General features: G+C 67.0%; 103 protein-coding genes and 1 tRNA gene (1 of these 104 only partly in view). 55 read left to right on the forward strand and 49 right to left on the reverse strand.

Going from position 1 to position 113,316, the window contains the following annotated elements:
• A protein-coding gene (purD, locus tag FHT19_RS14555) for a phosphoribosylamine--glycine ligase (RefSeq protein WP_169475688.1) crosses the window boundary here: on the forward strand, positions 1-581 show its 3' portion. The gene continues 697 nt to the left of window position 1, outside the view; 581 of the gene's 1,278 nt are visible here — the last part of the coding sequence; its start codon lies off the left edge, out of view; it ends in the stop codon at positions 579-581.
• Between the two features lie 2 nt (positions 582-583).
• Here purD and FHT19_RS14560 read toward each other — a convergent pair whose 3' ends face one another.
• From FHT19_RS14560 to FHT19_RS14575, 4 genes are all read right to left on the reverse strand, one after another.
• Positions 584-2,434, reverse strand: coding sequence for a hypothetical protein (locus FHT19_RS14560; RefSeq protein WP_169475689.1), 1,851 nt, complete (start codon positions 2,432-2,434; stop codon positions 584-586).
• Complete coding sequence (locus FHT19_RS14565) at positions 2,431-2,832, reverse strand: GtrA family protein (protein WP_348981793.1); 402 nt, start codon at positions 2,830-2,832, stop codon at positions 2,431-2,433. Before FHT19_RS14565 ends, FHT19_RS14560 begins: the two co-directional genes overlap by 4 nt.
• An 87-nt stretch (positions 2,833-2,919) precedes the next feature.
• Positions 2,920-4,518: an NAD(P)/FAD-dependent oxidoreductase gene (locus tag FHT19_RS14570; protein ID WP_169475691.1), complete on the reverse strand. Its 1,599-nt coding sequence runs from the start codon at positions 4,516-4,518 to the stop codon at positions 2,920-2,922.
• Between the two features lie 132 nt (positions 4,519-4,650).
• Positions 4,651-5,319: a PilZ domain-containing protein gene (locus tag FHT19_RS14575; RefSeq protein ID WP_248290481.1), complete on the reverse strand. Its 669-nt coding sequence runs from the start codon at positions 5,317-5,319 to the stop codon at positions 4,651-4,653.
• Positions 5,320-5,635: 316 nt separating this feature from the next.
• On the opposite strand from FHT19_RS14575, the gene rpoZ reads away from it, so the two are divergent.
• The 6 genes from rpoZ to FHT19_RS14605 all read left to right on the forward strand — a co-directional run bounded on the left by rpoZ (position 5,636) and on the right by FHT19_RS14605 (position 10,784).
• Positions 5,636-5,980: a DNA-directed RNA polymerase subunit omega gene (rpoZ, locus tag FHT19_RS14580; protein ID WP_168555746.1), complete on the forward strand. Its 345-nt coding sequence runs from the start codon at positions 5,636-5,638 to the stop codon at positions 5,978-5,980.
• A gap of 115 nt (positions 5,981-6,095) precedes the next feature.
• Complete coding sequence (locus FHT19_RS14585) at positions 6,096-8,717, forward strand: helicase-related protein (RefSeq protein ID WP_169475692.1); 2,622 nt, start codon at positions 6,096-6,098, stop codon at positions 8,715-8,717.
• A 29-nt stretch (positions 8,718-8,746) separates the two neighbouring features.
• Positions 8,747-9,037, forward strand: coding sequence for an RNA-binding S4 domain-containing protein (locus FHT19_RS14590; RefSeq protein ID WP_168555744.1), 291 nt, complete (start codon positions 8,747-8,749; stop codon positions 9,035-9,037).
• Between the two features lie 15 nt (positions 9,038-9,052).
• On the forward strand, positions 9,053-9,391 hold the full coding sequence (fdxA, locus tag FHT19_RS14595; protein ID WP_168555743.1) for a ferredoxin FdxA: 339 nt from the start codon (positions 9,053-9,055) through the stop codon (positions 9,389-9,391).
• Between the two features lie 470 nt (positions 9,392-9,861).
• Positions 9,862-10,386 (forward strand): CarD family transcriptional regulator, encoded by a 525-nt coding sequence (locus FHT19_RS14600; protein WP_022675317.1) that lies wholly within the window; start codon positions 9,862-9,864, stop codon positions 10,384-10,386.
• 197 nt (positions 10,387-10,583) lie between these two features.
• Complete coding sequence (locus FHT19_RS14605) at positions 10,584-10,784, forward strand: hypothetical protein (protein ID WP_169475693.1); 201 nt, start codon at positions 10,584-10,586, stop codon at positions 10,782-10,784.
• Between the two features lie 15 nt (positions 10,785-10,799).
• Here the strand turns inward: FHT19_RS14605 and FHT19_RS14610 are convergent, their stop codons facing one another.
• Complete coding sequence (locus tag FHT19_RS14610) at positions 10,800-11,723, reverse strand: L-threonylcarbamoyladenylate synthase (RefSeq protein WP_248290495.1); 924 nt, start codon at positions 11,721-11,723, stop codon at positions 10,800-10,802.
• A 106-nt stretch (positions 11,724-11,829) separates the two neighbouring features.
• Here FHT19_RS14610 and FHT19_RS14615 point away from each other — a divergent pair, with 106 nt between their 5' ends.
• Complete coding sequence (locus tag FHT19_RS14615) at positions 11,830-12,654, forward strand: DUF815 domain-containing protein (RefSeq protein ID WP_169475695.1); 825 nt, start codon at positions 11,830-11,832, stop codon at positions 12,652-12,654.
• 7 nt (positions 12,655-12,661) lie between these two features.
• On the opposite strand, the gene FHT19_RS14620 is transcribed toward FHT19_RS14615, so the two are convergent.
• The 9 genes from FHT19_RS14620 to FHT19_RS14660 all read right to left on the reverse strand — a co-directional run bounded on the left by FHT19_RS14620 (position 12,662) and on the right by FHT19_RS14660 (position 18,857).
• Positions 12,662-13,327, reverse strand: coding sequence for a cell wall hydrolase (locus FHT19_RS14620; protein WP_169475696.1), 666 nt, complete (start codon positions 13,325-13,327; stop codon positions 12,662-12,664).
• Positions 13,328-13,520: 193 nt separating this feature from the next.
• Positions 13,521-13,880: a DUF1491 family protein gene (locus FHT19_RS14625; protein ID WP_169475697.1), complete on the reverse strand. Its 360-nt coding sequence runs from the start codon at positions 13,878-13,880 to the stop codon at positions 13,521-13,523.
• 11 nt (positions 13,881-13,891) lie between these two features.
• Positions 13,892-14,353 carry a PTS sugar transporter subunit IIA gene (locus FHT19_RS14630; protein ID WP_168555737.1) on the reverse strand — a complete coding sequence of 154 codons (462 nt, stop codon included), beginning with the start codon at positions 14,351-14,353 and terminating at the stop codon, positions 13,892-13,894.
• Between the two features lie 166 nt (positions 14,354-14,519).
• Complete coding sequence (raiA, locus tag FHT19_RS14635) at positions 14,520-15,101, reverse strand: ribosome-associated translation inhibitor RaiA (RefSeq protein WP_169475698.1); 582 nt, start codon at positions 15,099-15,101, stop codon at positions 14,520-14,522.
• Positions 15,102-15,183: 82 nt separating this feature from the next.
• A complete protein-coding gene (gene dnaQ, locus FHT19_RS14640; protein ID WP_168555735.1) occupies positions 15,184-15,900 on the reverse strand; it encodes a DNA polymerase III subunit epsilon in 717 nt (238 codons plus the stop codon).
• 47 nt (positions 15,901-15,947) lie between these two features.
• Positions 15,948-16,565, reverse strand: coding sequence for a dephospho-CoA kinase (gene coaE / locus FHT19_RS14645; protein ID WP_169475699.1), 618 nt, complete (start codon positions 16,563-16,565; stop codon positions 15,948-15,950).
• Positions 16,562-17,437 carry a shikimate dehydrogenase gene (locus FHT19_RS14650; protein WP_169475700.1) on the reverse strand — a complete coding sequence of 292 codons (876 nt, stop codon included), beginning with the start codon at positions 17,435-17,437 and terminating at the stop codon, positions 16,562-16,564. The genes coaE and FHT19_RS14650 overlap by 4 nt, the downstream gene beginning before the upstream one ends.
• A complete protein-coding gene (locus tag FHT19_RS14655) occupies positions 17,434-18,018 on the reverse strand; it encodes a nucleoside triphosphate pyrophosphatase (protein WP_169475701.1) in 585 nt (194 codons plus the stop codon). Before FHT19_RS14655 ends, FHT19_RS14650 begins: the two co-directional genes overlap by 4 nt.
• Positions 18,015-18,857, reverse strand: a complete 843-nt coding sequence (locus FHT19_RS14660) for a pyruvate, water dikinase regulatory protein (RefSeq protein WP_168555731.1) — start codon at positions 18,855-18,857, stop codon at positions 18,015-18,017. Before FHT19_RS14660 ends, FHT19_RS14655 begins: the two co-directional genes overlap by 4 nt.
• A 365-nt stretch (positions 18,858-19,222) precedes the next feature.
• Here FHT19_RS14660 and hemE point away from each other — a divergent pair, with 365 nt between their 5' ends.
• The 3 genes from hemE (at position 19,223) to FHT19_RS14675 (ending at position 23,023) form a co-directional block, all read left to right on the forward strand.
• Entirely contained in the window at positions 19,223-20,251 is a 1,029-nt protein-coding gene (gene hemE, locus FHT19_RS14665; protein ID WP_169475702.1) for a uroporphyrinogen decarboxylase, read from the forward strand.
• Positions 20,248-20,742: a TlpA disulfide reductase family protein gene (locus tag FHT19_RS14670; RefSeq protein ID WP_211184930.1), complete on the forward strand. Its 495-nt coding sequence runs from the start codon at positions 20,248-20,250 to the stop codon at positions 20,740-20,742. The genes hemE and FHT19_RS14670 overlap by 4 nt, the downstream gene beginning before the upstream one ends.
• 148 nt (positions 20,743-20,890) lie before the next feature.
• Positions 20,891-23,023 (forward strand): S9 family peptidase, encoded by a 2,133-nt coding sequence (locus FHT19_RS14675; RefSeq protein WP_169475704.1) that lies wholly within the window; start codon positions 20,891-20,893, stop codon positions 23,021-23,023.
• 57 nt (positions 23,024-23,080) lie between these two features.
• Here FHT19_RS14675 and FHT19_RS14680 read toward each other — a convergent pair whose 3' ends face one another.
• Together FHT19_RS14680 and FHT19_RS14685 are read right to left on the reverse strand one after the other, a co-directional pair.
• A complete protein-coding gene (locus FHT19_RS14680) occupies positions 23,081-24,046 on the reverse strand; it encodes a hypothetical protein (RefSeq protein WP_169475705.1) in 966 nt (321 codons plus the stop codon).
• Between the two features lie 71 nt (positions 24,047-24,117).
• Positions 24,118-24,540, reverse strand: coding sequence for a hypothetical protein (locus tag FHT19_RS14685; protein WP_169475706.1), 423 nt, complete (start codon positions 24,538-24,540; stop codon positions 24,118-24,120).
• A 162-nt stretch (positions 24,541-24,702) separates the two neighbouring features.
• On the opposite strand from FHT19_RS14685, the gene FHT19_RS14690 reads away from it, so the two are divergent.
• The 3 genes from FHT19_RS14690 (at position 24,703) to FHT19_RS14700 (ending at position 27,132) form a co-directional block, all read left to right on the forward strand.
• On the forward strand, positions 24,703-25,146 hold the full coding sequence (locus tag FHT19_RS14690; protein WP_169475707.1) for a CopD family protein: 444 nt from the start codon (positions 24,703-24,705) through the stop codon (positions 25,144-25,146).
• A gap of 248 nt (positions 25,147-25,394) precedes the next feature.
• A complete protein-coding gene (gene rho / locus FHT19_RS14695) occupies positions 25,395-26,651 on the forward strand; it encodes a transcription termination factor Rho (protein WP_168555725.1) in 1,257 nt (418 codons plus the stop codon).
• A 22-nt stretch (positions 26,652-26,673) separates the two neighbouring features.
• Complete coding sequence (locus FHT19_RS14700; RefSeq protein ID WP_169475708.1) at positions 26,674-27,132, forward strand: hypothetical protein; 459 nt, start codon at positions 26,674-26,676, stop codon at positions 27,130-27,132.
• A gap of 141 nt (positions 27,133-27,273) precedes the next feature.
• Here FHT19_RS14700 and FHT19_RS14705 read toward each other — a convergent pair whose 3' ends face one another.
• The gene (locus tag FHT19_RS14705) at positions 27,274-27,660 is read right to left on the reverse strand and encodes a nuclear transport factor 2 family protein (RefSeq protein WP_169475709.1); all 387 of its coding nucleotides are present in this window, start codon (positions 27,658-27,660) and stop codon (positions 27,274-27,276) included.
• A gap of 207 nt (positions 27,661-27,867) precedes the next feature.
• On the opposite strand from FHT19_RS14705, the gene FHT19_RS14710 reads away from it, so the two are divergent.
• The 7 genes from FHT19_RS14710 (at position 27,868) to FHT19_RS14740 (ending at position 35,107) form a co-directional block, all read left to right on the forward strand.
• A complete protein-coding gene (locus FHT19_RS14710; protein ID WP_179505878.1) occupies positions 27,868-28,137 on the forward strand; it encodes a DUF6489 family protein in 270 nt (89 codons plus the stop codon).
• A gap of 33 nt (positions 28,138-28,170) precedes the next feature.
• Positions 28,171-29,475 (forward strand): tRNA uridine-5-carboxymethylaminomethyl(34) synthesis GTPase MnmE, encoded by a 1,305-nt coding sequence (gene mnmE / locus FHT19_RS14715; protein WP_169475710.1) that lies wholly within the window; start codon positions 28,171-28,173, stop codon positions 29,473-29,475.
• Positions 29,476-29,645: 170 nt separating this feature from the next.
• Entirely contained in the window at positions 29,646-31,499 is a 1,854-nt protein-coding gene (mnmG, locus tag FHT19_RS14720; RefSeq protein ID WP_169475711.1) for a tRNA uridine-5-carboxymethylaminomethyl(34) synthesis enzyme MnmG, read from the forward strand.
• On the forward strand, positions 31,496-32,191 hold the full coding sequence (gene rsmG / locus FHT19_RS14725; RefSeq protein WP_248290482.1) for a 16S rRNA (guanine(527)-N(7))-methyltransferase RsmG: 696 nt from the start codon (positions 31,496-31,498) through the stop codon (positions 32,189-32,191). Before mnmG ends, rsmG begins: the two co-directional genes overlap by 4 nt.
• Complete coding sequence (locus FHT19_RS14730) at positions 32,188-32,964, forward strand: AAA family ATPase (RefSeq protein WP_168555720.1); 777 nt, start codon at positions 32,188-32,190, stop codon at positions 32,962-32,964. Before rsmG ends, FHT19_RS14730 begins: the two co-directional genes overlap by 4 nt.
• The gene (locus tag FHT19_RS14735) at positions 32,961-33,923 is read left to right on the forward strand and encodes a ParB/RepB/Spo0J family partition protein (RefSeq protein WP_169475713.1); all 963 of its coding nucleotides are present in this window, start codon (positions 32,961-32,963) and stop codon (positions 33,921-33,923) included. Before FHT19_RS14730 ends, FHT19_RS14735 begins: the two co-directional genes overlap by 4 nt.
• Positions 33,924-34,051: 128 nt before the next feature.
• Entirely contained in the window at positions 34,052-35,107 is a 1,056-nt protein-coding gene (locus tag FHT19_RS14740) for a nucleoside hydrolase (protein ID WP_211184931.1), read from the forward strand.
• 4 nt (positions 35,108-35,111) lie between these two features.
• Here FHT19_RS14740 and FHT19_RS14745 read toward each other — a convergent pair whose 3' ends face one another.
• Entirely contained in the window at positions 35,112-35,591 is a 480-nt protein-coding gene (locus FHT19_RS14745) for a GAF domain-containing protein (RefSeq protein ID WP_168555717.1), read from the reverse strand.
• Between the two features lie 72 nt (positions 35,592-35,663).
• Here FHT19_RS14745 and FHT19_RS14750 point away from each other — a divergent pair, with 72 nt between their 5' ends.
• The gene (locus FHT19_RS14750) at positions 35,664-37,124 is read left to right on the forward strand and encodes a PQQ-dependent sugar dehydrogenase (RefSeq protein WP_169475714.1); all 1,461 of its coding nucleotides are present in this window, start codon (positions 35,664-35,666) and stop codon (positions 37,122-37,124) included.
• A 90-nt stretch (positions 37,125-37,214) separates the two neighbouring features.
• On the opposite strand, the gene purH is transcribed toward FHT19_RS14750, so the two are convergent.
• The 3 genes from purH to rpe are packed head-to-tail and all read right to left on the reverse strand — an operon-like array spanning position 37,215 to position 41,465.
• A complete protein-coding gene (purH, locus tag FHT19_RS14755; protein WP_169475715.1) occupies positions 37,215-38,804 on the reverse strand; it encodes a bifunctional phosphoribosylaminoimidazolecarboxamide formyltransferase/IMP cyclohydrolase in 1,590 nt (529 codons plus the stop codon).
• A gap of 11 nt (positions 38,805-38,815) precedes the next feature.
• Positions 38,816-40,798, reverse strand: coding sequence for a heparinase II/III family protein (locus tag FHT19_RS14760; RefSeq protein WP_248290483.1), 1,983 nt, complete (start codon positions 40,796-40,798; stop codon positions 38,816-38,818).
• A gap of 4 nt (positions 40,799-40,802) precedes the next feature.
• Positions 40,803-41,465 (reverse strand): ribulose-phosphate 3-epimerase, encoded by a 663-nt coding sequence (gene rpe / locus FHT19_RS14765; RefSeq protein ID WP_169475717.1) that lies wholly within the window; start codon positions 41,463-41,465, stop codon positions 40,803-40,805.
• Positions 41,466-41,793: 328 nt separating this feature from the next.
• Between rpe and FHT19_RS14770 the strand changes: the two genes are divergently transcribed.
• The 3 genes from FHT19_RS14770 to FHT19_RS14780 all read left to right on the forward strand — a co-directional run bounded on the left by FHT19_RS14770 (position 41,794) and on the right by FHT19_RS14780 (position 44,063).
• Positions 41,794-42,297, forward strand: coding sequence for a DUF2141 domain-containing protein (locus FHT19_RS14770; RefSeq protein WP_248290484.1), 504 nt, complete (start codon positions 41,794-41,796; stop codon positions 42,295-42,297).
• 53 nt (positions 42,298-42,350) lie between these two features.
• Positions 42,351-43,301, forward strand: a complete 951-nt coding sequence (locus tag FHT19_RS14775; protein WP_169475718.1) for a 2-hydroxyacid dehydrogenase — start codon at positions 42,351-42,353, stop codon at positions 43,299-43,301.
• A 135-nt stretch (positions 43,302-43,436) separates the two neighbouring features.
• Positions 43,437-44,063 (forward strand): methyltransferase domain-containing protein, encoded by a 627-nt coding sequence (locus tag FHT19_RS14780; protein ID WP_168555711.1) that lies wholly within the window; start codon positions 43,437-43,439, stop codon positions 44,061-44,063.
• Between the two features lie 198 nt (positions 44,064-44,261).
• Here FHT19_RS14780 and FHT19_RS14785 read toward each other — a convergent pair whose 3' ends face one another.
• A complete protein-coding gene (locus FHT19_RS14785) occupies positions 44,262-45,089 on the reverse strand; it encodes a hypothetical protein (RefSeq protein WP_168555710.1) in 828 nt (275 codons plus the stop codon).
• Between the two features lie 120 nt (positions 45,090-45,209).
• On the opposite strand from FHT19_RS14785, the gene lipB reads away from it, so the two are divergent.
• On the forward strand, positions 45,210-45,899 hold the full coding sequence (gene lipB / locus FHT19_RS14790; RefSeq protein ID WP_169475719.1) for a lipoyl(octanoyl) transferase LipB: 690 nt from the start codon (positions 45,210-45,212) through the stop codon (positions 45,897-45,899).
• Positions 45,896-46,195, forward strand: coding sequence for a hypothetical protein (locus FHT19_RS14795; protein WP_169475720.1), 300 nt, complete (start codon positions 45,896-45,898; stop codon positions 46,193-46,195). The genes lipB and FHT19_RS14795 overlap by 4 nt, the downstream gene beginning before the upstream one ends.
• Positions 46,196-46,330: 135 nt before the next feature.
• Here FHT19_RS14795 and FHT19_RS14800 read toward each other — a convergent pair whose 3' ends face one another.
• The 6 genes from FHT19_RS14800 to FHT19_RS14825 form a co-directional block, all read right to left on the reverse strand.
• Entirely contained in the window at positions 46,331-47,452 is a 1,122-nt protein-coding gene (locus tag FHT19_RS14800) for an alkene reductase (protein ID WP_169475721.1), read from the reverse strand.
• A 180-nt stretch (positions 47,453-47,632) separates the two neighbouring features.
• Positions 47,633-48,619 (reverse strand): quinolinate synthase NadA, encoded by a 987-nt coding sequence (nadA, locus tag FHT19_RS14805; protein WP_169475722.1) that lies wholly within the window; start codon positions 48,617-48,619, stop codon positions 47,633-47,635.
• Between the two features lie 231 nt (positions 48,620-48,850).
• Complete coding sequence (locus tag FHT19_RS14810) at positions 48,851-49,513, reverse strand: DUF4230 domain-containing protein (protein ID WP_168555705.1); 663 nt, start codon at positions 49,511-49,513, stop codon at positions 48,851-48,853.
• A complete protein-coding gene (locus FHT19_RS14815) occupies positions 49,495-50,415 on the reverse strand; it encodes an MBL fold metallo-hydrolase (protein WP_211184932.1) in 921 nt (306 codons plus the stop codon). The genes FHT19_RS14810 and FHT19_RS14815 overlap by 19 nt, the downstream gene beginning before the upstream one ends.
• 39 nt (positions 50,416-50,454) lie before the next feature.
• A complete protein-coding gene (locus tag FHT19_RS14820; RefSeq protein WP_211184933.1) occupies positions 50,455-50,958 on the reverse strand; it encodes a DUF1465 family protein in 504 nt (167 codons plus the stop codon).
• Positions 50,959-51,143: 185 nt separating this feature from the next.
• Positions 51,144-51,341, reverse strand: a complete 198-nt coding sequence (locus tag FHT19_RS14825; RefSeq protein WP_168556075.1) for a DUF465 domain-containing protein — start codon at positions 51,339-51,341, stop codon at positions 51,144-51,146.
• Positions 51,342-51,693: 352 nt separating this feature from the next.
• Between FHT19_RS14825 and FHT19_RS14830 the strand changes: the two genes are divergently transcribed.
• The 7 genes from FHT19_RS14830 (at position 51,694) to FHT19_RS14860 (ending at position 60,998) form a co-directional block, all read left to right on the forward strand.
• On the forward strand, positions 51,694-51,852 hold the full coding sequence (locus FHT19_RS14830; protein ID WP_168555703.1) for a DUF465 domain-containing protein: 159 nt from the start codon (positions 51,694-51,696) through the stop codon (positions 51,850-51,852).
• A gap of 223 nt (positions 51,853-52,075) precedes the next feature.
• Positions 52,076-54,349: a phosphoenolpyruvate--protein phosphotransferase gene (gene ptsP / locus FHT19_RS14835; protein WP_179505865.1), complete on the forward strand. Its 2,274-nt coding sequence runs from the start codon at positions 52,076-52,078 to the stop codon at positions 54,347-54,349.
• A gap of 139 nt (positions 54,350-54,488) precedes the next feature.
• Positions 54,489-55,502, forward strand: a complete 1,014-nt coding sequence (locus FHT19_RS14840) for a helix-turn-helix domain-containing protein (RefSeq protein ID WP_169475725.1) — start codon at positions 54,489-54,491, stop codon at positions 55,500-55,502.
• A 198-nt stretch (positions 55,503-55,700) separates the two neighbouring features.
• Positions 55,701-56,756 (forward strand): tetratricopeptide repeat protein, encoded by a 1,056-nt coding sequence (locus FHT19_RS14845; protein WP_169475726.1) that lies wholly within the window; start codon positions 55,701-55,703, stop codon positions 56,754-56,756.
• A 19-nt stretch (positions 56,757-56,775) separates the two neighbouring features.
• A complete protein-coding gene (gene tilS, locus FHT19_RS14850; RefSeq protein ID WP_248290496.1) occupies positions 56,776-57,729 on the forward strand; it encodes a tRNA lysidine(34) synthetase TilS in 954 nt (317 codons plus the stop codon).
• A gap of 112 nt (positions 57,730-57,841) precedes the next feature.
• Positions 57,842-59,794 carry an ATP-dependent zinc metalloprotease FtsH gene (ftsH, locus tag FHT19_RS14855; RefSeq protein ID WP_168555699.1) on the forward strand — a complete coding sequence of 651 codons (1,953 nt, stop codon included), beginning with the start codon at positions 57,842-57,844 and terminating at the stop codon, positions 59,792-59,794.
• A 196-nt stretch (positions 59,795-59,990) separates the two neighbouring features.
• Positions 59,991-60,998 (forward strand): ligase-associated DNA damage response exonuclease, encoded by a 1,008-nt coding sequence (locus tag FHT19_RS14860; RefSeq protein WP_169475727.1) that lies wholly within the window; start codon positions 59,991-59,993, stop codon positions 60,996-60,998.
• 30 nt (positions 60,999-61,028) lie between these two features.
• Here FHT19_RS14860 and FHT19_RS14865 read toward each other — a convergent pair whose 3' ends face one another.
• A complete protein-coding gene (locus FHT19_RS14865; RefSeq protein WP_169475728.1) occupies positions 61,029-61,373 on the reverse strand; it encodes a hypothetical protein in 345 nt (114 codons plus the stop codon).
• A 94-nt stretch (positions 61,374-61,467) separates the two neighbouring features.
• Between FHT19_RS14865 and FHT19_RS14870 the strand changes: the two genes are divergently transcribed.
• Positions 61,468-63,075 carry a cisplatin damage response ATP-dependent DNA ligase gene (locus tag FHT19_RS14870; RefSeq protein WP_169475729.1) on the forward strand — a complete coding sequence of 536 codons (1,608 nt, stop codon included), beginning with the start codon at positions 61,468-61,470 and terminating at the stop codon, positions 63,073-63,075.
• Positions 63,076-63,146: 71 nt separating this feature from the next.
• Complete coding sequence (locus FHT19_RS14875; RefSeq protein WP_168555695.1) at positions 63,147-63,560, forward strand: group II truncated hemoglobin; 414 nt, start codon at positions 63,147-63,149, stop codon at positions 63,558-63,560.
• 7 nt (positions 63,561-63,567) lie between these two features.
• Here FHT19_RS14875 and FHT19_RS14880 read toward each other — a convergent pair whose 3' ends face one another.
• Both FHT19_RS14880 and FHT19_RS14885 read right to left on the reverse strand, forming a co-directional pair.
• Positions 63,568-64,914 (reverse strand): TldD/PmbA family protein, encoded by a 1,347-nt coding sequence (locus FHT19_RS14880; RefSeq protein ID WP_169475730.1) that lies wholly within the window; start codon positions 64,912-64,914, stop codon positions 63,568-63,570.
• An 85-nt stretch (positions 64,915-64,999) separates the two neighbouring features.
• Entirely contained in the window at positions 65,000-65,395 is a 396-nt protein-coding gene (locus tag FHT19_RS14885) for a hypothetical protein (RefSeq protein WP_168555693.1), read from the reverse strand.
• A 246-nt stretch (positions 65,396-65,641) separates the two neighbouring features.
• Between FHT19_RS14885 and lptB the strand changes: the two genes are divergently transcribed.
• The 4 genes from lptB (at position 65,642) to ctrA (ending at position 70,249) form a co-directional block, all read left to right on the forward strand.
• The gene (gene lptB, locus FHT19_RS14890; protein WP_168555692.1) at positions 65,642-66,430 is read left to right on the forward strand and encodes an LPS export ABC transporter ATP-binding protein; all 789 of its coding nucleotides are present in this window, start codon (positions 65,642-65,644) and stop codon (positions 66,428-66,430) included.
• A 52-nt stretch (positions 66,431-66,482) separates the two neighbouring features.
• Positions 66,483-68,000: an RNA polymerase factor sigma-54 gene (rpoN, locus tag FHT19_RS14895; protein WP_169475731.1), complete on the forward strand. Its 1,518-nt coding sequence runs from the start codon at positions 66,483-66,485 to the stop codon at positions 67,998-68,000.
• A gap of 71 nt (positions 68,001-68,071) precedes the next feature.
• Positions 68,072-69,229: a tetratricopeptide repeat protein gene (locus FHT19_RS14900; RefSeq protein ID WP_169475732.1), complete on the forward strand. Its 1,158-nt coding sequence runs from the start codon at positions 68,072-68,074 to the stop codon at positions 69,227-69,229.
• A 318-nt stretch (positions 69,230-69,547) separates the two neighbouring features.
• On the forward strand, positions 69,548-70,249 hold the full coding sequence (gene ctrA / locus FHT19_RS14905) for a response regulator transcription factor CtrA (protein WP_110764144.1): 702 nt from the start codon (positions 69,548-69,550) through the stop codon (positions 70,247-70,249).
• 102 nt (positions 70,250-70,351) lie between these two features.
• On the opposite strand, the gene FHT19_RS14910 is transcribed toward ctrA, so the two are convergent.
• Together FHT19_RS14910 and FHT19_RS14915 are read right to left on the reverse strand one after the other, a co-directional pair.
• Positions 70,352-70,786 carry a DUF4826 family protein gene (locus tag FHT19_RS14910; protein WP_169475733.1) on the reverse strand — a complete coding sequence of 145 codons (435 nt, stop codon included), beginning with the start codon at positions 70,784-70,786 and terminating at the stop codon, positions 70,352-70,354.
• Positions 70,787-70,973: 187 nt separating this feature from the next.
• On the reverse strand, positions 70,974-72,272 hold the full coding sequence (locus FHT19_RS14915) for an FAD-binding oxidoreductase (protein ID WP_169475734.1): 1,299 nt from the start codon (positions 72,270-72,272) through the stop codon (positions 70,974-70,976).
• 100 nt (positions 72,273-72,372) lie between these two features.
• Here FHT19_RS14915 and FHT19_RS14920 point away from each other — a divergent pair, with 100 nt between their 5' ends.
• Together FHT19_RS14920 and FHT19_RS14925 are read left to right on the forward strand one after the other, a co-directional pair.
• Positions 72,373-73,086 carry a tRNA (guanine(46)-N(7))-methyltransferase TrmB gene (locus FHT19_RS14920; RefSeq protein WP_169475735.1) on the forward strand — a complete coding sequence of 238 codons (714 nt, stop codon included), beginning with the start codon at positions 72,373-72,375 and terminating at the stop codon, positions 73,084-73,086.
• A gap of 162 nt (positions 73,087-73,248) precedes the next feature.
• Positions 73,249-73,779, forward strand: coding sequence for a hypothetical protein (locus FHT19_RS14925; RefSeq protein WP_168555648.1), 531 nt, complete (start codon positions 73,249-73,251; stop codon positions 73,777-73,779).
• On the opposite strand, the gene FHT19_RS14930 is transcribed toward FHT19_RS14925, so the two are convergent.
• The 4 genes from FHT19_RS14930 to FHT19_RS14945 form a co-directional block, all read right to left on the reverse strand.
• Positions 73,776-74,657 carry an EamA family transporter gene (locus FHT19_RS14930; protein ID WP_169475736.1) on the reverse strand — a complete coding sequence of 294 codons (882 nt, stop codon included), beginning with the start codon at positions 74,655-74,657 and terminating at the stop codon, positions 73,776-73,778. The two genes, FHT19_RS14925 and FHT19_RS14930, sit on opposite strands and share 4 nt — an antisense overlap.
• Positions 74,658-74,678: 21 nt before the next feature.
• The gene (locus FHT19_RS14935) at positions 74,679-76,478 is read right to left on the reverse strand and encodes an AMP-dependent synthetase/ligase (protein ID WP_169475818.1); all 1,800 of its coding nucleotides are present in this window, start codon (positions 76,476-76,478) and stop codon (positions 74,679-74,681) included.
• Positions 76,479-76,655: 177 nt separating this feature from the next.
• Positions 76,656-78,437, reverse strand: coding sequence for a gamma-glutamyltransferase (ggt, locus tag FHT19_RS14940; RefSeq protein WP_248290485.1), 1,782 nt, complete (start codon positions 78,435-78,437; stop codon positions 76,656-76,658).
• 11 nt (positions 78,438-78,448) lie between these two features.
• Entirely contained in the window at positions 78,449-79,483 is a 1,035-nt protein-coding gene (locus tag FHT19_RS14945; RefSeq protein ID WP_168555646.1) for a quinone-dependent dihydroorotate dehydrogenase, read from the reverse strand.
• Positions 79,484-79,924: 441 nt separating this feature from the next.
• Between FHT19_RS14945 and FHT19_RS14950 the strand changes: the two genes are divergently transcribed.
• Positions 79,925-80,863 carry a helix-turn-helix domain-containing protein gene (locus FHT19_RS14950; protein ID WP_169475737.1) on the forward strand — a complete coding sequence of 313 codons (939 nt, stop codon included), beginning with the start codon at positions 79,925-79,927 and terminating at the stop codon, positions 80,861-80,863.
• Between the two features lie 9 nt (positions 80,864-80,872).
• Here FHT19_RS14950 and lldD read toward each other — a convergent pair whose 3' ends face one another.
• From lldD to FHT19_RS14965, 3 genes are all read right to left on the reverse strand, one after another.
• A complete protein-coding gene (gene lldD, locus FHT19_RS14955) occupies positions 80,873-82,003 on the reverse strand; it encodes an FMN-dependent L-lactate dehydrogenase LldD (protein ID WP_169475738.1) in 1,131 nt (376 codons plus the stop codon).
• Positions 82,004-82,158: 155 nt separating this feature from the next.
• Positions 82,159-90,486 (reverse strand): hypothetical protein, encoded by an 8,328-nt coding sequence (locus FHT19_RS14960; protein ID WP_169475512.1) that lies wholly within the window; start codon positions 90,484-90,486, stop codon positions 82,159-82,161.
• Positions 90,487-90,867: 381 nt separating this feature from the next.
• Positions 90,868-90,944, reverse strand: a tRNA-Arg gene (locus tag FHT19_RS14965).
• 123 nt (positions 90,945-91,067) lie between these two features.
• Here FHT19_RS14965 and FHT19_RS24435 point away from each other — a divergent pair.
• Both FHT19_RS24435 and FHT19_RS14975 read left to right on the forward strand, forming a co-directional pair.
• Positions 91,068-91,538, forward strand: coding sequence for a hypothetical protein (locus FHT19_RS24435; protein ID WP_246866051.1), 471 nt, complete (start codon positions 91,068-91,070; stop codon positions 91,536-91,538).
• Positions 91,539-91,583: 45 nt separating this feature from the next.
• On the forward strand, positions 91,584-92,108 hold the full coding sequence (locus tag FHT19_RS14975; protein WP_169475739.1) for an MmcB family DNA repair protein: 525 nt from the start codon (positions 91,584-91,586) through the stop codon (positions 92,106-92,108).
• Here the strand turns inward: FHT19_RS14975 and FHT19_RS14980 are convergent.
• From FHT19_RS14980 to FHT19_RS15000, 5 genes are all read right to left on the reverse strand, one after another.
• On the reverse strand, positions 92,102-92,539 hold the full coding sequence (locus FHT19_RS14980; protein WP_169475740.1) for a hypothetical protein: 438 nt from the start codon (positions 92,537-92,539) through the stop codon (positions 92,102-92,104). The genes FHT19_RS14975 and FHT19_RS14980 overlap by 7 nt on opposite strands.
• A gap of 82 nt (positions 92,540-92,621) precedes the next feature.
• A complete protein-coding gene (locus FHT19_RS14985) occupies positions 92,622-93,737 on the reverse strand; it encodes a response regulator (RefSeq protein ID WP_169475741.1) in 1,116 nt (371 codons plus the stop codon).
• Complete coding sequence (locus FHT19_RS14990; RefSeq protein WP_169475742.1) at positions 93,734-94,180, reverse strand: response regulator; 447 nt, start codon at positions 94,178-94,180, stop codon at positions 93,734-93,736. Before FHT19_RS14990 ends, FHT19_RS14985 begins: the two co-directional genes overlap by 4 nt.
• The gene (locus tag FHT19_RS14995) at positions 94,173-95,678 is read right to left on the reverse strand and encodes a sensor histidine kinase (RefSeq protein WP_169475743.1); all 1,506 of its coding nucleotides are present in this window, start codon (positions 95,676-95,678) and stop codon (positions 94,173-94,175) included. Before FHT19_RS14995 ends, FHT19_RS14990 begins: the two co-directional genes overlap by 8 nt.
• 172 nt (positions 95,679-95,850) lie before the next feature.
• Positions 95,851-97,443: a DEAD/DEAH box helicase gene (locus FHT19_RS15000; protein WP_169475744.1), complete on the reverse strand. Its 1,593-nt coding sequence runs from the start codon at positions 97,441-97,443 to the stop codon at positions 95,851-95,853.
• A gap of 312 nt (positions 97,444-97,755) precedes the next feature.
• Between FHT19_RS15000 and FHT19_RS15005 the strand changes: the two genes are divergently transcribed.
• Both FHT19_RS15005 and FHT19_RS15010 read left to right on the forward strand, forming a co-directional pair.
• A complete protein-coding gene (locus FHT19_RS15005; RefSeq protein WP_169475745.1) occupies positions 97,756-97,938 on the forward strand; it encodes a DUF1289 domain-containing protein in 183 nt (60 codons plus the stop codon).
• 212 nt (positions 97,939-98,150) lie between these two features.
• On the forward strand, positions 98,151-98,738 hold the full coding sequence (locus FHT19_RS15010) for a TMEM165/GDT1 family protein (protein ID WP_168555636.1): 588 nt from the start codon (positions 98,151-98,153) through the stop codon (positions 98,736-98,738).
• 226 nt (positions 98,739-98,964) lie between these two features.
• On the opposite strand, the gene FHT19_RS15015 is transcribed toward FHT19_RS15010, so the two are convergent.
• Together FHT19_RS15015 and FHT19_RS15020 are read right to left on the reverse strand one after the other, a co-directional pair.
• Positions 98,965-101,229, reverse strand: a complete 2,265-nt coding sequence (locus tag FHT19_RS15015) for an NADP-dependent malic enzyme (RefSeq protein WP_168555635.1) — start codon at positions 101,227-101,229, stop codon at positions 98,965-98,967.
• Between the two features lie 88 nt (positions 101,230-101,317).
• On the reverse strand, positions 101,318-102,946 hold the full coding sequence (locus tag FHT19_RS15020) for a hypothetical protein (RefSeq protein ID WP_168555634.1): 1,629 nt from the start codon (positions 102,944-102,946) through the stop codon (positions 101,318-101,320).
• A 167-nt stretch (positions 102,947-103,113) separates the two neighbouring features.
• On the opposite strand from FHT19_RS15020, the gene mutS reads away from it, so the two are divergent.
• Entirely contained in the window at positions 103,114-105,690 is a 2,577-nt protein-coding gene (gene mutS / locus FHT19_RS15025) for a DNA mismatch repair protein MutS (RefSeq protein WP_169475820.1), read from the forward strand.
• 108 nt (positions 105,691-105,798) lie between these two features.
• Here mutS and FHT19_RS15030 read toward each other — a convergent pair whose 3' ends face one another.
• Positions 105,799-107,061: a NupC/NupG family nucleoside CNT transporter gene (locus tag FHT19_RS15030; RefSeq protein ID WP_168555633.1), complete on the reverse strand. Its 1,263-nt coding sequence runs from the start codon at positions 107,059-107,061 to the stop codon at positions 105,799-105,801.
• Between the two features lie 102 nt (positions 107,062-107,163).
• On the opposite strand from FHT19_RS15030, the gene FHT19_RS15035 reads away from it, so the two are divergent.
• The 7 genes from FHT19_RS15035 to FHT19_RS15065 all read left to right on the forward strand — a co-directional run bounded on the left by FHT19_RS15035 (position 107,164) and on the right by FHT19_RS15065 (position 112,278).
• Positions 107,164-107,865, forward strand: a complete 702-nt coding sequence (locus tag FHT19_RS15035) for a queuosine precursor transporter (protein WP_248290486.1) — start codon at positions 107,164-107,166, stop codon at positions 107,863-107,865.
• Positions 107,866-107,915: 50 nt separating this feature from the next.
• The gene (gene argB, locus FHT19_RS15040) at positions 107,916-108,830 is read left to right on the forward strand and encodes an acetylglutamate kinase (RefSeq protein ID WP_168555632.1); all 915 of its coding nucleotides are present in this window, start codon (positions 107,916-107,918) and stop codon (positions 108,828-108,830) included.
• A 56-nt stretch (positions 108,831-108,886) separates the two neighbouring features.
• On the forward strand, positions 108,887-109,495 hold the full coding sequence (locus FHT19_RS15045) for a hypothetical protein (protein ID WP_169475746.1): 609 nt from the start codon (positions 108,887-108,889) through the stop codon (positions 109,493-109,495).
• A 140-nt stretch (positions 109,496-109,635) separates the two neighbouring features.
• Positions 109,636-109,929: a YggT family protein gene (locus tag FHT19_RS15050; protein WP_168555630.1), complete on the forward strand. Its 294-nt coding sequence runs from the start codon at positions 109,636-109,638 to the stop codon at positions 109,927-109,929.
• A 4-nt stretch (positions 109,930-109,933) separates the two neighbouring features.
• Positions 109,934-110,827: a bifunctional methylenetetrahydrofolate dehydrogenase/methenyltetrahydrofolate cyclohydrolase FolD gene (folD, locus tag FHT19_RS15055; RefSeq protein WP_169475747.1), complete on the forward strand. Its 894-nt coding sequence runs from the start codon at positions 109,934-109,936 to the stop codon at positions 110,825-110,827.
• A gap of 64 nt (positions 110,828-110,891) precedes the next feature.
• Entirely contained in the window at positions 110,892-111,656 is a 765-nt protein-coding gene (locus FHT19_RS15060; RefSeq protein WP_169475748.1) for a hypothetical protein, read from the forward strand.
• A gap of 1 nt (position 111,657) precedes the next feature.
• On the forward strand, positions 111,658-112,278 hold the full coding sequence (locus tag FHT19_RS15065; protein WP_168555627.1) for a MarC family protein: 621 nt from the start codon (positions 111,658-111,660) through the stop codon (positions 112,276-112,278).
• A 4-nt stretch (positions 112,279-112,282) separates the two neighbouring features.
• Here the strand turns inward: FHT19_RS15065 and thiS are convergent, their stop codons facing one another.
• Positions 112,283-113,293, reverse strand: a complete 1,011-nt coding sequence (gene thiS, locus FHT19_RS15070) for a sulfur carrier protein ThiS (RefSeq protein ID WP_168555626.1) — start codon at positions 113,291-113,293, stop codon at positions 112,283-112,285.
• Positions 113,294-113,316 lie beyond the last annotated feature (23 nt).

A 113,316-nucleotide genomic window follows, 5' to 3' on the forward strand; every position in this document is an offset into this window, starting at 1 on the left:
CCCGCGTGCTGACCCCGGCGCTGGAAGCCCAGGCCATGGCGCAGATCATCGTGCCGACCGTCAAAGCCATGCAGGATGCCGGCACGCCTTATTCGGGCGTGCTCTATGCCGGGCTGATGCTGACCGCCAAGGGCCCGCAGCTGATCGAATATAATGCGCGCTTCGGCGATCCGGAATGCCAGGTGCTGATGCTGCGGCTGGAAACCGACCTGGTGGAACTGCTGCTGGCCTGCGCGGAAAACCGCCTGTCCAGCGTGGAGCCGCCGCGCTTCAGCAGCGATCCCGCGCTGACCGTGGTAATGGCGGCGCAGGGCTATCCCGGCACGCCGAAAAAAGGCGGGCATATCGGCGGCATCGCGGCGGCCGAAGCGAGCGGCGCCAAGGTGTTCCACGCCGGCACCGCGCAGGGCGCCGATGGCCAGCTCGTGTCCAGCGGCGGCCGCGTGCTCAACGTGACGGCGCGCGGCAAGACCGTGCGCGCCGCGCGCGATGCCGCCTATGCCGCGGTCGATGCGCTCGATTTTGCCGATGGCTTCTGCCGCCGCGACATCGGCTGGCGCGAAATCGCCCGCGAGGGGTAAGTTCAGCCCACAACCCGCCAGATGGCGATATTGCTGGGCTTGCTTCCCGGCGGCACGGGCACGGGCACCGGCTGCAACCACGCCGGGGGCTTGCCGGCCAGGAGCCGCGCGGCCAGGCCATCGGGCGCATAGTCGCGGTAGATGCGCAGTTCGGGCGCCACCGTGCAGGCCACCACCAGCGTGGCGTGGCGCTTGTGCACGTAGGCCAGCGCCTGATCGGGCGGGGCCATGAACGCGTGCATCACATCGCCGATGGCGACGGCGGCGCGGTGATGGCCGGTGGCGACCACGCGCTGGTGCGTGCGCTGCAGGATATTGGGGCCGATATCGACTGCTGCAAAGATATCGGTGACCGGCATGGCGTTGAGCGGGGCCAGGCCGGTGGTGAAATCGCACCCGCTCAAGGTGCCCAGGCTCTTGGCGCGTTCCTGGCTGCGATGGCCCATCGCGGCCAAGGCCGCCGTGGGCACGGCCACCAGCACGACCGGCAGCACGGTGACCAGGATCACCAGGTTGTAGCCCATGCGGCGCCAATTGCTGGCCTGCGCCACGGCGCGCTGGCGCCATTGCGAAACCTGCCAGGCCGCCGGCACGATGGCCAGCGCCACGGCGGTGATCATCGCGCGGCTGACCAGCAGGCCCACCGCCGTGGCCCCCAGCAGGATCAGCGCATGTTCGGCCCAGCGCAATTGCTCGGCCCGCGTTTCTGCGCGCCGGAGCAGGCACCAGGACGACCACAGCCCCACCGGCACCACGCCGATCAGGGCAAACAGGCTTTGCAGCGAATTTTCCCACACCGGGCGCCCTTCGCGCACGTTGTCGAGCCAATGCGTCTTGACGAAGGGGTCCATGCCGCCAAACGCGCCGGTCACGCATTGCGGGGCCGCGCCGGCGATCATCGCGGCGGCGCCACCGGCCGCCACGGCCAGTACGGCCAGCGCCAACAGCGGCGAACGCGGCTGCCAGCGGGCCAGGCCCGCGCACCACAGCCCGGCCCAGCCCAACGCGGCCAGGTGCATGGGCGAAACCGCATCGCAATGCTGCGCCAGATCGGCCAGCCCCCGGCAGGCCAGGAACAGCGCGGCGGTGCCGAGCGCCAGCGAGAGCGCGGCATGGCCCAGGCGCTGCCAGGCGGCAGTCTGCGGGGCAGACACGATCGCGCGCAGCGCCATGGCGCCGATGAACAGCCCGGCCAGCGGCAGCCCTTCCAAAGAAATCGTCAGGCCGGCGGCCAGCGAAAGGCCGATGGCCCAGCCGCCCCGGCGCGGATCGCGCGCGTGCAACCCGGCCATGGCGCCCAGCGCGGCCACGATCTGCCAGCCATGGTGATCGATGCGCAGCGGCTGCATCTGGTGCAGCATCGTGCCCGAAAGGCCCACCACCACCCCGGCCATCAGCGCGGCATGGCGCCCGAACAGACGGTTGGCAGTGTGCATGGTGAGCGCCAGGGTGCACAGCACGGTCAGCGCCGGCACGATCAGCAGCGCGGCCATTTCCGCGCCCGCCTGGCCGATCAGCGGGCGGAACAACACAATGACGGCAGCAAGCGGGATATCGACCAGGCGCGACCAGTGCATCAGCACGCCTTCGGGCGCCATGACGCGATATTGGTGCATGTCGAACCAGCCCTGGCCGGCCAGTAAATCGCGCACCTGGACCAGGCGCAGTACGTCATCGGGATCACCCATGCGCACGGCCAGGATATTGGGCACCTGCACCAGCATCTGCAGCGCCACGATCAGCGCCCAGAAGAGCAGGATCGAACGCCAGATCGGGGCCGGGCGGGCGGTTTCGGCCCCCAGCGGCATTGGTGCCCGCAGATCGACCTTCGGCGACGCGGCCAGCGTGGTCATGCGCGGAACACCACCTGCTTGCGCAGGACCCAGGTTGCGGCAAAGCTGAGGACGATGGCCAGGATCTTGGCCAGGCGCGGATCAAGGCCCAGGTGCGCCATGGCGCCGACCACCACGGTCGTGATCGCCAGGCCGACCAGCGCCGATCCCACGAACAGCGCCTGCTGGCGCACGCGGGCCGGCCCGGTCTGCGCCACGCTGTCGGCGAACACCGCCCGGCTCGACAGCAGCCAATGCGCCGCGATGCCCAGGGCATAGCCCAGCGCCGAAGCCGCCACAGCCGGCACGCCGAACGACAACAGCGCGAGAAAACTGCCCATGTCCACCGCCAGCGCCCCCACGCTGGCCAGGATATAGCGCACCAGGGTGAACTGGCTGACGCGCTGGAAAAGGGGCATGACCATTGCCATCATCACCATATCGCCTTTGGTCGAACGGGCAGTGTGCCCGGATACGTTACGCATCCGGGCAAAACCGGCAAGAATTCAGGCCGCGCGCCGATCGGCAGCCGGATCGATCCGGGCCGGAACCGCGCGCACCGATGCCAGGGCAGCGGCCTGGTCGGGCGTCACCGGGCGCGTCGCCGGCAACCCGCTTTCGTCGCCCTCGGCACCCGCCTCGTGATATTCGGCGTCTTCGTTGACGCACCAGGTGTCATAGACGCGGCGTTCGGCCACGATGTTTTCCACCGTCAGCATCGCCGTCATCATCGCGTGGTCCTGGTTGTTGTAGCGGTGCATGCCGTTGCGGCCCACCAGGTGCAGGCTGGGATAGGCCGCTTCCAGTTCGGTGCGCATGGCCGCGACGTTGGCGGCATAGGTATCGTCATAGACCGGGTAGGCCTTTTCCTGGCGCACCACCACGCCGCCGATCACCTGGTCGGGGCGCACCAGGCCCAGGATTTCCATCTCGCGCGTGGCCAGCGCCACCAGGTCATCGTCGCTCGATGCCCACAGGTCGTCGCCTTCGAAGCAGAAGTATTCCAGGCCCACGCAGGCCACGCTGTCGTCCGGCACCATTTCGGGCGACCACGAGCGGAAGTTCTGGATGCGGCCGACTTTCACCTTGCTGTCGTGGATGTAGATCCAGTTGTCGGGAAACAGGTCTTCCGACCGGATCTTGAGCGCCACGGTAAGGAAATCGCGGTACTTCAGGTCGTTGGCCTCGATCGTGGTCTGCGGCAGCGGGTGCATCCGCGCGGCCAGCTCGCGCATCGGGGCCGAGGAAATGGCGTGGCGCGCGCGGATCGTCGTCTCGCCGCCATCGGCGCGCGTCGCCGCCAGGCGCCAGCCGCCCTGGCCATCGGCCGCGAGCTGCTTCATCGCGTGGCCCATCAGGATGTGGCCGCCCTTGGCCAGAATCTTGTCGCGCGCGGCTTCCCACATCATGCCCGGCCCGAGGCGCGGATAGCGGAAGGTTTCCAGCAGCGTCTTGGTCGCCATGCCGTCGTTGGGCTTCTTGTTGAGGCCCAGACTGCGCTTGAACCCGTCGAGCACGGCGGCGCCGAGCGAAAGCCCCTTGATGCGCTGCGCGGCCCAGTCGGCGCTCATCTCGTTGCAGGGCATGCCCCAGACCTTCTCGGTATAGGTCTTGAAGAAGATCGAATAGAGTTTCTGCCCGAACTGGTTGGTCGTCCAGTCCTCGAAACTGCGCACGGTCTTCTTGGGGAAGGCCTTGGCCTTCACATAGCTGGCCATGCACAGCGTGGAGCGAATCACCCCCAGGTTGAACAGTGCCTCGAACGCCCGCAGCGGATAGGAATAGAACTTGCCCTCGTAATAGATGCGGCTCATCCGCGGGCGCTGGATGAAATCGTCGGGCAGGATCTCGTTCCACAGGTCCACCACGGCCTGCGACTTGGAAAAGAAGCGATGCCCGCCGATGTCGAAGCGATAGCCATCGTGTTCGACCGTGCGACTGATCCCGCCGACGTAACGCGTGTCCTTTTCGATGATCGCCACCGACAGGCCCTGCTTGGTGAGGAGATAGCCCGCCGTCAGGCCCGCAGGCCCAGCCCCGATGATCGCCACATCAACATCATATTGACGGCCATCCCCGGCAGCCGTGCTCAAACCGTTAACCATCCCATGCCCCCGTCCAAGCGGTTTCGCTGATGAAAGCGGGATGCCGGAAAATGGATAAAGGACGGTTAACGTTAAGCAGTCCTTGCCGGGTGCATCCGGATTTGGCGCGGGGTGGCAGACCCGCGCGCGCGCTCAACCGGGCCGGCCCTTGCGCCGCGCCGCTTCGGCCAAAGCCTGGCTCAATTGCAGCGGAGCGGAAATGCGGGCCAGTTCGTCCAGCTTGAACGTCTGTTCGAACACCAGGCCATAGCGCGGGTGGTTGCGCCAGCGCACCTTGGCATAGATCGGTTGCATCACGCCGGTATCCAGCCGCACCAGTTCGTGCACCATCAGCCACTTTTCGCATTCGATGCAGGCGCCCTGCTGCGAAATATCGTGGAACTGCACGTGCACGCTTTCCCCGCCCGAATGCAGCACCGCATCGAGCACCAAGCGCAGGCGCACCTGGCGGCGCGGGTAGGGGCCGTCGTGCTCGTCGATCAGGCGCTGGACGTCGACTTCTTCAAGGAATTGCAGGCCGGCATGATCGCCCGTGGTCCACACCAGGCGCGCGTCGTGGCGATCGCCGTTGCCAAGCTCGATCGCCAGGGTCTGGTGATCGGGAATCGGCGTGAACAGCCGGATCTTGACGCCGGTGGCCGAAGCATCGCGCAGGATGCACAGAAATTCGCGGCCATCGACGATCAGCTTGGCGGCACGGATCAGCAGGGTGAAGCGGGGCGCGGCGCGCATCTCGGCACCGGTGGAAGGGGCGGCGATGTCATGCCCGGGTGGATCGGGCAGATCGTTGCGCTGGGCCACGGCCCTGGTCTCCAATGCGTGCGGTTCCCCTTTTGGCCGGGTGCACACGATCCCGGTATTGTCGAACCTATCTATCAAGTCTTGCCTTTACGTTACCTTTGTTTGCGCAGTTCCGACAAAAATCAAACAACTCTTTTGTCATCGCAGCGATTGCACCACTTGGACATGACGATTCGCGGTTTGCGCCGAGCGCGTGCCACGGGACGGGCGCCGTGCCGGGGGCACCGGGCGGGCTGGATGCCAATTTCCTTGACTTTTCGGCCACGGCTACCTAGCTGCACGCTCTTCCCGCTCATTCCTATTTTTCGGAGTGCCCATGGCGCGCGTTACCGTCGAAGATTGCGTCGACAAGGTTCCCAACCGTTTCGATCTGGTCCTGCTGGCCGCTGAGCGCGCCCGCGCGATTTCGGGCGGTGCCGAACTCACCGTCGATCGCGACCGCGACAAGAACCCGGTCGTGGCCCTGCGTGAGATCGCCGAAGAAACCGTGCGACCCACTATCCTCAAGGAAAACCTCATCCAGTCGCTGCAGCGCGTGCTGCCCGATGACGATGATGAAGTCGATGAAATCGGCTCGCTTTCACAGTCGGCCGAAGCCCTGCGCATCACGGCCGCAGCGCCGGTGCGCAACACCTCGCTGGGTGCAGACTACGACGCCTGACCGGCTTTGAATGCCGGGCGTTCCGTCCGGTTTTCAACACAGGAACCAAGGGCGCGGGGGATAAATCCTCCGCGCCTTCTTGCGTGGGCGGGATGCCGCCGCCACATTTGGCGATATGGCCAACCGCGTGCCCGCCTCTCCGCGAGTGACCTCGTCGGCGAATCGCCCTTCCAGCGGCAGCGTCAAGGCCGTGCTTGGCCCCACCAACACCGGCAAGACGCACTTGGCGATCGAGCGCCTCTGCGCTCACTCATCCGGCGCGATCGGCTTTCCGCTGCGGCTGCTGGCGCGCGAGGTCTATGACCGCGTCTGCGCGATCAAGGGGCCGGCCCAGGTTGCCCTGATCACCGGCGAGGAGCGAATCGAGCCCAAGGACGCGCGCTGGCTGCTGTGCACGGCCGAGGCCATGCCGGCGCGGCCCGACCTGGCCTTCGTCGCGCTCGACGAAGCGCAGCTTTCCGCCGATCCCGAGCGCGGCCACATCTTCACCGATCGCCTGCTGCACGCGCGCGGCCGCGAAGAGACGATGCTGCTGGGTTCGGCGACGCTCGAACCCATGGTCAAGGCGCTGGTGCCGCAGGCCGAAGTGGTAACCCGCCCGCGCTTTTCCACGCTCAGCCATGTCGGCGCGAAAAAGCTCAGCCGCATTCCTCCGCGCAGCGCGATCGTCGCGTTTTCGGCCGAGCAGGTCTATGTCATGGCCGAGATGCTGCGACGCTTTCGCGGCGGCGCGGCGGTGGTGATGGGCGCGCTCAGCCCGCAGACGCGCAACGCCCAGGTGGCGATGTACCAGTCGGGCGAGGTCGATTACCTGGTGGCCACCGATGCCGTGGGCATGGGGCTCAACCTCGATGTGGAGCATGTCGCCTTTGCCGGCCTGTCAAAATACGACGGGCACCGCCACCGCCGGCTGACCACGGCGGAAATGGCCCAGATCGCCGGGCGCGCTGGGCGGCACCACAAGGACGGCACGTTCGGCACGCTTGCCGGAATGAGTGGGGCGGGAACGGGCGGGCGCGACCCGGAATTCACCGACGAGGAAGTCTATGCCATCGAAGAGCATCGCTTTCCCCCGCTGACCCGGCTGTTCTGGCGCGAGGCGGAGCCGCGCTTCGATACGCTCGCCACGCTGATCGCCGATCTGGAAAGCCCGCCGCCCCGGCCCGAACTGGCCACGCCACCCGAGGCGATCGACCTGGCCGTGTTGCGCCGCCTGGCGGAGGAGCCGGACGTGGCCGGGACGGTGCGGGGATCGCGCAGCGTGGAGCGGTTCTGGCACGTCTGCTCGCTGCCCGATTTTCGCCAGCAAGGCGCCGAAACCCACGCCCGCTTCGTGGCGCGGCTGTGGCAGGATCTGCGCGGCGGCTATCTCGGCGCCGATTACGTGGCCCAGGCCATTGCCCAGCTCGACAATCCATCGGGCGATATCGACACGCTGCAAGGGCGCATTTCGGCGATTCGCAGCTGGTCCTACATTGCGCAGCGGCCCGATTGGGTCTTGGCGCGCGACGAGATGGCCGCCCGCGCGCGCGCCGTGGAAACGCGCCTGTCCGATGCGCTGCACGGGCGGCTGACCGAACGCTTCGTCAACCGCCGCACCACCGTGCTGATGCGCAAGGCCGGGGCCGATGCCTCGCTGCTGCCCGTGCGCCTGGGCGAAAACGGCGCCGTGCTGGTCGATGACGAACCGATCGGCCATCTTGAAGGCTTTCGCTTCGTGGTCGATCCCCTGGCGCGCGCGGCCGATCGCAAGTTGCTGCTCGCGGCGGCGGAGCGCCACCTGCCGGGCCTGCTCGCGGCGCGCCTGGCAGAACTGGCCGACGACGCCCGCGCCGGGCGCGATCTCGTGCTGCATGATGGCCAGGTCCACTGGCGCGATATGCCGGTGGCGCGGTTGGCCAAGGGTCGCAGCTTGCTCGAACCGCGCCTCATGCTCGATCCCGCGCTCGACCGCCTGCCCCCAGCCGAGCGCGAGCGAGTGCAGGCCGCGCTCAATGCGTGGCTCTTGCAGAGCATGGCGTCGGCGCTGCGCCCGCTGCGCCGCCTCGCCGATGCCACGCGCGATCCCGACGCCGGTGCGGCGCTGCGCGCGCTGGCGCTCCACCTGGTCGAAGCGGGGGGAACGATCCCGCGCGAATCAGCCCGGCTGGAAGACCTGACCCCGGCGCAGCGGACGATGGCGCGCAAGCTCGGGATCCAGGTCGGCGCGCTCGATGTCTTCGTGCCGGCAGCGTTGCGCACTGCGCCGCTTGCGGCCTGGTGCGCCCTCGCGCGGGTCTGGGGCCTGGCGGCAGTACCGCCACCGGCGGGCCTGGCCCCGGTCTTGCCCGTCCAGACCGTGCCACTGGGCTATCGCCGGGCCGGGCCGCAGGCACTGCGCGTCGATCTGGCAGAGCGCCTGGTGCATGCCGCGCATGGCACGCGCCAGGCCACCAGCGGCCGCCGCTTCGTGCTCGACCCGGCGCTGGCCCGCTCGATGGGCCTGACCACGGCGGCCTATGCCGCGCTGCTGCGCCAGGCCGGCTTCCGCGCCCAGGTGCCCCGCGCCTTGGACGAAGGCCAGGCCGGGCCGCCCGCACCGCCGCTGTGGGAATGGCGGCCGCCACGCGCACCAGCCCAAGCCAGCGCACGCGGCGCCGGCACCAAGACAGCCCCAAGGGGCAAGGGCGGCGCGGGCACGCCCGTGGCCGCGCCCGCCACCGGCGCCTTTGCCGCGCTGGCCACACTGTTGCGATAAAGGGAACCGATCACACCAAGGGAGCACGGATGCGGATCGACAAGTTGCTTTGGTTCCTGCGCTTTGCCGGCAGCCGCAGCCTGGCCCAGGGCTGGGTGGAGGAAGGCCATATCCGCTTGAACGGACGGCGGGTGGAACGCTGCAGCGCCGGGGTTAAAGTGGGCGACGTGCTGGTGCTGCCGCTGCGCAATGCCGTGCGCGTGATCGAGATCGTGAGCCTGCCGGGACGGCGCGGGCCGGCGCTGGAAGCACAAGGATGCTATCGGGTGCTTGACGCGGCGCCCCAGACGCCTCTAGCACGGCCCCAAATCGAGCCTTGAGGAAATACCAACAGCATGACTTACGTCGTCACCGATGCCTGCATCCGCTGCAAGTACATGGACTGCGTGGAAGTGTGCCCCGTCGACTGCTTCTATGAAGGCGACAACATGCTGGTGATCAACCCCAGCGAGTGCATCGACTGCGGGGTGTGCGAACCCGAATGCCCGGCTGAAGCGATTCTGCCCGATACCGAAAGCGGCCTTGAGCAGTGGCTTGAGCTGAATGCCAAGTATTCCGCCGAATGGCCGAACATCACCACGAAGAAGGACGCGCCGGCCGATGCCGACGCCTGGAAGGGCGTGGACAACAAGTTCGAGAACCAGTTCTCGCCGGAACCGGGCGAAGGCGACTGATTCGCCGGGGCGCCGGAATCGGGGCCCCGTTCCACCGCACACGGGCCCGATCCGGCCCGTGGCGGCCCAAAAACCAGGGCTGCCCCGGCAGGTTTTGCCGGGTGCGACCGATCCGCGCGCGCCTTTTGCGCGCTCGGGTCTGGTAATTTTGCCACAAAGCTGCTATATGGCCATCAAGCGCCGGGCAAATTGTTTGCCAGGCGCCCTTTTTGTTACGAGAAGGCAGAAACAGGCGGCAAACGGAAAACGCTGACGGATCGCGCTATCGGATCGCCTCGTCGATCGCAGGGCCCCGGCCGGGCTTCATACGGTTCTTTGCCAGTTCGCACTCCACGGGACCAGCCCCGCAGCCGGATCATCAAACCGGGCAGGGCGGGGTGGCGCTGGCATATCGGTTCGCCGTCATGGTTTTTCCCTAGCCGGGCATCCCGCCCCCGCCGTCCCGTCTGCCGGCGTCGAAAGGATAAGAAATGGCAGCCAAGGCTCTTGCCTTCGATGTTGGGGATTACGTCGTTTACCCGAAGCATGGTGTCGGCCGCGTGGTCGAGCTTCAGCAGGAAGAAATCGCGGGCATGAAGCTGGAGCTCTATGTGCTCCGCTTTGAAAAGGAGCGCATGACGCTCCGCGTTCCGGTCAACAAGGTCGAAGCGATCGGCATGCGCAAGCTGTCTTCGGACAAGACGCTGCGCGAAGCGCTCGACACGCTCAAGGGCAAGCCCAAGGTGAAGCGCACCATGTGGTCGCGCCGCGCCCAGGAATATGAAGCCAAGATCAATTCGGGCGATCTCGTCTCGATCGCGGAAGTGACGCGCGACCTGTTCCGCGCCGACGACCAGCCCGAGCAGAGCTATTCCGAACGGCAGATCTTCGAAGCCGCGTCGTCGCGCCTGGCGCGCGAACTGGCCGCGATGGAAAAGACCGACGAGCCGGCCGCGCTCAAGAAGATCCTGGCGATCCTCAACGAGCACGCACCCAAGTACTACGAAACCGTCTGATCGGCATTTATCCTTCAGATGTTTCACGTGAAACGGGCCGCCGGAACCACCGGCGGCCTTTTTCGTTTCGCGGCGGGCAGGGCCAATGCGGATCGCTTGGGGCCGGCCAAGAGAAAGGCACGAGAATGACGGGCGGGCATATGACACGCAAAGCGATTTTTCTGGCGATCCCGGCGATCTTGATGGCCGGCTGCGCCATGCAGAACCAGCCCCCGCGCGATCCCACCCGGCCCGATCCGGCTGCCCAGGCCATGCGGGCCCAGCAGCATGCGCAAGCCCTGGCCAAGGCCCAGGCACGCCTTGCCAACGAACAGGCCGCCTGCCGCAAGGGCAACCGCCGCGCCTGCTCGCGCGCCACCGCCGCCCAGGCCGTGGTGGACGATCTCAACAGCCATTGAGCCGGTGGCGGGCGCCTATGCCGCCGCGCGGCGAAGCCGATCGTTGATCGCTGCGCCAATGCCCACATCGGGGACGGGTGCCACGGCAATGCGCGGCTGCGGTGCGGCCGCGCCCGCGTGCAGGCAGGCATAGAGCCGCGCCGCGGCCTCGGCCAGGTCTGCCTCGGCGGAAAGCGTGACGTCACCGATGACGGACCCGAAACCGATGAGGAATTCATCGGCTTGCGCGCTCTGCGCTTGCAGACGTACCGGCTTGCCCGGCGCATAGTGGCTTGCCAATTGGCCCGGCGCCTCGATGCCGCGCGCCGCCCCTTGCTCGGCCGCTTCGCCGAGCACGGCCGCGATCTGTTCGCCGGTGATCGGGCCAGGGCGCAGCAGGGCCCAGCCACCTTCGGCCCGCAGGCCAACGATCGTGGATTCGATGCCCTGGCGCGTTTCCCCCCCATCCAGCACCAGGTCCACCCGGCGGCCCAGCGAGGCGGCGACGTGGGCCGCCGTGGTCGGGCTGATCGCGCCGCTACGGTTGGCAGAGGGTGCGGCCAGCGCCAGGCCAGACTGGCGCAGTACCGCCTGCATCACTGGATGGGCCGGGCAGCGCAAGGCCACCGTGGGCAGCCCCGCGCTGACCGCGGCAGCCAAGCCGCAATCGGCGCGGCGCGGCACCACCAGGGTGAGGGCGCCCGGCCAGAATGCATCAGCCAGGGCCAGGGCCCGTTCATCCAGCACGGCCAGGCGGGCGGCAGCGGCCACATCGGGCACGTGCACGATCAACGGGTTGAAATCGGGACGTCCCTTGGCGCGATAGATGCCCGCCACCGCGGCGTCGCGGTCTGCCCGCGCGGCCAGGCCATAAACAGTCTCGGTGGGCACCGCCACGGTGCCGCCACGCGCAAGCACCGCAACCGCAGCGGCCACGCCAGCGGCATCGGCGGCAAGCATGTCGGGCGGCAACACGGGTTCGGAAAAGGGGTTGGACGTCATGCCTGCCGTCGCTATCGCGGCAGCGCGTATTTGCAAAGCATCCCTGTCAGCAAAGTTGCCCGTGATGACCGACCAGACCATTCCCCTGCTTGACCGCATTGCCCAGGCATTGGAACGCCTTGCCCCGCCGCCACCGCCCCCGGTGGATTGGCTGGCGCACCCGGCCTATGTGTGGCTGGGCGAAACCGCGCGGGTCGTGGCCAGGCTGGAAGCGCCCGCGCTGGACCTGATGCGCGGGATCGATGCGCAAAAGGCCGCCGTCGTCGCCAATGTGGCACGCCTGGCGAGCGGCGCGGCAGCGCATGACATGCTGCTGTGGGGATCGCGCGGCATGGGCAAATCGGCCGTGTTGCGCGCGGCGGTGAACGCCGCCGATGCCGCCCGTCCCGGGTCGATCGCCCTGGTCCAGGCCATGCCCGATGCCAGCCTGCCGCTGCTGTTCGGGCAATTGCGCAAAGTGGATCGCCGATTCCTGGTGTTCCTGGATGACCTGGGCTTTGACGCCGGTGACGCCGAAGGCGCCCGCCTGCTGCGTTCGTGGCTGGAAGGGGGGGTGGAAGCACGCCCGGCCAACGTGCGCCTGGCCGTTACATCGAACCGGCGCGCGATTGTGGAACGCCACATGAGCGAGCAGGACGATCCGATCAACCCGCGCGACGCAGTGGACGATCGCCTGGCCCTTGCCGATCGCTTTGGCCTGTCGCTGGGTTTCCACGCCTGTACGCAGGACGATTACCTGGCGATCATCGGCGGCTATTGCGCAGACCTTGGCCTGCCGTTCGAACCGGCCGATGCGCTGGAATGGTCCAAGCGGCGCGGCAGCCGTTCCGGCCGCGTGGCGTGGCAATATGTCAACGAAGTGGCCGGCCGCGTCGGCAAGGCGCTTTAAGAAAAGATCAGCGGTAGAAGATGTGCCCGCCGATGGCTGCCAGGCGGGTCTTGCCCCAGGCCGGCGAGACGCGCGCGGCGTGGAAGAACAGCGCGCCTTCCACCGGGCTTTTCCAGGCGCCCTGATCGGCAATCACCGCGATGCGCACGGCATTGGCCCAGAAGCGGCTGGTGCGGTTGATCGCGGGCATGGCATGGCCGCGCACGAACGAAAACTGCGAAGGCTGGTAGACCACCCCGCAATACGAAGCCGGATAGCGGCCCGACTGGCTGCGCGCCACGATCACGCGGGCCACGGCGAGTTGGCCCGCCAGGCTTTCGCTCTTGGATTCGAAATAGACGGCGCCGGCCAGGCATTCCAGCTCGGAAGAAAGCTGGGCCGGCATCGGCGTGGCTTCGACCAGGTCAGCCAGCGTTGCGGCGTTGGCGGCAGAGGGTGCCGGGGCCAGGGCCAGCATGCCACGCGCGGGTGGCAGCGTGGTGGTGGCTGGGCCGGTGGTGGGAAGCGTGATGGCCCCGTTGGCGGGGCCTTCTGCCACCACGACCTGAAGTTCGCGGTGGGCGGCAGGGGCATGGTCAGAATCCTGGGCCTGGGCTGCTGGGGCGCCAAGCAGCGCTGCCAAAGCGAGCAGGCCGGAAAGGGCCTGGCGGGCAACGCGGAAAGGATCTGTCATCGGCCATCTGCATTGGGCGGTGATCGACCGCTTGTGGCGCGCAGCAGCGCTTTTCCGGCGATTACGCCGGTTGCGCTGCCCCATGGGCCACAACGGAAAACCCCCGTCTGCGTGCCAGCGCCATAAGACCCCATGCCAAGCGGCGCCGCCTGCGCAAATCGATGGCCGTGGTCTATCCGCGCAGGGACCCAAGTCAACCTTGGCCGGCAAAGTTCCCGATGAACTGTTGTGCGTCTGCGATGGTCAGTTCAAGCAGCCACAAATCGGGATCAGACGCGGTTCTGCGCCCTATATAGTCGTTAAAATCTTGTTTACTTTCGGGGTCTTGCGCCTTGGTGGCGGTCCACGTACGGCTTCCATCGGGCTGTGGCAGGCGCTCCCACAGGGTCGCCAGGCCGCCCTGCGTAGTGGTATTATCCAATGTCACCAAGGCGATGGTGCCCGCGTCGGGATCACCCTTGTGCAGCACCATGGCAAAGCCGCCAGCTGCCTCGGCAGCGCGAATCCAGCCGGAAACCTCGATCCTGGCGGGAAGGCGGGCCTGCTCCGTCACATCCGCCGGCCTCAGGCCGCGTCGCGATCGATCACGTTGACCAGCACGGCATAGAGCGCATCGGCATCGGGCGCGCTGTTCAGGCGCTGGTGCATGCGATCGTCGCGCATCAGGCGGCTGATTGCGGCCAGCGCCTGAAGATGCACGGCACCGGCCTGTTCAGGCGAAAGCAGGCCGAACACGCAATCGACGGGCATGCCGTCGGCGGAATCAAAATCGACCGGTTCCTGCAATCGCAGGAACGCCGCCACCGGGCGGGCAAGCCCATCAAGCCGCGCATGGGGAATGGCCACCCCGCGGCCGAAACCGGTGCTGCCCAGGTTTTCGCGCTCCTCGATACGCTCTTGCACATGCGCGCGATCGAGGTGGTACACCGCGGCAAAGCAATCGGCCAGCGTGTCCAGAATCTGCGCCTTGGATTCGGCACGGATCACGCGGACAGCTTGAGGATCAATGGAAAAAAGTGCGGTCATGAAACGGAAAACGCCACAGCCTGTGTGAAGGCACAGTCAAGTTGGCGGCGCCATGCGCTCTATTCGATCCCCATGCAAGCGCCGAATCGTATCATGGGTGAAATGCGCCGGTATTGCCGGCAAGGCCCGCAAGCCCCGGTAGAGCTTGCGGGCAAACCCGAAAATATCAGGTGCCGGCCGGTTCGACCCAACCGATCGAACCATCGCCGCGGCGATAGACCATATTGTGCACGCCCGTGCCCGCGTTCTTGAACAGCAAGGCATTGGTATTGCGCAGATCGAGCATGATCACCGCATCGGACACCGTGGCCGTGGGCACGTCCACGCGGGTTTCGGCGATCACCAGGGGCGCATCGGCGCTTTCGGCGTCATCATGTTCCTCGGTGGGTTCTTCCACCACGAATACGGTATAGGCGGCTTCCTCGCTGCGGCGGGCAAAGTCGGAGCCTTCGGAGTGGTTCTTGATCCGGCGCTTGTAGCGGCGCAGCTGCTTGTCAATCTTTTCAGCCGACTGGTCCAGCGCCTGGTGCGCATCCTGCGCGACGCCGCTGCCCTTGAGGATCAACCCTTGCGCCACATGGGTAATGATGTCGCAACGGAATCCTCCGTGCGGCGCCTTGCCCAGTGTGACCTGCGAGGAAAGCGCGCGGGAGAAGTACTTGTCGACAATGCCGGAAAGCCGATCGGCCGCGTGGGCTTCAAAGGCGGCACCGGTATCGACCTGGTGTCCCGAAACGCGAATGTCCATGGGTCTTCTCTCCTTCTTGGGCCCGATCCGGTCGCAGGGCCTGGTTGCCGGCCCGGCCAAGCGGGCTAGCGCAAGCCAGGCCCTAGCGCGACCAGAGCGGGTTGCTGATACCCGCCATGAATTGCGCATGGCGGGCCAATTCCGCTTCGCTGGCCGCATGCGGCCTGGGCTCGCGGAAAATCCGGGTGGTTGTTGCAACGGCCGCCTGGGCCACCGCCACCACGGCAGCAGCGGCCCCGGTGCCTGTGGAAGAGACGTTTGCCTCTGCCGCAAGTTCCAGGCCGATCTGCCGGCCACCCATCAATTCGACATAGAGTTGCGCCAGAAGCTCGGCATCGAGCAGCGCGCCGTGCTTGGTACGGTGGCTGCGATCGATGCCATAGCGCGTGCACAGCGCATCGAGGCTGAGCTTGGCACCGGGATGCTTGCGCCGGGCGATCGCCACGGTATCGACCATGCGATCGCGGCTGACCGGGTCCAGGCCGATGGCGGCCAGTTCGGCGTTGATGAAGCCGAAGTCGAACCCGGCGTTGTGCGCCACCAGCGGCGCATCGCCGATGAATTCGAGGAAATCGGCGGCACATTGGGCAAAACGGGGCTTGTCTGCCAGGAACGCAGCCGAAAGGCCGTGCACGGCCTCGGCCTCCGCCGGCATATCACGATCCGGGTTGAAATAGGCGTGGTACGTGGCGCCGGTGGGCACCCGATTGACCATTTCCACACAGCCGAGTTCAACCAGCCGGTCACCGCCCTGCGGATCGAGTCCCGTCGTTTCGGTATCGAAGACGATCTCACGCATGCAAGATATGTGAACCTGCCGGCGGGGGCTGGCAAGGGGCGCGGGGTTCAACCCCGGGGGTTTTTTTCCCCAAGCAGCCGCACCAGATCGTTAACCAAACGGCGCGTCTGGGCCATCGGCAGGCCCGTGTCGATGACATGGTCGGCACGCGCCCGCTTTTCCGCGTCGGGCACCTGAAGTGCCAGGATTTGCGCGAATTTTTCCGCGGTCATGCCCGGCCGCGCCAGCACGCGGGCGCGCTGCACCTCGGCCGGGGCAGACACCACCGCCACTGCGTCCAGCCCCGCCTGGTGGCCCTTTTCAAACAGCAAGGGAATATCGAATACCACCAGGGGCTGCCCGGCGTGCTCGATCAGGAACGACTCGCGTGCTGCGGCCACCGCCGGGTGGACGATTCGCTCCAGCCGGGCGAGGGCTGCGGGATCACCGAAGACCAGCGCGCCCAGCTTGCCGCGATCCACGCCAGCCGGTCCGGTGGTGCCCGGAAACGCCGCTTCGATCGCGGGCAGCAGCACGCCGCCAGGCCCTTGCAGACGGTGCACTTGCGCATCGGCATCGAACACCGGCACGCCTTCTTCGCGCAGCATCTGCGCCACGGCAGACTTGCCCATGCCGATCGAACCGGTCAGGCCCAGGATGAAGGGACGCACGGGCGGACGGCTCATGCCGGAACGGGCGTGAGCAACCGGCGGCGCAGTTCCGCATCGGCCGTGCCGCGCGGTGGCAATGCGCCAAAGAAGCGGCGAAACGCATGGTCGGCCTGGCCCACCAGCATGGCGAGGCCATCCACCGTGGCAAAGCCCGCGCTGCGCGCACGGGCCAGCAGATCGGTTTCCAGCGGGCTGGTGACGATGTCATAGAACACCGCGCCGGGCGGGGTGTGCGACAAGTCATAGGCCAGCGCCGGCTGGCCGGCCATGCCGAGCAGCGACGCGTTGACCACCAGATCGAACAGTCCCTGGCGATCGTCGAATTCGAAATCGGTGGGATCGGCGAAATGGGCGATATCCACCGCATGGTGGTTGTTGCCGCGCGCCAGTTCATCGAGCAGGGCCTGTGCCTTGGCCGGATCGCGCCCGGCCAGCACCACGATGAAGCCTGCGTCCGAAAGTGCGGCCACGATCGCCCGCGCTGCGCCACCCGTGCCCATCACGCGCGCCATGCGCAGCAGGTGGGCATCGTCCAGCCACGGCTGCAACGGCTCCATGAAACCGGGGGCGTCGGTGTTGTAACCCACCAGTGCGCCGGCTTCGGGCACGATCGTGTTGACCGCGCCGATGCGCGCAGCCAGCGGATCGAGCCGATCGAGCAAGGGGATGACCGCCTGCTTGTGCGGCATGGTCACGTTGCAGCCGCGCCAGGCCGGATCGCCGCGGCGCTGGACAAAGTAATCGGCAAGGCCCTGGGCCGTCACGTGCGCGTGGCAGTAATCACCGGCCAGGCCCAGTTGCTCCAGCCAATAGCGGTGGATCACGGGAGACTTGGACTGCGCGATAGGATCGCCGATCACCTCGGCATAAGGCACGCTCTTGCTCACGACGCCAGCTCCCCAGCCTCGCGCAGCGCGGCGAGCAGGGCGATCAGCGGCATGCCCAGCACGGTGAAGTGGCTGCCCTCGATGCTTTCGAACAGTTGCACGCCAAGCGCCTCGATCCGGAACACCCCCACACAGCCGGAAACGGCGGGCCATTCCCTGTCGAGATAGCTGTCGATAAAGCTGTCGGAAAGCCGGCGAACCTTGAGCTTTGCCGTCTCGCAATGGCGCCAGCTGGCTGTGCCATCGCGCAGCAGCACCGCAGCGCTGTGCAGCAGCATCGTCTGGCCCGAAAAGAACCGCAGGTGCTCGGCCGCCTGGGCCCGGCTCTGCGGCTTGTCGAATGAACGGCCGCACACCTCCACCAGCGAATCCCCGCCCAGCACCAGCCGGCCGGGCAGCGCTGCCGAAACCGGCATGGCCTTGGCCTCGGCCAGGATCTGCGCCACCTGGCAGCCCGGGACGCCGATCAGCTCGCGCTTGATCTCGCCTTCGTCCACATCCGAAGCGCGCGCTTCATAGGGCACGCCGGCCGCATCGAGCATGGCCTTGCGCGAGGCGCTTTGCGAAGCAAGTACGATCATAGGGCCTTCATTCCTGGATTGGCGTCACCGGCAACCTTGCGCTCGTTGTAGAGCGTGATCACCGCTGCGGCCGTCTCCTCGATGGATCGACGCGAAACGTCAATGACCGGCCAGCCGTTGTCGGCAAACATCCGCCGGGCATATTGCACTTCGCGCGCCACATGCTCGCTATCGACGTAAGCGGTCTCTGGCGCCTGGTTGAGCGAGAGCAGCCGGTTGCGGCGCACCGCGATCAGCCGTTCGGGGCTGGTGGTCAGCCCCACGATCAACGGCCGTCGCACGGTGTAGAGCGTGGGCGGCGGCGGGCTTTCCACCACGATCGGGATATTCGCCACCTTGTAGCCACGGTTGGCGAGATAGATCGACGTGGGCGTCTTGGAACTGCGCGAAACGCCGGCCAGCAGGATGTCGGCCTCTTCCCAGTTTTCCCAGCCCACGCCATCGTCGTGGGCAATGGTGAACTGGATCGCGTCCACCCGCTGGAAATAGGCTTCGTCCATCATGTGCTGGCGGCCCGGCCGCCCACGCGCTTCCTGGCCCAATTGCTGTTCCAGCGCATTGGTCACGGCATCGAGCGCGGCCACGCAAGGCAGCCCCAGCGTGGCGCAGCGCTGCTCGAGCCGGTCACGCGTTTCGGTGTTGACCAGCGTAAAAAGCACTAGTCCCGGGTTGGCGGAAATTTCACCCAGGATACGGTCTAGATGCTGTTGCGAGCGGACCATCGGCCAGAAATGACGCACTACATCGGCGTCCTCGAACTGGGCGAGAGCCGCTTTTGCAATCATTTCAAGGGTTTCACCTGTGGAGTCCGACAGCAGGTGAAGGTGCAGGCGCTGCATGGATAGCCTTTGTCGAGAAGCCGGCAGGCCCTGTTCTGGCGCCGCCGGGGTAACCCTGTGGAAAGCGCTAGGATAAACCACGGGATGAAACGGACGACAAGTTTCGCCCGCGATTTCACCCCCGTTGCGAGTCATCCCCAGGCCATTTCATCCCCATGGGGACAGCCTTTCCCACAGCCTGTGGGTAACGGGCACAAGTTTGTCTTGCGCCGGGAGTCATCCGGATTCGCACCCCACGAATTTTGTGGAGGATGTGGGACAAATCGGGCAGAGCCTCACTATCCCCGGTTTCCACAGGGCCAACTACCTTCATCATCCCATTTAATAAGATTCTATTTTTTTGATTGGATTGGAAAAACGTACAGATGCCCGGTCCCATTCTCGAAACGCTCACCGGCCAGAACCTTTCCCGCCGGCCGATCTGGCTGATGCGCCAGGCCGGCCGCTATCTGCCGGAATACCGCGCGCTGCGGGCCGAAAAGGGCGGGTTTCTGGAACTGGTCTATGACGCACCGGCCGCTGCGGAAATCACACTGCAGCCAATCCGCCGGTTCGGCTTCGACGGAGCGATCCTGTTTTCCGACATCCTGATCGTGCCCTATGCCATGGGCCAGGACCTGACGTTCACCGCCGGCGAAGGCCCGCGCCTGTCGCCCCGGCTGGTGGATGCCACGCTGGAGAGCCTCCAGGGGGTGCCACAGCGCCTTGCCCCGATCTATGATACCGTGAGCAGGGTAAAGGCCGCCCTGGGCCCACAGACCACCCTGCTGGGCTTTGCGGGCAGCCCGTGGACCGTGGCGACCTACATGGTGGCGGGCGAGGGCAGCCGCGATCATCACGAGACGCGCGCGCTTGCCTATCGCGATCCCACCGCGTTCCAGGCAATCATCGACGCCATCGTTGACGTGACCATCGATTACCTTGCCGGACAGGTGGACGCGGGCGCGGAAGGTCTGCAGCTGTTCGACAGCTGGGCCGGCAGCCTGGCGCCATCGGAATTCGAACGTTGGGTGATTGCGCCTAACGCCCGCATCGCCGCCGCGCTTCAGGCGCGCTATCCCCATGTGCCGGTCATCGGTTTTCCCAAGGGCGCGGGGGAAAAGCTGGTGGCCTATGCCCGCGAAACCGGCGTCAACGCGGTGGGGGTGGATGAAACCATCGATCCGCTGTGGGCCGCGCGCGAATTGCCTGCGGGCCTGCCGGTGCAGGGCAATCTCGATCCGCTGTTGCTGCTGGCCGGCGGGGCCGAACTGGAGCGCCAGACGCTGCGCGTGCTCGACGCCTTTGCCGACCGGCCGCACGTGTTCAATCTGGGCCATGGCATCGGCCAGTTCACCCCGATCGCCCATGTGGAGCAGTTGCTGGCCATCGTACGGGGGTGGCAGCGCCCGTGAAGCGGGCCGTGCTGGCGCCTGCTGCGCTGGCTTGGGCCGCGCTGGCCCTGGCGGCTGCCCCGGCGGCCCAAGCCGAGCCCGACCGTCTGCCGCCGCTCGCCACGACCACACTCGATGGCGCGCCGTTTGCCATCAACCCGGCAGCGCGCGATGTGGTCGTCGTGCATTTCTGGGCCACGTGGTGCGCCCCGTGCCGTGCCGACATGCCGATCCTCGATGCCGCCTTTGCGCGCCACGGCCACCAGGGCCTGCGCATGGTTGGCATATCGCTCGATACTGCGGCCAGCCGCAGCCGGATACTGGCCGGCGGGATGGGCGTGCACTTTGCCCTGGTCCGTGCCGTGGATATCCACTGGCGCCCGCGTGACTTGCCCACCGCGCTGCCCGAAACGCGGATCTATGGCCGCGATGGCGCGGTGCTGGCCCGATTTGGCCCGCTCGATGCCGCGCGGTTCGAACAGGCGCTGGCCGGGGCATTGGCGCGGGGGTAGGCTGGCCCAGGCCAGCATGGCTGATGCCGTCGGCGCTGGCCCGGGCAAAGCGTTCTTGCCCATCGCCTTTTGCGGCAACCGGCGGCGATGCTTGCCGGCCTGCCATTCCCCCTTGCGCTGGGCGAGGGTCAGGCTACCCATGCCTGCCATGAACACGTTCAAGCTCTCGCTCGCGGCGCTGGCCCTTGGCACGGCGCCTTTCGCTTTTGCAGCGGCCCCTGCGCCGTCTGCGCCGGCCATGACCACGCAGGATCTCGTCACGCTCCCCCGCCTGGGCAGCTTTGCCGTTTCCGCCGATGGGCGCCTGGCGGCCTACACCGTCACCACCACCGACCCGCAAAGCTACAAGCGCAGCACCGCGCTGTGGCTGCTGGCGCTGGACAGGAAGGGGGCCAAGCCGGTCAAGCTCAACTGGCAGGGCAGCCTAAGCGATCCGGCCTTTGCCCCCGATGGGCGGCTGTGGTTCCTTTCGGACAAGGATGGCAAGACCGCGCAGGTCTGGTCGGTGCAGACCGGCGCCGATGGCTCTGCCGGCGCCCCCGTCAAGGTAACCGACCTTGCCGCCGAAGTGGCCGGTTTCAAGCTTTCGCCCGATGGCACGCGGTTGGCGGTGTGGGGTGATGTGGCGCGCGCCTGCGCCACGTTTGGCGGTTGCGCCGATTTGCCGCACGGCGATGGCAACACCGGCCTGCCCGGGCCGGGCACCGGGCGGCTCTATCGCGATGGCGCCGGTTTCGTGCGCCATTGGGACGCCTGGGAGACGCCGGGCATCCATAGCCGCATTTTCGCGTTCACGCTCAAGGCCGGCCAGGTCGATCCGGCCAGTGGCCACGCCCTCGATGGCGATCCTGCCAAGGGCGGCTTGGTGGGTGACGCGCCCAGCAAGCCGTTCGGCGACGGTAGCGAACTGACCTGGAGCGCGGATTCCACCGCCGTGATCTATGCCGCGCGCCAGGCCGATCGTGACGAGCCCCGCTCGACCAATCTCGACCTGTGGTGGGCACCGGCCGATGGCAGCGCACCGCGCAACCTGACGGCCGGCAACCGCGGCACCGATACCACGCCGGCCGTCTCGCCCGACGGGCGCTGGCTCGCCTGGGCGGCCATGGCGCGCGCCGGGTACGAAGCCGATCGCCTGGTCGTGCAACTGATGGACCTCAAGACTGGGCAAAGCCACCCGCTGACGCAGGACTGGGATCGTTCCGCCAGTTCGCTGGCGTTCACCGCCGACAGCAAGGCGCTGATCGTCACGGCGCAGGACGTGCTGGATACCCCGGCCTTCCGCGTCGATCTGGCCAGCGGCAAGGCCACGCGGCTGGCGTTCCAGAAGGGCCGCGAAGGCCACGTTGCCCAGATCGCCGAACTCAAGGGCGGGGCATTCCTGCTCAAGCGCGATTCGATCGATGCCGCGCCCGAGCTTTACCTGGGCAAGCCTGGCCAGGCGGCAACGCGCCTGACCGACCTTCACGCCAGCGCGCTTGCCGCCATGGCGCCGGTTGCCGTCCAGCGCTTTTCGTTCGCCGGGGCCAATGGCGATACCGTGTGGGGCCAGATCCTCAAGCCGGCGGGCGCCACGGGCAAGCTGCCCACGGTGCTGCTGGTGCACGGCGGGCCGCAAGGGTCGTTCAACGATAGCTGGTCCACGCGCTGGAACCCGCGTCTTTGGGCCGCGCAAGGCTATGCCGCGATCACCATCGATTTCCACGGGTCCACCGGTTATGGCCAGGCCTTCACCGACAGCATCAACCAGGATTGGGGCGGCAAGCCGCTGCAGGACCTGAAGCTGGGGATGGTGGCTGCGGCGGCCCGCGATAGTGCGGTCGATACCGCCAACGCCTGCGCAGCGGGCGGCAGCTATGGCGGCTACATGATGAACTGGATCGAAGGGCAGTGGCCTGATCGCTTCAAGTGCATCATCCAGCACGACGGCGTGTTCGATGCCCGCGCCATGGCCTATGAAACCGACGAACTGTGGTTCGACGAATGGGAGCATGGCGGCCACGCCTATTTCGAGGCGCCCGAAGCCTTTGAAAAGTGGAACCCGGTCAACCACGTGGCGCAGTGGAAGACTCCGATGCTGGTGATCACCAGCGAGAACGATTTCCGCATTCCCTATACCCAGGGCCTGGCCAGCTTCACCGCCTTGCAGCGCCGGGGCATCCCTTCCGAACTGCTGGTCTTCCCTGACGAGAACCACTGGGTGCTCAAGGCCAAGAACTCGCTGCAGTGGCATCAGAGCGTGTTTGGCTGGCTGGCCCGCTGGCTCAAGCCCACGCCATAAGACCGGGGATGGAGGGGATGCCATGCGCTTCCCTCCATCCCAACGATCCAGCCCCCGTCAGAACCGCGCGGTGAGGCCGGCAGCCAGGTTGACCCGTGGCGCCAACTGCCAGCCGATCACCCGCTGGTAGAGCGGCAGCTGGACGTGTGCGAAGGCAGAAACCCGCGCGGCCAGGGGCGCGGTCAGGCCCGGCGCCAGGTAGACCTGTTCGCCGCCGCTGTTGTCCACATCGGCATTCAAGCCACTGTCCTGCGCGTTGATCCGGGCATTGACCTGCAGCTGGGGCACCACGCGGCCCAGGCCAAGCCATTGCACTGCCACCGATCCTTCGCCGATCGTACCGGGGCGATAGTCCTGCCGGGCATTGAGTGCGATCTGCGCCTGCGCCTGGAGCATCAGGGCGAAATCCTGGCCCAGGCGGCGGTAGTGATAGGCACCGATCACCGCCTGGGTCGTGCCCGTGCCAGGCTGAAGCCCACGGTCGACCTCTTCGCCCTGGGCCGGCCCGCTGCGGAAGGTCTGGTGAAAGGCTCCGGTGGGCAGGACCAGGCCGAACTGCAACCCGGTAACACCTTTGGCGGTGGACAGGCCCTGCCACCGCGCCATCAGGCGGATATCGCCCAACCCGTGTGTGCGGGACCGGCTTTCGCTGTCGGTGTCCTCGGCAATCGTGGCGTGGGGCCGGATGATGAACGGCACCGAGACGTTGAAGCCCCAATCGTTGGCAAACTGGCGATCGTAGCTGGCGGTGACATAGACATTGTCGGTCCAGCGCTCGATCTCGCGCTCGTTGGGAATGTCGATGTTGCGGGTATCCACCTTGGTCGTGCCGGTGCGCAACTGGCTTTGCGGCACATAGTCCAGGCGCAGCGTCACGGCCTGGCCGGGCTGGGTCACCAGGCCCTGGTTGAGCCAGTCCGAGGTAAACGTGCAACCGCAACTGGCGCAGGCGAGGGCGGAAGTCGGCAGAACGGCAAGCGCAAGCGGGGCAGCCGCCGTGGCTGCCAGAAAATGACGTGACATGATCGGAAAATCCCGATGGGCGGCGCGCCCACTCTTGGGGGGCGGCCATGCTGAAACGCGGATGCGAGGGATCAGGCGATCGGCAAGGCCGGCGGGGCCCTTGCCGGCGGCAGCGCATGGGCCAAGGCTGCGAGGGCGAGCGCTTTGGTGCGGTGCGGTGCCAGCGGTGTGGCAACCCCGACCGGCAAGGGCAGGGCCACAGGCTGCCCGCTACCGATCAGGGCATCGGCCAGCACGCCGAACGCGCAAGGGCCGGGGTTGGCGCTGCCGTCGGTCTTGCGCGGATCGTTCGCCGCGCGGGCGTCCGGCTTGAGCAACACCGTGCGGAGCGTCGCGGGGCCATTGCCATCGCACAGCGCCACCACGATGCCGCGTGCGCCATCGGGCACCGGCATCATCCCGGGTGGGATCAGCACGCGCAGGCCCAGCACCAGCGCCAGGACCACCAGGCCCAGGCGCGGATGGCGCATCAGCAATTGCCGGCCGGCCTGCACGCGTGGTTTCCCCCTTCGATGCCGTGCTGCATACCCCAGCGGGCAAGGTTCTTGCAATCAGGCCGGCAAAGGCCGAGATGCCATGGGGCCGTTTCGGCGCGTGTTGCGTTCCCTGTCGAAAGGCCGTTCCAGTCCCTTTGCGCAGACGGTAAAAGACCCCTCATGCTCCAGGTGCTCTCGATGCTCTATCTCTGGCTCAAGGCCGGCCACGTCATTTTCGTGATCTTCTGGATGGCGGGGCTGTTCATGCTGCCGCGCCTGTTCGTCTATCACCAGGAAACCCCGGTCAATTCGCCCGACAATGCGGTGTGGACCGACCGCGAACGCAAGCTGATGAAGATCATCATGGCACCCAGCGTGGCGGTGGTGTGGATTCTGGGCCTTGCCATGGCCATCACCGGCGGCTGGTTCACACAAGGGTGGCTGCATGCCAAGCTGCTGCTGGTGGTGGCGCTCACCGGCTATCACATCTGGCTGGCGCGCTATCACCGTGCCCTGGCGCGGGGCGAACGCCGGTTGACCGGCAAGCAATTGCGCCTGCTCAACGAAGTGCCCGGCGTGCTGGGCGCGATCATCGTGATCCTGGTGATCATCAAGCCTTTCTAAGCAAACAGGATAGCCTCCTCCTCTGAAGAGGAGGGGGTTTGAGGGTGCCCGACGCCATGCGCTGACGCTGGCCGCAACACGGCCCCAGATCACCATTCCTCAATTGACGCGGCCCCATTCCCGGCATAACGCCGCTGTCGACCGGCAAATCATGCAATCGCGCCCGTCGCGATTGACGGCCTGCTTTCCCCAAGCCCATCGGCCCGCCGGCCATTTTCCAGCCTAATTCCGCTGACGGAACACACGAAATGCATCTTAAAGAACTCAAAAAGAAAACCCCTGCCGAGCTGGTCGAAATGGCCGAAGAGCTGGGCGTGGAAGGCGCAAGCACGATGCGCCGCCAGGACCTCATGTTCGCCATCCTCAAGGAAGTGGCCGAAGATGGGGAAGAAATCCTCGGCATCGGCACGATCGAAGTGCTGCCCGATGGCTTCGGCTTCCTGCGCAGCCCCGAGGCGAACTATCTGGCCGGGCCGGACGACATCTATGTCTCGCCCAACCAGGTCCGCAAGTGGGGCCTGCGCACGGGCGACACGGTGGAAGGCGAAATCCGCGCGCCCAAGGACGGCGAGCGCTACTTTGCCATCACCCGCCTGATGAAAGTCAATTTCGACGATCCCGACGCCGTGCGCCACCGCGTCAACTTCGACAACCTCACCCCGCTCTATCCCAACGAGCGCCTGAAGCTCGACACGCTCGATCCCACGGTCAAGGACAAGTCCGCCCGCGTGATCGACCTGGTCAGCCCGCAGGGCAAGGGCCAGCGCGCGCTGATCGTGGCGCCGCCGCGCACCGGCAAGACCGTGCTGCTGCAGAACATGGCCAAGGCGATCACCGACAATCACCCGGAAGTGTTCCTGCTGGTCCTGCTGGTCGATGAACGCCCTGAAGAAGTGACCGACATGCAGCGTTCGGTGAAGGGCGAGGTCATCTCCTCCACCTTCGACGAACCCGCCACGCGCCACGTGCAGGTGGCCGAAATGGTCATCGAAAAGGCCAAGCGCCTGGTCGAACACAAGCGCGACGTGGTCATCCTGCTCGACTCGATCACCCGTCTCGGCCGCGCCTACAACACCGTGGTCCCGTCCTCGGGCAAGGTGCTGACCGGCGGTGTGGACGCCAACGCCCTGCAGCGCCCCAAGCGCTTCTTCGGCGCCGCGCGCAACATCGAGGAAGGCGGCTCGCTCTCGATCATCGCCACCGCGCTGATCGACACCGGCAGCCGCATGGACGAAGTGATCTTTGAAGAATTCAAGGGCACCGGCAACTCGGAAATCGTGCTCGACCGCAAGGTCGCCGACAAGCGCATCTTCCCCGCGCTCGACGTGGGCAAGAGCGGCACGCGCAAGGAAGAACTCCTCGTGCCGCGCGACCAGCTCGGCAAGATGTGGGTGCTGCGCCGCATCCTCATGCAGATGGGCACGGTCGACGCGATGGAATTCCTGCTCGACAAGATGAAGGATTCCAAGACCAACGAAGACTTCTTCGCGACCATGAACCAGTAATCCAACTGGAGCATCACGGCCCATGATTGATGGCGAGGCAGACCGGCACGAAGACGCCATGGTGTGTCTCGCCATTCTCATATCCAGGCCAGAGGCGCTGGTTGTCGCCTCCATGCTGGAGGCCAATGGCATTCCCGTTTGTGTGGGGGCACAGGGCCATGCGGGAGTTTCGATCAATTCCCTTGCTTTAGGCGGTCACCGCCTGTGGATTCCGGCCAGCCATCACGCCATCGCCAGCGACCTGCTCGATGAGGTTTTGGGCGAGGAGGAGTGGGCCTTTTCATATGGCCTGCGTCGCGCCGTGCTGCGCAGCATGAGCCTCTGGGCTGCCTGCAACATCGTACCTGGTGCAATAGCGGTTTATGCCGGGATCCTGCCGGCCTTCGCATTGCTGGCATTGCCACTCGCTGCCTTCACGGTTCCGGTCAATCCGCAGGGGCGGGGGGATTATTTTCTGACAGAGCCTGCCACGCCGGATTGAGGCTGATTGCTGGCGGCGCGGTTCACATGGTGCGTGGGGGCTTCGACAAGCTCAGCCCGAACGGGATGATGTTGTCTTTCTCTCACCTTCCGTTCGCCCTGAGCCTGTCGAAGGGCCAGAGCCAACGCCCGCATAACAACGTCAGTCGTCCTCCAGCGCCTCGGCCATCTTGCGCCACAGCAGGTCCGCCGCAGCAAAGGGCCGCACCAGAACCTTGAAATCGATGATCCGGCCTTCAAGGTCGAAGCGCAGCAGGTGCACGCCGTTTACCGCCACACCGTCCAGCGTGGCTTCGAATTCCAGCGCCGCTTCGGGCCCATCGACCAGTTCGCGCACATAGCCGAGCCCACCCTGGCACAAGGCGCCACAGGCGGCCGAAAGGTGCAGGCACACCGCCTGGTGGCCCACTTGCGGGGTGTGCAGCACCGGCGAATGGAACACGGCATCTTCGGCCACGAGTTCGGCCAACAAGTCCTGCGGGCATCCGGCCAGCATCGCGCGGTGCCAAGCGGCCAATCCAAGCTGCATGATCTGTCTCCCCTGCAAGAAGGGCCATCGCGCGGTCATCGCCGTGCCCTTCGTGTTCCACGTGAAACAACGCCCGTGCTGGCGCATTGATCCGTCGCAACGGCGTTGATCGATGCGCTTGCCAATTCGGTGGATCTCCCGCTTGGCGCGCCGCTGCGACTATGACACCTTTGCCGCACAAGCGTGACACGTTCGGAGAGCCCAGCCATGAAAGTGAATGTCGAAATCGAATGCAGCCCGGAGGAAGCCCGGCGCTTTCTGGGCCTGCCCGATGTGTCGCGCGCCAACGATGTCTATGTCGATGCCTTGGCCAAGGCGATGCAGGGCGTGAGCAGCGTCGACCAGTTGCAGGGCTATGCCAAGCAACTCGCGCCGATGGGCGAAATGGGCCTCAAGCTGTTCCAGCAATTCATGGAACAGGGTGCCGGCGCCGCAATGGCTGGTTTCAAGGCGGGCATGAGCGGCGACAAGAAGTAGGCGTGCCTTCTGCCGCGTGATAAGCGGCGCGGCATGAGCGAGAACTCTACCATATTCGCCCTCAGTTCCGGGGCACCGCCGGCTGGCATCGCCGTGGTGCGGGTCAGCGGGCCACAGGCTGGTGCTGCACTCGTGGCACTTTCGGGCAAGCTGCCCAGCCCACGCCGGGCAACCTTTCGCCGGCTGGTCGATCCCATCGACGGCAGCCTGCTCGATGCGACCATGGTGCTCTGGCTGCCTGGCCCACAGACGGCAACCGGGGAAGACAGTGCCGAGCTTCACCTCCACGGCGGGCGGGCTGTGGTTGGTGCCGTGCTTGCAGCGCTGGGCCGCCTGCCGGGGTTGCGTGGTGCGCAGGCGGGAGAGTTCACCCGGCGCGCGTTTCTCAACGGGCGGATCGACCTGAACGAGGCCGAGGGCCTGGCCGACCTGCTCAGTGCCGAAACCGAATTGCAGCGACGCAGCGCTTTGGCCATGGCCGATGGCGCGCTGTCGCGTCGGGTGGAGGATTGGCGCCAGGGCGTGCTCACGCTGTCGGCCCAGCTTGAAGCGCTGCTCGACTTTTCTGACGAGGATGACGTGGGGGAAGGGGGCGCGCTACTGCCGGCGGGCTTCGGCGATCGCACCGCCGACCTCGCCACCCGTATCGCAGCCTGGCTTGATCGGCCGCGCGCCGAACCGCTGCGCGAAGGCTTTCGCGTGGTGCTGGCCGGGCCGCCCAATGCTGGCAAGTCCACCTTGTTCAACGCGCTGGTGGAATCCGAAGCGGCGATCACCGCCGCCGAGCCCGGCACCACGCGCGACGTGTTGACCCGCAGCGTCGCCATCGATGGTGTGCCGTTTACGTTTGCCGACACCGCCGGCCTGCGTGAGGAAGGCGCGGGTGAGATCGAACGGATCGGCATCGCGCGTGCCCGTGCGGAAGCGGCGAAGGCCGACCTTATCCTGTGGCTCGGTCCCGAGGGGGAAGGGCCGCAGGGCCTGGCATTGTGGGAACTGGCCGCCCGCGCCGACGATCCTGCCGCCTCCGCCAAGGCCAGCCCCCGCCATCGCCTGTCCGCCCATACCGGCGAAGGCGTCGACGCGCTGCGCCGCGATCTGGTCGCCCACGCGCGTGCGAGCCTGCCCGCGCCGGGGGAAGCAGCGTTGAATGCGCGCCAGCACGATCTTCTTGTGCAAGTTCATGCGGCGCTCACCGCCGCGCGGGATGAACACGATCCTCTCCTGGCGGCAGAACAACTGCGCCTGGCCCGCCGCGCGCTCGATGCGCTCACCGGGCGGGCCGGGACCGAGGACATGCTCGATGCGCTGTTCGGTCGGTTCTGCATCGGCAAGTGAGGCGGTGGCGCAGGGGCTTCGACAAGCTCAGCCCGAACGGGGTTCGGGGAAATTCTACCCTTTCCCTCCGTTCGCCCGGAGCCTGTCGAAAGGGCACCAGACCGAGCCCGACATTGTTCCACGTGAAACACAAGTTTGACCCCAGCCACGCAGAGCGTTAGGGCAGGGGCATGCATTCCTTCGATATCATCGTGGTCGGCGGCGGTCATGCCGGCGTCGAGGCGGCTTGCGTGGCTGCCCGGATGGGCGCGCGCACCGCGTTGGTGAGCTTCGATCCTGACAAGATCGGGGCGATGAGCTGCAATCCGGCGATCGGCGGGCTGGGCAAGGGACACCTGGTGCGCGAAGTTGACGCCTTCGATGGCGTCATCGCGCGGGCGGCCGATGCCGGGGCGATTCACTATCGCATGCTCAATCGATCGAAGGGCAGCGCCGTGCAGGGGCCGCGCGTACAGGCGGACCGCAAGCGATTCAAGGCCGCGGTCCAGGCCGTGGTCAACAACCAGCAAGGCCTTACCGTCGTGGCGGGAGAGGCCGCGGCGCTCCGCCTGGTTGGCGGTAACGTAACGGGCGTTACGTTATCAAATGGGTCCATTTTGGATGGATCGGCCGTCGTGCTGTGCACGGGCACGTTCCTGGGCGCCCGTCTGTTTCGCGGCGAGGAACGGATGGAGGGGGGGCGCATCGGCGAAGACGCTGCCCATCGGCTGGCCGCACAATTGCGTGATGCCGCCTTGCCGATGGCGCGGCTCAAGACCGGAACGCCACCCCGCCTCGACGGCCGAACGATCGATTGGTCGCGGCTGGAGGAACAGCACAGTGACGCCGATCCCTGGACGATGTCGCCGCTCAGCACAACGCGCCCGCTGCCGCAGATTTTTTGCGGTATCAGCCGCACCAATGCCGGCACGCATGATATCATTCGCGGCGGGCTGGATCGTTCGCCTTTGTTCACCGGCGCGATCGGTGCACGCGGCCCGCGCTATTGCCCGTCGATCGAGGACAAGATCCACCGCTTCGCCGACCGCGACAGCCACCAGGTATTTCTGGAACCGGAGGGGCTGGATGACCATCTCGTCTATCCCAATGGGCTGTCCACTTCGCTGCCGGCCGATGTGCAACTGGCGATGATGCGTTCGATGGAGGGGTTGGAGCAGGTGGAGATCGTCGTGCCCGGCTATGCCGTGGAGTACGATCACATCGATCCGCGCGCCTTGCGGCCCAGCCTGGAGGTGCGTGCGATGCCCGGCCTCTATTGCGCCGGGCAGATCAACGGCACCACCGGTTACGAGGAAGCGGCCGCGCAAGGGCTGGTGGCCGGGATGCATGCGGCGGCGGCGGTGCTGGGCACGGCGCCTGCGCAGCTTGATCGCGGGTCCAGCTATATGGCGGTGATGATCGATGACCTGACGCTGCATGGCGTCAGCGAGCCCTATCGCATGCTCACCGCGCGGGCCGAATATCGCCTGCGCCTGCGCGCCAACAATGCCACTACCCGTTTGACGCCATTGGCGCTGGCGGCGGGCTGTGTTGGACCGGAGCGCCGCGCCTGGTTCGAGCGGCGTCTTGACGCGCGCGGGCAACTGGAAGCGGCGCTGGCGCAGGAGACCACGCCCAGCGAAATGGCAAGGGCTGGTCTGGCCGTGCGTGCCGATGGTGCGCGGCGCAGCCTGATGGAATGGCTGCGCTTCCCCGAAGTCAACCTGGCGGATCTGACGCCATGGCTGGGTGACGCCATGCCCGCCGATGCCTTGCTGGTGGAAGAGGTCGAGGAAGACGCCGCCTATGCCCCCTATCTGGCGCGACAGGAGGCCGAGCTGCGTGACTTGCGCGCCAACGAGAACGTGCCGCTGGGGGAGGGCTTTCCCTATGCCCAAGTGCCGGGGCTTTCCGCCGAGATGGTCGAGCGGCTGAGCGCGGCCCAGCCCGAGACGCTCGCGGCAGCCGGGCGGCTGGCCGGGATTACCCCGGCGGCGCTTGCCAGCCTGCTGGTTCACGCGCGCCGTCGCATGGTGGCGGCATGACCGTCTCGATCACGAGCGAGGCCGAGGCGCAGGATTGGCTGCGCCAGACGCTGGGCGCCGATGACGCCACCATGGCGCGCCTGGCGCGGCTGGTCGATCTGCTGGTGGAAGAGAACGAGCGCCAGAACCTGATCGCACGGGGCACGATCCCGATGGTGTGGCAGCGCCACATTGTCGACAGCGCGCAGCTGCTCGCTGTTCCACGTGAAACATTGCCCGCTGGTTCTTGGTTGGATCTGGGCACGGGTGCCGGCTTTCCCGGGCTGGTGATCGCTGCGCTGCAGCCCGAACGTCCGGTCACGCTGGTCGATTCGCGCCGGCTGCGCACTGAGTGGCTGTCGCGCGCGGTGCAAGCCTTGGGGCTGAATCGGGTGCAGGTCGTGCTGGCGCGGGTGGAAGACTTGCCCGATCAAGCCCATGCGGTGCTTTCCGCGCGCGCATTTGCGCCGCTTGACAAGTTGCTGACGATTTCCGCGCGTTTTTCCACACCGGAAACGGTTTGGTTGCTGCCAAAAGGGGCGAAGGCCGCGCAAGAATTGGCTATACTGCCCCAAACCTGGCGCCATGTGTTTCACGTGGAACAATCGCTGACCGATCCCGCCGCCGGTGTGATCGCCGGCCGCTTGCTGGGTGGCCATCCCCCGAAGCCTGCCCATGCGGGTGGTGCTTCCCAACGAGGCTCCCGTCGATGATCACGATCGCCATTGCGAATCAGAAGGGCGGGGTGGGCAAGACCACCACTGCTATCAATATCGCCACGGCCCTGGCTGCTACGGGCTGGAAAGTGCTGCTGGTCGATCTCGATCCCCAGGGCAACGCATCCACCGGCATCGGCCTCAACGCCGCGGATCGGGAGCGGTCTTCCTATGACATGCTGATCGACGGCGCAGGGGTGGCCGAGTGCGCCGTGCCCACGCGTATTCCCGGGCTGGATATCATTCCTGCCACGGTGGATCTGTCGGGCGCGGAAGTGGAACTGGTCAGCGTGGACGATCGCACCGGCCGCCTGCGCGCCGCGCTTTACCGCGATACCCAGCACGAAATCTGCCTGATCGATTGCCCGCCCAGCCTTGGCTTGCTGACGCTCAACGCCATGGCTGCGGCCGATAGCCTGCTGGTTCCGCTGCAGTGCGAATTCTTCGCGCTGGAAGGGCTTAGCCAGCTTTTGCAGACTGTGGAGCGCGTGCAGGAACGCTTCAATCCCGATCTGGGCATCCTGGGCATCGTGCTCACCATGTACGACCGGCGCAACCGCCTGACCGACCAGGTGGCCGATGATGTACGATCGTGCCTGCGTGATCTGGTGTTCGAATCGGTGATCCCCCGCAACGTGCGCCTGTCCGAGGCGCCCAGCCATGGGCTGCCGGCGTTGATCTATGACCATGCCTGCTCGGGGTCGCAGGCTTACATGAAACTGGCGCGCGAGCTGATCGGGCGCCTGCCGGAACGGAGGAAGGCGGCATGAGCGGCGAAGAGGGCGTCAAGGCACCGGTAAAGCGCGCCGCACTTGGCCGGGGGCTGGGCGCCTTGCTGGGCGAGACCCGGCGCGAGGAGTCGCTTGTCCGTCCGACGGCACCGGCCAGCAACGGGGCAGGGGCTTCCGCTGCGGCACCGGCTCGTGCCACCACGGGCGTGGCGCTGCTGTCCGTTGCGGAAATCGAGCCGCACCCCGATCAGCCGCGCCGCCATTTCGACGAGGAAGCGCTGGACGAACTGGCGCAATCCATTGCCGCGCGCGGGGTGATCCAGCCGGTGATCGTCCGCCCGATTGCCGGGGGGCGCTATCAACTGGTGGCCGGCGAACGCCGCTGGCGCGCTGCGCAGCGTGCCCGCGTGCACGAAATTCCCGCGATTGTGCGCCAGCTGGACGAGCGAGAAGTGACCGCGCTGGCCCTCATCGAAAACCTCCAGCGCGAAGACCTCAATCCGGTGGAAGAGGCCCGCGCCTATCAGCGCCTGTCCGACAACGACGGGCTGACCCAGCAGGAAATCGCCCGCTTCGTCGACAAGTCGCGCAGCCATGTGGCCAACCTCATGCGCCTGTTGTCGCTGCCCGAAGAAGTGCTCGACATGGTGCAGCGCGATGACCTGTCGATGGGCCATGCGCGTGCGCTGGCCGTGCTGCCCGATCCGCTGCCGCTGGCGCAGGAAATCGTGGCGAAGGGCCTTTCGGTGCGCGATGCCGAACGCATGGCCAAGCGCGCGACAAAGCCCGAGGCAGGCCCCCGCCGCGCCCGCGCCGAACGCGATCCTTCCGACAGCGCCGATATCGCTGCGGTCCAGGCCCATGTGGAGGAATTCCTGGGCCTGAAAGTGACGATCAACGCCGATACCGATCCGCGCACGGGCAGCGTGGTGATCCGTTACAAGACGCTCGACCAGCTTGACCTGATCTGCCAGCGGCTGACCGGCGGGGCGATCTGATCCTGCGGTGATCGTTGTGGTCATGCGGAATTTTGCAACGCTGCGTCGATTTCATTGTGTTTGATTGCACAGGATGAAACCTTCAGGTTCGTATGGTGAACTGCCATCGAACCGGAAGGCCATCCTGCATGGGGCTGCTGCGGCCATTGATCGGGCGGCGTGGTGCTGCCCTTCTGCTGGGCTTGTGCCTGGCTCTGGCGGGGAATGCGGGGGCGGCACAAACGCCATCGTTCGCGTCCCCCGAAAAGATCATCATGGATGCCGATTTCGGCATCGACGATGCCATGGCGCTGATCCTGCTGGCACGGCGGCCGGATGTGCAGTTGCTGGGCGTCACCACCGTCTTCGGCAATGCGCAGATTGCCGATACCACGCGCAATGCGTTGTTCCTGAAAGACTATCTGGGCTTTTCCGCGCCGATCGCGCGCGGCGCCGCCAAGCCGCTGATCGGCCCCACGCCACCGCCGCCAGCCTGGATTCACGGCGCCAACGGCCTGGGCAACTATGCCATGCCCGCGCCCCATGCGGCGCTCGATCCACGCAGCGCGCCGCAACTGATCATCGATGTGGTGCGGTCCCACCCCGGCGAAGTGACGATCCTGGCGGTGGGCCGCCTTACCAACTTGGCCGCGGCACTGGCCATGGCGCCGGATCTGCTGCGCCTGGCCAAGCGCGTGGTGATCATGGGCGGCGCCTTTGGCTATAATTACCAGGGCGCGCGGCAGGGCGCCAATCCGTTCACGGTGGCAGAGGCCAATATCGGCGGCGATCCCGAAGCGGCCGATGCAGTGATCAACGCGGGCTGGCCGGTCACGCTGGTGCCGCTCGACGTCACGATCCGCACCGTGATGGACCGCGCTTACCTTGACGCGCTATCGGGCCAGGATGGCGCGCTGATCCGCGCGATCACCCGGCAAACCTATCTCAGCCCCCAGGGCACCATGCCCGTGCACGATTCCAGCGCGGTGTTCTATGCCTTGCGCCCGGCGGCCTATGTCACGGTGGAAGGCGTGGTGCGGGTGGAGCCGAGCGGCGGGCCAGGCGCGGGTGTGACGCTGATGGAACCGCCCGGCAGCACCGATGCCGGCTTTGCCGGGCATGGCGCGATCAAGGTGGCCACGGGCGTGGACGTACCCGCCGTGCTGGCCTTCTATGCCCAAACCTTGCGCGAAGGCGGGCACTGAGAGATCAGATGGCGTCGGCCAGGATCGCTGCCAGCGTCTCGATCCCGCGCGCGTCCGCCTCGTCGAAGCGGGCGATGGTCGGGCTGTCGAGATCGATCACCCCGATCACCGCGCCATCGCGCTTGATCGGCACCACCAGTTCCGAGGCGCTGGCCGCGTCGCAGGCGATGTGGCCGGGAAACGCGTGCACATCGGCCACCAGCTGCGTTTCGCCGGTTGCGGCGGCGGCGCCGCACACGCCCTGGCCCAGCGGAATGCGGATGCAGGCGGGCTTGCCTGCGAACGGCCCCAGCACCAGCGTATCGCCCACCAGGCGATAGAACCCGGTCCAGTTGCAATCGGGCAGCGCCAGGGCGAGCAGCGCGGCGACATTGGCCATGTTGGCCACGCCATCGCTTTCGCCATGGATCAGCCCGCGTGCGGCGGCGGCCAGATCGGCATAGAGCGTGGGCTTGTCGGCGGCATCAAAATGAAAATCGTACATGGCCTTGGTCTCTAGCCGATTTCCCGCAAGCTGTCATTGCAGCGAAGCGCTGGCCGCCCTAGTTTGCAGCCCATGAGCACCTTCAAGAAGTTCCTGATCGCCCTGGGCTTGCTGCTGATCGCGATTGCTGCGTTCCTGGTATGGGCCATCCGTGGCCCCGCCGCGCAATATACCACCGACGAAACCTCTGGCCCCCATCCCAAGATGGCGGAGCCTTCGCCGCAGATCATCCCCGGCATCGGCATTGCCAAGCCGGTGGGATGGCAGGCGGGCGAAACGCCGGTGGCGGCGCAGGGTCTGGTCGTTACGCGCTTTGCCGATGGGCTTGACCATCCGCGCACCTTGGCTGTTCTGCCCAATGGCGACGTGTTGACCGCCGAAACCAACGCGCCTGCGGGCGATCATGGCGGCGGGGGGATCACCGGCTTTGTGGCGGGCATCCTGTTCAGCCAGGCCGGCGCGGGCGAACCTTCGCCCAACAAGATCGTGCTGCTGCGCGACAACGGCACGGGCAAGGCGGCGCAGCGCGTGGTGATGGAAAACCCCGCGCTCGATTCGCCGTTCGGCATGGTCTGGCGCGAAGGGCGGCTCTATGTGGCCAACCACAATGGCGTCGTGTCGTGGCCGTTCCAGCCGGGGCAGACCAACCTGCCGAGCAAGCCGCAAAAGCTGATGGACCTGCCGCCGGCCGGCATGCACTGGGCGCGCAACCTGGCGCTCAGCCCCGATGGCCAGCGGCTCTATGTTTCCGTGGGCTCGGGCACCAATATTGCCGACAACGGCATCGATGCCGAAGCCGATCGCGCCGCGATTTTCGAATATGATTTCAGCTTGCGCCGCGTGCGCCAGTTTGCCGGCGGGATGCGCAATCCCAACGGCATGGATTTCAACCCCTACACCGGTGAACTGTGGGCCGTGGTCAACGAGCGCGACATGCTCGGCCCCGATCTGGTGCCCGACTATCTCACCAATGTGCCGCTGGGCGCGCAATATGGCTGGCCCTGGGCATACTGGAAAAAGAACATCGACTGGCGCGTGAACGAGCCGATGCCCGAATACCTGATGGAATACGTGCGCAAGCCCGAATATGGCCTGGGCGCCCACGTGGCGCCGCTGGGCCTGGCCTTTGCGCGCGGTGGCAACACCCTGGGCGAACGCTTTGCCGGTGGTGCCTTCATCGCCCGCCACGGTTCGTGGAATCGTCGTCCGCTGGCCGGCTATGACGTGGTCTTCGTGCGGTTTGACAACCACGGCAACGTGCTGCCCGCGCCGCCCGCGCCGGTGCTCACCGGCTTCCTCAACAAGGATGGCAAGGCCCATGGCCGGCCCACCTGGGTGGCCTTTGCCAAGGATGGCGCGCTCCTGGTCAGCGACGACGTTGGCGGCGTGATCTGGCGCGTGACGGCGCCGGGCGCCAAGCCTGCACCGGCGATCACCCAGATCGCCGACCGCGTGCTGCCGCCCAAGCCGCCGATGGGCAAGATCCGCATCCAGGAAAACCCGGATTCGGTGCTGAACAAGCCGCAGCCGTAAAGACTCCCCTCCCGCAAGCGGAAGGGGGCACAAAAAAAATGGGGCGTTGCCGCACTGGCACCGCCCCATTTTCGTGTCCGAAAACCGCAATCAGTGGCGGAAGTGGCGCATGCCGGTGAACACCATGGCCAGGCCAGCTTCGTCGGCAGCCTTGATCACGTCTTCGTCGCGGATCGAACCGCCGGGCTGGATCACCATCGTCGCGCCGGCTTCCACCGCGGCCAGCAGGCCATCGGCAAAGGGGAAGAACGCGTCGGAAGCGACGGCAGAGCCGACCGTGCGCGCTTCGCTCCAGCCGTGGGTCTGCGCGGCTTCCTGGGCCTTGGCGGCGGCGATGCGGCTGCTGTCGCGCCGGTTCATCTGGCCTGCACCGATGCCGGCCGTCACGCCATCCTTGGCATAGACGATCGCGTTGGATTTGACGTGCTTCGCCACGGTCCAGGCAAACAGTGCGTCCTTCAGTTCCTGTGGCGTGGGTTCACGCTGCGTGACGACCTTGAGATCGTCGGCCGTGATGCGGCCGTTGTCGCGGTCCTGCACCAAGAGGCCGCCGGCGATCGGCACGGTGACAAGGCCAGCGCGGTGCGCTTGCGGAAGTTCGTTCACCAGCAGCAGGCGCAGGTTCTTCTTGCGGGCAAAGGCATCGCGGGCGGCCTGGTCGGCGCCAGGGGCCACGACCACTTCGGTGAAGATCTCGCAGATCGCATTGGCGGTGGGGCCATCGAGCGGCTGGTTGACCGCCACGATACCGCCAAAGGCCGAAACGCTGTCACAGGCCAAGGCAGCATGCCAGGCATCGAGCAGGGTATCGGCGCTGGCCACGCCGCACGGATTGGCGTGCTTGACGATCACCACGGTCGGCTTGTCAGCAGCGAACTCGGCAATGAGCTCCTGCGCGGCATTGGCGTCGTTATAATTATTATACGACAGTTCCTTGCCCTGGATCTGCTCGGCCTGGGGCAGGCCAACCACAGCCGGGCGGCGCGGCACATAGAGCGCGGCGGACTGGTGCGGGTTTTCGCCATAGCGCAGCGTGGTCACCAGGCTGTGCGCGGCGGCCAGCGTCTGGGGGAAATGCTGCTGCTGGTCCACAGTGGCAAACCAGGTGGCAATGGCCGAATCATAGGCGGCCGTGGTGGCATAGGCCTTGGCCGCCATGGCGCGACGGAAGGGCAGGGTGGTCTTCCCACCGGTCTGCTCCAGTTCCGCAATCACCGTGGCATAGTCGGCCGGATCGGTCAGGATCGTGACGTAATCGTGGTTCTTGGCCGCCGAACGCACCATCGACGGGCCGCCGATGTCGATGTTCTCGATCACTTCCTCGCGCTCGGCGCCCTTGGCCACGGTTGCTTCGAAGGGATAGAGGTTGACCACGACCAGGTCGATCGCGCCGATGGCGTGTTCGGCCATGGAGGCGGCATGCTCGGCGTTGTCGCGCACGGCCAGCAGGCCGCCGTGGACCTTGGGGTGCAGCGTCTTGACGCGGCCATCCATCATTTCGGGAAAGCCGGTCAGTTCGGAAATGTCCTTCACCGCCAGGCCGGCCTCGCGCAGGGCCTTGGCCGTGCCGCCGGTGGAAACCAGTTCCACGTTGCGCGCGGCCAGCGCCTGGCCCAGCTCAACAAGGCCGGTCTTGTCGGACACCGAAAGCAGCGCCCGCCGGATCGTCACATCGCTCACGTTGAAAATTCCTATCTCATCTTCTTGAGCAGCCAGGAGAAACTTTCTCCGCTGCGCGGGATCTTGGCCGTGATGACAAGCTGGCGCGTGCCCAGCGGACGGCCCAGCCCATCGGCCCAGAGCGATTCCTCGATCGTCACCGGCTCCCGCCCCGAACGGAACTGCCACAGGCCGCCGTCGGGCAGCGCGAGGGTGACGCCAAGGCCGTCCTGGCCCTGCGCCAGCTCGATATGCGGGCCAAGGTGGAAGCGCAAGGCCACGCCGATCATGCCGCGCTTGCCTTTCTTGCCCTGGGGCACGAGCAGGTCTTCGCCGCGCAGCTCGGTGCCATCGTCGCGCAGGATCAGGATGCGCTGGTGGAGCAGGCCATAGCGGCTGACATAGCCGTTGTGGCTCGCCTCGATCCGCGTGGCGGACTGGCCGGCCGGGCCAGGGCCGGTCGCGGCATAGCTGCCATCGGCCTGAAGCGTGCGGCGGTCCACTTCCACTTCGGAAACGCCGCTGCCCAGCTTGCCGTTGATCAAGACGGCGGTGGAATTGAAATCGTCGATCGTCAGCGTGGAATGGGCTGCCGTGGCGCGCAGGCCCTGGGCCAGGCGCAGCGGGATGAGCCCACCGGCAAAGGCCGCGCCTCCGCAATTGACGATCAGGCGTTCGGCGCCGTGGCTGAATTCGAACGCCAGGGTAGAGGCGCAGCCATCGCGCGCGTGGCGGGCGATCGGCGGCGGCGCGGCATCGAGCAGCAGGACAGACTTGGCTGCCGTGATGCGCTGGTAGCCCCATTGCCGCGCATCGCGCAAAGGCCGGGTGCGCACGCCGCTGGCCTTGACCAGCGTGGCGATCTGCTCGGCCGGCACGGCCCCAGCACCCTGCCAGCTTCCCAGCGCACCATCGCCATGCAGCAGCGCCAGCAGCGGCGGCACCAGCAACGACAGGATCGTTTCGATCTGCTGGGGCGGATCGCGGCGCACGGCGGCGTAGCAGGCCTTGAGCCGCACCAGGATAGTGATCGCCTCGATCTGGCCCAGCGGACTGCGCGACAAGACGCCGCCATCGTCGCCCACCATGTCGCCCAGCGCTCGGATCAGCCCGGCTTCGCCGAACAGGCGGCGGGGGCCGCCATCGGCCATCAGCAGCCCGGCCGCAGTGATCGCCGCCCAGCCGGCCACTTCGCCCAGCTTGTCATCTGCCCGCGTCACGTGGCGATCGAGCCAGCGCGCGGTTTCGGCCATGGCATGCAGCACGCGGCTGCGAAACTTCTTGTCGTTGCCCGAAAGCAGCAGCGGCGCGTGGATCAGCCAGGTGAGCAGGCGATGGCCGGTGTGGCCCACGTCCCAGGCGGGGCTGGCGTTGGGCTGGGGATTGGCGTTGAGCCACATGCCCAGCACGCGTTCGGCCACGGGCGTGCATTGCGCGCGCGGCCCGCTCGCTTCGAGATCGGGCAGCCAGGCAAAGCCATGGACCATGCGTTCGAACGGCGGGGGCAGGCGCGGGCCGGTGAACTCGGTGTCGGCAATCGCCTGCTTCATGCCGTGCACCAGGAAATGCCCGGCGCGCAGGGCCTTGCCCGCTGTCACGTCACCGGGCAGCGGGTTGCTGACCGTGGCGGTGAGGCGCGGGCGTGCCCGCTTGCGAAACGGCTGGAGCGCGCCGGCCGGCAGGCCCAGGCGATAGGCAAAGCGCATGAAGCGTTCGCCCGCGCTTACCGCCGGGGGCGAGAAATCGGCCAGGGCCAGGGCGCGGCCGGGCTCCACCACTTCGGGGCGCGGCGGCGTGTCTTCATCGGTGGGCATCGGGCGCGGCAGCGGGGGCAACGAAGGCGATGGCGCCGCGGGTGCTTCACGCCGCAGCGGCTCGCGGTCCAGCCCCAGGGGCAGGGCGGGGCTGTCCTCGTCTGCGGAACGGGCCTGGTCGGCAGAACGGGCTTCGTCCGCAGAACGGGCTGGGGCCTTGGCAGCCTGGCCGCGTGCGATGGAGAAGCCGGGTTCGCCCACGGGGTCAGTCGATCCTTTTGAGCGCCGCGATATTGGCGGCATAGTGATCGGGGCCGCCCTTGAACGTGGCGGTTCCGGCCACCAGCGCATCGGCCCCGGCGGCCACGCACTGGCGGGCGGTGGTCGTATCCACGCCGCCATCCACTTCCAGGTGGATGGGCCGGCCGGTCTTGTCGATCATCTTGCGCACCGCCTCGATCTTGCGAAGCTGGCTGGCAATGAAGCTCTGCCCACCAAATCCGGGGTTCACGCTCATCACCAGGACCAGGTCGATATCGTCGATCAGGTAATCGAGCATCTTGGCGGGCGTGGCCGGATTGAGCGCAATGCCCGCCTTCTTGCCCAGGGCCTTGATCGCCTGGACCGTGCGGTGGATGTGTGGGCCGGCTTCGGGATGGACGGTGATGATGTCGGCACCGGCGTTGGCGAATGCCTCAAGGTAGAGGTCCACCGGGCTGATCATCAGGTGCACATCAAACGGCTTGGCGGTGTGCGGGCGCAGCGCCTTCACCACGGCAGGGCCGATGGTGATGTTGGGCACGAAATGGCCGTCCATCACGTCCACATGGATCCAGTCGGCACCGGCGGCATCGATCGCGCGCACTTCCTCGCCCAGCCGGGAAAAATCGGCGGAAAGGATCGAGGGGGAAATCAACGGCACTGGCATCGACATCAGATCCGATCACAACACATTAGGCAGCGCCCCGATGGGGCAGGTGGATGACCCCGGCGGGGAAGAGATAGCCCGGCCCGGCGAATTCGCCAAGCGGGCGCCTGATGGCGCTTAACCGCGCCGAATCGGCGCCACAAGCAAAGTTTGCCGTTTGTGGCGCAGGCTTTGTCCGGTTTCGGGGCTGATTGGTGCCAACTGGCTCCGTTTGCGTGGCAAATCGGCTTGGCAACAAGGCCACGCCCGCGCTGCAAATGCATGGCCATGCGCGTGGGTGTGCCGCAGCCTCTTGCCATCGGCGGCCGGGCTTGCCATCGACAAGGATGTGAAAAGGCTGAACTCCACCCTGCAACGGTTCGCTGCCACCCTGGCGCTGGTCCTGGCGCCGGCACCCGCGCTGGCGGCCAGTCACGATGTGCGCCTGCCCCCGCTTGGTTGTGTCGGCCCGCCCAGCGACACCTGGCTCAATGTCACGATCGACAAGGTGCGCTCCGATCGCGGGGTGATCGCCTTGACGGTCTATCCCGATGACCAGCGCAAGTTCCTGATCGACGGCGGCTCGCTCTATGTCGGCCGCGTGCCGGCGCGCGCGGAAAAGACGCGCATGTGCCTGTTCCTGCCCCAGCCGGGCATCTATGCCCTGGCCGTCTATCACGACGAGGACAATTCCGGCGCGCTCAACCGCATCGGGCCGATGGGCCTGCCGGCAGAGGGTTTCGGCTTTTCGGGCAATCCGGGTTCGATCGAAAGCCTGCTGGAGTTTCGTTCGGTGCGGCTGGCCGTGCCACGCACCAACCTGTCCACCCGCATCCGCCTGCGCTATCCCTGACGTTGCCCCGATAAGGGGCTGACTTTGTTGGACGGCTGGCTATCCTGCCGGGCATGACCAAGCCTGCCGTCCTGGCCGCCGCGCCGTTCCCGCCCTTTACCATGGAACCCCTGGAACAGGCCTTTGCCGTTCACCGCCTGTGGGAGGGGCTGGACCAAAGCGCGGCCGGATCGATCCGCGCGCTGGCCACCAACACCCTGTTCGGGCGCCTTGGGGCCGAGGTGATGGATCGCCTGCCCGCGCTTGAGATCATCGCCAATTTCGGCGTGGGCTATGACAACATCGATATCGATGCTGCCGTGGCGCGCGGCGTGGTGGTGACCAACACCGGCGGCGTGCTGGACGAGGAAGTCGCCGATCTCACGGTGGGCCTGCTCCTGGCCACGATCCGCCGCTTGCCCCAGGCAGAGCGCCACTTGCGCGCCGGCCTGTGGGAAAAGGGTGCCTTTCCGCTTTCGCCCACGCTGCGCGGGCGGCGGGTGGGCATCCTGGGCCTGGGCGCGATCGGCAAGGCCGTGGCGCGGCGGCTGGAAGGCTTTGGCGTCGATATCGCCTATCATGGCCGCAGCCGGCAGGAGGGGGTGGCCTATCCCTGGTATCCCACGCCCGTGGCTCTGGCACAGGCGGTGGACGTGCTCGTGGTGGTGGTGCCCGGTGGGCCGGCCACGGTGGGGCTGGTCGATGCGCAAGTGCTGGCCGCTCTGGGCCCGCAAGGCGTGCTGATCAACGTGTCGCGCGGCACCGTGGTGGACGAAACCGCGCTGATCGCCGCGCTTCAGGACGGGACGATCCTGGCTGCCGGGCTCGACGTCTTTGCCCGCGAACCGCATGTGCCCGCAGCCCTGCTGGCGCAGGACAACGCGGTGCTGCTGCCGCACGTCGGCTCGGGCTCCGTCGCCACGCGCACGGCCATGGGGCAGTTGATGATCGACAATCTGGCGGCCTGGTTCGACACCGGCCGCGCGCTCACCCCGGTGCCGGAAACGCGGCATTTGCAGGGCTGATCGGTTTGTTGCGGAACGCGTGTGTTCGATAACGGTTCATCGCAAGGCACTGTCCGGCGCGTCGAACGCTTGCAATAGTGCCGCGGATTTGCAACTTGCGCGGTTCACTCACGAAGATAGGGATGCCTGTCCACAATGAATTCGACCCAGGCGGCGCGTGCCCCTTTGCATCAGCGGGTTCGGCGCAAGGCGGAACGGATGTTCGGTCCGGCGGGCATTTTCTTCAAGGGCTTTCTCAAGCACCCGGTGATGGTCGGCGCGATCGTGCCGTCCTCGCGCCGCACGATCGCGCGCGTGCTGTCCAAGGTGGATTGGGAACGCTGCGACCTGTTCGTGGAATATGGCCCGGGCGTGGGCACGTTCTGCCAGCCGGTACTCGATCGCCTGCGCCGCGATGCGCGGCTGATCGTGATCGACACCAATCCCGATTTCATCAACTACCTGGCCCGCACCATCGGTGACAGCCGCTTCATCGCGGTGCACGGATCGGCGGCCGACGTGGAAAGCATCGTGCGCCAGCACGGCTTCGACCATGCCGACTACGTGCTGTCGGGCCTGCCGTTCACCACGCTGCCCGAAGGCGTAGGGCCGGCGATCATGGCAGCCACGAAAGCCGTGCTGCGCCCCGGTGGCGCGTTCCTGGTCTATCAGTACACCGCGCGGGCGCGGGCGCTGATGAGCCGCTATTTCCGCCGCATCGACAAGGATTTCGAGCCGATCAACGTGCCGCCCTGCGTCATTTCCTGCGGCTGGAAAGACTGAGCGCCAGCGCCCGTTCGGTAATGGAACGGGCGCGTTTCGTTTTTTAGAGACTGTTTGGAAATCCGGCTTTGCCGGATATGCGGCACCGGCCCTCTCCCCCACCCGACCTCCCATAGGGTACTATCGTCGGGAGGTGGGGTGGGGAGAGGGCCGGTGCCGCAACGAAAATGCGCCTTGGCGCATTTTCAAAACGGACTCTTACAGCTGCTCGAACGGACGAGGCAGGTCCTTGGTCAGCTGGCCGTGGACGGCCGCCAGCATCGCCACGAAATAGGTGTAGCCCACCGAATAGAGCAGTGCGGAAACCGCTTCGTTGACGAGGCGGGCGGTTTCGCTGTCGGCGCCCAGCAGTTGCGCGGTGATCAGGCCGACCAGCATCATAACGACGCTCATCGCCACCAGGAACACCACCAGGGCGAGGCCGAGGAAGGCCAGGATGCGTGCCGTGTTGCCGCGCGTGAGCGCAAGGCTGGCGCGGATGGCCATGACGGGATTGTGGGTGCGCCCAACGCCCAGCACCGGGCCGACCATGATCGTGCGCAGCATGGGATAGACCACCGCGGCGATCCCGGCGCCGGCCGCCACGGCCGCTGGCACGCGCAGCGCCATGAGGACGCCGCTGACCACGGTCATCAGCAGCACGGCGAACAGGCCGACCAGCACCTGGGCCAGGAAATAGGCCGGCACGCGCGCGGCGCAATTGCGCAGCGCCTGGCCCACGGTGGGGCGGGTGCGATCGAGAATGCCCACCAGCATGGTGATGAACCCGGTGATCTGCAGCAGGGTCAGCGGCAGCAGGTAAGGCAGGTTGCGGGTGTAATAGTCCTGCATCACCTGGGCGAGTTGCTGTTGCGTCATTTCCGGCGTGACGGCCGGCGGCGCCACGAACACGGCCCAGGCCAGCATCGGCAGCAGGAAGAACACGCCCGCGATCGCCAGCAGCACATCGGCATTGGCCGAAACGATGCGGGTGGCGCCCTGCCAGGCGGCCATGCTGTCCAACGGGGCGATCAACGGTTTGCTCACGGGAATTCCTCAGGCCTTGCTTTGCCCATGCCCTAGCAAAGCCTGCGCGCCTGCGCACGTGTCTTACAGCCTTGTGCCCCCTTGCTTTAGGCGCCTGTCGGGGCCAAGTCGGAGCGCATCATGCCTATGCCCGATATCGTGCCCGATCCGATCGAGATCGTTCGTGAAGCCGCCCCGGTGCCCTATCGGCCCGCGCTCGAGGCCATGGCCGCGCGCAATGCCGCGATTGCCGATGGCACGGCGGGCGACATGCTGTGGCTGCTCGAACACCCCCCGGTCTATACCGCCGGCACCAGCGCGGATCGCGCCGAACTGCTCGATCCGCGTTTCGAAGTGGTCGAGGCCGGGCGCGGCGGGCGCTATACCTATCATGGGCCGGGCCAGCGCATCGGCTATGTCCTGCTCGACTTGCGCAAGCGCGCGCGCGACGTGCGCGGGTTCGTCCATGCCGTGGAAGGCTGGGTGATCGATACCCTGGGCGATTTCGGCGTCACCGCCTGGCGCGCGGAAGGGCGCATCGGCATCTGGTGCGCCGGGGCCGATGGGCGCGAAGCCAAGATCGGCGCGATCGGCGTGCGCATCCGCCGCTGGGTGACGATGCATGGGTTTTCGGTGAATCTGTCGCCCGATCTTTCGCACTTTGGCGGCATCGTGCCGTGCGGGATCGAGGAATTCGGCGTCACCAGCCTGAAAGACCTGGGCCGCGAAGTGAGCAGCGCGCAGTGGGACGAGGCGCTGCTGGCGCGGCTGCCGACGTTCCTGGCCAAGCTCGACCTGGCCTGCCCGCCCGTGGTGGAGACGAAGTCATGAAGATCGGGGCCATGAAGATCGTGCCTGCTCTTGCCCTGCTGCTTGCATTGGGCGCCTGCCAGAAAGGCGCCGAGCCGGAGAAGGGCGCGGCCAAGGCGGCTGGCGGCGAAGTGCTGCCGGGCAGCGTCAGCGACGCGATGATCGACCTGGATGGTGCCACCGGCACGCCGCCCTTGCAGCCGCCGCCCAAGGCCAAGGCCAGCGCCGCCACGCCGGAAGCCGCCGCGAGCGAGGACGCGACGGCACCGGCTGCGGACACGCCGGCTGCGCCTGTCGCCGCCCCGGCAGCGCAGTAAGCCAAGGCGGGATTTTCCCCTCCACCACCGCTTCGCAGCGGTCCCCTCCCCATTTGCATGGGGAGGATCGGGAAGATCCTCCCCGCTTGGCGGGGAGGTGGCAGCCCGCAGGGCTGACGGAGGGGCGGGAGTTTGTCAGACGGTTTCTTCGGCCAGGGTGGGATAGTCCGCATAGCCTTCGGGCACCGGGAAGTACCACGATTCGGGCACGTTCTTGTTGGGTGCCAGGGGGGCGTCCTTGGCGATGCGTTCGACCAGGTCGGGGTTGGAAATGAACGGGCGGCCAAAGCTGATCGCGTCGGCCCGGCCGGATGCGACATCGGCGGCGGCGCTTTCGGGCGTGTAATCGCTGTTTAGCACCAGCGGGCCGGTGAAGTGCTGGCGGAACAGGCCGTCCTGCTGCGGCACGTCGGTGGCGCCGAAGGTGCCATCGGGGCCAGGCTGGCGCAGTTCGATGAACGCGGGCTTGAGCTTTTCCAGTTCCTGCGCCGCGAGGGTGAACACGGCGGCCGGGTTGCTGTCATCCACCCCTTGCGAATCGCCGTTGGGCGAAAGGCGCACGGCGACGCGATCGGCGCCCCACACCGCGATCAGCCGCTCCATCACTTCGCGCAGCAGGCGCACGCGGTTTTCGGGGCTGCCGCCATATTCGTCGGTGCGGAAATTGGACGAATCGCGCAGGAACTGGTCGATCAGGTAGCCATTGGCGCCATGCAGCTGCACACCGTCGAAACCGGCTTTCTTCGCGTTTTCGGCGGCACGGGCATAGTCATCGAGCAGGCGCGGAATCTCGTCGAGGCGCAGCGGGCGTGCTTCCACCGCGTCCTTGCGGCCTTCGAAGGTGTGGACGTGGCCGGGCACGCGCGTGGCGGAGGCCGAAACCGGCGGCTGGCCATCGTTGAAATCGGGATGGACGACGCGGCCCATGTGCCAGAGCTGCGCGACGATGCGGCCGCCGGCCTCGTGCACGGCGTCGGTCACCGGCTTCCAGCCTTCCACCTGGGCATCGGTCCACAGGCCAGGTGCGTAGGGCCAGCCCAGCCCTTCCTGGCTGATCCCGGTGGCTTCGGAAATGAGCAGGCCGGCGCTGGCGCGCTGGCGATAGTACGTGGCCATGATCGGCGTGGGCACTGCATCGCGGCCCGCACGGCCGCGGGTGAGCGGCGCCATGAGAATGCGATTGGGCGCGGAAATGGCGCCCAGCGCGATCGGCTGAAAAAGCGCTTCGTGATTGGGCTGGCTGGAAGACTGGGTCATGCACGCCTCTTGCTGGAAGGAAATTGAGTTGTTCTTTGCAACGTAGTTTGCCCATGACTGTGCCAGGGCGCAAGGGGGCACGGCGGACAGGGCTTCCAGATTTTGCTTGGAACGCGCAAAGAAAAAGCCCGGGTGGCCGATTGGCTCCCGGGCTTTTGGGACAGGTGAATTATAGAAAGATCAGGGGCGCCCCAGATCGCCCTGGCCCACCGTGGCGCTGGCCATAGCCAGCATGGCATCCAGGCTTTTCTTGGCCTCCAGCCGCAGGCCTTCCTCGATCTCGATCCGCGGGCTCAGGTCACGCAAGGCAAGATAGAGCTTTTCCAGCGTGTTGAGCGCCATGTAGGGGCAGATATTGCAGTTGCAGTTGCCGTCGGCACCCGGCGCACCGATGAAGGTCTTGCCCGGCATCGCCAGTTCCATCTGGTGGATGATGTGCGGCTCCGTCGCCACGATCAGGGTGTCACCCTCCATCGCCTTGGCATAATTGAGAATGCCGCTGGTGGAGCCGACATAGTCGGCATGATCGACGATGTGCGCAGGGCATTCGGGGTGGGCGGCGATCGGCGCATCGGGGTGCTGTGCCTTGAGCTTGAGCAGCTCGGTTTCGCTGAAGGCTTCGTGCACGATGCACACGCCCGGCCACAGCAGCATGTCGCGCCCGAACTTGCGGTTGAGATAGCCGCCGAGGTGCCGGTCGGGCCCGAAGATGATCTTCTGTTCGGGCGGAATCTTGGCGAGGATCGTCTCGGCGCTCGACGACGTCACGATCACGTCCGACAGGGCTTTCACCTCGGTCGAGCAATTGATGTAGGTAAGCGCGATGTGATCGGGATGCTGCGCACGGAACGCGGCAAACTTGTCGGGCGGGCAGGAATCCTCAAGGCTGCACCCAGCGTCGAGGTCAGGCAGCACCACGATCTTTTCGGGGCTGAGGATCTTGGCGGTTTCGGCCATGAACTTCACGCCGCAAAAGGCGATCACTTCGGCATCGGTGGCCGCGGCCTTGCGCGAAAGCTCCAGCGAATCGCCGACGAAATCGGCCAGGTCCTGGATTTCGGGGCGCTGGTAATAGTGCGCCAGGATCACGGCCTTGCGCTCGATGCGCAGGCGGTCGATTTCGGCGCGCAGATCAAGGCCGGACAAGTTGGTGGGCTGGGCCGTCATGGGTCGCTCCTGCTGCCGGGCCAACACGGCATGCCCGGCTTCCTTGGTGGGCGACTTAGGGGCGCAAAGGCCCGATGCCAAGCGGGGATTGGGAAATGCCCCCCAGTCAGGCCTGCGGCCTGCCACCGCCCCATCGCGGATGGGGAGGATCTTATTGTGATCCTCCCTGCCGGAGGCGGGGAGGGGGACCGCCGCGCAGCGGTGGTGGAGGGGCCTTTTCAGCGGGCCGTGTCAGCGCCCGGTGTCACCGTCGATCGTCACGTTGACGGTCACTTTGCCATAGCCGGCCACCTGCAGCGGAATTGCCAGGTTCTGGCGCACGGCGTCCTTGGCGGCATTGCGCGCCAGGCCCATCAGCACGGGATTGGCGGCTTGCTGGGTGGCCAGCTGTTCGGCCAGGCGGGTGTTGTCACGCGTCAGCTTGTCCTGCGCGGCGCGGCTGATCCACACGCCTTCGCGCAAATATTGCGCGCGGGCTTCATCCAGGTTGGGGCGGCTCAGGCGCAAGGGCGGCAGGCGCACCGACAGCGTCTGGCTGGCAGCGTCCCACGCCATGCGGTCGGTGTTCATCTGCGAAAGATCGACCGTGTAATCGACGCGGGCAGGGATCACCGCCACTTGCTTGGACTGCACCAGACCGAAAAGGCGGCTGTCGTCGCTGGACACCACCGGGGCCATTTCGGCGCTGAACACAGTCAGGCTGTTTTGGCGTTCGAATGCCACGAGGCTGGTGGCAAGCGGGCTGCCGATGTCCTGCGGTTTCCACAAGAGCCATGCAAACAGGCCGGCCAGGGCCAGCGCGGCCACGAACAAAAGCCAGGGCAGGGCGCTGCGCCGGGCAGGCGAAGCGGGGCGTGTCGCAGCGGGCGGCGAGGTCAGCTTGGTATCGTCCATTGTTCCCCCGAACGAACGACCCGGCCCTGGCGTTCCAGATCGAGCAGATGCGCCAGCACAGAGCGGCCGGCCGCGCCGGTCAGGCGCGGGTCCAACCCCTTGTACATCTGCGCCACCATGGCCGGAATATCGTGCGTCCCGCTTTCCAGCACGCGCAGGATCTGCCGCTCGCGCTGGCGGCGATGGCCCAGCATCCCGCGCACGAACTGGTGGGGATTGGGAATCGGATCGCCATGGGCGGGATAATAGATGCGGTCCTGCGGCCGGTCGTAGAGCTTCTGCAACGACGCCATGTAGGCGGCCATGTCGCCATCGGGTGGCGAGACCACGCTGGTGGACCAGCCCATCACGTGATCGCCGGTGAACAGAGCGCCGCTTTGCTTGAGCGACAGGCACAAGTGGTTGCTGGTGTGGCCCGGCGTGGCCACCGCCTGCAGCGTCCAGCCATCGCCGTGCAGTTCCTCGCCATCGGCCAGGATGCGGGCCGGGGCGTAATCCGGGTCGAACGCGGCATCGGCGCGCGGGCCATTGTCTTCGAGTGCCAGCGGGGCACAGCCGATGATCGGTGCGCCGGTCAGTGCAGCCAGGGGGCGCGACGCGGGGCTGTGGTCACGGTGGGTGTGGGTGCACACGATCGCGGCAACGCGGGCGGTACCCACCGCCGCCAGGATCGCGGCGACATGGCCTTCGCCGTTGGTATCGGCATGCCCGGCCACCCCGGTGCCATCGGGGCCCGGATCGATCACCGCCACGTCCTGCCCGGCGCCGACGAGGTAGGTCTGCGTGCCGGTAAAGGTATAGGGCGACGGGTTTGGCGCCAGCACGCGCCGCACCAGCGGCTCCAGCTGCTGGGCCGCACCCGTGTTCCACGTGGAACGATCCGGAAGGGAAGAACTGGCCATGGCCATGCTATGGGGACGCATGCCCCCAGGCGCAAGCCGTCAGCCCGCTTCGGCCAAGGCCAGGCCCAGCCTTTCGCGCAGGCGGGCCAGCGCCAGGGGCAGGGGTTCGGGCGATGCTGCAAGCCCGGCCGGTTCCTGCCAGGCCTGCTCAAGCCGGTGGATGCGTTGATAGAGCCGCTCGCTTTCGCGCACCACATCCTGGGCGGCGCCCGGCAGGTGCGCCACGCTGGCCGGGTCGCTGGCGGGGAAATGCGCGATCAGGCGGCCATGGCGGCGCAGTTGCAACGCGGTCAGTTCGCCCGCGAACCAGGCGCGATGGTTGAGCAGCCAGGCCAGGCAATGCATGATCCGGGTGGTGGTGCGCAGCGCTTCGCAACTGGCCTGCACCCGCATCAGGTCTTCGCTGCCGGGATGGCTGCCGCCATCGTTGGCGGGTTGCAGGCGCAGCAGTTGGAATTCCGCGCGCGCGCGATCGGCCAGGGCCAGGGCCTGCTCGTAAAGCGCCTCGACGATGCGCGGATTGGCACTGGGGGTAAGCGGCATGGTGGCGATCTGGAAGAGAGGCGTTCGTAGAAAACGCAATGTGTCTATCCGCCGCATAAGACCGATCGCCCGGCGCACTCAATGCCCCGGCCGGCCCGGTGCCCAACCGCTTTGCCGCTGTCTCGATACGGAACGCTTTGCCGCCGCCGTGCGCGCCCGGCACGCGACCAATCAAGCGTTTGATTTCACGCAATAATATCGGGTATGAGATAGTCTTCCAGCATGGAAATCTGATCGCGCAGCAGCAATTTGCGCTTTTTCAACCGGGCCACCTGCAACTGGTCTACCGCGCCGTTGAGCGTGAGCGCATCGATCGCCACGTCAAGATCGCGATGCTCGAGGCGCAGGGCCTCCAGTCGCTTGCGCATTTCCTCTTCGGTCACACCCACCACTCCCGAACCCAATTGCAACGCGCACCCACGCCCAAGCTGCAACATCCCTCCCAACCGTCGGCCTGCCACTGCCGGCCTTGGGCGTGAAAATCCCATTGGGCGTGCATGGTGCACATTTCGTCACCGCCGCCTACACATGAACGCGATGCCGGTGCGACCCGGCGTGCTTCCCCTTGCAAGATACGGCGAATGTGGGACCATGACAACGCACCGACTGTTGACGACTCGCAGAACAGAAGCATCGGAGCCGAAGACATCGGGCCGACCGCGTGGGAATGTCTCCCGCACGGGTTTTGACCGGGTGGCGGCCTATCCCGGCCCGCGCCCTTCAGGAGGTCAACGCATGGAAACGACGCACATCACCGCCTTGCAGACAAAGCACGCCGGCCTGGAACGCCGGATTTCCGAGGAAATGGCTCGGCCAGCCCCCGATGTGGCCCTGCTCATGCAGCTCAAGCGGCGCAAGTTGCGCATCAAGGAAGAACTGGCGCTGCTTCACTGATCCCACCGCGCCAGAACCATCCAGAACCAAGCGAATATGCACCTGGATTGATGAAGGCCGGCTCCCACCACGGGGCCGGCCTTTTGCGTAGGCATGATACTTTGACCGGGCCGGGACGTGGCCGGCGCAGCGGGCGCCGCCGCAGCAGAGTTGCATACGAATATTTCCGCAATGGCAGCAGGCCCCGTTTGCAAACCCGATGGGCTGCGCTAGGCCTTTGCAGATGTTGACTGCCGTTGCCTCTGCCCGCGCGATCCTCACCTCGCTGCACGAGGTCATGGCCTCGCGCTCCGGCGCGCAGGCCAAGCTGAACCGCATCGTCGACGTGATCGGCGAGAACCTCAACAGCGAAGTCTGCTCGATCTATCTGCTGCGCGAAGGCATGCTGGAACTGTTCGCCACGCGCGGGCTGGAACAGGCTGCCGTGCACGTCACCCGCATGGCGGTGGGCGAGGGGCTGGTGGGCACGATCGCCCAGAATATAGAGACGCTGAACCTGGCCGAGGCGGCGTCTCATCCCGACTTCGCATTCCGCCCCGAAACGGGCGAAGAGCGCTTTCACTCGTTTGCCGGCGTGCCGATCGTGCGCCGCCAGCGCGCGGTGGGCGTGGTGGCGGTGCAACATGTCGATCCGCGCCGCTATGAAGAGGTGGAGATCGAGGCGCTGCAGACCGTCGCCATGGTCCTGGCCGAACTGATCGCCAATGCCGAGCTGATCGACGACGAGGACGTGGCCGGCGTGCCCGACCACCTGACCGGGCCCGATCGCCTCAAGGGCCAGACCCTGGTGAAAGGCCTGGCGGTGGGCCAGGCGGTGTTCCACCAGCCGCGCGTGACGATCGAGCATGTCGTGGCCGAAGATACCGAGGCGGAGCGCCAGCGGGTCTATCGCGCGTTCGACAAGATGCGCGAGCAGATCGACCGCATGGCCAGCCAGGCCGAATTCGGCGTGGGCGGAGAGCACGAGGAAGTGCTCGAAACCTATCGCATGTTCGCCTACGACGAAGGCTGGAGCCGCCGCATCAACGAGGCGATCGATTCCGGCCTGACGGCAGAAGCCGCGATCGAGCGCGTGCAGCAGCGCACCCGCATGCGCATGCGCCAGATCGACGATCCCTTGCTGGCCGACCGCATGCACGACCTGGAAGACCTGTCGAACCGCCTGCTGCGGATCGTCTCGGGCCAGCTGGGCACGGCCGCGAGCATGGGGCTGAAAGGTGACGCGATACTGATCGCGCGCAACTTGGGCCCGGCGGAACTGCTGGAATACGACCGGCGCCGGCTGAAGGGCGTGATCCTGGAAGAAGGCTCGCTGACCGCGCACGTGGTGATCGTGGCACGGGCCATGGGCATTCCGGTGGTGGGCCGCGTGCGCGCGCTGCGCGGCAAAGTGCGCGATGGCGATATCCTGCTGGTGGATGGCGACCAGGGCGTGATCGATGTGCGCCCGGCGCCCAGCCTGGTCGAAGCGTTCGAAGCGCGCTTTGCCAAGAACCGCGAGCGCCAGGCCCATTACGCCACGATGCGCGATGTGGAGCCGGTCACGCGCGACGGGCAACGCATCACGGTGATGATCAACGCCGGCCTGCGTGACGACATGCCGATGCTGCCGCTGACCGGGGCTGACGGCATCGGCCTGTTCCGCACAGAATTCCAGTTCCTGGTTTCGGCCACCATGCCCCAGCGCGAGCGGCAGACCAGGCTCTATCGCGATGTGCTGGAAGCGGCGGGGGATCGCCCGGTGGTGTTCCGCACAGTGGATATCGGTGGGGACAAGGTCCTGCCCTATCTGCGCCACAACGAGGGCGAGACCGAGGAAAACCCGGCCATGGGCTGGCGCGCGTTGCGCGTGGCGCTGGAGCGCGATGGGCTGCTCAAAGTGCAGGCGCGCGCACTGATCGAGGCGGCCGCCGGACGCACGCTCAACGTGATGTTCCCGATGGTGACCGAGCCGTGGGAATTCGATGCGGCCAAGGCGGTGTTCGAAAGCCAGGTGGCGTTCCTGCGCAAGCAGAAGAAGCTGCTGCCCGAAGCGATCCGCTATGGCGCGATGCTGGAAGTGCCGGCGCTGGCCGAATGCCTCGATATCCTGGCGCCGCGCCTTTCGTTCCTGTCGATCGGCACGAATGACCTGACGCAATTCCTGTTTGCCGCCGATCGCGCCCATCCCAAGCTGGCCGAACGCTATGACTGGCTCAGCCCAGCGATCCTGCGCTTCCTGGCGCGGGTGGTGCGCGATGTGGCGCCGTTCGGCACGGCGTTGACCGTGTGTGGGGAAATGGGCGGGCGGCGGCTGGAAGCGCTGGCGCTGCTGGGGCTGGGCATCACCCGCCTGTCGATCACGCCGGCGGCGGTGGGCCCGGTCAAGGAACTGATCCGCAAGGTGGATCTGGGCGAGATTCGCAGTGCGATGGACGGCTGGTTGCGCGCGCCGCAAGCCGACATGCGCAGCGTTCTGGCCCAGTGGGCCTGTGCACAGGGCATCGATTGCGATTGAACCGGGTTCGCATGGCCGTTTTCGCCGGTTGCGCGCCGCAAAACGGTTGACTTTCGCGCAATTGCAACGATCCCCTTCTAGCGGCTTTTCATCAAGCCACCGGGTTGCAAAACAAGCATAGAAAGACGGGAGCCGCGCCTTGGCCGACTCGATCGGGTCAGATTTCCATTCCCCCCAGCCAGACGCAGCCGCCCCGGCTGGCGTGCCAGATCGCGTGGGCGCCACCTTGCGCGCCGCACGCGAAGCGCAGGGGCTTTCGCTCAAGGATATTGCCGCGCGCACGCGCATCACGGCGCGCCATGTCGAAGCGCTGGAAGCGGGCGACTATGACAGCCTGCCCGGCCGCCCTTATGCCCTGGGTTTTGCTCGCAGCTATGCCAAGGCGGTGGGGCTGGACGAAGCTGCGATCGCCCAGGCCGTGCGCACCGAATTGAGCGCCCGCGCGCCCGCGCCCGAAACCCGCGTGATCCACCAGTTCGAAGCCGGCGATCCGGCCAAGACGCCTTCGCGCCTGGTCAGCTGGCTGGCGGGCCTGCTGGTGGTGGCGGTGCTGGGGCTGGGGCTGGTGTTCTGGCGCAGCTATTACTGGCCCTCGGCCGAATTGCCTGCGCTGGTCGGCCCGGAAGAGCCCAAGCCAGTGGCGGCCAAGCCGGCCGCGCAGCCCAGCGCCCCGGCGCCCGCCGCCCGGCCCAACGGCCCGGTGGTGTTCACCGCGCAGGAAGACCGCATCTGGGTCAAGTTCTACGATGGCAGCGGCAAGCAACTGGTGCAGAAGCTGATGGCCAAGGGCGAAACCTATACCGTGCCCGATGGCGTCACCGATCCCAAGCTGTGGACCGGGCGTCCCGATGCCCTGACGATCACCATCGGCGGCCAGGCCGTGCCGCGCATTGCCGACAAGCAGGGCATCGTCAAGGATGTGGCGGTCAGCGGACCGGCGCTGTGGGCCCGGGCCGACCGCGCGGCAGCTGCCGCGCCAGCGCCGGACGGCCAGGCCGTTGCCGCCGGTGCGGACGCTGGCCCGGCACATCGCCTGGTGCGGCGGCGCACGGCAACGACCGCCCCGGTGAGCGCCGATGCTGGCGGTGACGCCGCCGCCCAGCCGGCCGTGGCCAATGCCGCGCCCGAAACGGCAGCGCCCGCAACGAATTGATCGGTACCAACCGATCGGCCGGAATCGCATCAAGGCTCGACTTGTCGCGCGCGGTGCGGCACCTTGTGGCCCTTCGCAAAACATCGTGGGCGGCAGGCTGCGTGCCTGCCCATCCAGCACATTCACGCAGCATTGGTAAAGCATGCGCCGGGGGGCGGATGCTGTCGGGGGCGGCAGATGATCGAGACGGGAGTTACCATGAAGACCAAGTTCCGCACGGCCAGCCCCACATTGCGCCCGGCGCGCCAGGGGCTGGTGCCCGGGGCCGCGCTGTTTGCCGCCATGGGCCTGGCCCTGGCCGGCATGCCGGTGCTGCCGCAGGCCGCCCATGCCCAGTCCGTGGGCAATCCGGGTGAAACCACCGAGGCGCGCCTGCGCCGGCTGGAAGCGGAAATCCGCGCCTTGCAGCGCAAGGTCTTTCCCGATGGCGCCGGCCGCACGTTCGGCCCGGAAATCACGGCCACTCCGCCTTCGGCCACGCCGCCGCCGCCCAGCGTGGCGACCACGCCGCTGACCGACGTGCTCTCGCGCCTGGATGCGGTGGAAGCGCAGCTGCGCCAGGTGACCGCCGCGAGCGAGGAAAACCAGAACCACCTGAGCAAGCTGGACAGCCGCGTTGCGGCACTGGAAACCGCCGCAGCGCCGCCGGCGGGGGCACCCGCGCCCACCGCCAATTCCGGCTTCCCTGGCGGACCGACCGGGGCGAGCGCCGCACCCGCCACGCGCCCGGTGCCCCCGGGTGACGCTTCGACCAGGGCGCCGACCGTTACGCCGACCGTTGCACCCACCCCGGCGCCGACCCCGGCCAAGCCTTCGCCCGATCGCGTCGCGGCCGTCGCGGCGATCGAGAAGCCGTCGACCGGCGACAAGCAGGCCGACGAATACACGTATGGCTTTCGCCTCTATGACGCCAAGTTCTATCCCGAAGCGCAGGTGCAGCTGACCAAGTTCGTCACCACTTATCCCAAGGCCAAGCAGATCAGCCTGGCGCGCAACCTGCTGGGCCGGGCCTATCTGGAAGATGGCAAGCCGGGCACGGCGGCGCAGTGGTTCCTGCAGAACTACCTGGGCGACAAGAAGGGCGATCGCGCGCCCGACAGCCTGCTCTACCTGGGCGTGGCGATGACCCGCATCAACGACACCAAGCGCGCCTGCGGCGCCTTTGCCGAACTGCGTGATGCCTATCCCGACCAGATCGCCGGCCGCCTGAAAAGCCAGTACGACACCGCGATCAAAGGGGTGAAGTGCGATTGAGCCTGCGCCCGAAGACCTGATCCGCTTCACCCGCGATTGGGCCGCGCTGGGGCTGGATGATGCGGCGTGCGTAGGGCTGGCGGTTTCGGGCGGGCCAGACAGCTGCGCGCTGCTGCTGCTCGCCGCAGCACACTGCCCCGAACGCATTGCCGTGGCCACGGTGGACCATGGCCTGCGGGCCGCAGCTGCGGCCGAGGCGCAGGAGGTGGCCGCGCTCTGCGCGCGATTGAGGGTGCCCCATGCCACGCTGAAGATCGACCTGGGTGGCGGCCGCGCCATCCAGGCCCGTGCCCGCACCGCGCGCTATGCCGCGCTGGCCGGTTGGGCGGGCGCGCAGGGCCTGGCAGGCCTCGCCACGGCGCACCACCTGGACGACCAGGCCGAAACCCTGGCCATGCGCCTCAACCGCGGGGCGGGGGTGCGGGGCCTGGCCGGCATGCGCACACAGGCCATCGTGCCGGGAAGCCGGGGCCTGCCGCTATGGCGGCCCTTGCTGGGCTGGCGCCGGGCAGACCTTGCCGCGGTGGTGGCACGCGCCGGGGTGGTGGCGGCCGATGATCCGTCCAACCGCGACGGCCGCTTTGAACGGGTGCGCGTGCGCGCCGGGCTGGCCGGTGCCGATTGGCTCGACCCGGCCGGCTGGGCCGCCAGCGCGCAGCATCTGGGCGAAGCCGATGCCGCGCTGGACTGGGCGGCGCGGCAGCTTTTCGCGCAAGGCTGGCAGAGCGCGGATGACGGGCGAGGGGGCATGCTGGCGGTGCCGGCCGATCTGCCCCAGGCCCTGGCCCTGCGCCTGCTGGAGCAGGTGCTGGCGGCGCTCGATGCCGGAGCAAATGCTCCGCGCGGGGCAGAGCTGGCACGCTGGCATGGCGCCCTGGCGCAAGGGCAGGTGGCCACGCTGGCCGGGCTGCGCGGCGAAGGCCGGGGGGCGATCTGGCATTTTTCGCGCGCCGCACCCCATCGGGCAGGGTGAAAAACACCGCTTTCGTGCCGTTATTGCAGCCTTGGGCGGGTCACGCGCGATTCGGCAACTTGCCATTCAGCGGATCGCACCTACCTTCCCCAGTGAAAGGATTGCGTGACCGATGAACGATGACCAGCCGCAGGGAAATCCCTGGATGAAGAGCCTTCTGGTGTGGGGGGGTATCTTCCTCGCCCTGCTGCTCGTGGTCTCGATGTTCGGGGCACGCAGCGATGCTTCGGGAACGCAGATCGGCTATTCCGATTTCCGCGCCCGCGTGGCCGAAGGCCAGGTGCGCGACGTGCAGATCGGCGCCGACAAGATTTCCGGCACGCTGAAGAACGACCAGACCTTTACCACCACGCCCGTGGATGGGGACAAGGAACTGCTGCCCAAGCTGTTGCAGGACAACAACGTGCCCTACACCGGCAAGGCGCAAGAAGAGCCCAACATGCTCGTGTGGGTGCTGGCGCAGTCGCTGCCGTTCCTGCTGATCCTGGGCGTGGCGTTCTTCGCCCTGCGCCAGGTGCAGAAGGGTGGCGGTTCGGGCGCCATGGGCTTTGGCAAGTCCAAGGCCAAGCTCCTGACCGAGCGTTCGGGCCGCGTGACGTTTGACGACGTCGCCGGCATCGACGAAGCGCGCGAGGAACTGCAGGAAATCGTTGAATTCCTGCGCGATCCCAGCCGCTTTTCCAAGCTGGGTGGCCAGATTCCCAAGGGTGCGCTGCTGGTCGGCTCGCCCGGTACCGGCAAGACCCTGCTGGCCCGCGCGATTGCCGGCGAAGCGGGCGTGCCGTTCTTCACCATTTCGGGTTCGGACTTCGTCGAAATGTTCGTGGGCGTGGGCGCGAGCCGCGTGCGCGACATGTTCGAGCAGGCCAAGAAGAACGCGCCGTGCATCGTCTTCATCGACGAAATCGACGCCGTGGGCCGCCATCGTGGCCATGGCCTGGGCAATTCCAATGACGAGCGCGAGCAGACGCTGAACCAGCTGCTGGTGGAAATGGATGGGTTCGAGGCCAACGAAGGCATCATCATCATTGCCGCCACCAACCGGCCCGACGTGCTCGATCCCGCACTGCTGCGTCCCGGCCGCTTCGACCGCCAAGTGGTGGTGCCGGTGCCCGATATCGAGGGCCGCGAAAAGATCCTGGGCGTGCACATGAAGAAAGTGCCGTTGGCGCCCGACGTGAACCCGCGCGTGATCGCGCGCGGCACCCCCGGCTTTTCGGGCGCGGACCTGGCCAACCTCGTCAACGAAGCTGCCCTGCTCGCCGCGCGCCGCAACAAGCGCCTGGTGGCCATGCAGGAATTCGAAGACGCCAAGGACAAGGTGATGATGGGCGCGGAACGCCGCTCCATGGTCATGACCGAAGACGAAAAGAAGATGACCGCCTATCACGAGGCGGGCCATGCGATCGTCTCGGTGTTCGAGCCGGCTTCCGATCCGATCCACAAGGCCACGATCATCCCGCGCGGCCGCGCGCTGGGCATGGTCATGCGCTTGCCCGAACGCGACAGCTATTCCTATCACCGCGACAAGATGCACGCGAACCTCTCGGTTTCGATGGGCGGGCGCGTGGCCGAGGAAATCATCTTCGGGCACGACAAGGTCTCGTCGGGCGCCTCGGGCGACATCCAGTATGCCACGGGCCTGGCGCGTTCGATGGTGACCAAGTGGGGCATGTCGGAAAAGCTGGGGCCGCTGCAGTATGAAGACCAGCAGGAAGGCTATCTGGGCATGGGCGGTTCGGCCCGGCTCATGGCCTCGGAAGACACCAACAAGCTGATCGACAGCGAAATCCGCGCGCTGGTGGACCAGGGCTATGCCCGCGCCGTGGAAATCCTGCGTGCCAACGAAGACAAGCTGCACCTGTTGGCCCAGGCCCTGCTGGAATATGAAACGCTGACCGGTGACGAGATCAAGACGCTGATGGACGGCGGCCAGCTGGAACGGCCCGAAAGCTTCTCCGGCCCGGCGCGGCCGATCGCCGCACCCGGTGCCACGGTGCCGCGCGCCGGGCGCCGTTTCGTCGGCGGTGGCAGCAACGGCGGGTTGCAGCCGCAGGGGGCTTGACCCTCGATCCTCCCCGCGCGCGGGGAGGTGGCAGGCCGCAGACCTGACGGAGTGGCGACGCCTTGCGCTGCTGCTGCCCCTCCACCACCGCTTCGCGGCGGTTCCCCTCCCCATCGATGATGGGGAGGTTTTTTGCGCCCATCGGGCCCAACGCCCATCTGGAACCCAAGGGGCCTGCGGTCCATTGTCACCGCACATGGCCCTTGACCTTGCCTGGATTCGCCCCGAGCCGCAGGGCATCTATCTGCCCCCGGCTGATGCCTGGATCGATCCGGCGCATGCCGTGGCCCGGGCGTTGGTCACGCACGGGCATGCCGACCATGCGCGCGGCGGGCACGGGCAGACCGTGGCCACGGCGGCCACGCTGGCGATCATGGGCTTGCGCTATGGCGTGATGCCCGAAGGTGGGCGCGTGGTGGACTATGGCGGCAGCATGGACCTGGATGGCGGTATCCGGGCCACGTTCGTGCCCGCCGGGCACGTGCTGGGTTCAGCCCAGATCCTGCTGGAGCGCGATGGCCAACGCGTGGTGGTGACAGGCGATTACAAGCGCCGGCCCGATCCCACTTGCGCGCCGTTCGAAGTGGTGCCCTGCGACGTGTTCATCACCGAGGCGACGTTTGGCCTGCCGGTGTTTCGCCATCCGCCGATCGATGAGGAAATCGCCCGCCTGCGTGAAGCCCTGGCAGCCCATCCGCAGCGTTGCGTGCTGGTGGGCGCCTATGCCCTGGGCAAGGCGCAGCGCCTGATTGCCGAACTGCGCCGTGCGGGGCACGATGCGCCGATCTTTCTGCACGGGGCGATGGAGCGGATGTGCGGCCTCTATCGCGAATGGGGCATCGACCTGGGTGACCTGCGCCCGGTCGCCGGCGTGGCCAAGGCCGACGTGATGGGGCACATCGTGGTCTGCCCGCCATCGGCGCTCAACGACCGCTGGAGCCGGCGCCTGCCCGATCCGATCACCGCGATGGCATCGGGCTGGATGCGGGTGCGGCAGCGCGCACGGCAGCGCAACGTGGAATTGCCGCTGGTGATTTCCGACCACGCCGATTGGGATGAACTGACCGCGACGATCACCCAGGTGAACCCGGCTGAAACCTGGATCACCCACGGGCGGGAAGAAGCCCTGCTGCGCTGGTGTGCGCTCCACCAGCGCCCGGCACGTGCCCTGGCGCTGGTGGGGTATGAGGATGAAGATGATTGAGCGGCGCAGATGATGGATCCGCTCCGCGCCTCAATGCAGGGCGGCGAGGTCCGTCTGCACCTTGCCCAGCACTTCGGGCGTGAGCTTGTCGGGGGCAAAGCCCGACAGGTCCTTGAGGCTCATGCTCTTGAAGCTCTCGAACTGCGGATGGCTGGCCAGGCCGGGCAGATCCTTGTCGATCACCGCCTTGGCCTGCGCATCGGCCACCAGGGTGGCAATCGGCGTATCGAGCGTGAAGCGGGCGCCAGCGGTGGGTGCGGTGGCGGGCGTGGACTGGCTCGCCGGCACGGTGGGTTCGGCCGCATGGGCGGGCGCCGCGGCCATCAGGGCGGCGGGCAGCGAAAGCAGGGCAATGGTGGCAAGACGCTGGGTCATATGCGTTTCCTGGCTGTGAGCCCTGGCCATACCACCGCGCGCGACGGTGCGGCCAATGAATTCGGCTTAACTTCCAAGCGGGGGAGGGCCTGACATGGAACGCTTTGCCGCCCTCGTCGATGGCCTGGTCTATACCCGATCGCGCAATGGCAAGCTGGCATTGCTGGCCGACTACCTGCGCACCACGCCCGATCCCGATCGCGGCTGGGCGCTGGCAGCATTGACCGATGGGCTGGATTTTCCGGCGGTGAAGGCCAGCACCGTGCGCGGCCTGCTCGACGCGCGGGTGGACGAAGTGCTGTGGCGCCTGTCGCGCGATTATGTGGGCGATACGGCGGAAACGGCCAGCCTGCTTTGGCCAGAACCGCATGCGCCCCAGCCACCCCCGCCCAGCGTGACCGAGGTGGTGGAAACGTTGGCCGGCGCGACCCGCGCCACGGCGGCGGAGCGGCTGGCCGGGCTGCTCGACCGGCTCGATGCCAATGGGCGCTATGCCCTGCTCAAGCTGGCGACCGGGGCGATGCGCATCGGCCTGTCCGCGCGGCTGGCCAAAGTGGCGTTTGCCCAAGCCTTTGGCGTGGATGTGGAGGCGGTAGAGGAGTTGTGGCACGGCCAGGCGCCGCCCTATGCCGACCTGTTTGCCTGGGCCGCCGATGGCGCGCCGCCGCCCGACGCGCAAAGCTTGCCGCTGTTCCGCCCGTTCATGCTGGCCCAGCCGCTGGAAGAGACGGTTGTGGACCTGAGCGCCTTTGCCGCCGAATGGAAATGGGACGGCATTCGCGTGCAACTGGTTCATGTGCCCGGCCAGGACGGCGGGCAGTCTCGGCTCTATTCGCGCGGGGGCGACGATATCTCCGCCAGTTTTCCCGAAATGACCGATGCGTTGCGCGTGCCAGCGGTGCTCGACGGCGAATTGCTGGTGCGTGGCAGCCATCAAGGCGGCGAAGCGGGCGGGGCGGCCAGTTTCAACGCGTTGCAGCAAAGGCTCGGGCGCAAGAGCGTGAGCAAGGCGATGCTGGCCGAATATCCCGCGTTCGTGCGGCTTTACGACGTGTTGCTGCTGGAAGGCGAAGACTTGCGCCCGCTGGGCTGGGAAGCGCGGCGCGCGGCGCTGGAAGACCTGGTGCCTCGGCTGGACCCCGCGCGGTTCGACATTTCGCCGGTGATCGCGGCGGAAACCCTCGATGAGCTTGGCGAAATTCGCGCCCGCGCGCGCGACGACGCGATCGAGGGGGTGATGCTCAAGCGCCGCGATGCGCCCTATGTGGCGGGGCGTCGCACCGGTCTGTGGTACAAGTGGAAGCGCGATCCGCTGCTGATCGACTGCGTGCTGATGTATGCGCAGCGGGGCAGTGGCAAGCGATCGTCGTTCTATTCCGATTTCACCTTTGGTTGCTGGGACGGCGATCCCGATGCCGGGGCAGACCTGCTGCCGGTGGGCAAGGCCTATTTCGGGTTCACCGACGAGGAACTCAAATGGTTGGATCGCTTCGTGCGGCAGCACACCGTCAACCGCTTTGGCCCGGTGCGCGAGGTGGATCGCAGCCTGGTGCTGGAAGTGGCGTTCGATTCGGTCCATGCCAGCAAACGGCACAAGTCTGGCCTGGCCATGCGTTTCCCGCGCATCCATCGTATCCGTGCCGACAAGCCCGCGCACGAGGCGGACCGCCTGGATACCTTGCGCGGCCTGGTGGCGGATTGATACCGGTCAACGCGGCTGCCCGCGCGCGGCGATAGGGACGAGCATCCCATCCCTTGCGCGAAAGGCCCATCATGGCAGCCTCTGCCGAAGCCACGCTTGCTACCCCGTTCGAACGCATCGGTGGCCACGCCGCCCTGCGCCGCATCACCGACCGGTTCTATGACCTGATGGAAAGCGATCCGGCCTATGCCGCCTTGCGCGCGATGCACGCGGCCGACCTGGCGCCGATGCGCGCCGCGCTGCCCAGCTTCCTGGCCGGCTGGTGCGGCGGCCCGCGCGATTGGTGGCAGGCCAATCCAGGCAAGTGCATGATGTCGCTGCACAGCCCCTTTCCGATCGACCAGGAAACGGCCGGTCAATGGGCGCAAGCGATGCGTCGCGCGATTGCCGATGTGGCGCCGGCCGATGCCGAGCTGGCGCAGGCGATGGGCGACGTGCTGGAGCGCATGGCGCTGGGCATGGCGCGCGATGGGGCGCGCGGGTAGCGCGCCTTCAGTCCCCCGCCACGCTCATGCCGTCGATGCGCAGCGTGGGCACGTCGATGCCGCGTTCGATCTTGAGGTCGTCGGCCGGAACCAGCGCGGCGAACATGTCGAGCAGGTTGCCGGCGACGGTGAATTCCGCGATCGGGCCGGCGATTTCGCCGTTGACGATGCGGAACCCGGCCGCGCCCCGGCTGTAATCGCCGGTCACGCCGTTGACGCCGTGGCCGATCAGTTCGGTGACATAGACGCCATCGGCGATATCGGCGATCAACTGCGCGCGCGTCACTTTGCCTGGTTCGATCACCAGGTTGCCCGCCGTCACATGCGGCGCGCCCGATCCCCCGCGCGAGGCGTGGCCGGTGGGCGCGGCGCCCAGCTGGCGGGCGGCGGCGCTGTCCATCAGCCAGCCGGTGAGGCGGCCGGCATCGACCAGCTTGCGCGGGGCGGTGGGCAGGCCTTCGCCATCGAACGGGCGAGAGCGCAAGCCGCGCCGGCGCAGCGGATCGTCGGTGATCGTCACGCCCGTATCGAAGATCTGCGCGCCATCCTTGCCCAGGAGGAAGCTGGCACGGCGGGCAATCGCCGAACCCGAGATGGCGCCGAGCAGATGGCCGACCAGCGAACCGCCCACGCGCGGATCGAACACCACCGGCACCGCGCCGCTTTTCACGCGGCCGGGATTGAGCCGCGCCACGGCGCGCTCGCCCGCTTCGCGACCGATGTCGGCGGCGGCACGCAAGTCTTCGACAAAGCGCGTGCTGGCCCAGGCATAGTCACGCTGCAAGGCGCCGCCTTCACCCGCGATCACGCTGGCCGAGACCGAATGGCTGCTGGCGGCATAGGCACCGGCAAAGCCGTGGCTGGTGGCGAGCGCCACCACGCCGCGCCCGCTGCTGGCGCTGCCGCCCTCGCTGTTGGTCACGCCGGGTACGGCGCGGGCGGCGTCTTCGGCTTCCTGCGCCAGGCGCCGCAGATCGGCCGGCGCCGGTTCGGCCGGATCGTCCAGTTCCAGATCGGGGAAGGGGCTGCGTGCCAGCAGGGTCTCGTCGGCGAGGCCGGCAAAGCGATCGGCCGGTGCGGCGCGGGCCATGGCCACGGCGCGCGCGGCCAGTTCATCGAGCGCGGCATCGCCAAGGTCGGTTGAACCGATCGAGGCCGAGGCGCCATCGACGAACACGCGCAGGCCGATATGTTCGGATTCGGAGCGCTCCACGTCTTCCAGCGCCCCCAGGCGCACGCTCACGCTTTCCGACCCGCTGGCAAGGTACACCGCATCGCCTGCCTGCGCCCCGGCGCGGGCGGCACGGTCGATCAAGGCCTGGCAACGCTCCTGGGCCTGGGCGGGGGTCAACATCGGCGTACTCCAGCTTGGCCGGCCGCCTATGGCCGGGCTGCGCTGCTCCTAGCCGTTGGGGGAGGCGGCGGCAATCAGCCGCCCATCAACCTGCTATCAGGGCCAAGAGCCCTTCGATCACCACGGTAACCAGCAGCGGCAGGCCGATCGAAACGGCCCAGATGGTCAACCGGGCACGCGTCAGCGCCTGGGCCAGGGCGGCCGGATCATCGACCAGACGCAGGGCCGTTGCGTCCCATTTCTTTTCCATGCGGCGGTAAAGCGGGATGATCGCGCCGACCAATGCCACCAGCGCCAGCATCGGCAGCAGCGTGTTGTCGGCCTCTTCCAGCGCCCGCATCGTCAGGAAGATCTGCAAAGCGGTATAGACCATCAGCCCATAGGCCACGGCGTTGCTGATGCGCTTGTGCGCCGCTTCGATCCTGATGGCGCGCTCGCTTTCCGATGTGCGCGCGGGGATGAAAGACCCGGTTGTGCCCATGATGGCCCCTCTCATGCGCCAATGGTGTGGGTTGCATAACACCATGGCCCTCGCCCCGGCGCAAGGGCCCTGCACGCCGCGCTGTCCCACCTGGGGAAAAGGGCCGAAGCGATAGGGATTGGCCATAAGGAAAGGCCCGGATAGGCGCGGGCGCCGATGTGCCGGATGGCCCATCCCATGCACGAACCTTGCCAAGGACAACGGCTTGGGCTTTGCCCCGGCGCCGGACCCGGCTATGGGTGGGGCATGACTGGCTCTTCCTCTGCGCTCGCGCCTGCATCGGCGCCTGGTTCCGCCGCCGTGCCCATTCCGCAGGGCGGGCTAGAGGTGGTGTCCATCGCCAAGTCCTATGACAAGCGGGCGGTCCTAACCGACATTTCGCTGTCGGTGGGCAAGGGCGAAGTGCTGGGCCTGCTCGGCCCCAACGGCGCGGGCAAGACCACCTGCTTTTATTCGATCATGGGGCTGGTGCGGCCGGATTCGGGCCGCATCCTGCTTGATGGCGTGGATATCACCAAGCTGCCGATGTACCGCCGCTCGGTGCTGGGGCTGGGCTATCTGCCGCAGGAAACCTCGATCTTTCGCGGCATGACGGTGGAACAGAACATCGCCACCGTGCTGGAACTGGTGGAGCCGGACAAGGCCACCCGCGTGGCCGAACTGGACCGCTTGCTCGACGAATTCAGCCTGACCCGGCTGCGCACGAGCCCGGCCATGGCGCTTTCGGGCGGTGAGCGGCGGCGCTGTGAAATCGCCCGCGCGCTGGCCGCACGGCCTTCGATCATCCTGCTCGACGAACCCTTTGCCGGGATCGACCCGCTCTCGATCAGTGATATCCGCGATCTGGTGAAGGACTTGAAGAAGCGCGGCATCGGCGTGCTGATCACCGACCACAACGTGCGAGAAACGCTCGATATCGTCGATCGCGCCTGCATCATCTATGGCGGGCAGGTGCTGTTTGCCGGCAGCCCCGAAGCGCTGGTGGCCGATCCCAACGTGCGCAGGCTCTATCTGGGCGAGGGCTTTACGCTGTGAGGCGTGGCGCCTTTCGCATTCCCTTTACCATACGCGCCTAACACGGCCGGCCATGGCCCTTGGTCCTCGCCTCGATATCCGCCAGTCGCAATCGCTGGTGATGACGCCGCAGTTGCAGCAAGCGATCAAGCTGCTGGCACTGTCGAATCTCGAGGTTGAGACGTTCATTGGCGAAGCGCTGGATGCCAACCCGCTGCTGGAAATCGGCGATACAGCGCCGGCGCTGCCCGGCGGCGAGGACGGCGTGCCCGAAGAGGGGCGCCGCACCCATCTGGAATCGAGCCCGGTGGACCAGCTGGTGGGCGAAGGCCGTGCGGCAGAAGATCGCCCGCTCGATATCGACACTGCTGCGCTCGATCTTGATCGCGACACCGGTGACGGCGGCCTTGCGAGCCCGTCGCCGGGCCTGGGCGAAGGCAGCATCGGCGCCGAGACCGGCGGCGGTGGCGAAGGCCCGGATATCGACGAGCGCGCGAGCGGGGCAGCCTCGCTGGCCGAGCATCTGCATGGCCAGATCGGGGTGACCACGTCGGACGCCAGGGCGCTGTTCGTGGCGCGCTGGCTGATCGACCAGTTGGACGAGACCGGCTATCTGCGCATGAGCCTGCCCGAAGTGGCCGAGGCGCTGGGCGTGCCCCTGGCGCTGGTCGAACAGGCGCTGGCGCTGGTCCAGTCGCTCGATCCCACCGGCGTTGGTGCGCGCAGCCTGGGCGAATGCCTGGCGCTGCAGGCGCGCGAGGCGGATCGCTATGATCCGATCATGGCCCGCCTGCTCGACAACCTGGAACTGCTGGGTCGTGGCGAACTGGCCCGCCTGCGCCGCCTGTGCGGGGTGGACGAGGAAGACTTTGCCGACATGCTGGCCGAATTGCGCGGCTATGATCCCAAGCCGGGCCTGCGTTTCGGCAGCGGCCCGGCCGAGGCGATCAGCCCCGACATTCTCATTGGCCCGGCGCCCGACGGCGGCTGGGCGATCAGCCTCAATCCCGCCACGCTGCCACGGGTGCTGATCAATCGCAGCTATTACGTCGAAATGCGCCGCTCTTGCGTGGGCAAGGCGGCGCGGGCCTGGCTGGGCGAAAAGCTGGCCGATGCCAACTGGCTGGTGAAAGCGCTGGACCAGCGGCAGAAGACCATCCTCAAAGTGGCGGCCGAGATCGTGAAGCAGCAGGACGGCTTCTTCCGCCACGGCGTCTCGCACTTGCGCCCGCTGACACTACGCACCGTGGCCGAGGCGGTGCAGATGCACGAAAGCACGATCAGCCGCGTGACGTCGAACAAGTACCTGCATTGCCGGCGCGGCACGTTCGAATTGAAGTATTTCTTCACCTCCGGCGTGGCGGGGACCGATGGCGAAGGGGTTTCGGCCGAAGCGGTGAAAGCCGCGATTCGCCAGCTGATCGACGGCGAGGACCCCAAGGCGATTCTGTCCGACGATGCCCTGGTCGATCTGCTCAAGGCGCGCGGGTTCGATCTGGCGCGGCGCACCGTGGCCAAGTATCGCGAGGCGATCGGCCTGGGCAGTTCGGTGCAGCGGCGCCGCCAAAAAGCCCTGGCCGGGGTTCGTTGACCGGCTTGCGTTGACCGGGGGGGCCTGCCCAAGATAATGCGGCGGCGCGGAAAGGGCCGGGGAACCCCGGCATGAGGGACGACACGATGAACCAGACCGACGAGACTCCTCCTGCCGGCGGGCCGCAACCGCCGGTGTGGCGTGGCGTGGCGATCGGGGTTCTGACGGTGGCGGCGATCGTGGGCGGCGGCATCGGCATCTATCGCCTGGAGCGCCCGGCCGAACTGGTGGCGGCCGAGGCCGGGCCACCGCGCCCCGAAGTGGTGCCGGTGGTGCTGGATAGCGGCATGCCCGTGCCCGTGCCCGATGCCAGCACGGCGCCGACCGGCACGCCGGCCGCCAGCGCAGCGGATGCCACGCCCGATCCCACCCCCAGCCCCGAACCATCGCCGGTGGTGGACGATACTATCGTGCGGATGGAACAGCGGCTGAAGGACGATCCAGAAGACGTGCAGGGCTGGCGCATGCTGGGTTGGGCCTATTTCCAGAACGAACGTTACAAGGATGCGGCGCGCGCGCTGCGCCGGGCCACCTGGCTCGATGCCGATCATGCCGAAACCTTTTCGTTCCTGGGCGAGGCGCTGGTCATGGCCTCGCGCCGCGAAGGCAAGATGCCGCGCGCCGCGCGCCTGGCTTTCGACCACGCCTTGGCGCGCGATCCCAAGAATGCCCGCGCGCGTTATTTCAAGGCGCTCTCGCTCGACCTGGCCGGGCAGCACCGCCGCGCGCTGCGCGCCTGGTTTGCCCAGTTGAGCGAGACGCCGCCCGATGCGCCCTATGCCAGCGATATCCGCAGCGTGATCCGCTCGGTGGGCAAGCGCCACCATATCGAAGTGGAAAAGCGCCTGGCGATTGCCGATGCCCAGGCGCGCCTGCCCAAGCCCGACAAGACCAAGGGCGGGGCAAAGGACGGCGCGAAGGACCACAAGAAGGGTGCACTGCCCGGGCCCGCCAATGCCGAACTCAAGATCGTGTCGGGCACGCCCGCCGGCAGCGGTGCGCGCGATGCCATGGCGCGCGGCATGGTCGATGGCCTGGAAGCCCGGCTGGCGCGCAATCCGGCCAATGTCGATGGCTGGATCCTGTTGATTCGCAGCCGCGTGCAGCAGGGGCGGCGTGACGATGCGGTCAAGGCGCTGGACAAGGGCCTGGCCGCGTTCCGCGGGCAGCCGGCCAACGCGCAAAAGCTGCGCGATGCCGCGGCGCGCCTGGGAATCGTGACGGATTGAGCGATTTTAGCGCCGATCTACTCCGGAATGGGCGTTTTTCCCGATGGGTATTGGAAAAAATCGTTAACCCTGTGGACTTACGATTGGGCAAAGCAGACAGTATCGCCGATGGCCTTGGGGGGCATTAAGGTACGCCGTTTGCGCAAGAGCGAATAATTCGGCGTTGCCCGCCATGCCTGCTGGTTAATGCCGACCGACACGGGACCTGTGCTTACGTTAAATTAACCTTTCATGTTCATTGGTCCTATGGTTAATGACGGGCACGCGCCTCAATTCGCAGAGGCTGGTGCCAGGGGAATGGCAAGAAGGGGCTGATCCATGCGCGTGCTGCTGATCGAGGACGAGCCGGCAACGGCCAAGGCCATCGAATTGATGCTGACGGCCGAAGGGTTCAATGTCTACTCCACCGACCTGGGGGAGGAAGGCCTCGATCTCGGCAAGCTGTATGACTACGATATCATCCTGCTCGACCTGAACCTGCCCGACATGCACGGGTACGACGTGCTCAAGAAATTGCGCGTCGCCAAAGTGCAGACGCCGGTGCTGATCCTTTCGGGCATTTCGGAAATGGACTCCAAGGTCCGCTCGTTCGGCTTCGGCGCCGACGACTATGTGACCAAGCCTTTCCACCGCGAAGAGCTGATCGCCCGCATCCACGCCGTGGTGCGCCGGTCCAAGGGCCATTCGCAGTCGGTCATCCGCACCGGCAAGCTTTCGGTCAATCTCGATGCCAAGACGGTGGAAGTGGACGCCGCGCGCGTGCACCTGACCGGCAAGGAATACGCGATGCTGGAACTGCTCTCGCTGCGCAAGGGCACCACGCTGACCAAGGAAATGTTCCTCAACCATCTCTATGGCGGGATGGACGAGCCCGAACTCAAGATCATCGACGTGTTCATCTGCAAGCTGCGCAAGAAACTGGCCCACGCCTGCGGCGGCGAGAACTACATCGAAACCGTCTGGGGCCGCGGCTATGTGCTGCGCGATCCCGACGACATGTCGGCCATCGAAGCGGCCTGACGCTCCACCCCAGCAAACAATCCCGAAGCGGCCCGTTCCCACGACGGGCCGTTTTCATTTGGTGTTTCACGTGTAACATTGGTGGGGAGCGGGGGACGCAATTTACGTATCCCAGATCGCGTCATCCTCCGCGATCTCCAGGAACATTTTCGCGCGCGCGGCAAGCAGGGGGGCCAGCTCTGCATGGCGCTTGCCGTCGCCCAATCGCCAGCTTTGGGCAGTTTCCCCCTTTAGCCATTGTTCCGCAGCAATCTGCCATCGCCGCCCGATGTCACGCAAGCCTTGTCGTGGGTGACGCTCGCCACGACATTCAGTGTAGTCTGTTGGAAAATCACCGGATATTGCCCACCATCCTACCGAACCGGGACGTTCTGCGCTTTCAACGGCCCACACCGATAAGAGCGGCGGCATATACCAAGCAGGCCATTCGCCCACACTTGTCGAGGCGCATTTTTCGCCAGCAAGATAAGCTATGACGTTGGCTCGCTGCTCGGCGCACCAGCGGTCTTCATCTTCGTCGGACATGTCGTCGGTCATGGCCAATTTAAGTGGTATGCATGGTCACAGATCAAGTTATTTTAGGACGGAGTCGGAAGCGGTACCTTCTAGGGCACGATCTCGGGTAGCTGCCCTACCGAGCCGCTCCGCGACTCCGCGTGCCAAAAGGATTCACGCGGAATCGCGGAGATAGGGGTGAAACCCACCGCGCGCCCTGCCCAAACGCCTAGCGGAACTTTTCCAACAGCAGATACCAGCGCATGCCGAGCGTGAGCAGCGGGTTGCCGAGCAGGTCGCCCAGGGGCAGGCGCACGGGCTTGAGCGCGGCGAAGACGTCGAAGCGTTCCATCGTGCCGGCAATGGCTTCGGCCATGACTTCGGCCACGACGTGGCTGGTGGCGACGCCGTGGCCGGAATAGCCCTGCGCATACCACACGTTGCTGGCCAGCTTGCCCAGTTGCGGCGCGCGGTTGATCACGATGCCCATGGCGCAGGACCAGGCGTGGTCGATCTTCACGCCCTTGAGGCGGGGGAAGGTGGCCTCGATAGCCGGGCGCAGTTCCTCGGCGAAGGAGCGCGATTCGCGGCCCGAGTAGTTGGCGCCGCCGCCGAACAGCAGGCGCCCGTCGGCGGTGAGGCGATAGTAATCGAGCACGAAGCGGCAATCGTAGACGGCCAGGTCGTGCGGGTTGATCGCCTGCGCCGCTTCGCCCAGCGGCTCGGTGGTGACGATGCCGCCCACCGCCGGAAAGATCAGGCCCGACAGCCGCTTGCGCTCCAGCTTGTGGTAGACGTCGCCCGCGATCATCACCTGGTTGGCAGTGACGCGGCCATGCGCCGTCACCACTTGCGGGTGCGGGCCGTGGACCACATCGAGGACCGGGGAGCCTTCGAAAATCCGCACGCCCAGCCGCTCGGCTGCCTGCGCTTCCCCCAGGCACAGCTTGAGGGGGTGGAGGTGCATGTTGCGGCTGTTGAGCAGGCCCCCGCAATAGAGCGGGCTTTCGAGATGATCGCGCATGCCGGCGGCATCGAGCAGCACGACATCGTCGCCCATGCCGCGCGCGCAGCCTTGCGCAAAGGTGTCTTCCAGTTCGGCCATGTGCGACGGCTTCATCGCGGCGTGGATGTGGCCGTGCTTGAGGTCGCAGGCGATGCCGTGGCGGGCGACGCGCGCGGCGATCACGTCCTGGCCGTGCCAGCGCAGCCACCAGATGAAGTCATCGAGTTCCGCGCCCAGGCGGCGTTTCCATTGCCTGCGCAGTTCGCCTTCGCCCGACAGGCTGCCGGTGACCTGGCCACCGTTGCGCCCGCTCTGGCCCCAGCCGACGCGGTTGGCTTCCACCAGGACCACCGAAAAGCCCCGCTCGGCCAGTTCCAGCGCGGTGTTCACGCCGGTGAAGCCACCGCCAATGACGACTACGTCCGCGCTGTGATCACCTTGCAGCACCGGCCAAGCCACGTCGTTGGCCAGACTGGCGGAATAGTAGGTATGCGGGCGGGCAATGGTGGGAACGGTGACCATGGCCGATCTTTGCAAAGATCGATCACAGATCAAGCAAAACCGTGCGGTTTTTACCGCAGGCATTGACCAGGCCCCGCGCCCCTGCCATCGGCTGCGCCCCATGACGGCACATAAACCCGGCGATCCGACCACGCTCAACCGACTCTACGGCCGCGCCAAGGGCAAGCCCCTGCGCCAGGGGCAGCAAGCCCTGGTCGATACCCTGTTGCCGCGGATCGCGGTGCCGACAGAAGGGCCGGTTACCGCCAAGGCCCTGTTTGGCCACGATTGCCCGCTGCATTTCGAGATCGGCTTTGGCGGCGGCGAACACATGGCCTATCGTGCCGATCTCTTGCCTGATCACGGCTTTATCGGCGCCGAACCGTTTCTCAATGGCGTGGCCCAGGCGCTGACCCATGTGGACGGCGACAATGGCGCGCATCCCCCGCTGGGCAATGTGCGCATCCACCACGGCGATGCACTGGAAGTGCTGGAGCGGGTCCCCGATGGCACGCTGTCGTTCCTCTACCTGCTCCATCCCGATCCCTGGCCCAAGGCGCGCCATGCCAAGCGGCGGATGATGAACGACGGGCCGGTGGACCTGTTCGCCCGCAAGCTGAAGCCCGGCGGGGAATTCCGCTTTGGCACCGATCACCCGATCTACTTGCGCCACGCACTGATGGTGATGCGCCGCCACACCGACCAGTTCCAGTGGCTGGCGCAGGGGCCGCAGGATTTCCAGCAGCGCCCCGCCGGCTGGCCCGAAACCCGCTATGCCGCCAAGGCGCGGGCTCAGGGGCACGAGATCTGGTACTTCCGCTATCGGCGTAGCTGAGAAGGCCGGGCACCCTGCCGCGCCTTGGTGCAGTTTACCATAACGGCGCGGCGGGAGCCGTGCGCATGGGACGATTAATGGCGCGCTAACTATCGGGGCGTAGCTTTTGGCCATCGGCGGGCCAGATTTTGAACGGACGGGTCGGCCGCATCGGAGTGCGCCATGTCCCACAGCCAGACTGCCACCCAGCTGCTGAACGAACTGCGTGAATTCGCCAGTTTTCCTGCAGCGACCCAGCGCTATATCCGGCGCAGCCTGGATATCGGCCTGGGCCGGCGCGACGCGTTCCAGATCTGGGCGCGCACCCCGGCAGAGACGGCCGCGATCCGCACGCAATACGTGGTCTATCAAGATCTCAAACTGCTGCGCACGATGCTGCCCGAGGGGCCGGCGGCCGACGGCATCGAGCGCTTCATGGGCGCGTTGATCCGGCTTTCCGCGTTCGATCTGGGGCAGGATCGGCTCGATGGGTTTTCGGCCTATCGTTTCCTTTACGAGCGGCTGCTGAGCGCCGACGTGCGCCCCTGGCTGCCCGCGGCGTTCTGCGGCGCGGCGGCGCTGCCGCAGATCCGCCCGTTGCGGCGCAAGGACCTGCTGCAATCGATCAGCGAAGCGGCTGCCACGGCACCGGGCTGGTCCACCCGCGCCCCCACTTTCTTTCCCGAATTCGTGCCGCTGGAAGAGGCGGCCTAGGCCGCTTCGGGCCGGCGCGGCGTGGCAAAGGCGGAGGTGCCGGCCAGCGCCGTGACAATCAGGGCAATCGCCAGCCATTGGCCGGGGGTGAGCCGCTCACCCAGCAGCACCCAGCCGGTTAGCGCGGCGATCGCTGGCGCGGCGCTGAGCAGCATGCCGAAGACGTGCGCGGGCAGGCGCCGCATCGCCCCGATTTCAAGACCATAAGGCAACGCGCTGGACAGGACGGCAATGGCCAGGCCCATGCCGAGCACGTGGGGCGCGAAGAGCTTTGCCCCACCCACCGCGATGCCGAGTGGCGGCACCACGATCACCGCGGCCACGGCCATGCCCCAGGCCACCGCATCGCTGCCAAGGCTGGCCGCCACGCGCCGCCCGAGCAGGATATAGCTGGCCCAGCATGCCGCGGCGGCAGCCGCAAGCAGCACCCCGCGCGGATCGAGTGCCTCGTGTGGGGCCAGGCTGGGCCAGGGCATCAGCAGTGCCAGCCCACCCGCCGCACAGGCCAGCCACACGAAATCGCGCGGATGGCGCGAGGCGGCGAGCACGATGGCCAGGGGCCCCATCACTTCGATGCCCACGGCAATGCCGATGGGGATATGGGAAAAGGCCTGGTAAATGAGGAAATTCATGACGCCCAGGATCGCGCCATAGCCGGCAAGACCGGCCCAGAGCGCGCGCGGCACCGGCCGGCGCCAGGGCCGCCGCCATGCCAGCAGCACCAGCGCCGCCAGACTAACCCGCAGCAACGTGGTGCCGCCGGCACCCACCAGCGGAAAGAGTTGCTTGGCAAAGCCGGCGCCCAGATTGCCCGAGACTTGCGCGGCGAGCGTGGCGCAGACGCCGATCAGGGTGGTGTGCTGGGCAGAGCGGGGCATCCGCCTGCCTTAGCGCGTCGATCAAGCCTTGTAGAGGGCCTCGAGCCGGGGGCCGTAGCGTTCGCGGATCTTGTGGCGGCGGATCTTGAGCGAGGGCGTGAGTTCCTCGTTGGCAATGGCGAAGGGTTCATCGGCCAGGGTGAACTGGCGCACCTTTTCGATGACGGAAAGATCGCGGTTCACGCGGTCCACCGCCTCGCGCACGGCGCTGCGGAAGGCAGGCAGGTCCGCCAGCCGCGCCAGGTCGTGCGGTGCGTCGTTTTCCACCGACCACTGCATTGCCCATTCCGCGTCGGGCACGATGAGGCCGACGACATAGGGCCGCTTGTCGCCCGAAACCATGGCCTGGGCGATTTCGGGCTGCAGCGTGAGCATGCCCTCGATCTTTTGGGGAGAGACATTGTCGCCCTTGTCGTTGACGATCATGTCTTTCTTGCGGTCGGTAATCTTGATGCGGCCCTGCGCGTCGATATGGCCGATATCGCCGGTGTGCAGCCAGCCATCCTGGATGGCACGCGCGGTTTCGGCATCGTTGTGCCAATAGCCGTGCATGACCAGCTCGCCGCGCACGAGGATTTCGCCATCGGGGGCGATGCGCACGTCCACGCCGCACAGCGGCGGGCCGACGGTATCCATGCGGATGCCGGCGGCCGGGCGGTTGCAGGCGATCACCGGGCCGGCTTCGGTCTGGCCATAGCCTTGCAGCATGGTCAGCCCCATGGCTTCGAAGAACAGGCCCACTTCTGGGTTGAGCGGCGCGCCGCCCGAAACCAGCGCTTTCATCCGTCCGCCGAACCGCGCGCGCACCTTGGGGCGCAAGGTGCGCTCGATCAGCAGATTGAGCGGACGATCGATCAGGCGCATGTTGCCGGTTTCCTGGCGATGGCCGGCAATGGCAAGCGCTCGGTCCATCAGCCAGCTGGCCAGGCGGCCCTGCTTTTCGACCTGCTTGATGATCCGTGCGCGCAGCACTTCGAACAGGCGCGGCACCACCACCATGATCGTGGGGCGCACTTCCTCGATATTGGCGGCCAGCTTTTCCAGCCCCTCGGCATAGGCGATGCGCGCGCCCACCCCGATCGGTAGCCATTGCCCGCCGGTGTGCTCGTAAGCGTGGCTCAGCGGCAGGAACGAAAGGAACTGGTCGTCGCCCAGGTGGAAATCCTCGGCCAGGATCTGCGCGGCGCCAGCGACGTTGGCAAGGATCGCACCGTGGTGCTGGCGCACGCCGCGCGGGGCGCCGCCGGTGCCGCTGGTATAGATGATGCACGCCAGGTCCTGCCGCCCGATCGTGGCCAGGCGCTGCGTCACTGCGGCACGCGCAGCGGCGGCATCGCCCTGCACCAGGCTGTCCCATTCGTGGAAATGCAGCGTGCCCGATTGCTGCTGGCGCAGCGGCTCGATCGCGATCACATGTTCGGCGCAAGGCGCAGTGAGCGCGGCGGCCAGCAGCGGCTGGGCCAGCTTGGCATTCGACACGATGATCGCCCGCGCGCCGGAATTTTCCAGGATGTGCAAGTGATCGCGCTGGGTGTTGGTGGTGTAGGTCGGCACGGTCACCAGGCCCGCAGCCATGATCGCGATATCGGCCATGCACCATTCGGGCCGGTTTTCCGACACCAGCATGACCCGGTCGCCGGGATTCAGGCCCAGCGCGCGCAAGGCTTGCGCCAGCAGGCACACCTGGTCGGCCACTTCGCGCCACGACTGCGCAACCCACGCACCCTGGCGCTTGGCCGATAGGAACGGGGCATCGCCATGTTGCGCGGCGCGGGCGAGGAACAGGCTGACCAGGTTGGGCGTCTCGCCCAGCTGCGCCACCAGGCTTGCGGCTTGCAGGCTGGCGGCTTGGATTTCAGGCACGGACACGCGAACTCTCCCACCTGGCCCACACCGGGGCCAGTTCCCAAAACGGATAGCTAGGCTGCGTGTTCCGCTACGGCAAGCGTGCTTTGGTGGATGTCACCCGGCTGCCATGGGGCAGCCGGGTTGGCACGATCATTGGGCGATCGCGGCGCCTTCGCTGCGCGGATCGGCGGCGCCCAGCCAGCGGTTGCCGACGCGCTCGATCGCATTGGCCTTGAGCGGCATCTTGCAGGCCTGGGCCTGGGTGTGGCCCATGGCGACAAGCGTGGGGATCATCGTTTCCAGGCGGCTGCCCTGTTCCACGCAAACCCGCTCGCCCGGTGCGAACAGCACGGGCAGGGCGAGGGCCTGTTGCGCGGTCAGATGCCAATCGAGCACGCCGATGAGCGCGCGGATCACCTGGGCGGGGATCGTGGCCCCGCCAGCGGCGCCCACCACCAGCCGCACCTGTCCGTCCGGGCCATAGACCACCGTGGGCGACATCGAGCTACGCGGCCGCTTGCCGCCTTCCACGCGATTGGCCGTGGGCTGGCCATCGTGCATGGGATCGAGGTTGAAATCGGTCAATTCGTTGTTGAGGAAATAGCCATTGGCCATCAGCCCCGAACCGAACGCGCTTTCCACCGTGGACGTGTAGCTGGCGACATTGCCCCAGCGATCCACCGTGACGAAATGCGATGTGCCGAATTCGGGCTGCGCGCGCGCCGGGGCGAGCGCAGTCTTGACGCCGGCTGGCACCCCGGCGGTGACGCGGGGCAGGGCAGTCTGTGCCGAAATCAGCTGCGAACGCTGGGCCAGGTAGGCCGGATCGGTGAGCCCGGCCACCGGCACCTGCACGAAATCGGGATCGGCCAGGTACTGGTCCCGGTCGGCATAGGCCAGGCGCTCGCTTTCGGCGAGGAGATGCCAGGCCACCGGGCTATCGGTGCCCAGCGCGGTCAGATCGAACCGTTCGAGCTGGCCCAGCGTGGCCAGTACGGTGGTGGCGCCCGAAGAGGGCGGCCCCATCGAGCAGATGCGATACTGGCGATACTTGCCGCACACCGCCGGGCGTGGAACGGCCTTGAACGCGGCAAGGTCTGCCGTGGTCAAAGGCGCCGGGTTGACCGGGGCCGTGCCCACCTTGGTGGCGATGGCCTGGGCATTGGCGCCGCTGTAGAACCAGTCTGCGCCACGGGCGGCCAGCGCTTCGAGCGTATCGGCCAGGGCCGGATTGCGCACCACCGTGCCGACCGGCAACGGCCGGCCATCGGCGCCGTAGAACAGCGCGCGGCCGGCAGGATCGAGGCCGGCGATCTCGGGGCTGTCGGACAAGGCGCGATAGAGGCGCGGGGTGATGGCAAAGCCATCGCGCGCCAGCTTGATCGCCGGGGCAAACAGCATGCGCCATGCGAGCTTGCCGTGTTCGGCGTGCGCCAGGGCGGCAAGCCGCAGCGAGCCGGGCACGCCCACGCTGCGCCCGCCAGGCCGCGCTTGGGGAAAGGCCATGGGCTGGCCATCCTTGAAGAACCACTGCGGGGTGGCGGCGGCAGGCGCCTTTTCGCGGCCATCGACCGTATCCACCTGGCCGGCGGCATCGGCCATCACCAGGAAGCCGCCGCCGCCAATGCCCGAGCTTTGCGGTTCCACCACGGTCAGCGCCAGCATCGTCGCGAGCGCGGCATCGGTGGCCGAACCACCCTGGCGCAGCATCTGCGCCCCGGCATCGGCCGCGCGCGCATCGGCGGCGGAAACCAGGCCCTGCCGGCCCACATCCGCCCCATCGAGACGGCCAGGCGCCAGGGCCGACGCTTGCGGCGGCACCGATGCCGGCGCGGAGGCCGCGCCCGGCATGGTCTGGCAGGCGCCAAGGCCAAGGGTGGAAAGGACCGCCAGCGAGGCAGTGGCAAACGGGGGGAGGCGACGCAGGTTCATGGCCTTGTTCGCTATTGCGTCCCGACGGCCTCTGCAATGCTTGTCATGCCGGCGGCACGCACGCGGCGGGCGAGACCGGTGACGATATTCTGCGCGAGCTTGGGCCCGTGGAAGACCATGGCGCTATAGAGCTGGATCAGGCTGGCACCGGCGCAGATGCGCTGCCAGGCGTCTTCGGCGCTGGCAATGCCGCCCACGCCGATCAGCGGGATGGCCCCGCCCGTGGCGCTGCGGAAGGCGCGCAGCATGTCGAGCGCCATGGGCGCCAGCGGCTTGCCCGAAAGCCCGCCGGTTTCGGCCGCCAACGGCGAGCGCAGGCCGGCCGGGCGGGTGATCGTGGTGTTGGTCACGATCAGCGCATCGAGCCGCTTGTCGAGCGCGATCCGACAGATCGCATCGATGTCCGAGGTTTGCAGATCGGGCGCCAGCTTGAGAAAGATCGGTGTCTTGTGTGGGCCGCGGGCAGCGATCACGGCATCGAGCAGGTCGCCCAGCGCACTTTCATCCTGCAAGGCGCGCAGCCCCGGCGTGTTGGGCGAACTGATGTTGACGGTGAGATAGGTGGCCAGGGGCGCCGTGATCCGCGTCATTTCCGCATAATCGGCCACGCGATCGGGCGAATCCTTGTTGGCGCCGATGTTGACACCCAGGATGCCGGGGCGGCCCAGGCGCTGGGTCAGCCGGCGGCCCACCACTTCGGCGCCATCGTTGTTGAAGCCCATGCGGTTGATCACCGCTTCGTCCTCGATCAGGCGGAACAGGCGCGGGCGCGCGTTGCCAGCCTGCGGGCGCGGGGTAACCGTTCCGATTTCGACCGATCCGAAACCCAGGCCGAACAGCGCATCGGGCACTTGGGCGTTCTTGTCGAAACCGGGCGCCAGGCCCACGGGATTGGGGAACACGATGCCGGCCACGCGCTGGGCCAGGGCCGGTTCCGGCGCGGCGCGACCGCCCAGCGGCGAGAGCGCCAGCGCGCGCAGCGTCAAGGTGTGGGCGGTTTCGGCCGGCAAACGAAAAAGCAAAGGACGTGCAAGACGATAGAGCATACCGGGCCATGCGTTGGGAGCGATCGGGGCAAGGGCTTTCCCTATTGCGGCCCGGGGGCGCGTCGCCAAGTCGCAAAACGCCGTCCAAGTGGATTAATGTCGCGCTGCGCTGCGAAAACCTTTCCGCTGTGGCGCGGATGCCACCGATTTTGTCGAATCCATACAATCCGGGAATCAGCCTATCGCCTAGTTCCGCATTGCGACCCGAAGGGCTCGGTGCAGCGATGTATCGAGTTCTCCACTTCACGGCGGCTTGGCCCTTGGGCTGGGTCGCCGTTTTTTCATCCATTCTCGAAGTATCGGCCACTTTGCCTTGACATGACAGTGGCCTGGGTGATCGCTGCTGCCAATGGGGCTTCGCAAAAGATCACAGCACGACTTGGTGCAAAATGGGCCTGTGCAGGATCGCTCCGCGCCAGATCGGCACGGGACCGGTCAGGCATGAACGGGGGCTGGTCCATCCCGCAACCGGGCGACATGGCCGGGTTTGACGGGGCCCGGTTCGACATGGCCTATCAACCCGCGCCGCCAGACCTGGCCCGCTACGTGACCATGTTTTTCGAGATGCGGTCCCACGCTGCCCACCTGGTCGCCGCGCAGCCGGCCGGCCCTGGCGTGCTGGTCTTTTTCCTGCGTGGCGCGGGCACGTTGCACACCGTGGGAGGCGCGGCGGACGCCAGTTGCCGGGCCAGCCTGCTGACCCCGCTTTCGGCAGCGGCGCGGATCGAGATGGCCGGGCCCTGGCATCTGTTCGGCGCGTCGTTGTCCCCGCTTGGCTGGGCGGCGTTGACCGGCGGCCTCTCGGCGGCCGAGCACGGCAACCGCCTGCGCGAGGCCGGCACCTTGCTGGGCAGCCCGGTACGCCGCCTGGGCGAAGACCTGGCCCAGGCCCACGGCGTGCAGCCGCTGACGCTGGCCGAGATGGTGGCGCGCAGCGCGCCGGTGCTGCGCGCGCGGCTGCACGCCTTGCCCGATGCGCATGTGCGCCTGGTCGAAGCGGTGCTGGCCTGGCTGGGCCGCACGATGTCACCGGTGCTGGATGATCTCTATGGCGGCGCGTTCTATTCGCCGCGCCAGTTGCAACGCCTGGTCGATCGCTATTTCGGATTGCCGCCCAAGCAGCTTGCCCGCCAATATCGTGCCCTGCGCGCGGCGGCCCTGCTCAGCGATCCGGCGATCACGCCGCAGCGGGCAGCGGCCGTGGCCGACCATTTCTATGACCAATCCCACATGATCCGCGAAGTGCGGCTGTTCACCGGGCATACCCCGGCGCGGCTGGCCGGGGCACACCTGTCGGTGCTTTCGGCGATGCTGGCGATGCGCAACCTGGGCACGCTCGATCCGCCGCTGCGCCGGCGGATCAGGGACTGGGGCGGCTGACCGCCTGGCTCACGCCAGGGTGTGGGCCCCCAGATCGGCCAGGGTGCGCGCCCCGGTAAGTGCCATGGTCACGCGCATGTCGCGTCCGATCAGGTCGAGCAACTGGCCGACGCCGGCTTCGCCCCGCGCGGCCAGGGCATAGATGAACGCGCGGCCCAGCATCACCGCGTCGGCACCGCTGGCGATCATGCGCACCACGTCGAGCCCGGTGCGCACGCCTGAATCGGCTAGGATGCGCAAATCGCCTTTCACAGCGTCGGCAATGCGCGGCAGGGCCGCCACCGATGACAGCGTGCCATCCAACTGGCGGCCACCATGGTTGGACACGACGAGGCCATCGGCGCCAAAGCGCACCGCATCGCGCGCATCATCGGGTTCGAGAATGCCCTTCACCACCATCGGCCCGTCCCAGAAGGCGCGAATCCATTCCAGGTCCTTCCACCCGATGGCCGGATCGAAATTGGCGCCCAGCCAGCCGATGTAATCGCCCAGCGCCATGGGTTTGCCCATGTAGCGCGAGATATTGCCCAGGTCGTGCGGCCGCCCGCGCAGGCCCACGTCCCAGGCCCAGGCCGGATGGGTCATGGCCTGGACCATGCGGCGCAAGGGCGCCCGCGCGCCCGACATGCCCGAATGCGCATCGCGATAGCGCGAGCCGGGCAGCGGCATATCGACCGTGAACACCAGCGTCTTGATGCCGGCCGCCTTGGCGCGTTCCAGCACGGCGCGCATGAAGCCGCGGTCTTTGAGCACATAGAGCTGGAACCAGATCGGCCGGGGGCACTGCGCCTGCACTTCTTCCAGCGGACAGACCGACACGGTGGAAAGCGTGAACGGCACGCCATGGGCGGCCGCGGCGCGCGCGGCCTGCACTTCGCCGCGCCGCGCATACATACCGGTGAGGCCCACCGGCGCCAGTACCACCGGCAGGGCCATGTCTTCGCCAAACAGCGTGGTTGCGGTGGACAGCCCGGCCACGTCGCGCAGCACGTTCTGGCGGACGGACAGGGCCTGGAGATCGGCCTCGTTCCGGCGCAGCGTGGTTTCCGCGCCCGATCCACCATCGATATAGTGGAACAGGAAAGGCGGCAGGCGCCGCTGCGCCGCGGCCCGGAAGTCGGTGGGTGCGGAAATGATCATCTGGCCATCCATCGCTCGTCGTTGCGCCGGGCCTATCACGGCCGGGAACGAAAAGGGAGAGGGCATCAAGCGATCGTGATCGTTTTTGATCGAATGCAATCAAAAAAGGGGGAGGCATAAAGCCTCCCCCTTCGTTGCGCCCCCTGTTTCCCGCGTCAAAGCTGGAAATCGGACGCCTGAAGATTGACCAGCCCATCGAGCCGGATCCAGAAGTCCGACACCCCATCGCCATTGGTATCGCCCTGGACATAGGTGTTGCCCGAAACCTGGGTGAAGCGCAGTTCGCCGGCCAGGTGGTGGAACGTGCTGGTGCCGATCCATGCAAAGGCATCGTCGCCCACCGTGTTGCTGTTGGCGTCCACCCCGATCAACGACACCAGATCCTTCGATCCATGCGAGAAATCGGTGATCCGATCGGCGGTGGAAGCGGTGTTGCCGCCGAAATCGCCATCTCGGAAGATGAACTTGTCGGCCCCCGCGCCGCCGGTCAGCACGTCGCGCCCGGCGCCGCCGATCAGGCGATCGTTGCCCGCCCCGCCGTCCAGGGTGTTGCGGCCGGCGTTGCCGGTGATGACGTTGGCGCCGCTGTTGCCGGTCACCAGCAGGTTCTTGCTGCCGCTGAGCGTCACGTTGTCGACATCGGCGGCCATGGTGAAGCTGTGGTTGGAGGCCACGGTCACCACGTCGGACAGGGCAAAGCTGATTCCGCCCAGCGCCTCGTACTTGACGGCGTTGATCGTGATCCCGGTGGTGGCGTCGATCGCTGTGATGCCCGAGCCGGCGAGGCCGCCGATGGTATCGGCACTGAGCGCGGCGATCGCCGCCCCGGTATCGACCAGCGTGATCGGCGCGCTGCTCGAAAGCTGGACATTGCCGAGTTCGGCCGCCTGGGCCGCGCTCAATTGCAGGGCCCCGCCCGACACTTCCACATTGTCCACGCCCGATGCGCTCATCGCGGCATAGACCGACGGCGATAGCGCGGCCAGATCGGCCGCCGTGGCGATGATCGTCACGTCATCGGCGCTGGTCAGCGTGATCGCGCCCAGCGCCACGAACTGGGCCAGCGACAGCACCAGGGCGTCGTCGGTGGCATTGAGCGCGGTGATGCCGCGCTCGGCCAGATCGGCAAAGTCGTATGTCGAAAGGCCGCCCAGCGTGGCACCGCTTTCGGCCAGCACCACATTGCCGCCCACGAAGGGGAATTCGTTGTAGCGCGCCAGATCGGCCAGGCCGAGCGACAGCGTGCCCTGGGTGACGGCAATGGCGTCGATGCCATGCAGCCCCAGCAGCGCGCGAGTTTCATTGTTGAGATCGGCCGCCTGCTGCGCGGTGAGATCGACCACGGCCAGATCGTTGCCCGCGACATAGATCGATCCCATGACATCGAGTTGATCGAGCGTGAGATGGACAACGCCATCGGTGGCATCGATCATGCCCACCCCGCCACTGGCCAGGGCGGCCAGCGCTTCGGGTGCAAGGGCCGCGATGACCGCGCCTTCGTCGGTCAGGCTCAGGCCGTCCCCGGCTTCGATTTCCACCGCGCCGAGCGCGGCGAACTGGGCGACCGAAAGCGACAGGGCGCCCGACACGTGCACCACATCGATCCCTGCTTCGGCCAGGAACGCCAGTTCCTCGGGCGAGGCGTCAGCGATCTCGTCGGCGACGACTGCCAGGCGCGCGACGATTTCGGGATCGAGCGCCAGGCCTTCCACCGCCAGATTGGCCAGCGTGGCCAGGTCGACGGTCAGCGACGGGGCCAGCGCGGTGACCATGTCCACCCCGGCGGCGACCAGCGTGGCGATATCGTCGGTGGTAAGCGTGGCCAGGGTATCGCCGTTGAACCACACCTTCACCGTGTCCTGCGCGGTAAGGGCCACTTCATCGAGCAACAGGAACTGGTCATAGGACAGGACCAGCACATCGTCGCTTGCATCGAAGCGAGTGACGCCGCTGTCACCCAGCGCGGCCAGGGCATCGTTGCCGAACTGGGTCAGCGCCGCGCCGCTGTCTGCCACCACCACATGGCTGCCTTGCGTGAAGCCGATCACGTTTTCGCGAAAGCTTGCCCAGGTATCGAGAGATAGCGTCAGGGCGCCGTCGGTGGCGTCGATCAGCACCACTTTGCGCGCGGCCAGCGCGTCGATCTCGGCGCTGGTCAGGGCGGCAAGGTGGGCACCGGTATCGGCGATCTCGATATAATCGTCGGCACCGACGGCGATGCCCTCGATCGCGGCAAGCTGGGCCAGCGACAGCGTGAAGGAATTGTCGGTGGCATCGAGGCGCACGATTGGCAGCGAATGGAAATCTGCCGGGTATTCGGCCAGGTAATCGGTGATGACAGCACCGCTGTCCACCAGCGTGAGGCGTGCCTGCGCATCCCAGGCCAAGCCGGACAATTCATCGGCCTTGAGCACCGACAGGCTCAGGTCGTGGTCGGTCACGGTGATGCCGGTCAGGCCCATTTCGCGCAGCAGGGCGATATCGTTGTCGGACATGCCGGCGATCGTGGCGCTATCGGCCGCGAGCGTGACAGTGGTCTCGGCGGCAAAATGCACCCCGTCGAGCGCAAGCAACTGGCCCAGCGATAGCGTTGCCGCCCCGTTCGACAGGGCGATGAGGTCAATGCCGCGCGCAACCAGGTCGGCAAGGTTCGAGGTCGACAGCGCCGCCAGCGCGGTGCCCGTGGCCTCCAGCGTCACCGTATCGTTTGCCGTCAGCGCCGCGGTGTCCAGCGCGGCCAGTTGCGCCAGGTTCAGCACCAGCGCATCGTCGGTGGCATTGATGCGATCCACGCCGCTTGCGACCAGGTCTGCCAAGTCAGCGGCCGAAAGGGCGCCGAGCGCCGCGCCACTGGCCGCCACGACGACCGGCTGGCCATCGCCCAGCACCACGTCACCCAGGGCCTGCGCCTGTTCCAGCGACAGCGTCAGCTGGGCATCGCTGGCTTCGATTGCGGTAAAGCCTTCGCTGCCCAGCGCAGCGATCTGCGCCACGGATAGCGCGGCCAGGGCCTCTGCCGAATCGAGCAGCACGACCCCGTCAGCATCGGCCAGCGTGACGCCAGCCGCGTGCAGGGTGGCCCACTGGTCCACGTCCAGCCACAGCGTGCCGTCGAAGGCATCGATATGGGTGACGCCCAGATCGACCAGGTCGGCAAGCTGGGCAGGGGTGCGATTGGCAATGAGGTCGGCCGCATCTTCCACCGCGAGGTCCGCGGCCGCGATGGTGAGGCTGCCCAGAGCGTCTGCCTGATCGAGCGTGATCGTGGCGCTCTGGTTGCCAAGGTCGAGCACGTCGACACCCAGGCTGGCAAGCGCCTGCAGGTCGGCAGGCGCCAGGTCTGCCAACTGCACGGGGGTGAGCACGAGCGAAACCGTATCGGCGGGGGTCAGCGCAATCCCGCCAAGTGCGTTGAGCTGCGCAAGATCGAGCGAAAGGACGCCGCCCGCGCCGGCCAGCGCGTCGATGCCATGGGTGGCGAGATAGGCGAGGTCCACGGTGCCGAGCGATGCCATGTCTTGCGCGGAAACCGACAGGATCACGTCGCTGTCCGCCGTCAACGTGGCGCCGTCGTCGATCGCGCCGAACGTGTCGAGCGTCAGGACCAGCACGCCCTGCGTGACATCCACCGAAATCACGCCGTTGGCAACACTGTCGAGCCAGGCCTGCGCGCTCAGCGCGGAGAGCACCTCGCCACTGTCGGCCAGGATGATGCCATCGGGCGCGGCCAGGATCAGGTCCGCCACCGCATTGAACTGGGCGAGGCTGAAGGTCACGGCCCCGTCCGTCACGCTCAGCCGCGCCACGCCCTCGTCGATCATCGCGGCGATGTCGCTGGTGTTCAGCGCGCCGATCTGTTCCGCGCTGCCTTGCACGGTCACCATGTCGTCGGCGGCCAGGGCCAGGTTGCCCAGCGCAAAGAGCTGGTCGACCTGCAGCGTCAGCGCGTCGTTGGTCGCGTCGATGCGGTTGACACCGATGGCGTTGAGCGTGTCGAGATCCGCCGTGGACAGACCGCCGATCGTGGCGCCGGTATCGGCCAGGATGAACGTGGTGCTGCCATCGACCGCCACGCCATCGAGCGCCTCGATCTGTGCCAGGTTGAGCGCGAGGGTACCATCGGTGGCAAGCAGGACGTCGATCCCGGCCGCCTTGAGGTCTGCAATGTCGTTGGCGGCGAGCGCGGCGAGATGGGCGCCGGTATCGGCCAGCGTGACGCTGTCTTGCGCCAGGAGCGTGACCGTGCCCAACGCCTGGAACTGCGCCACCGTCAGGACCGGTGCTGCGTCACTGGTGGTGAGGGTATCGATCCCGTAGTCGGCCAGCTGGGACAAGTCCTGGGCCGAGAGATCGGCGAGTTCGGCTGGCGTGAGGCGGACGATCGCCACCGTGCCATCGGCGATATAAGTGTTGCCCAGGGCCAGAACCTGCTCCAGCGACCAGACCAGCGGCCCATCGGTGGCCGCAATGCTGATCACTCCCCGCGCCGCGATCAGGCTGATATCCTCGGCCGAGAGCGCATGCAGGGCTTGCGCACTGTCGGCGATCGAGACGGCATCGCCGTTGGCGAAGGCCAGCAGTTGGCTGGCCACGAACTGCGCATGATCGAGCACCAGCACATCGTCGGTGGCGTCGAGCACCACGTTGCCCTTGTCGGCGATTGCAGCCAGCTGGCTGGGCGTGAGCGCTGCCAGGGCGGCGCCACTGTCGGCCACGGTCAGCACGTCGCTGCCAAAGCCGAGCGTGCCCATGGCGAGCACTTTTGCGACATCGAGCGTGATGGCGTTGCCCGTCACGTCCACCGCGGTCGTGCCGAGCGCTGCCAGGGCGGCCCATTGCGTCGTATCGAGATTTTCCAGCGCGGCGGCGCTGTCGATCACGATGCCGCCCTGCGCAAGGGTGGCGCCGGTCAAGGCCAGGGCCTGCGCCGCACTCAGTTCCAGAACGCCGCTGGTGGCCGCAACCGCGTCCACGCCCATTGCGACAAGATCGGCCAGGTCGCTGGCAGACAGCGCTTCGATCGTGGCAGCGGCATCGGTCAGCGTGATGGTGTCGGACGGCGCCAGCGACAGGCCACCGAGCGCCTGGGCCTGTGCCACCGTAAGCGAGAGAACATGGTCGCTGGTGGACAGCGCATCGACGCCCAGTGCGGCCAGATCGGTAAAGTCCTGCGCGGTCAGCGCGGCAAACTCTGCGCCGGTGGCCACCACGGTGACCGTATCGCCGGCCGTCAGGGCCATGCTGCCAAGCGCCTGCACCTGGGCGAGCGAAAGGGCAAGTTCGTCGTCGCTGGCGTCGATCGCGTCGATCCCGCGTCCGGCCAATGCAGCAAGGGCAGCAGTGTCGAGGGCGGCGATATGGGCGCTGGTGTCGGCAAGGGTGACGGTGTCGCCGGCGGTAAGGGCCACGCCGGCCAGGGCATCGGCCTGTGCCACGGAAAGATGCAGCGCGTCGTCGCTGGCATTCACCGCGTCGATCCCGGCGGCAGCGAGCGCGGCCAGAGTCGCGGCCGAAAGCGCGGCGATATTAGCGCCGGCATCGTCCAGAGTCACCACGTCGTCGGCGATAAGGCCGATGGTGCCCAGCGCCTGGGCCTGCGCGGCAGAAAGCGAAAGCGCGTTGCTGTCGCTGTCGATCGTATTGATCCCGGCGGTGGCGAGCGCGGTGATCTCGTGGGCAGTGAGCGCCTCGATATGCGCGGCGGTATCGGCCAGGATCACGGTATCTGCCGCCGTCACGCTGACGGAACCAAGCGCTTGCGCCTGCAGCACGGTGAGCGGCAGGGCGCCGCCCGTGGCATGGATGGCATCGATGCCCAGCCCGGCCAGGGCGGCAATGTCGGCAGCGGTCAGCGCGGCGATGTTGGCACCGGTATCGGTCAGAGTCACCGTGTCGGCAGCGGCGAGGGCAAGGCCACCGAGCGCCTGGAATTGTGCCACGGTCAGCGAGAGAACGTGATCGCTGGTGGACAGCGCATCGACGCCAAGTGCCGCCAAGTCGGTGAAATCCTGCGCCGTGAGCGCGGCAAATTGTGCGCCGCTGGCCTCTACCGTGACCAAGTCACCGGCGGTCAGCGCCAGCCCGCCAAGGCCTTGCGCCTGTTCGAGCGAGAGTGTGAGCGCATTGTCGGTGGCGTCGATCGAGGTGAAGCCGCGGGTAGCCAATGCGGCAAAATCGGCCGTGGTCAGCGCAGCGATATGGGCGCCGCTGTCGGCCAGGGTGATGGTGTCGCTGCCCGAAACGGGCACGCTGACCAGGGCTTCCGCCTGGGCCACCGTGAGCGCGAGCGCATCGTCGCTGGCGTCCACCGCGTCGATCCCGGCGGTGACCAGCGCGGCGAGCGCCGTGGCCGACAGCGCGGCGATATGGGCGCCGGTATCGGCCAGCGTGACGGTGGTGGCCGGGGCCAGCGCGATCGAGCCCAAGGCCTGGGCTTGCGCCACAGTGAGCGCGAGCGTGCCGCCGGTGGCCGAAAGCGTATCGATCCCGGCGGTGGCGAGCGCGGCGATCTGGTTGGCGGTGAGCGCTTCGATATGGGCGGCCGTATCGTCCAGGGTCACGGTATCGGCAGCGGTCAGGCTGACTGCACCAAGCGCTTGCGCCTGGGCCACGGTGAGCGACAGCGTGCCGCCCGTGGCATGGATCGTATCGACGCCCAGCCCGGCCAGCGCGGCGATGTCGGCAGCGCTGAGTGCGGCGATGTGGGCGCCGGTATCGGCCAGGGTAACGGTGTCGGCCGCGGTGAGGGCAATGGTGTCGAGCGCCTGGACCTGCGCCACGGTGAGCGCGAGGACATTGTCGGCAGCGTCGAACTTGTCCACGCCCAATTGGGCCAGCGCATCGATCGTCGCGGCCGACAGCGCGGCGAGGGCGGTGCCCGCGTCGGCCAGGGTGACGACGTCGGCCCCGGTCAGGTCGGTACCGGCATTGTCCACCGCCAGGATCTGTTCCACGCTCAGCGCCAGGACATTGTCGAGGGCGTCGATCTGGGTGATGCCGCGCAGGTAGAAATCTTCGAGCGCGGTGCCGCCCAGCGCCTCGATCGCGGCCGAGCTGTCGGTGAGCACGGCGGTGTGGTTGGTGAACCACAGCCCGGCGTCAACAACGGCCTGCGCCTGCGCCACGGAAAGCGCCGGCTGGCCATCGCTGGGCCCGAGCAGGTCCACCCCGGCTTGGCCGAGCGCGCCAATGTCGGACGCCGAGAGCGCGGCGATTTCCGCCATGGTCGCTGCGGCGATGACCGTGTTGGCCGGCGTCAGGGCCATGGTACCCAGTGCCGCGATCTGGTCCAGAGACAAGGTGAGGGCGCCGTCGGTGGCGTCGATCGTGTCGAACCCGGCGCTGGCGAGCTGGGCCAGTTCCGCCGGGGTCAGCGCGGCAAGGTTGGCGCCGGTGTCGGCCAGGGTGAGCGCGTCGGCACCGGTGAGGCTCACGCTGCCCAGCGCCTGTGCCTGCGCCACGCTCAGGCTCAGCGCATCGTCGGTGGCGTCGATCGCATCCACCCCGGCGCTGGCCAGGGTTGCCAGCGTTGCCGCGGAAAGCGCAGCGATATTGGCGCCGCTATCGGCGAGGGTGACGAGATCGCCACCGGTCAGTTCCACCGTGCCCAGGCCTTCGAACTGGGCCACGGTCAGGTGCAGCACGTTGTCGGTGGCATCGATCTTGTCGATTCCGGCATCGGCCAGCGCGGCAAAGGCAGAACTGGACAGGGCGGCGATGTTGGCGCCGGTGTCGCCCAGCGTGATCACGTCGCCGGCGACCAGCTGCACCGTGCCGAGCGCCTGGTATTGCGCCACGCTCAGCGTCAGGACGTTGTCGGTGGCGTTGATCTTGTCAAAGCCCGAAGCGGCGAGGCCCGCGATCTGCGCCACGCTCAGCGCGCCGATGCTGGCCCCCGTTCCCGACAGGGTGAGCACGTCGTTGGCAGCCACGGTCACCGTGCCGAGCGCCTGGTATTGGGCGAGCGTCAGCGACAGGACATTGTTGGTCGCGTCGAGCTGGTCCACCCCGGCGTCGGCCAGCGCGGCGATGTCGGTGGCCGAAAGCGCAGACAGCGTGGTGCCCGTGCCGGTGAGCGTGACGGTGTCGCTGCTGGTGAGCGCCACGGTGCCCAGGGCCTGGTACTGCGCCACGGTCAGCGAGAGCGCATTGTCGGAGGCGTCGATCTTGTCGATCCCGGCGTCGGCCAGGCCGTCAATGTCGGTGGCAGACAGCGCGGCGATGTGGGCGCCGGTATCGGCCAGCGTGATCACGTCGCCTGCCGCCAGCGTGACATCGCCAAGCGCCTGGTACTGCGCCACGGTAAGCGAGAGGACGTTGTCCGTCGCGTTGATCTTGGCAATGCCGTTGGTGGCCAGATCGCCAAAATCGGCCGCGCTCAAGGCGGCGATATTGGCACCGGTATCGGCCAGCGTGTAGGTGTCGGCCGAGACATAGGGCTTGTTGGCATTGTAGGTCGACACGGTGACGTTGATGTTCGCCATTTCTTGACACCTCAGGGCGTTGAAAAGAACATGGCGCACCGTCCCCGCTCGCGCAAAAAAGGCCGCCAGGTATACCGGGCCGCCAGGCGGGATGCCGGGCAGCGCAATTTTTCACGAGGTTCGGCGGCTTTATGCAAAATTGATCGAATCGGCACAATATGGGATCAATTACGATGACTGCTAAGTATATTCACCAATACTGCTGGATTCGGTCCGCTGAACTTCATTCGCGTGCCGACATGCCGTGTTAACGGTGAATTTGTTTTCGGATCGGCTTAAGCACAAATACGCGGGGTACAGTCGCAGAGCGCGCGCCTGCGCATGACGCCACAGCCCGGGCACTTGGCCCAAGCCCTTGTCTTGCCGATGAAAGGGGGGAAATGGCGCACCCGACAGGATTCGAACCTGTGACCCCTGCCTTCGGAGGGCAGTACTCTATCCAGCTGAGCTACGGGTGCGTGAGGAGGCGCCCTAGCAGCGCGGGGCGGGGCTTGCCAGCGCTTTTTGCAGCGCTGGCGGGCGGGGCAAACACACGGCACAAAATTAGGAATCCGTTAACAGTCGCACCCTAGCCTTTCCGCATGGAACAGCCTCCCTTCCAGTCGTTCCGCCAGGCGGCGACAGGCCATGCCGCGCCGGGCCAGGCGCTGCCGGTCGGCGCGCCCGACGTGCTGGGTGCCGATCGCCTGGTCGCGCGGGCGCGGGCCGCGGGCACTTCGCCGCTCGACACGGTATGGATCGCGCTGCACGAAGCGGCCCGCGCCGTGGCCATGCTTGCCGGGCGCGGGCCCGAACCGCTGCGCCCCGATGTGCGAAACTTCCCGGCGATCATGCGCTCCACCGGTGGATGGCGGGCCGAACGCGCGCGCCAGGGGATCGAGGATCTGGCCGCGATCCTGCAACCCGGACTGCGCGCGCTGCTGGCCGCGCAGGGACGGACGCCGCCCGATGGGCTGCGCCGCGCCGCGCAAGTGCTGTGGCAGGAATTCGACACTGCCCGCGCCACGCTGCTCGAATTGATCCCGCCGCTCAATCTCAAGCCGCAGCGATAGGCGGCGCGGCTTTACCTGTTCGCATTATGTTCCTAATCTGGCGCCATGCCCGATTCGATTCTCGCCCCTTCCTCGCCCGTGCCACCTGTTGATGCGGCGGCCGTGCCGGCGCTGGCCGATGCCGCTGCGGTTGCGCGCGGGATTGCCCGGCTGTTTGCCCGCAACGATATCTGGTGCCTGGCGGAAATGCCGCTGCGCAATGGCCGCCGCGCCGATCTGATGGGCATCGATGGCAAGGGGCGGGTGGTGATCGTGGAAATCAAGGTCAGCCGCGCCGATCTGCTGGGCGATGCCAAGTGGCCTGAATACCTGGATCATTGTGATCGGTTCTATTGGGGGCTGGCGCCGCACCTGGATCGCGGCGTGCTTAACGACCCGGCTTTTCTGCCCGAAGCCTGCGGGATCATCGTGGCCGATGGTTATGACGCGGAAATCCTGCGGCCCGCGCCCAGCCTGCCGCTGGCGGCCGCGCGTCGCAAGGTGGAGGTGGAGCGGCTGGCGCGCGCCGCGCTGCGCCGCCAGGTGGTGGCCGCTGATCCGGCCTGCGCCACCTGGGCGATCGATTACTGATCCGCGCGCCCAGCGGCCCTGGGTTGACGATCCTGGGCTGACGCGCGCAGCACTTTGGACACCAGCGCCTGGGATACCGAAAGCACGCGCGCCGTCTCGGTCTGGGTCAGGCCGCGGGCCGCCAGGGCGACGATGGACGCATCGCGCGCCGCTCGCGCCGCCGCGCCACGCCCGGCCAATGCCGCGGGCGCTTCGGGCGCATCGGCAACCGGTTCGGGCAGAGTGAGGCCGGGGCCGATGATGTCCCGCGTGGCCGTACGGCCATCGGCGGCGCTGGTGGCGAGGCGCGCCAGGCCGGCGATCTTGTCGATCGACAGGGTGCAGCGGGCCACCGCCGAATCCCCCATGGCTTGGCCCAGCAGGGCCATTACTGCTCCGGCAAAACCTTCATCGGCGGCTTTTTCCGCCTGACGCTTGCGCTTTTTGCCCATTACCGGCCTCTTTCGGCGTCAGAAATGATAGGGAGTTTATTCGTAATAGCATGAGTATCACGAATAGACCTGCCGGCAAGCGCTAGATATCGAAATCCAGGGGCTGTGTCTCGGCAAGGCACAAGTCGTCGCTGGCCAGTTTCAGCGTCAGGCAGGCACGGGTGCCCGGCCGCGCTTTGCCTTGATGGGCCGCGCCGTGCACCAGCTTCGCCCCGCGCGACCGCGTGAGCGCGTCGATCAGCCGCGTGCCAAGGCCGGTGCCCTGGACAGCGCCGTCGGCGGGCATGCCCTGGCCGTCGTCTTCCACGCACAGCGTCAGGTGCGGCGCGGCATCGTCTTCGGCGGGCGCCACGTGCAGGGTGACGCGCACTTCGCCTTCCTCATCGGCCGGATAGGCGTATTTGCAGGCATTGCCGACCAGTTCATTGGTCGCCAGGCCGATGGTCACGGCCAGATCGGTCTTGAGCCGCACCGGATCGGCGTGCACGGTTACCGTGCGCGGCCGCTGGGCGGACCAGGCATCGCCCATGTCGGACGCCAGGGCCGCGAGATATTCGTCGATCGCCACGAATTCCACGTCGTTGGTGGTATAGAGGCGGCGGTTGACCTGGGCGATCGTGGCAATGCGTTGGTGGGCGCGGTGCAGCGCGTCGCGCGCGGCCTCGTTGTCCACGCTGCGCGCCTGCATCGAAACGAACGCCATGACCATCTGCAGGTTGTTGGCCACGCGGTGGTTCACTTCGCGCAGCAGCGTTTCCAGCCGGGCATTGCTGGCGCGCAGATCCTGTTCGGCGCGATCGCGCGCGCCGCGCAGGGCGGCCGCTTCCAGCACTTGCTCGAAACTCTGGGCGAGAAGGTCGAAGAAATCCTCGCCCACCGCCTTGACCACATAGTCTTGCGCCCCGGCCTTGAGCGCGGCCACGGCAATCCGGCTTTCCTCCGACCCGGTGACATAGACCACAGGCGGGCAATCAGGCAGCGCGCGCAAGGCTTCCAGCGTGGACAGGCCATCCCGGCCGGGCATGTAGTGATCGACGGCAACCAGATCGAACCGTTCGCGCGTGGTCAGCGCAACGCCTTCATCTCCGCTGGCTGCGGTGGTGACGTCATAACCCTTGCGCGCCAGCACACGCGCCACGAGACGCCTTAGCCCCTCGTCGTCGTCGATGTAGAGAATGCGCGGGGTCTGTTGGGTCAAACCTCCTCCGCACTCGGTATCTGGATAACCGAGAGGAACAGGCCAAGCTGCCGGATCGCATCGGCAAAGCTTTCATAATTGACCGGTTTGGTGATGTAGACGTTGCAGCCCAGGTCGTAGCAGCGCTGGATCTCCACCTTGTCGTCGGTGGTGGTCAGCACAACCACCGGCGTGCGGCGCAGCGGGCCTGCATCGCTCTTGATCCGGGCAAGGATATCGATCCCGCTCATGTCGGGCAGGTTGAGATCGAGCAGCACCAGCGCGGGGCCGTTGTGGCTGGGGCCGTGTTCGCCGTCCAGCAGGAACGCGAGCGCCGAAGTGCCATCGACGAAATGGTGGATCGTGTTGGAAATACCCGCCCGGCGGATATTCTTCTCGATCAGACGGGCATGGCCCTCGTCGTCTTCGATCATCACGATGTTGACCGGACGTTGGTTATCCATTGCTTTCCGCGCCTTTCCATTCGATCGGAAGATTGACACGGAATGTAGCCCCTTGGCCCAGTTCCGATACCACCTCGATCACACCGCCCAGGCGATAGGCAAGCGCGCGAACATGCGCAAGGCCAATGCCTTCGCCTGGCTGGTCCTGCACGCCAGAGCGCCGGAAAAGGTCGAAGATGCGCTCGTGATCGCGCGGATCGATGCCGCGCCCGTTGTCGGTCACTTCGATGATGGCGCGCCCGCGCACAGCCTTGCCGCTGATGTGGATTTCACCCGGACGGCCAGGCTGCAGGTACTTGAGCGCGTTTTCCATGAGGTTGGACAGGATCTGTTCCACCGCGGTGCGGTCGCTCGTCACGGTGGGCAGTGGCGCGATGGTCAGGGCCGTGCCGGTTTCCATCAGCCGGTGCTGGATGGAATCGGCGATGGAGCGCACCACCACGTTGAGGTCCAGCGCCTCGGGCGCCAGGGTGCGCCGCCCTTCGCGCGAGAGGCGCAGGATGGCGTTGATCAGCCGGTCCATCTTCTGGGTGGAACTGCGGATGAAGCCGATCGCCTCGGGCAGGTCTTCGGCAACGGCCCGGCGCACGTCTTCCTTGGAAGGCGTCGTCGCGCCGGGCTGTGCCGGATCATCGAGCGAGCGGGCAATCACTTTCGTGGCCGCTTCGAGTTCGGCGGTAAAGCCCATGACATTGACCAGCGGGGAGCGCAGGTCGTGGCTCACGATATAGGCAAAGCGCTGGATTTCGGCATTGGCACGCTGCAATTCGGTGGTGCGTGAATCGACCAGGCGCTCAAGATCGAGGTTGAGCGCGCTCAGTTCGAGGCGCGAGGCCCGCAATTCGCGCAGCGTGCGCCGCACCAGCAGGATCGTGGCGCTGGCCACGGCCAGGATCAGCAGGCAGATTGCCGCCAGGACCAGGTTGAACGTGCGCAGGTTCTGCGTCTGCGTCGCTTCGCGCTGGCGCAAAAGGTTGCGCTCTTCGTCGGCCATGGCATCGGCCGCCTTGCGGATCTGCCGGATGTGCACGACCACGGGATCGTTGAAGAAGTCTTGGCGCAGCGCGATCTGCGCTTTCCGGCCCCGGCCACGCTCGGCCCGTTCTGCCACGACATAGTCGGTCAGCAACTGGCGCATCACGCGAATGTTGGCGGCCTGCGTGGCATTGTCGAGGGTCTTTTTCTGCAGCACGTCAAGATCGGCCACGGCGCTGGCCAGCGCCTGGTCGAACAGGCCATTGAAGGCGGGATCGTCGCTCAGCAGGCGTCCGCGCCGCGCGGTTTCCATGCGTTCGGCCTTGCTGGCAAAGGCGCCGATGCGCGCCTGCACTTCCAGCGTATGGGCCACCCAGCGCTCGCTGTCGGTGTTGCGCTGCTGCGTCCACAGCGCCGCGCCAAGGCCGGCGAGCAAAGCGGCAAATCCGATCGAAAGCAGCGTGAGAATGAAGCGATTGACCCGGGCATCGCGGCCCAACGCGGTCAGCTTGGTCGATTGCATGGAAACCCTTCCCGCGCGGCCCGATCGAAAAATGGCGTCGCGCGCCCGTGGCCAGAATGCAGCCGGGTTCGCTTGGTTCCCGCGCCGCCAGCTGCCAATGAAAAGGGGCGCGTGCCGATTGGCGCGCGCCCCCATGTTCAGGGTCGTTGTTCAGGCCGCATGACCCAAGCGATCAGACCACGCGGCGCACCTTGTTGCGGTGCTGGCCGGTGGTGGCGGGGCCACGCGGGCGGAAGCGGCGCTTGGCCGCCGCTTCGCCGGTGGCTTCGTGCCGGGCATTGTCGGCGCGGGGCGCATCGACGCGCTTGGCGCCATCGCCGCGCGGCGCCTCGCGGCGACGGTCCTGGCCGTTGCGATCGGCCGCCACGCGCTCGTCAGGGCGGCGTTCGGGGCGCGGCGCGGCCGTGCCGTCACGGCGCGGGGCATCGCCGCGGGCCGGCTGGCTGCGCCCGCCATCGCGGCGTGCGCCGTCACCACGGCCACCATCGCGACGACCGCCATCGCTGCGGCCGCCTTCACCACGACCGGCACCGGGGCGACCCCGGCCATGGTCACGGCGTGCTTCGTGTTCTTCATCCGCCGGGCGGCGGCTGGGCGCGGGCAGGCGTGCGGCATCGGCCAGGAAGTTTTCCGGCAGCGGCATGACAGCGGGCTTCACCTTGGTGAGGCGTTCGATATCACGCAGGTAGGGCTTTTCGTCGGGCGCGCAGAAGCTGATCGCCACGCCATCGGCCCCGGCGCGCGCGGTGCGGCCGATGCGGTGGACATATTGTTCGGGCACGTTGGGCAGTTCGAAGTTGAACACGTGGCTCACCCCCGAAACGTCGATGCCGCGCGCGGCGATGTCGGTCGCCACCAGGATCGGGCACGAACCCTGGCGGAATGCCTCCAGCGCAGCGGTGCGCTGGGCCTGGCTCTTGTTGCCATGGATGGCGCGCGCATCGATGCCGGCGGCGGCCAGATTGCGGGCCACGCGATCGGCACCGTGCTTGGTGCGGGTGAACACGATGCCGCGATCGAGCTGCTTTTCAGCAAGCAGGCGGCGCACGGTCAGCGACAGCAGCGCCTGCTTTTCGGGCTGGTTGAGGAAGCTGACGAACTGTTCGACGCGTTCGACCGTGGTCGATTGCGGGGCCACTTCGACGCGCACCGGGTTCTTGATGAACTGCTTGCCCAGGTCTTCGATCGACTTGGGCATGGTGGCGGAAAAGAACAGGCTCTGGCGCTTGGCCGGCAGCAGGTTGGCCACCCGCTTGAGTGCGTGGATGAAGCCCAGGTCCATCATCTGGTCGGCTTCGTCCAGCACGAAGATTTCCACCCGGCCCAAGGTCAGCGCGCGGTTGTCGATCAGGTCGAGCAGGCGGCCAGGGGTGGCCACCAGCACGTCGACACCCGGCACCAGGCGGCGGGCCTGCTTGCTGATGGGAATGCCACCGAACACGCAATCGACCGACAGCTTGAGGTTCTTGGCATAGCCCTTCATGTTGTCGGCAATCTGCGCGGCCAGTTCGCGCGTGGGCGACAGCACGAGCATGCGGCACGACGCCGGCTTGCGCGGCTGGGGATCGGCGGCCAGGCGGTGCAGCGAAGGCAGCGAGAACGCGGCGGTCTTGCCGGTGCCGGTCTGGGCAATGCCCAGCAGATCGCGCCCTTCCAGCAGGGCCGGAATGGATTGCTGCTGAATTGGGGTTGGATCGTTGTAGCCCTTGGTCTCAAGCGCGCGAAGAATCGGCTCGGCCAGGCCAAGGTCGGAAAAATAGGACATGGAGTTCCAGTGCTTTTCAAAGCCTCCCACGGCCGATCGCCAGTGGGCGACGGGCCGCGTGCGGCAAGGGTCGAACATGCGACCCCTTGCGTGATAAAGGGAGGCGGGTGGGGCACGATGCGCGCGGCCGGGGCGGATCGTTTCCGAAACGGTCGATCTCACGCTTGCCCGGGCCTCTGTCACCTGCTGCGCACATGGCCCCTAAGGGCATGGGCAGCGGGCGCATCGCACCTGCTGGGCACGGCCTTAGGGGCAAATGCTGCGCTGCGCAAGGAAATTGCGCGCCGGGCATGCCAGGCCTATGGCCATGCGATGGAAGCGCCACCCAGCCCATGCACCGGCGTCTGCGCGATCGATCCGGCCAGCGCGCTATGCCGGGGATGCGCGCGCACGATCACCGAAATCACCGCATGGTATCACGCCGAGCCGGCGGAAAAGCGTGCGATCCTGGCACGTTGTGAAAAACGCCTTGCCAGCAGCGGCAAGGCGCCGTAACGGCCGCCGCACGTCACTTGGGGAGTAGCCACCGCACAAGCCGTGCGGCGCCCAGCGTCAACATGCTTGGTCGAGAGGCCATGGCGCGGGCAGAGGCAGGCCGGATAGGCCTGCTGCGGGCAAGACCAAATGACAGCACGCGAATCGCTCGGCCGGGCGGATTTGCGCGTTGTCGTTTGTCTTGGTTTCGCCTGGCCCCGGATCATATCACCATGGCACCCTTGTTCGAGGCGTTCACGACCTCCACCGCTGTCGTCGCGCTGGCGGAAATCGGCGACAAGACGCAGCTTCTTGCCATCGTTCTGGCCACCCGCTTCAAAAAGCCGATGCCGATCGTGCTCGGCATCCTGGCAGCCACGATGGTCAACCATTTCCTGGCCGCGCTGGTCGGCATGGTCGCCGCCGACCTGCTGGATGGATTGTGGTTTCGCTATGCCATTGCCGCCGGCTTTATCGCCATGGGCCTGTGGACCCTGGTGCCCGACAAGCTGGACGAAGACGATGCCAGCACCCGGCCTGCGCGTTTCGGCGCATTCCTCACCACGCTTGTTGCGTTCTTCCTGGTGGAAATGGGTGACAAGACCCAGGTTGCCACGATCGCGCTGGGCGCCCGCTTCCACGATGCCGTGGCGGTGACTGCGGGCACCACGCTGGGCATGATGCTGGCCAACGTGCCGGCCGTGTTCCTGGGCAACGCGCTGATCGCCCGCGTGCCGATGAGCCTGGTGCGCCTGGTAGCCGCCGCGCTGTTCATCGCCATCGGCGCATGGCTGCTGGCGCAGACTGCCGGGCTGGTGTGAGGGCAGGGCCCATTCCTGGGCGGATTATGCCGGGGCGGTCGTGCTTGGCCGCTCCGGCAACGGCAGCCAGCTTGTGCCCGTCCTGGCGCACAAGCTGGCTGCAGATCCGCGGGGTGTTGCCCGCTTAGAGCGCGATCGACTTTGACTGCGTCAAAGCCGGCGCTCTACCGTTTGATTTGCCGCATTTTCCGAGTCGGCAGGTGATCCCACCTGCCTTGAAAATGCTCTAGGCAGTGATGCCCGCCGCAGCGAGCACGGCCAGCGTGAGCAGGTCGGGCGCAGTCGCGGTCATCGGGGCGATCTGCACCGGCTTTTCCATGTTGAGCAGCATCGGCCCGATCATGGCGTTGCCGCCCAGTTCGCGCAGCAGCTTGGCCGAGATATTGGCCGATTGCAGGCCCGGCATGATCAGCACGTTGGCCGGTCCCGACAGGCGGCAGAACGGATAGGTCTGCATGATGCGCGGGTTGAGTGCGGCATCGGGCGCCATTTCGCCTTCGTATTCGAACCCGGGTTTGCGCTCGTCGAGAATGGCGACGGCATCACGCAGCGCATCGAGCCACTTGCCATAGGGATTGCCGAACGTGGAATAGGACAGGAACGCGACGCGCGGTTCGTGGCCCATGCGGCGCGCAACCGCGGCGGTTTCGATGGCGATGTCGGCCAGTTCTTCCGCGTTGGGGCGTTCGTTGACCGTGGTATCGGCCAGGAACACGGTCTGGTTCTTGCCCACCAGCAGGTGCACGCCGAACGGCAGGTGACCGGGCTTGGGCCCCAGGACGCGGCGGATTTCCTTCATCGTCTGGGCAAACGGACGCGTGGTGCCGGTGATCATCGCATCGGCATGGCCCAGCGCCAGCAGCAGCGAGGCGAACACGTTGCGATCGTTGTTGACCATGCGGCGCACGTCGCGTTCCAGATAGCCGCGGCGCTGCAGGCGCGGATAGAGGTAGGCGACCATGTCTTCCACCAGCGGCGACACGTTCGAGTTGTGGATCTCGAAGCTCGACGGGTTGGACACGCCCAGTTCCGACAGCTTGTCGAGCACGCCCTGGGTGCGGCCGACCAGCACCGGCGTGCCATAGCCGAAATCGCGGTACTGGATCGCGGCGCGCAGCACCACTTCCTGCTCCGCTTCGGCAAAGACGACCCGCTTGGGGTTCTGCTTCACGCTGGCATAGACGTTGGTGAGCACCGACGTGGTGGGGTTGAGGCGGGCCTTGAGGGTTTCGCGATAGGTTTCGAAATCCTCGATCGGCTTGCGCGCCACGCCCGAATCCATCGCGGCCTTGGCCACGGCCGAAGACACCACTTCCATCAGGCGCGGATCGAACGGCGCGGGAATGATGTAGTCCAGGCCGAACTGGTGGTTCTTGCCATAGGCGGCGGCCACTTCTTCGGGCACCGGCTCGCGCGCGAGTTCGGCAATCGCGGTGGCGGCCGCGATCTTCATTTCCTCGTTGATCGCCATGGCCTGCACATCGAGCGCGCCACGGAAGATATAGGGGAAGCCCAGGACGTTGTTGACCTGGTTGGGATAGTCTGAGCGGCCGGTGGCGATCACGCAATCCGGGCGTACGGCCTTGGCCGCGTTGGGATTGATCTCGGGATCGGGGTTGGCCATGGCGAAGATGATCGGCTGCGGCGCCATCTTCTTGACCCATTCGGGCTTGAGTGCGTCGGCCGCGGAAAGGCCCAGGAAGATGTCGGCGCCATCGAGCGCTTCTTCCAGGCTGCGCGCCGGGGTATCGACCGCGTGCGCGCTCTTCCACTGGTCCATGCTGTCGGTGCGGCCGCGATAGATCGTGCCGGAACGATCGCACATGATCACGTTGTCGTGGCGCACGCCCATGGCCTTGATCAGTTCGGTGCAGGCGATCGCAGCGGCGCCTGCGCCATTGACCACCACTTTCACTTCCGACATCGCGCGGCCGGTCAGGTGGCAGGCATTGAGCAGGCCGGCCGCGGTGATGATCGCGGTGCCGTGCTGGTCATCGTGCATCACCGGAATCTTCAAGCGCTCGCGCAGGGCCTGCTCGATGATGAAGCATTCCGGGGCCTTGATGTCTTCCAGGTTGATGCCGCCAAAGCTGGGCTCCATCAGGGCGACCGCCTCGATGAAGGCTTCGGGATCTTCGGTGGCCAGCTCGATGTCGATCGAGTCGACATCGGCAAAGCGCTTGAACAGCACCGCCTTGCCTTCCATCACCGGCTTGGAGGCCAGCGCGCCCAGGTTGCCCAGGCCCAGGATGGCCGTCCCGTTGGAAATCACCGCCACCAGGTTGCCCTTGGCGGTATAGTCATAGGCCGTGGCGGGGTTTTCGGCGATCGCCAGCACCGGCACCGCGACGCCCGGCGAATAGGCCAGGCTCAAGTCGCGCTGCGTGGCCATGGGCTTCGAGGCGATGATCTCGATTTTCCCGGGCCGGATGGTGTTGTGATAGAAAAGCGCCTCGCGTTCGGTGAAACGGACGTTGCTTTCCTCGGACATTGGCGCACTCCCGGCAGACTAGAAACTCCATAGCCCCTTGCACATTCGAATGCGCGAGGGAAGGCTTGAGCGCCTTAGAAATGAACCCTCATAAATCGCGGGGTTGCCAGGTGGGGAAGCCCAGGGGCCGCACGGCGAACAGCAGGCTGCGCCCCTGTTGCCATACCAACCGCAGGCGCGGGTCGGGGTTGCGGGGCAGCCCGGTGTCGATCAGCCAGACATAGTCCACGCGCTCCACCGGGGCAAAGCGCAGCGCCGAGTCGATCGAGCGCAACCGCCCGCCGGCGCAGCCGCGCGACCACACGAATTCCGAAGGATCGGCCGCAAAGTTGCGGGCCGGGCGGAATCGCGGCACCACCATGTGCAGGCCGGGCACGGCCCAGTTGTCGTTCACCCAGGCCTGGCGATAGACGCTGGCCAGGCTGGCGAGGTGGTCGCGCCGGGTGTTGCGCCAGGATTCCTCCAGGCACGAATGCTCAACGAAAGTCAGCACGCGGCTGCCGGGCTCGATATGCTCGAGCGCGGAAAGCTGCTGGCGATAATCGTCGGCGTAATCGACGAAGCTGGCGGCTGTCACCACCGTGCGCAGGCCCAGCAGGATCAGCCCGCTATAGGCCACCAGGCGCGCCACGCGCGGGCGTGCGCCGCTCCAGTCCTGCAGGCCGAGCAGCAGCATCATCGCCGGCGGCAGCAGGCGTACGTCGACAAACGCGCTGCCGTTGATGTCGCTGGGGATGACCACGTAGAGGATCAGCACGCAAAGCCCCGGCAACCCGCGCTGCCAGTTCCACCGCCCGCCCAGGAACGCCCCGCCCAGCAGGAGAAGATAGGCCGCACCCGTGGTGATCGCATCGAGCGTGAAGGACTGGTCGCGCAGGGTGATGCCCAGCCACATGCCCTTCTGGTCCCACCGCCAGGTGTTGAGGCTGCGCGCCGGAGAGGGCGAGAACAGCTTCCACAACACGATCGTCAGCACCGTGGCGAGCAACGGCCAGCACAGCACGACCAGCCGCATGGCGGCCGCTTTCCAATCGTGGGTGGCAATCACGCTGCGCCAGCGCGACGGGCGCCACCAGCCCTTGGGCAGGTTGTCCACCTCGCGGCCAAAGGCATTGGCGCCAACCAGCACGGCCAGCAGCAATCCGCCGATGGCGTGGCACAGCATGGCCAGCGGCTGCGCCACCACGAGCAGCCCGGCACGGTCGCGCGGGCGGCTTTCCAGGGCCACCGCCGCAGCAAAGGCGCAGAGCGACAGGCCCGTGCCCAGGATATAGTTGAGGAAGCCGGTCAGCAGCGGAAAGCTGAACACCCACATCAGTGCCCAGGGCGCACCATGCCCGCCGCGCGCATTGACCACGCGCACCGTGGCCAGGCATCCGCCGGCGAAAAGGGCAGTGGCGATCACGGTGCTCCACCACCCGGCCGCCAGCACACCGAGCGGCGCGCCCAGCACTTTCATCAGCACGTCGCCGCCGATGTTGAGGGTGAACACCCACTTGAAGCCCAGGTACTTGCCCAGCGGGCTGTCGGGCCCGGCGGCCTCGATCGCGGCGGCACCCATGTGGCCGGGCACGTCGATCAGCGGTGGCACATCCACCAGCAGGAACGGCGCGCAGATCAGTAGCGTGCCCAGCACGATCGCCGGAATCGATAGCCAGGGCAGGCCATCCACGCGCCAATCAAGGTCGAACCAGGTCCGCTTCTCGGGAACTTGCATCGGGTCTCTTTTGCTACTGCCTCGGCAACGGGCGGCCATGCCCTTATCACGCCGCCCCGGCAATGGGGAGCCGTGCACCTGTTCATAAGGCGGGCACGCGGGTTTGAGAATGGGCCGGACCTGGGCTAGCCAAAGGGGCTATGCCTGCCACCCCCGCACCCACGCCGATGATGGCGCAATATCTTGCGCTCAAGGACCAGGCCCCCGATTGCCTGCTGTTCTATCGCATGGGCGATTTCTTCGAACTGTTCTTCGACGATGCCCGCCAGGCTGCCCAGATCCTGGACATTGCGCTGACCAGCCGGGGCGAACACGGTGGCGCGCCGATCCCGATGTGCGGCGTGCCGGTGCATTCGGCGGAAAGCTATCTCGCCCGCCTGATCCGCGCCGGCTGCCGCGTGGCGATTGCCGAACAGGTCGAAAGCCCGGAAGAGGCGAAAAAGCGCGGCGGGTCCAAGACGCTGGTGGCGCGCGATATCGTGCGCTTCGTCACCGCCGGAACGCTCACCGAGGAAGCGCTGCTCAATCCGCGCGAATCCAACGTACTGGCGGCGGTTTGCCCGCTGCGCGACACGGTGGGCCTGGCCTCGTGCGACATTTCCACCGGGCGGATGGAGCTTGAGGAATGCCCGCCCGACCGGCTGGGCGCCGCGCTGGCGCGGCTGGGTGCGCGCGAAATCGTGGCGCCAGAGGATTGGACCGAGGCGCCACTCGACGCCGTGCCCCGCCACGGCCGCACGTTCGACAGCGCGACGGGCGAAGCGCGGCTGAAAGAGCTGCACGGCGTGGCCACGCTCGATGGCTTCGGCATGTTCGGCCGCGCCATGCTGGCGGCGGCTGGCGGCCTGATCGCCTATCTCGACCATGTCGGCCGTGGGCGGCTGCCGCTGCTGCTGCCGCCGGTGGCGCGCGGTGCCGACGCGCACATGGCCATGGACGAGGCGACGCGCGCCAGCCTGGAAGTGCTGGTTTCGTCGTCGGGCACGCGCAAGGGCAGCCTGGCCGATGCGGTGGATCGCTGCGTCACCGGCGCGGGCGCGCGCCTGCTGGCCGAAGACCTTGCCGCCCCGCTGCTCGATCTGGCGCCAATCCGCGCCCGCCTGGAAACCGTGCAGTGGCTGGGCGATGATCCGATCCTGCGCGCCGACGTGCGCGGCGCCTTGCGCACCGTGCCCGACCTGGGCCGCGCCCTGGGCCGCGTGGTTGCCGGGCGAGGGAGCCCGCGCGACCTGGGGCAACTGCGCGATGGCCTGGCGCAGGCGCGGCATCTGCACGATGCCCTGGCCCAGCGCGCCGATTGCCCGGCACTGGTGCGCGCCCTGCTGCCACACCTGGCCGGCCACGGCGCCTTGGTGGACCTGTTTGCCCGCGCCCTGGTGCCCACGCCGCCCACCGAGCGCAGCCAGGGCGGGTTCATTGCCGAAGGTTATGACGCGGGCCTTGACGAACTGCGCCTGGCGGCGGGCAATTCGCGCCGCGCGATCGCGGCGTTAGAAGCCAAATACCGCGACGAGACTGGCATCGCCGCGCTCAAGATCCGCCATAACGGCGTGCTGGGCTATTTCATCGAAGTGCCGGCCCGCCATGCCGACCGGCTGATGGCGCCGGATTCGGGCTTCACCCATCGCCAGACGATGGCCGGCGCGGTGCGCTTCAACGCCCTTGCGCTGCACGAGGAAGCCAGCCGCATTGCCGAAGCGGGCGGGCATGCCCTGGCGGCCGAGGAAGCCCATTTCGAAGACCTGATCGCCCATGCCGTGGCTGCGCGCGAAGGCATTGCCGCCACCGCCGCCGCGCTCGCCCGGATCGACGTGGCCGCCAGCCACGCCGAGCGCGCGAGCGAAGGCGGCTGGTGCCTGCCCCAAGTGGTCGAAGCACCAGTGCTGGCGATCGAGGGTGGCCGTCACCCCGTGGTCGAAGCTGCACTGGCCAAGGCGGGTGAGCGGTTCGTGGCCAACGATTGCCAGCTTGGCGAAACCGACCGGCTGTGGCTGGTGGGTGGGCCCAACATGGGCGGCAAGTCCACGTTCCTGCGGCAGAACGCGCTGATCGTGCTGCTGGCCCAGGCGGGCAGTTATGTGCCGGCGCAAAGCGCCACGGTGGGCCTGGTCGACCGGCTGTTCAGCCGCGTCGGCGCGAGCGACAACCTGGCGCGTGGCCGCTCCACCTTCATGGTGGAAATGGTCGAAACCGCCGCGATCCTGCAACAGGCCGGGCCGCGCAGTTTCGTGATCCTCGATGAAGTGGGGCGCGGCACGTCTACTTACGATGGCCTGGCCCTGGCCTGGGCCGTGGCCGAAGCGGTGCACGAAGTGAACCGCAGCCGCTGCCTGTTCGCCACCCATTACCACGAGATGCAGCGCCTGGCCGAAACCTGCCCCGCGCTCTCGCTGCACCATGTGCGGGCGCGCGAATGGAAGGGCGATCTCGTCCTGCTGCACGAATTGGCGCAGGGCCCGGCCGACAAGTCCTATGGCCTCGCCGTCGCGCGCCTGGCCGGCGTGCCCGAAGCCGTGGTGAAGCGCGCGCGCGGCGTACTCGACAAGCTGGAAAAGGGCCGTGCCGCCACCGGCGGGCTGGCTGCCGGGCTGGACGACCTGCCGCTGTTTGCCGCCGCGATCGAGGCGGCCGAGGACAAGGTGGATGCCCTGCGCGAAAAGCTCAACGCGCTCGACATCGATGCGCTGTCCCCCCGTGCGGCGCTGGATCTGCTTTATGAATTGAAGCGCGAGGCCAATAGCTGAGGTATTGCGCCGTGGGCTTCGCCAGGCTCAGCCCGAACGGGATTTCAGGAGAGAATTTCTCCATTTCCGTCCGCCCTGAGCTGTTCGAAGGGCAGGGGCCCCAGCCGCTCACAAGGACAGGAACAGCCCCGCCAACGCCGCGCTCATCAGGTTGGACAGCGCGCCGGCGCACAGGGCCTTGATGCCCAGGCGCGCGATCACCGGGCGCTGGTTGGGGGCAAGGCCACCGGTCACCGCCATCTGGATGGCAATCGACGAGAAATTGGCAAAGCCGCACAGCGCGAAAGTGACGATCGCGATGGTGTGGTCGGACAGGCCCTTGGCCTCTTGCAGATCGATGAAGCCGACGAATTCGTTGAGCACGATCTTGGTGCCGAACAGGCCGCCCGCCTGCATCGCCTCGGCCCAGTTGGGCGCGCCCAGGAGCAGGAACACCGGCGCAAAGATCGGCGCCAGGATCTGCTGGAAGGTCAGCCCGGGATGGCCGAAGAAACCACCGGCCCAGCCCAGCATGCCATTGGCCAGCGCGATCAGCGCCACGAAGGCGAGCAGCATCGCGCCCACCGCCACGGCCAGCTTGACGCCGGTCTGCGCGCCTTGGGCGGCGGCCATGATCAGGTTGGCGGGGCGCTGTTCTTCCGGTGCTTCTTCCAGCGAAGGCTTGATGTGCGGGTTGGTCAGCGCGGTATCGCCATGGCCGCCATCGTGCAGCGGCGGCGCATCGGGCATGATCAGTTTGCCCATGAACACGCCACCGGGGGCCGACATGAACGCAGCCGCCACCAGGTAATCCACCCGCACGCCCAGCCCGGCATAGGCGGCCAGGATCGTGCCGGCCACGCCCGCCATGCCCACGCTCATCACCGTGAAGATCTGGCTGGGGGTCAACGCAGCGAGATAGGGGCGGATCACCAAGGGCGATTCGCTTTGCCCGACGAAGATGTTGGCGGCCGCGCACAGCGATTCCACCCGGCTGATCCCGGTGACCTTTTCCAGCGCGCCACCGATCCAGCGGATCACCAGCGGCATGATGCCCAGGTAATAGAGGATGGAAATCAACGCGGCAAAGAACACGATCGGCGGCAGCACGGCGATGGCCACGCTCTTGCCGCCCATGTCGGGATTGGCGAGGTTGCCGAACACGAATTCCACCCCGGCGCGCGAGTAGGAGAGAAGCTGTTCCACCGCATGGGCCGCGCCCTGCAGGGCTGCCTTGCCCGGCGGGAAACTCAGCACCAGCGCGGCCAGCCCGGCCTGAAGCGCAAAGGCCGGCAGCACCACCCGCCAGCGGATTGCGCGGCGGTTGGACGATAGCAGGAACGCGATGGCAAACAGCAGCGCCATGCCGCCAAGACTGGAAAGGATGCGCATGGCGGGGAGGCCAACTCCGCTATTGGGGGAATTAGGAAGTGCTAGACAGTTTCGTTCCTAACCATATTTGGCGCCGCGTCAAAATCAGGATAGAGGCAGACGATGGAAAAGATGCTCCCATCCGCGCTGTCGTCCGCGCCGCAAACCGTCTCCCTGCCCCGCGCTCTGTTTGTTTTCTCCCTGCTCTATGGCGGCCTGGTCGTGCTTGCCGGGGTCCTGGGGGCCAAGATCGCCAGCCTCGGGCACTGGCCGATCCTGGGCGATCTTGCCGTCGAATCGGGCATTTTCTGCTTTCTGCTGCTGGTCGTGCTGTCGAGCACCACGGCCGAACTCTATGGGCAGAAAGCCGCCAACATGCTGGTGCGGCTGGGGTTCATCCCGCTTGTCGTGTCGATGGTGCTGCTGACCCTGGTGATCCATGCCGTGCCGCCCGCGCCGTTCTGGCAGGGGCAGGACGCCTTTGCCACGGTGCTGGGCCAGGGCGCGCGGATGCAACTCGCCGGCCTCATTTCCTATGGTGTGTCGCAAACTCTCAACGTCCATGTCTTTGCCCGCATCGGCGGCGGGCAGGGCCAGCGCCTGATGCTGCGCGCGTGGCTGGCCAGCCTGCTCAGCCAGGTGGCCGATACCGTGCTGTTCATCACGCTTTCGTTCTGGGGCGAACATGGCGCCGATGGGCACCCCCTGCCGATCGGTGCGCTGATGACCGGGCAACTGGGTGCCAAGCTGCTGCTGTCCACCCTGATGGTGCCGCCCTTGATCTGGCTGGCGGTGCGGCTGGGGCGCAAGCTGGATCGCGCCTGAATCAATTATTCACTTCAAATTCGCGGCAAGGGGTCTAAGGCGCCGCCATCATGGCCACGAACATCGATCAGACCGACTCCTATCGCACCAGCATGCTCGCCAAGGCGGAAACGCTGACCGAGGCGCTGCCCTATCTCCAGCGCTATGCCGGCAAGACTTTCGTGGTCAAGTATGGCGGCCATGCCATGGGCGATCCCGATGCCGCGCACGATTTCGCGCAGGACATCGTGCTCTTGAAGGCCGTGGGCGTGAATCCGGTGGTGGTGCACGGCGGTGGGCCGCAGATCGGCGCCATGCTGAAAAAGCTGGGCGTGGAATCGCGCTTCGTCGATGGCCTGCGCGTGACCGACGCGGCCACGGCCGAAGTGGCCGAGATGGTCCTGTCGGGCAAGATCAACAAGGAACTGGTGAGCTGGATCGCGGCGGCCGGGGGCAAGGCGATCGGCATCTCGGGCAAGGACGCGGGGCTGGTGACGGCCACCAAGGTGGAACGCACCACCAAGGACCCGGAAAGCAACATCGAGCGGGTGGTGGACCTGGGCTTCGTGGGCGAACCGACCGAGATCGACCCGACGATCATCCACACCGCCAGCGCCGCCGGCTTCATTCCGGTGATCGCGCCGATCGGCGTGGGCAAGGACGGGCATACCTACAATATCAACGCCGACACCATGGCCGGCGCGATCGCGGCCAAGCTCGGCGCCTCGCGCTTGTTCCTGCTGACCGACGTGCCCGGCGTGCTCGACAAGGACAAGCGCCTGCTCACCGACCTGACGCCGCAGGACATCGCCGGGCTGACCGCCGATGGCACGATCAGCGGCGGCATGATTCCCAAGCTGGAAACCTGCGTCCACGCGGTGGAAGCCGGGTGCGAGGCGGCCGTCGTGCTCGATGGCAGGGTGCCGCACGCCATGCTGCTGGAAATCTTCACCGCGCGCGGCGCGGGCACGCTGATCCACCGCTAAGCGCCGGGCTTGCTGGCGCAATGGAACGAAAGGCGCGGTCACGCGTGGTTAGCGGCATGATCCGCTTCTGCCTCGCCACCGCGCTCGCCTCTGCCGTTGCCATCAATGTCGCGGGGTGTGATCGGCGGCCCGATCCTGCGCCGCGGGCTTCGGCCACCCCGCTCGACAGCGCGGAAATGACGCCGCCGCCCTGGATCGTCGCGCCGTCCGATTTGCCCAGCGAAGATAGCGCGCCCGATGCTGCGTCCAAGCCCGCGCCTGCCCCCGCGGCGGACGCGACGACGGCCACGCCTAACCCCGCCTATGCCGCCGCACTCAATGCCCGGCGCGATCCCGGCAAAGTTCTGGCCGCCTGGGGAACCGCCGTGGAGGCGCGCGACTGGGCCTCGGTCCGGGCGTTCTGGGGTGATTATGGCAAGGCCAGCGGGCTGGATCCCAAGGCCTTTGCCGCACGCTGGAGCCATCTGGTGCAGCCGCGCGTGACGATCCAGCCCGGCGATTCCGAAGGCGCGGCCGGCTCCATCTATTACACCGCGCCCGTCACCATCATCGACGGCGCGCGCCGCCTGAACGGGGAAGTCGTGCTGCGCCGCGTGAACGACGTGCCCGGCGCAAGCGCGGAACAGCTGCGCTGGCATATCGAGAGCACCACCCTGGCCCCGTGACTGACGCCGTGACCGGCGCCGTGATCCGCGCCGGCTGGCCGGTGACCGAAATCTTGCGCAAGGAAGCGGCGTTGACCCGATTGCCCTAAGCCCCAAGCCTGGGCTAAAGCGCAGCACCGCCGCCGCGAGAGGAACTGTCCGTGCTGCTCTATACCCTTGTCCAGATGATCGATTACCTGATCAGCGTTGTCAGCATGGTCGTGATCGTGCAGTTCGTGATGAGCCTGCTGATCAGCTTCAACGTGATCAACACCAGCAATAACGCGGTGGTCGCGATCTGGCGGGCGCTCAATGCCATTCTCGATCCGCTGCTGTCGCCGATCCGCCGCTTCATGCCCAACACCGGCGGCATCGATTTCTCGCCGATGGTGCTGATCGTGCTGCTGCGGCTGCTGTCCATCCTGCTCAACGGCCTGGCTGCCTCGGGGTATTGATTTCATGACTGCTGACGTGATCGATGGAAAGGCCTTTGCGGCCGGCTTGCGCGCGCGCATCGCCACTCTTGCTGCCGCATTCGAAGCGCAGGCCGGGCGCCGCGCGGGCCTCGCCGTGGTACTGGTGGGGGAAGACCCGGCCAGCCAGGTCTATGTCCGATCCAAGGGCAAGAGCACGGTGGAAGCCGGCATGGCGAGCTTTGAACACAAGCTGCCTGCCGATACCGACGAAGCCACGCTGCTGGCGCTGGTCGAACAGCTCAACGCCGATCCCGCCGTCGATGGCATCCTGGTGCAATTGCCGCTGCCGCGCCATCTCGACGAGCAGACGGTGATCGCCACAATCAACCCGGACAAGGACGTGGACGGCTTCCACGTCACCAACGCCGGGCGCCTTGCCGTGGGGCAGGCGGGTTTCGTGCCCTGCACCCCGCTGGGTTGCCTGATGCTGTTGCAGGACAAGCTGGGCGATCTCGCTGGCCTCGACGCCGTGGTCGTTGGCCGCTCCAACATCGTGGGCAAGCCGATGGCCGCCCTCCTGCTGGCGCAAAGCTGCACGGTCACGATCGCGCATAGCAAGACGAAGGACCTGCCCGACGTGGTGCGCCGCGCCGATATCGTGGTGGCCGCCGTGGGCCGGCCGGAAATGATCAAGGGCGATTGGATCAAGCCCGGCGCCACCGTGATCGACGTGGGCATCAACCGCGTTCCGGCCGCGCAGGAAGGCAAGACCCGGCTGGTCGGCGATGTCGCCTATGAAGAAGCCAAGGCTGTTGCCGGGGCGATCACCCCGGTGCCCGGCGGCGTTGGCCCGATGACCATTGCCGTGCTGCTGCGCAACACGCTGGTCGCGGCCTATCGCAACGCCGGAATCGACCTGGCCGCAGGCGCGATCTGACGTAACATTTTCAGGGTCAAGTGCTTGCTTGGCCCGCACGCCGCCATCCGATAGAACCGGCGCCATGCTGCTTCGTGCTTCTGGCGCCGTTCTTGCGCTTGCCCTGTGCTTCCCTTGCCCCGTCCTGGCCCAGCCGGCCGGGGGGCGGGTGCGCGTGATCGCCAATCCCAGCGCGTTGATCGGCGCCGATATCGCCATGGCCCAGGCCATGCGCGCCAAGGGCCCGCACGAAGGCTTGGCGGCCAGCATGGCCGAAGGGGCCGAGGTGGTGGTGCCGCCGCGCCAGGCGGCCGAGCCGCTGTTGCGCCGCAAGGAAGGCCCACCGCTCCACCCGCATCAGCCCGATGCCGCGTGGATCGCCTGCGACGGCAGTTTTGGCCTGACCCGCGGCCGCTGGACGGCAACGCCGGGCGGTGGCGGCTGGTATGCCACGGTGTGGCAGCGCCATCCCAAGAAGGGCCAGTACCAATGGCGCCTGACGCTGGAAGGCGCGGCAGCCGATCTGCCCGAAGCGCCCGAATTCCTGGTTGGCGTGGTGGCCGATTGCCCGGCCCGGCCAGGGCCGGATGGCGGGGAGGGCCGTGCCGAACCCAAGCCCGCCAAGAATGCGCCTATCGTGCAGCGTCCGCTGGCCGGCCCGGTGCCGGCCGACGACGCGCCCGCCGGGTCAGACAGCCGCTCGGGCCAATCCAATGACGGCACCCTGGCCTGGCGCAGCACGGTGCTGCCCGATGGCAGCCGCCGCTTCCGCGCGTGGCAGTGGAAGGACGGCACCATGGCCGAGATTGTTCGTCTCGACGCGCCGCCGCATCCGGGCCAAGGGGGCTGACATGCTGCAACTGTTCCTGTCCGCCTTCACCACGCTGTTCCTGGTGATCGATCCGCCCGGCTGCGCGCCGATCTATGCCGGGCTCACCACCCATGCCACTGCGCGTCAGGCGGCGCAGATGGCCCTGCGCGCCTGTCTCATCGCCACCGGCATCCTGGTGGTCTTTGCCCTGTTTGGCGAAGACCTGCTGGGCGCGCTGCATATCGAACTGGCCAGCTTCCGCATTGCCGGGGGCATCATGCTGTTCCTCATCGCGCTCGACATGGTGTTCGAAAAGCGCACCGAGCGGCGCGAGGAGCGCGCCGAAAAGGTGCGCAACGCCCAGCCCCACGTGGAAGACGTTTCGGTTTTCCCGATGGCCATGCCGATGCTGGCCGGGCCAGGCTCGATCGCCTCGATCATGCTGCTCACCGCGCGCGCCCATGGCACCGAGGAAACCGCCGTGGTCCTCGCCGCGCTGGGCGTGGTCATGGTGCTGAGCTTCGTTGCCCTGGTTGCCGCGCGCCCGATCATCCGCGTGCTGGGCGAACAGGTGGAAGCGGTGGTCACCCGCCTGCTGGGCGTGCTGCTGGCTGCGCTGGCCGCGCAATTCGTGATCGACGGCCTGCGCACCCAGTTCTGACGCGTCAGATCAGGCCGGCCAGCGGGCTGGAGGGGTCGGCATAGCGGCGCGTGGCCATGCGCCCGGCGAGATAGGCATCACGCCCGGCCTCGACGGCGGCCTTCATCGCGCGGGCCATGCGGATCGGGTCTTTCGCTTCGGCAATGGCGGTGTTCATCAGCACGCCGTCGCAACCCAGTTCCATGGCCACGGCCGCATCGCTCGCCGTGCCCACCCCGGCATCGACCAGCACCGGCACCTTGGCCCCTTCCACGATCAGGCGGATCATCACCTTGTTCTGGATGCCCAGGCCCGAACCGATCGGCGCGCCCAAGGGCATGATCGCCACCGCGCCGGCTTCTTCCAGCTGGCGCGCGGCGATCGGATCGTCGGCGCAATAGACCATCGGCAGGAAACCTTCCTTGGCCAGCACTTCGGTGGCGCGCAGGGTTTCACGCATGTCCGGATAGAGCGTGCGCGCCTCGCCCAGCACTTCCAGCTTGACCAGATCCCAACCGCCGGCCTCGCGCGCCAGGCGCAAGGTGCGGATGGCGTCTTCGGCGGTAAAGCACCCGGCAGTGTTGGGCAGATAGGTGACTTTGCGTGGGTCGATATAGTCGGTCAGCATCGGCGCCTTCGGGTCCGACACATTGACGCGGCGCACCGCCACCGTCACGATTTCCGCACCCGAGGCGGCCAGCGCAGCGGCGTTCTGGGCAAAGTCCTTGTACTTGCCGGTGCCCACGATCAGGCGCGAACGGAATGTGCGGCCGGCAACCGTCCATGTGTCTTGGGCAACCGGGGCATCGACTTCGCCGCCGCCGACGAAATGGACGATTTCCAGCACGTCGCCATCGGCGAGCGGGACCTGGGCGAGCGTGGAACGCGGCACGATATCGCCGTTGCGTTCCACCGCGACCTTGGCCGGATCGAGTTCGAGTTGGCGCACCAGATCGGCAATGCTGCCGGGGGCAACACGGCGCGGTTCACCATTGAGCGTGAGCGACAGGGTCGAGCTTTGCGGGTTCGTGGCCATGGTAGCGTGCTTTAACGGCCGCA

It is taken from the genome of Novosphingobium sp. SG919 (assembly GCF_012932495.1).
Classification (GTDB): domain Bacteria; phylum Pseudomonadota; class Alphaproteobacteria; order Sphingomonadales; family Sphingomonadaceae; genus Novosphingobium; species Novosphingobium rhizosphaerae.

What these genes read in the sequence shown, in the direction of transcription:
- FHT19_RS15045 (WP_169475746.1), top strand. Translation starts at nt 108,887, where the DNA reads ATGATCCGCTTCTGCCTCGCCACCGCGCTCGCCTCTGCCGTTGCCATC.
- FHT19_RS14820 (WP_211184933.1), bottom strand. Translation starts at nt 50,958, where the DNA reads ATGCCGCTTACCCCCAGTGCCAATCCGCGCATCGTCGAGGCGCTTTAC.
- FHT19_RS14875 (WP_168555695.1), top strand. Translation starts at nt 63,147, where the DNA reads ATGGCAGCCTCTGCCGAAGCCACGCTTGCTACCCCGTTCGAACGCATC.
- FHT19_RS14980 (WP_169475740.1), bottom strand. Translation starts at nt 92,539, where the DNA reads ATGGGCAAAAAGCGCAAGCGTCAGGCGGAAAAAGCCGCCGATGAAGGT.
- ctrA (WP_110764144.1), top strand. Translation starts at nt 69,548, where the DNA reads ATGCGCGTGCTGCTGATCGAGGACGAGCCGGCAACGGCCAAGGCCATC.
- argB (WP_168555632.1), top strand. Translation starts at nt 107,916, where the DNA reads ATGGCCACGAACATCGATCAGACCGACTCCTATCGCACCAGCATGCTC.
- lptB (WP_168555692.1), top strand. Translation starts at nt 65,642, where the DNA reads ATGACTGGCTCTTCCTCTGCGCTCGCGCCTGCATCGGCGCCTGGTTCC.
- thiS (WP_168555626.1), bottom strand. Translation starts at nt 113,293, where the DNA reads ATGGCCACGAACCCGCAAAGCTCGACCCTGTCGCTCACGCTCAATGGT.
- raiA (WP_169475698.1), bottom strand. Translation starts at nt 15,101, where the DNA reads ATGGACATTCGCGTTTCGGGACACCAGGTCGATACCGGTGCCGCCTTT.
- FHT19_RS15060 (WP_169475748.1), top strand. Translation starts at nt 110,892, where the DNA reads ATGCTGCTTCGTGCTTCTGGCGCCGTTCTTGCGCTTGCCCTGTGCTTC.
- FHT19_RS14600 (WP_022675317.1), top strand. Translation starts at nt 9,862, where the DNA reads ATGGCAGCCAAGGCTCTTGCCTTCGATGTTGGGGATTACGTCGTTTAC.
- fdxA (WP_168555743.1), top strand. Translation starts at nt 9,053, where the DNA reads ATGACTTACGTCGTCACCGATGCCTGCATCCGCTGCAAGTACATGGAC.
- mnmG (WP_169475711.1), top strand. Translation starts at nt 29,646, where the DNA reads ATGCATTCCTTCGATATCATCGTGGTCGGCGGCGGTCATGCCGGCGTC.
- ftsH (WP_168555699.1), top strand. Translation starts at nt 57,842, where the DNA reads ATGAACGATGACCAGCCGCAGGGAAATCCCTGGATGAAGAGCCTTCTG.
- lipB (WP_169475719.1), top strand. Translation starts at nt 45,210, where the DNA reads ATGCCTATGCCCGATATCGTGCCCGATCCGATCGAGATCGTTCGTGAA.
- FHT19_RS14830 (WP_168555703.1), top strand. Translation starts at nt 51,694, where the DNA reads ATGGAAACGACGCACATCACCGCCTTGCAGACAAAGCACGCCGGCCTG.
- FHT19_RS14815 (WP_211184932.1), bottom strand. Translation starts at nt 50,415, where the DNA reads ATGGCCAGTTCTTCCCTTCCGGATCGTTCCACGTGGAACACGGGTGCG.
- FHT19_RS14740 (WP_211184931.1), top strand. Translation starts at nt 34,052, where the DNA reads ATGGGGCTGCTGCGGCCATTGATCGGGCGGCGTGGTGCTGCCCTTCTG.
- FHT19_RS14900 (WP_169475732.1), top strand. Translation starts at nt 68,072, where the DNA reads ATGAGGGACGACACGATGAACCAGACCGACGAGACTCCTCCTGCCGGC.
- coaE (WP_169475699.1), bottom strand. Translation starts at nt 16,565, where the DNA reads ATGAGCCGTCCGCCCGTGCGTCCCTTCATCCTGGGCCTGACCGGTTCG.
- FHT19_RS15005 (WP_169475745.1), top strand. Translation starts at nt 97,756, where the DNA reads ATGGAAGCGCCACCCAGCCCATGCACCGGCGTCTGCGCGATCGATCCG.
- FHT19_RS14735 (WP_169475713.1), top strand. Translation starts at nt 32,961, where the DNA reads ATGAGCGGCGAAGAGGGCGTCAAGGCACCGGTAAAGCGCGCCGCACTT.
- FHT19_RS14585 (WP_169475692.1), top strand. Translation starts at nt 6,096, where the DNA reads ATGGCCAACCGCGTGCCCGCCTCTCCGCGAGTGACCTCGTCGGCGAAT.
- FHT19_RS24435 (WP_246866051.1), top strand. Translation starts at nt 91,068, where the DNA reads ATGGAACAGCCTCCCTTCCAGTCGTTCCGCCAGGCGGCGACAGGCCAT.
- FHT19_RS14810 (WP_168555705.1), bottom strand. Translation starts at nt 49,513, where the DNA reads ATGGACGATACCAAGCTGACCTCGCCGCCCGCTGCGACACGCCCCGCT.
- FHT19_RS14880 (WP_169475730.1), bottom strand. Translation starts at nt 64,914, where the DNA reads ATGTTGACCCCCGCCCAGGCCCAGGAGCGTTGCCAGGCCTTGATCGAC.
- FHT19_RS14620 (WP_169475696.1), bottom strand. Translation starts at nt 13,327, where the DNA reads ATGACAGATCCTTTCCGCGTTGCCCGCCAGGCCCTTTCCGGCCTGCTC.
- ggt (WP_248290485.1), bottom strand. Translation starts at nt 78,437, where the DNA reads ATGAACCTGCGTCGCCTCCCCCCGTTTGCCACTGCCTCGCTGGCGGTC.
- FHT19_RS14690 (WP_169475707.1), top strand. Translation starts at nt 24,703, where the DNA reads ATGCTCCAGGTGCTCTCGATGCTCTATCTCTGGCTCAAGGCCGGCCAC.
- FHT19_RS14655 (WP_169475701.1), bottom strand. Translation starts at nt 18,018, where the DNA reads ATGATCGTACTTGCTTCGCAAAGCGCCTCGCGCAAGGCCATGCTCGAT.
- FHT19_RS14565 (WP_348981793.1), bottom strand. Translation starts at nt 2,832, where the DNA reads ATGCCCCTTTTCCAGCGCGTCAGCCAGTTCACCCTGGTGCGCTATATC.
- FHT19_RS14925 (WP_168555648.1), top strand. Translation starts at nt 73,249, where the DNA reads ATGTCCCACAGCCAGACTGCCACCCAGCTGCTGAACGAACTGCGTGAA.
- FHT19_RS14705 (WP_169475709.1), bottom strand. Translation starts at nt 27,660, where the DNA reads ATGCAGCTTGGATTGGCCGCTTGGCACCGCGCGATGCTGGCCGGATGC.
- lldD (WP_169475738.1), bottom strand. Translation starts at nt 82,003, where the DNA reads ATGATCATTTCCGCACCCACCGACTTCCGGGCCGCGGCGCAGCGGCGC.
- FHT19_RS14990 (WP_169475742.1), bottom strand. Translation starts at nt 94,180, where the DNA reads ATGGATAACCAACGTCCGGTCAACATCGTGATGATCGAAGACGACGAG.
- nadA (WP_169475722.1), bottom strand. Translation starts at nt 48,619, where the DNA reads ATGACGGCCCAGCCCACCAACTTGTCCGGCCTTGATCTGCGCGCCGAA.
- FHT19_RS14750 (WP_169475714.1), top strand. Translation starts at nt 35,664, where the DNA reads ATGAGCACCTTCAAGAAGTTCCTGATCGCCCTGGGCTTGCTGCTGATC.
- FHT19_RS14610 (WP_248290495.1), bottom strand. Translation starts at nt 11,723, where the DNA reads ATGCTTGCCGCCGATGCCGCTGGCGTGGCCGCTGCGGTTGCGGTGCTT.
- FHT19_RS14910 (WP_169475733.1), bottom strand. Translation starts at nt 70,786, where the DNA reads ATGACCGACGACATGTCCGACGAAGATGAAGACCGCTGGTGCGCCGAG.
- FHT19_RS14960 (WP_169475512.1), bottom strand. Translation starts at nt 90,486, where the DNA reads ATGGCGAACATCAACGTCACCGTGTCGACCTACAATGCCAACAAGCCC.
- FHT19_RS14775 (WP_169475718.1), top strand. Translation starts at nt 42,351, where the DNA reads ATGACCAAGCCTGCCGTCCTGGCCGCCGCGCCGTTCCCGCCCTTTACC.
- FHT19_RS14930 (WP_169475736.1), bottom strand. Translation starts at nt 74,657, where the DNA reads ATGCCCCGCTCTGCCCAGCACACCACCCTGATCGGCGTCTGCGCCACG.
- FHT19_RS14995 (WP_169475743.1), bottom strand. Translation starts at nt 95,678, where the DNA reads ATGCAATCGACCAAGCTGACCGCGTTGGGCCGCGATGCCCGGGTCAAT.
- FHT19_RS14710 (WP_179505878.1), top strand. Translation starts at nt 27,868, where the DNA reads ATGAAAGTGAATGTCGAAATCGAATGCAGCCCGGAGGAAGCCCGGCGC.
- FHT19_RS14885 (WP_168555693.1), bottom strand. Translation starts at nt 65,395, where the DNA reads ATGGGCACAACCGGGTCTTTCATCCCCGCGCGCACATCGGAAAGCGAG.
- FHT19_RS14780 (WP_168555711.1), top strand. Translation starts at nt 43,437, where the DNA reads ATGAATTCGACCCAGGCGGCGCGTGCCCCTTTGCATCAGCGGGTTCGG.
- FHT19_RS14800 (WP_169475721.1), bottom strand. Translation starts at nt 47,452, where the DNA reads ATGACCCAGTCTTCCAGCCAGCCCAATCACGAAGCGCTTTTTCAGCCG.
- FHT19_RS14660 (WP_168555731.1), bottom strand. Translation starts at nt 18,857, where the DNA reads ATGCAGCGCCTGCACCTTCACCTGCTGTCGGACTCCACAGGTGAAACC.
- hemE (WP_169475702.1), top strand. Translation starts at nt 19,223, where the DNA reads ATGCCCGGTCCCATTCTCGAAACGCTCACCGGCCAGAACCTTTCCCGC.
- FHT19_RS15065 (WP_168555627.1), top strand. Translation starts at nt 111,658, where the DNA reads ATGCTGCAACTGTTCCTGTCCGCCTTCACCACGCTGTTCCTGGTGATC.
- FHT19_RS14745 (WP_168555717.1), bottom strand. Translation starts at nt 35,591, where the DNA reads ATGTACGATTTTCATTTTGATGCCGCCGACAAGCCCACGCTCTATGCC.
- FHT19_RS14730 (WP_168555720.1), top strand. Translation starts at nt 32,188, where the DNA reads ATGATCACGATCGCCATTGCGAATCAGAAGGGCGGGGTGGGCAAGACC.
- mnmE (WP_169475710.1), top strand. Translation starts at nt 28,171, where the DNA reads ATGAGCGAGAACTCTACCATATTCGCCCTCAGTTCCGGGGCACCGCCG.
- FHT19_RS15035 (WP_248290486.1), top strand. Translation starts at nt 107,164, where the DNA reads ATGGAAAAGATGCTCCCATCCGCGCTGTCGTCCGCGCCGCAAACCGTC.
- rpoN (WP_169475731.1), top strand. Translation starts at nt 66,483, where the DNA reads ATGGCCCTTGGTCCTCGCCTCGATATCCGCCAGTCGCAATCGCTGGTG.
- mutS (WP_169475820.1), top strand. Translation starts at nt 103,114, where the DNA reads ATGATGGCGCAATATCTTGCGCTCAAGGACCAGGCCCCCGATTGCCTG.
- FHT19_RS14615 (WP_169475695.1), top strand. Translation starts at nt 11,830, where the DNA reads ATGACCGACCAGACCATTCCCCTGCTTGACCGCATTGCCCAGGCATTG.
- FHT19_RS14795 (WP_169475720.1), top strand. Translation starts at nt 45,896, where the DNA reads ATGAAGATCGGGGCCATGAAGATCGTGCCTGCTCTTGCCCTGCTGCTT.
- FHT19_RS15030 (WP_168555633.1), bottom strand. Translation starts at nt 107,061, where the DNA reads ATGCGCATCCTTTCCAGTCTTGGCGGCATGGCGCTGCTGTTTGCCATC.
- FHT19_RS14630 (WP_168555737.1), bottom strand. Translation starts at nt 14,353, where the DNA reads ATGACCGCACTTTTTTCCATTGATCCTCAAGCTGTCCGCGTGATCCGT.
- FHT19_RS14845 (WP_169475726.1), top strand. Translation starts at nt 55,701, where the DNA reads ATGAAGACCAAGTTCCGCACGGCCAGCCCCACATTGCGCCCGGCGCGC.
- rsmG (WP_248290482.1), top strand. Translation starts at nt 31,496, where the DNA reads ATGACCGTCTCGATCACGAGCGAGGCCGAGGCGCAGGATTGGCTGCGC.
- FHT19_RS14675 (WP_169475704.1), top strand. Translation starts at nt 20,891, where the DNA reads ATGAACACGTTCAAGCTCTCGCTCGCGGCGCTGGCCCTTGGCACGGCG.
- dnaQ (WP_168555735.1), bottom strand. Translation starts at nt 15,900, where the DNA reads ATGCGTGAGATCGTCTTCGATACCGAAACGACGGGACTCGATCCGCAG.
- FHT19_RS14920 (WP_169475735.1), top strand. Translation starts at nt 72,373, where the DNA reads ATGACGGCACATAAACCCGGCGATCCGACCACGCTCAACCGACTCTAC.
- FHT19_RS14680 (WP_169475705.1), bottom strand. Translation starts at nt 24,046, where the DNA reads ATGTCACGTCATTTTCTGGCAGCCACGGCGGCTGCCCCGCTTGCGCTT.
- rpe (WP_169475717.1), bottom strand. Translation starts at nt 41,465, where the DNA reads ATGCCAGTGCCGTTGATTTCCCCCTCGATCCTTTCCGCCGATTTTTCC.
- FHT19_RS14605 (WP_169475693.1), top strand. Translation starts at nt 10,584, where the DNA reads ATGCAGAACCAGCCCCCGCGCGATCCCACCCGGCCCGATCCGGCTGCC.
- FHT19_RS14700 (WP_169475708.1), top strand. Translation starts at nt 26,674, where the DNA reads ATGATTGATGGCGAGGCAGACCGGCACGAAGACGCCATGGTGTGTCTC.
- FHT19_RS14915 (WP_169475734.1), bottom strand. Translation starts at nt 72,272, where the DNA reads ATGGTCACCGTTCCCACCATTGCCCGCCCGCATACCTACTATTCCGCC.
- FHT19_RS14865 (WP_169475728.1), bottom strand. Translation starts at nt 61,373, where the DNA reads ATGACCCAGCGTCTTGCCACCATTGCCCTGCTTTCGCTGCCCGCCGCC.
- FHT19_RS14975 (WP_169475739.1), top strand. Translation starts at nt 91,584, where the DNA reads ATGCCCGATTCGATTCTCGCCCCTTCCTCGCCCGTGCCACCTGTTGAT.
- FHT19_RS14590 (WP_168555744.1), top strand. Translation starts at nt 8,747, where the DNA reads ATGCGGATCGACAAGTTGCTTTGGTTCCTGCGCTTTGCCGGCAGCCGC.
- rho (WP_168555725.1), top strand. Translation starts at nt 25,395, where the DNA reads ATGCATCTTAAAGAACTCAAAAAGAAAACCCCTGCCGAGCTGGTCGAA.
- FHT19_RS15015 (WP_168555635.1), bottom strand. Translation starts at nt 101,229, where the DNA reads ATGTCCGAGGAAAGCAACGTCCGTTTCACCGAACGCGAGGCGCTTTTC.
- FHT19_RS14950 (WP_169475737.1), top strand. Translation starts at nt 79,925, where the DNA reads ATGAACGGGGGCTGGTCCATCCCGCAACCGGGCGACATGGCCGGGTTT.
- FHT19_RS15010 (WP_168555636.1), top strand. Translation starts at nt 98,151, where the DNA reads ATGGCACCCTTGTTCGAGGCGTTCACGACCTCCACCGCTGTCGTCGCG.
- FHT19_RS14570 (WP_169475691.1), bottom strand. Translation starts at nt 4,518, where the DNA reads ATGGTTAACGGTTTGAGCACGGCTGCCGGGGATGGCCGTCAATATGAT.
- ptsP (WP_179505865.1), top strand. Translation starts at nt 52,076, where the DNA reads ATGTTGACTGCCGTTGCCTCTGCCCGCGCGATCCTCACCTCGCTGCAC.
- FHT19_RS14860 (WP_169475727.1), top strand. Translation starts at nt 59,991, where the DNA reads ATGGCCCTTGACCTTGCCTGGATTCGCCCCGAGCCGCAGGGCATCTAT.
- folD (WP_169475747.1), top strand. Translation starts at nt 109,934, where the DNA reads ATGACTGCTGACGTGATCGATGGAAAGGCCTTTGCGGCCGGCTTGCGC.
- FHT19_RS14945 (WP_168555646.1), bottom strand. Translation starts at nt 79,483, where the DNA reads ATGCTCTATCGTCTTGCACGTCCTTTGCTTTTTCGTTTGCCGGCCGAA.
- FHT19_RS14560 (WP_169475689.1), bottom strand. Translation starts at nt 2,434, where the DNA reads ATGACCACGCTGGCCGCGTCGCCGAAGGTCGATCTGCGGGCACCAATG.
- rpoZ (WP_168555746.1), top strand. Translation starts at nt 5,636, where the DNA reads ATGGCGCGCGTTACCGTCGAAGATTGCGTCGACAAGGTTCCCAACCGT.
- FHT19_RS15020 (WP_168555634.1), bottom strand. Translation starts at nt 102,946, where the DNA reads ATGCAAGTTCCCGAGAAGCGGACCTGGTTCGACCTTGATTGGCGCGTG.
- FHT19_RS14870 (WP_169475729.1), top strand. Translation starts at nt 61,468, where the DNA reads ATGGAACGCTTTGCCGCCCTCGTCGATGGCCTGGTCTATACCCGATCG.
- FHT19_RS15000 (WP_169475744.1), bottom strand. Translation starts at nt 97,443, where the DNA reads ATGTCCTATTTTTCCGACCTTGGCCTGGCCGAGCCGATTCTTCGCGCG.